Source organism: Comamonas sp. C11, assembly GCF_024496285.1.
Taxonomy (GTDB): Bacteria; Pseudomonadota; Gammaproteobacteria; order Burkholderiales; family Burkholderiaceae_C; genus Comamonas; species Comamonas testosteroni_F.
The window spans coordinates 4,396,949-4,512,291 of sequence record NZ_CP101743.1; the positions used below are offsets into that span (position 1 = coordinate 4,396,949).

Here is a 115,343-nt window from a genome sequence, read left to right on the forward strand (position 1 = left end):
TCATCGAGCACCGCGGCTCGATCAAGGGCAAGGTGGTGGCCTGGGTGGGCGACGGCAACAACATGGCCAACACCTGGCTGCAGGCCGCCGATCTGCTGGGCTTCACGGTCCATGTCAGCACGCCCGGCGGCTACGAGGTGGACGAACAGCTGGCCTTCAACGGCAAGCCCGTCAACCCCGGCTGCTACAAGGTGTTCAAGGACCCTCTCGAAGCCTGCAAGGGTGCCGACCTGGTCACCACCGATGTGTGGACCAGCATGGGCTACGAGGCCGAGAACGAAGCGCGCAAAAAGGCTTTTGCCGACTGGTGCGTGGATGCCGAGATGATGGCCTCTGCCAAGGCCGACGCCCTGTTCATGCACTGCCTGCCTGCCCACCGCGGCGAGGAAGTGGAGGCCGAAGTCATCGACGGCCCCCAATCCGTGGTCTGGGACGAGGCCGAGAATCGCATGCATGTGCAAAAGGCTCTCATGGAGTACCTTTTGCTGGGCCGCGTGGACTGATGGCGCAGACATCGGTCCACGCGGCGGCTCGCCAGAGCCCGCATGCGATTCAGGCGCAGGCTCATACCCGCTTCGCGGGTGTGAAGCGGCAGCATGCCGCGTGCCATAGCCAAAATCGCATGCATGTGCAAAAGGCTCTCATGGAGTACCTGCTGCTGGGCCGCCAGCCAGGCTGATTCGCCGCGTCCGGGCTCATCTGCATACCACCACACCCATGCACCTGAGCCACATCACATCCCCACACCGCCAGCGGGCCCTGCGCCAGCTGGCGGTGTTTCTGTTTCCGCTGCGCCCCGCCCAGGGCGATGCCCGCTACGGCCAGCGCGGCGGCCTGCTGGCACTGCGCCAGCCGCATATGGCACGCCACACGCGCGTGCCATCCGTCTTCGGCCCGCGCAAATCCTTTGCTGCGCGCGTGCGTGCGCTTTATGTACGCATCCACACCTTCTATCTGAAGTTTCTTCAAGGCCACACCTAGTGACCCAGGCACCGGAAGCCGCAGGCAAGCCTGCGCACCGGTCTCCCTCGCTCCCTCACAAGCCGTCCTCGCCCGAGGAGGACGGCGCGACCCCGATGCCTGAACCCTTGAAGAAACACCATGTCCGAATCCGTCCACCCCTGCCTGCGCTGCGGCGTCTGCTGCCAGAACTACCGCGTGGAGTTTTCCATCTACGAGCTGCAATCCATGGGCGGCACCGTCCCCGATGAGCTGGCCCATGAGGTGCCCGGCAAGGGCAACCGCGCGCGCATGAACGGCACGGAGCGCCACCCGGTGCGCTGCGTGGCGCTGCGCGAGCTGCCCGAGGTCGGCGCGGGCTGCATAGGCTGCGGCATCTACGAACAGCGCTCGCGCCCCTGCCGCGACTTCCCGTTTGCCTCCTACGGCTGCCACGACACGCGCCAGAAGTTCGGCCTGTCGGCACTCAGCGTCGAGGAAGTTCAGCCCTGGCTGGAAGCCGCCTGAGCGGCATCGACGCCATCGCTATCAAATAAAAAGCTGCCTGCGCTTACCAATCAAGCACCTCAGATACGAAAGTATCTGAAATGCAGAGATGGAAAGCGCAGGCAGCTATATTTTTAGCTGATGCAGTCAGACCTCGCCTGTGTTTCAGGCCTCGCCTGTGTTTCAGGCCTCGCCTGCGCTTCAGGCCTTTCGGGTGTCCGAGCAGCTGTCGCCGCCACAGGCGCTGCAACCGCCGCAGCTGCCGCTCTTGGCCGCCGGCGCCAGCGAAGGATGAACCCGCGTCAGCCTGCGGCGCAGACCGGCGGGCATGAAACGCCAGGCCAGCGACACGGCGGCCACCAGCACGATGGCGCCCACTATCAGTTCCTGCCACATAGACAATCCTTTCTCAGCCCCAGCCCAGGGCCACGGCGACGCGATAGGTCACGAAGCTGGCCAGATAGGCCAGACCAAACAGATAGCCGGCCATCAGCAGGGGATAACGCCAGCCATTGGTTTCGCGCTTGACCATGGCCAGCGTGGAGATGCACTGGGGCGCAAACACAAACCAGACCAGCAGCGACAGCGCGGTCGCCATCGACCAGCTGCTGGCGATCAGCGGGCTCAGTTGCTGGGCCATGGCATCGTCGCCCACAGCCGACAGCGCATACACCGTACCGAGCGCCCCCACGGCCACCTCGCGCGCGGCCATGCCGGGCACCAGCGCAATCGCGATCTGCCAGTTGAAGCCGATGGGCGCCAGCACCACTTCCAGCGCACGGCCGATCTGGCCCGCGAAGCTGTAGCGAATCGCACCTTCGGTCACGCCCTCGGGAGCGCCGGGGTAGCTGGAGAGGAACCACAGCACGATGCTGACGGTCAGGATGATGCCGCCGACGCGGCGCAGGAAGATCATGGCCCGCTCGTACAGGCCCAGCACCAGGCTGCGCAGGCTGGGGATGCGGTAGGAAGGCAGCTCCATCAGCAGCGGCGTGCGGGTCTTGACCTTGGTGGCCAGCTTGCCCACCCAGGCCACGGCCATGGCGCTGGCAATGCCGCCCACATAGAGGGCAAACAGCACCAGACCCTGCAGATTGAAGAAGCCGGCCACGGTCTGCTCGGGGATGAAGGCACCGATCAACAGCGTGTACACGGGCAGGCGTGCCGAGCAGGTCATCAGCGGCGCGATCATGATGGTCAGCAGACGGTCGCGCCAGCTGGAGATCGAACGCGTGGCCATGATGCCGGGCACGGCGCAGGCAAAGCTGGACAGCAGCGGAATGAAGGAGCGTCCGGACAGGCCCACGCTGCCCATGATGCGGTCCAGCAAAAACGCGGCGCGCGGCAGATAACCCGAGTCTTCCAGCACCAGGATGAAGAAGAACAGAATCAGGATCTGCGGCAGAAAGACCACCACCGAGCCGGTGCCGGCGATCACGCCGTCGACCAGCAGGCTGCGCAGCACGCCATCGGGCATCACGCCATGCACCCACTGGCCGAAGTCGCTGACCAGGCCTTCGATGCCGTCCATCAGGGGCTCGGCCCAGCTGAACACGGCCTGGAACATCAGGAACAGCGTCACCACCAACAGCAGAGTACCCCACAGCGGGTGCAGCACCACGGAATCGATGCGATCGTCACGCTGCGTGGGAGCTGCGGGCTCCTGCACGGTCAGGCGCATGATCTCGGCCACCTGCTGATGCAGGGCCAGCAGCTGGGCGCGCGAGTTGCTGCCCGTCACGGGCTTGAACTGGCCTTCGAGCGTCGGAGCCTTGAGCTGCCTGGCCTGCTCGCTGTCCAGCCAGGCCAGCAGATCCCTGGCACCGGACAGATGCACGCCCACGCTCTCCACCACGGGCACGCCCAGCAGCTCGCTGAGCCGGGCCTTGTCGATGACCAATCCCTGGCGACGCGCCATATCGCTCATATTGAGCACCACCACCATGGGCAGACCCAGGGCGCGTGCCTCCAGCACCAGGCGCAGGTTCAGGCGCAGATGGGTGGCATCGGTCACGCAGACCAGCAGCTCGGGCGGAGCTTCGCGCGGATGCTGGCCCTTGACGATGTCGCGCGTGATGCGCTCGTCCTCGCTGTGCGCATCCAGGCTGTAGGTGCCAGGCAGGTCCAGCACGCGCACGCGGCGCTTGCCGGGCGTGCTCAGCCAGCCTTCCTTGCGCTCCACGGTCACGCCCGCGTAGTTGGCCACCTTCTGGCGGGCGCCGGTCAGCAGATTGAACAGCGCCGTCTTGCCGCAGTTCGGGTTGCCCAGCAACGCGGCGCGCAAGGGCGCCTGCTCCGCGGCCTGAGGGCTCATCATGGTGATCTGGGATTCGCGCGCGTTCATGCTGCGGCCTCCAGTTGCACCAGCACCTGGGCCGCCTCATGGCGACGCAGCGCAAATGTCGCCTGACCTATGCGCACGGCCAGCGGATCGGGGCCGGGAAAGCCGGTGGCCACGATGCGCACGGACTCACCGGGCAGAAAGCCGATTTCCATGAGTCTGAGCAGCAGGCTTTCATCCTCGCCTTCGCAGGAAGCCAGATCCACCACCCGGGCCGGCTGATTCACCACCAGCTGATCCAGGCCCATCACCGGTGCGCTGGCTGCGGCCGTGGCCGCTGCGCCGCAAGATTGCACGCCGGATTCAGACGCTTGAACAGAAAGAGCATTCATGGACGAAGTAACTGACACTGCCTCAGACCTCGCCGAGGGGGACTGCAAAGAACTCATAGCGCATTATTAATTGATTTTGATTCTCATTTTCCATTTACTGTAGGCGATTGGGGGACAGCGGTGGCGAATTGACACCAGCAGCATGGATTTTTGGGCGGGTATTGCGCAAAGCGGTTGACAAATCTGCAGCCCAGCGCGCGCAAAGGGCTTGCACAGCTGCGAAAATCTCACCCCTCACCGGAAGTATTGCGCCCCCTGCCATGACCCATCCCTGCCTCAGCTGCGGCGCCTGCTGCGCGTCCTTTCGTGTCGATTTTTCCGTACACGAGTCCCAGGAGCATGGGGGCAGCGTCCCTGCAGGACTGGTTGAGGAAGTCACCGACTACACCTGTCGCATGCGCGGCACGGACTGGGCCAGGCCGCGTTGCGCCGCCCTGGTGGGCAAGGTCGGAGAGAAGGCATACTGCGGCATCTATGAATGGCGCCCTTCCCCTTGCCGGGAATTTGCTGCGGGTTCGGACGCCTGCAACCGCGTGCGCCAGCGCCACAATCTGCCTCAGCTGGAAAGCGGTCTGATCTAAGAGTTCCCGCCAGATCCGGGGATCAGGCGTCCTGCTCGATCAGCACCACACCGATATTGTCCTTGCCGCCCGCGGCGTTGGCCGCTTCGATCAAGGCCTCCTTCAATCGCGCCAGCGGCAGGTTTTCCTCGAACAGGGATTCAAGACTGGCGTCGCTCAGCATATCGGTCAGGCCGTCCGAACACAGCAAAATGCGATCTCCCTGCTGCAGCAGCCAGTGACTGAGCTCGGGCTCCACCTGGGGCATCACACCCAGCGCTCTTGTCACCAGATGACCGTAGCGAGAGGTCTTGGCATCTGCCTCGGTGATCAGGCCTGCATCGATATCCTGCTGTACCAGGGAGTGATCCCGCGTCAGGCGCTGCAGCCGACCGGCACGCCAGGCGTAGGCCCTGGAGTCGCCCAGATGCGCGATCAGCACCTCACGTGCCAGCACGAGGGCGACCACCACCGTGGTGCCCATGCCACTGTAGCCGGGCGTGGATTGCGCGGCAGCATAGATGGCCGTATTGGCCATGTGCAGGGCGTCGGCCAACTCCTTGGCAACCAGATCCGGCGAATCCTCACTATCGGAGCAGTGCTGTACTGCCGCCGCAATCAGGTCCACCGCCATGGTACTAGCCACCTCGCCCGCGTTATAGCCGCCCATGCCATCGGCCAACACGGCAGCAGGCCATGGCTGAAGCTGGGGGTGGATGCCAACGGCGTCCTCGTTATTGAGGCGCTGCTGGCCAATATCGGCACGGGCCACCATGCGCACGGCGGGCCACACGCTGGAAGAACCGGGGGGGGCAGCTAGGGACATCTGAGAATCAGGGGACGACGAAAAATGGTGTCAGCCCTCAAGCGTAGCGCAGCCAATGGCAGACCAGACATCAGAATATTCCCATATTTTAGGCTGCGCGAAGCCTTACGTGCTCCTAGGCCCGAAACGTCTCTCAAAGCGGCACCGGCAGGCCTCCTATGCGCCCCTTGAACTCCTGCAGCGAGAAATGCGTGTGCACCTGGCGCACGCCCGGCAGGCGGTGCAGCTTGCGTTGCAGCAGGTCCGAATAAGCATCGAGATCGCGGGCCACGATGACCAGCAAAAAGTCCTCGGGACCCGAGATGCCGTGGAACATCACCACCTCGGGAATAGCGCACACGGCCTTCTCGAAGTTCAGCGACGACTCTTCGTTCTGGTGATCGATCGCCACCATCACAAAGGCCAGCACGCCAAAGCCCACGGCCCGCCGGTCCAGCGCAGCGTGATAGCCGGTGATCACGCCCTCGTCCTCGAGATGCTTGATGCGCCGCCATGAAGGCGACTGCGACAGATTGACTCGCTGCGCCAGCTCGCCGGAAGTCAGCCGTGCGTTGTCCTGCAGCGCGTGGACCAGCAAACGGTCGGTCTTGTCAAGTTCACCCTGCATAAAAACGCTCATTCATCTTTAACAATTAAATTAATTATCCAATTTAATAGAAGTTTATGGATAACCATTAAATCATCCCACAAGCCGGCAAATAGCATGGCTCTCCAAAGCCAAAACCACCACGGAGACACCCATGCCGGCCTTTGAGGAAATCGTCCAGCGAGAGTCTGGACTCAAGCAACAACTGTCCGCAGGACAGATGACCATGATCGCCATCGGCGGTGCCGTCGGCACCGGCCTGTTCCTGGGCAGCGGCTTCGCCATAGGCTTTGCCGGGCCTAGCGTGCTCATCAGCTATGCCGTCGGTGCCGTGATCTCGCTGTTGCTCATGGGCTGCCTGGCCGAGATGACCGTGGCCCACCCGACCTCTGGCTCGTTCGGCGCCTATGCAGAGCACTACATCGCGCCCATCGCCGGCTTTCTCGTGCGCTATGCCTACTGGGCAGCCGTGGTGCTGGCCGTGGGCACCGAGGTGACGGCCATAGGCCTGTACATGGGCTACTGGTTCCCCGAAGTGCCGCGCTGGACCTGGGTGGTACTGTTCTCGGCCCTGCTGATAGGCGTGAACATGATGAGTGTCAAGGCCTTCGGTGCCGTGGAGTACAGTTTCTCCCTGGTAAAGATCGTGGCCATCGTGGCCTTCATACTGATCGGCGCCTGGGTCGTCTTCGGCACTCGGCCCGCCGGCGTGGGTTTTGGCAACTACGTCAACAACGGTGGCTTCTTCCCCAACGGTGCCTGGGGAACCTGGGTGGGCGTGATCATCGCCATCTTTAGCTACCTGAGCATCGAAATGATCGCCGTCGCTGCAGGCGAAGCCAAGGACCCGCAGCGCGCCGTCACCAGTGCCTTTCGCTCCACCATGGTGCGCCTGGTGGTTTTCTACCTGACCACCATCGCGCTGATGCTGGCCATCGTGCCCTGGGCCACGGCTGGCAAGGAAGGCAGCCCCTTTGTAAAGGTGATGGAGATCATCGGTATCCCGGGCGCGGCCAGCGTGATCAACTTCGTGGTGCTCGTCGCCGCACTGTCGGCCATGAACAGCCAGCTCTACATCACCACACGCATGATGTTCAGCCTCGCGCGCGCCGGCCATGCGCCCGCCGTGCTGGGACGCGTCAACTCGCGCGGCGTGCCCCTGCCAGCGCTGCTGCTGTCCTGCCTGGGAATTGCCGTGGCCACGCTGTTCAATATCGTGAACCCCGAGCAGTCCTTCATGCTGATGATGGCCGTGTCCATGTTCGGAGCCATGTTCACCTGGTTCATGATCTTCGTGACCCATCTGTTCTTCCGCACCCGCCGCGCACGCCAAGGCGCTGCGCCGCTGGCCTTCCGCATGTGGGGCTTCCCGGCGCTGACACTGCTCGGTGCCGCACTCATGCTGGCCGCGCTGGTGTCCACACTGTTCACAGACATATTCCGCCTCACGCTGCTGACCGGCGTGCCTTTCTTGCTGCTGCTGGCTGCCGTCTATGGACTGTGGTATCGCAAGCCCACCGCAGCGGCCACTGCGGCCCAGACCATTGTCTAAGCCGCAGCCGCCCGTTCTATCCGATTTCATCTGCAAGCAAACAACACCATGACGACTGCCTCAGCCTCCGTTTTCGCCCATGTCCCCTCCTACCCCGGCGACCCCATACTCTCGCTGATGGAAGCCTTCCAGCAGGATGCACGCGCCGACAAGGTCAGCCTGAGCATCGGCCTGTACTTCGACGAGCAGGGCCGCCTGCCCGTGCTCAACTGCGTGCGCCAGGCCGCCCAGTCCCTGGCAGGGCACATCCTCCCCTGCGGCTATCTGCCCATCGAAGGCATTTGCGAGTATCGCCAACTGGTGCAGAACCTGGTGTTCGGTGCCGACCACGAGGCCGTGCACGCAAAGCGCATCGCCACACTGCAGACCTTGGGTGGCTCTGGCGCGCTCAAGGTCGGCGCCGATTTCATCAAGCACTATTTCCCCGATGCCGAGATCTGGATCAGCGACCCGACCTGGGAGAACCACCTGGCCATCTTCGAAGGTGCAGGTCTGCACACGCACAGCTACCCCTACTACGACCCGGCCACGGGCGGCCTGCGTTTCGATGCCATGCTGGATACGCTGCGCGGCATCCCCTCGGGCAGCGTGGTGCTGCTGCATGCGAGCTGTCACAACCCCACGGGCGTGGACCTGTCACGCGAGCAGTGGCAGCAGCTGATTCCCGTGATCGTCGGGCGCGGCCTGATCCCCTTTGTCGACATGGCCTACCAGGGCTTCGGCGACGGCATCGATGACGACGCCTGGTCCGTGCGCGCTCTGGCTGCTGCCGGTGCCCAGGCCTTTGTGGCCAATTCGTTCTCAAAGAACTTCTCGTTGTACGGCGAACGCGTGGGCGGCCTGAGCGTGGTCTGCAACGACGCGGCCACGGCCTCCAATGTGTTGGGCCAGCTCAAGGCCACGGTACGCCGCAACTATTCCTCGCCGCCCACCCAGGGCGCGCGCCTGGTGCAGCAGGTGTTGCAGTCTGCCGAGCTCAGCCAGTTGTGGGTCGAGGAGCTGGCAGAGATGCGCGGCCGCATCAAGGACATGCGCGCCCAGCTGCAGCAAGCGCTGCACGAGCGCTTCGGCGAGCGCCGTGACTTCGGCTTTCTACTGAGCCAGCGCGGCATGTTCAGCTACACCGGCATCCCCGAACCCCAGGTCAACCGCCTGCGTGAGGAGCACGGCGTCTACCTGATCCGCTCGGGCCGGATGTGCATGTCGGGCCTGTCTCGGGCCAATGTGCAGCATGTGGCCGACTCCATCGCACACGTGCTGGCCTGAGGTCCGCCATGAAGCAAGTGATTGATATAGGCCTGCCGCCACTCAAGCAGCCCTTCTCCTGGGCCGTCAAGGCCAGCGGCAGCATGCTGTTCACGGCCCATGGTCCCGTGCGCGAGGACGGAAGCATAGACACCGGCACCATAGCGGAGCAGGCGCGCCTGACATTTGCCAACCTGCGCCGAGCCGTGCACGCGGCCAATGGCACGCTTGCCGACGTGACACAGGTGCTCATCTACATGACCGAGGTAGGCGACATGCCTGTGATCGACGCCGTGTATCGCGAGTTCTTCGATGCCCCCTACCCCAACCGCTCCAGCATGGGCGTGGCCGCGCTCGTCGTGCCGGGCATGAAGATCGAAATCGTGGCCTACGCCATGCTACCCTGACGAGCACTGGCATGCCAGCCCGCCTAGCGCAATTGCGTTCAATACAGGGCTGGTGCGCCGCGCGACACTGCAGCCCTTGTGCAGTTCCGCGTCCGCGCGCATCCTCATGTCCTCCTCACTGCTCGCCATGGGCATCTTCACCCTCGTCGGAGCCATCACCCCCGGCCCGGTCAACGTGCTGGCCCTTCGCCACGGCGCAGCAAGGTCCCGCCTGGCCTGTGCCTGCTATGTGCTGGGCGCCAGCGGAAGCTATGCCGCTGTGGTCTGGGCCATGGGCCAGGGTGCCCATTGGCTGATGCAAGCCCTGCCGCACCTGTCCACTGCGGCCGAGTGGCTGTGCGCCGCCTATCTGCTATGGCTGGCCTGGCGGCTGGCCAATGCGCCCGTGGAGACTCCTGTCACTGAAGCGCAGAGGCACAACGATTCGGCCCGCATGCTCCAGCTTCTGCTGCAGGGGGTGGCCGTCCAGGCCCTCAACCCCAAGGCCTGGCTGGTGGCGCTGGCCGGTATCGGCCTGTTCGTGCTGCCTCAGGCCAATAGGGCCATGGCGCAGTGGCAGTTCTGTACCATGTCACTGCTGGCCTGCCTGATCGGTGTGGGCTGCTGGGCGCTGCTGGGCCAGTGGCTGTCGGGCTGGCTGCAGACACCGCTCCGCCAGCGGCGGTTTTACCGGCTGCTGGCCCTGCTGCTGGTGGCCAGCGTGGCGGCCATGCTGGCATGATGGCCGACAGCGCTCACCGACACAGCCATGACTACCTCGCCACACCGCTTTCACCGCCACCCAGCCGCCCCCTGGGCCGAGCTGCGAGAGAGCACACCTTCGCCGCATTGTTTCCGGCTGCACATGCATGCCGAGTATTCGATAGGCATCGTCGATGCGGGCTGCACCGTCTTCCACCATGCGCATGGACCGCAGCCCATCGAAGCCGGAGGCGTAGTACTGCTAGAGCCCGGTGCCTGGCATGCCTGCAATCCCGAGCCCGGCGCCCCCTGGGCCTACCGCATGCTGTTCGTCGATGCTGACTGGCTGCACGCGCGGCTGGGCGTCACCGCGATGCGCTTTGCGCAGCGGGCGCTTGCCGACGCGAACATTGCCTGCCTGGTGGACAGCCTGTGCCGTCCCATCAACGGACCGACCGCGGCGCGGCGACTGGCCCTGGGATTGGAGCGGTTGATGACCCGCTGTGCTGAACCTGCTGCAGCGCCTTTGCACGCCAATAGTGCCGAACTCCAGGCCGCTTTGAGGCGCCTGCATGCAGAGCCCGATGCCGGGATCACCGTGCAGTCCCTGGCCCAGGAATGCGGCATGAGCGCCACGCGCTTCATCCGCCGCTTCAAGGCCGCCACGGGCATGACTCCCGGCAGCTACCGGCTCAATCTGCGCCTCAACGGAGCTCGCCGCCTGCTGGCCCAGGGCGAGCCCCTGGCCTCGGTCGCGCAACAGATGGGCTTTGCCGACCAGGCCCATATGCAGCGCGCCTTCAAGGCCCACCATGCACTGACCCCCGGCAACTACGCCGCGATGCCGCGCTGAGCCGGCAGCTCCTTCGCCAGGGACATTCGCCGCCACGCCGCTTTGGCCGACCATTCGCGGGATACTTGCCGCTTCGATTTTTTCGCACGCCCAAGTCAGCAATGGCCAACTTTGACAGTATTCAGCAACGCGAGACAGGCTTGCAGCAGCACCTGAACTCCGCCCAGATGACCATGATCGCCATCGGCGGCGCCATCGGCACAGGCCTCTTCATGGGCAGCGCCTTTGCCATCGGCTTTGCCGGCCCCAGCGTGCTCATCAGCTACGCCATCGGCGCCTTCATCGGCCTGCTGCTCATGGGATGCCTGGCCGAGATGACCGTGGCCCACCCCACCTCGGGCTCCTTCGGTGCCTACGCCGAGCACTACATCAGTCCGCTGGCCGGCTTTGTGGTGCGCTATGCCTACTGGGGTGCCGTGGTGCTGGCCGTGGGCATGGAGGTCACGGCCGTGGGCAAGTACATGGCTTACTGGTTCCCGGCCGTGGACCCCTGGATCTGGGTGACGCTGTTCTCGGTCCTGCTGGCCGCCGTCAATGCCACCAGCGTCAAGGCTTTCGGCCAGGTCGAGTACTGGTTTTCCATGGTCAAGGTGATTGCCATCGTGGCTTTTATCCTGGTTGCGGCCTATGTGGTCTTCGGCACGCGCCCCGAGGGCGTGGGCTTCGACAACTACTTTGTCGACGGCGGCTTCTTCCCCAACGGCTGGTGGGGCACCTGGGTGGGCGTGATCGTGGCCATCTTCAGCTATCTGAGCCTGGAATCCATTGCCATTGCTGCCGGCGAGGCCCAGAACCCCAAGCAGGCCGTGACCCGCGCCTTCCGCACCACGGTACTGCGCCTGGTGCTGTTCTATCTGCTGTCGCTGGCCCTGATGCTGGCCGTCGTGCCCTGGAGCCATGCAGGCACCGACAAGAGCCCCTTCGTCAAGGTGATGGAGATTTTGCAGATCCCCGGCGCGGCTGCGGCGCTCAACTTCGTGGTGCTGCTGGCCTCGCTGTCGGCCATGAACAGCCAGCTCTACGTCACCTCGCGCATGATGTTCAGCCTCTCGCGCGGCGGCTATGCCCCCAAGGGTCTGAGCAAGCTCAGCAAAAGCGGCGTGCCGCTGGGCGCGATTGCCGTCTCCTGCCTGGGCATGGCCGTGGCCATGGTGCTCAATGTGCTCAAGCCCGAGCAGTCGCTGGAGCTGATGATGTCTATCGCCATGTTTGGCGCCATGTTTGCCTGGTTCATGGTGTTCGTGACCCATCTGTTCTTCCGCCCGCGCTGGCAGCGCGAGCATCCGGGCCAGAAGCTGGAGTTCCGCATGTGGGGCTTTCCCGTGCTGACCCTGGTCGGGGCGCTGCTGATGGCGGGCGTGATCATCACCACGCTGTTTACCAAGGAGTTCCACACCACCGTGCTGGTGGGCGTGCCGTTTCTGATCGTGCTGGTACTGGTCTATGCTCTTTGGTATAGGAAGAAGAAGGTGGCCCCCTGAGCCGCTTCGCGGCCTCCCCCTCTCTAACTTGCCTCGCAAGGGAGGGGGACGACACCATCGCTGCGGGGCGGCCCTTGCTCGGTGTCTCTGACATAGGCTGCGCTACTTGTCGCGCTCCCGCTGAAATACACATATTGCTAGTTGCACCATGACACGCCAGATCTGGGATATTTCTCCTGCCATCCATCCTGCCGCACCGGTGTTTCCGGGCGACACGCCCTATAGCCAGGAATGGGTGGCCAGCATTGGCCCGGGCTGCCCGGTCAATGTCAGCGCCATTCATCTCTCGCCCCATGTGGGCGCGCATGCCGATGCGCCCCTGCACTACGATGCGCAGGGCGCGGCCATTGGCGCCGTCGATCTGGATGCCTTTCTTGGCCCCTCCCGCGTGATCCACGCCATAGGCTGCGGGCCGTTGATCGAATGGCGTCACATAGCGCATGCCATCGATGCCGGCCTGCCCGGGCGTGTGCTAGTGCGCACCTACGAGAAAGCGCCCACCGGCTGGGATGCCGACCTCGCCGCCTATGCCCCCGAGACCGTGCAAAAGCTGGCCGACCTGGGCGTCAGGCTGATCGGCATAGACACAGCCAGCATCGACCCCGCCACCAGCAAGAGCCTGGACAGCCATATGGTGATCCGCCAGCGCGGCCTGCGCGTGCTCGAGAACCTGGTGCTCGACGAGGTCGGCGAAGGCGACTATGAGCTGATCGCTCTGCCGCTCAAGCTCACCGAAGCCGATGCCTCGCCGGTGCGTGCCGTGTTGCGCAGCCTGCTCTGAGGCGCTTGGCGCAAAGAAACCGATGTCCTCGCTGCGAGGCGGCTGCACCGCCCCGGTCTCGGACACAATGGGCGAATCCGAGTCCAGCCATATTTGAATCAGAACCGGCTCTGACGTAGACACAATCATCGTCAGTAGCTATCAAAATGAGAGAAGGAAGACAATGACCACTTTGCAAGACTGCCAGGCTCTGGACACCCAGGACCCGCTGCGCGCGCTGCGCGAGCGCTTTGCCCTGCCCCAGGGCGTGATCTACCTGGACGGCAACTCCCTGGGCGCCCAGCCCAAGGCCGCCGCCGCGCGTGTGGCCGAAGTGGTGACGCAGGAATGGGGCCAGGACCTCATCACCTCCTGGAACAAGGCCGGCTGGATCACGCTGCCCGAGCGCCTGGGCAACCAGTTCGCGCCCTGGCTGGGCGTGGGCCAGGGCGAGCTGGTGTTCACCGACACCACCTCCATCAATCTCTACAAGGTGCTGAGCGCTGCCGCACGCATCGCCCGCGAAGATGCGCCCGGCCGCAAGAAGCTGATCAGCGAGCGCAGCAACTTCCCCACCGATCTCTATATCGCCCAGTCCGTCTGCCAGGAATACGGCCTGGAGCTGGTGCTGCTCGAGCCCGAGGAAATCGCTGGCGCGCTGCAGACCGATGTGGCGATCTCCATGCTCACGCATGTCAACTACCGCACAGGGGCCATGCACGATATGGCAGCCGTCACGGCCGCCGCCCATGCCAAAGGCATTCTCTGCGTCTGGGATCTGTGCCACAGCGCAGGTGCCGTGCCCGTGGACCTCAAGGGCGCCGATGCCGACTTCGCCGTGGGCTGCAGCTACAAATACCTCAACGGCGGCCCCGGCGCGCCGGCCTTTGTCTGGGCGCATCCGCGCCTGATCAACCGTTTCTGGCAGCCGCTGTCGGGCTGGTTCGGCCACGCCGAGCCTTTCAAGTTCGTGCCCGACTACCACCCCGCCCAGGGTATCCAGCGCTATCTCTGCGGCACCCAGCCCATGATCAGCATGAGCGTGCTGCAGTGCGGTGTCGACATCTATACCGAGGCCGAGGCTTTCGGCGGCATGACCGCGCTGCGCAAGAAATCGCTGGCGCTGACCGATCTGTTCATCCAGCTCGTGCAAGAGCGCTGCCAGGGCCATGGCCTGGGTCTGGCGACACCGCGCGAGCATGCGGCACGCGGCTCCCAGGTCTGCCTGACCCGGGAGGAAGGCCTGGGCCTGGACGGCCAGGGCAGCGGCGCCTACGCGATTGTCCAGGCGCTGATTGCACGCGGCGTGATCGGCGACTTCCGCAAGGGCGACGGCGGCACGGGCAGGCACAAGGACATTCTGCGCTTCGGCTTCACGCCGCTGTATGTGGGCTTTGCCGATGTCTGGAATGCCGTCGAGCATCTGCGCCAGGTACTGGAATCGGGCGAATGGCAACGGCCCGAGTTCAATACCGCGCACGCCGTGACCTGAGGGCTTAGGCCCGGGCACAGGCCGGCCGGCATCCGCTCAGGCCCGCGCCCAGCTCCAATTGAGTACGCCCATCAGCGCCACGGCGGCCAGGTCCAGCATCAGCACGCTTTGCTGCACCCAGCGCCGCTGGGCAGCGCCCTGCGCCAGCAGTTGCACCGCCATCTCCACCTTGCCGGGCGAAGCCATGAGCAGCAGCGAGGCACTGACGTTGTGCACCGCCATGAATGGCAGCAGCGGCGCGCCCAGTGCAAGGGCGATCTCGGCCTGCGTGGCCGCAAACATGGCATTGGCCCCGGTATTGGAGCCGGTCACAAAGCCGCCCAGCGCTCCCACAAACGGTGCAGCCAGCAGATACAGCGGCCCGCTGCCGGCCAGCGCCTGCGCCAGCTGCGCGGCCATGCCCGAAACCGCCATCAGCACGCCCAGCACAATGAACAGCGCCGTGACCGGTGCCACCTGCAGCCAGGAGCGCCAGACCTTTGCCAGCGATGGGGGCGCCGGCCGACATCGCGTGAAAAAAGCTGCCGCCACCAACAGCCACAGTCCCGGCGAAGCCAGCCCATGCCAGGCAGCAGGCAGATCCAGGACGCGCAGCAGCGCTGCGGCCGCCAGCACGCCGCCCAGCAGCAGCGCATAGGCGGCCAGCGCACGCCGCCCCGGTGCGCTCAGGGGCGGCTTGCCCGCGTCCGCCTGCGACACGCGCAGGCGCAGCAGATGCCAGCCCACAACCAGCAAAGCGCCGAGCGCCCCCGCGGGCGCCGTGCCGGCCAGGGTATTCATCAAGGCCACGGCCGCCGTCAGAGACAGACCCGACAGCAGGCCCTGCAGCAGAGCCGGCCAGCGACGCCCCGGCGCACTCGCCAGAGCCGCCGCCGCCATGCCGGTGATGACAAACGGAATCACGCTGACCAGGGCCGAAGCCTGACCCAGTTCCTTGAACGGCAGACCTGCCATGGTGGCCGCCACCAGAGTCCCCGGCCCCATGGAGCCCCAGGGAACGGCGCAAAGGCCCAGCAGGCCGATCAGCACCACCTTGCGCGGCGACAGCCCGAAGTGGGCGAGCAGCGGTATGCCTATGGTCACGCCAACGCCGAAGCCGGTGACCGACTCGGCAAACGGCGTGATGCCATGCACCACCAGCAGTACGGCGCCCGTGCCGCTGCCGGCCCTGGCCAGCAGCCAGTCGGCCAGGGCCTTCTGCGCTCCCGACGCGCGCAGCACCTCGGACAGCAGCAGCCCGCCTGCCACGATCAGCAGCACTTCCAGCAACACAGGCGCCCAGTGCATGCCGGCGGCCAGCCATGTTGAAGCGGGCTGCGCAAACGCCAGGGCAATCACCGACAGTGCCACCGCCACACCCAGCGCTGCGGCATGCAGCGAGCGCCAGCCCGCCAGCAGGACGGCGATGACGGTGGCCACGGGCAAGGCACTGATAAACATGTACATTGCATTCATCCTCGAAAAATAATTTCCTATACGCAAAATTATTTTCTCATAGGAAAATTTTCAACACAAGAACAGACGCCATGACAAGGAGCCAGACTTGAACTCCACCACCGCATCGCAGGCATCGGAGCAGGATGCGCTTTTCGGCGCCGCCGTCCGCGCGCGCCGCGCCCAGTTGGGCATCACACTGGATCAGCTGGCCCAGGCCAGCGGTGTTTCGCCGGGCGCGCTATCGCGCGTGGAGCGCGGTCTGCTGGCCACCAGCCTGCGCAATGCCATGGCGATTGCACAAGGTCTGGGCTGCGAGCTGGGCGAGCTGGTGCAAAGCGCGCCCAGTGCGCAGATCACGCGAGCCGGCGAGAATCTGCGCTTTGTCGACGAGACCAGCGGCGTGGAGCGCCTGGCCCTGGCCAGCCCCAGCGCGGGTGTGAACCTCGTGCATTACCGCTTTCCACCGCATGCCGTCTCCAGCCATTTCGCGGCCCATCGCGCAGGCACACGCGAGGTCTTTCACGTTCTCGAAGGCAGCATCGAAGTCTTCACCGCCCAGGAGCAGGTACTGCTGCATGCGGGCGACACGGCCACGCTGGTGGTGGACAGCGAGCACCAGCTGGCCAACGCCTCGGGCCAGCCCGCACGCCTGCTGCTGCTGGTGCTGTCGCCAACGCTCTGAAGCGCTGCCGCCTGTCGCCTCTCAATAGGCGCTGTCGGCCAGCGAGGCCCAGAGGTGCGCGGCCACCAGCGCGCGCCAGGGCCTGAACTGCTCCAGCCAGTCGCTGGCGGCGCGCGCATCGGGTTTGGCGCCACCCGTGAGCAGGCCTATGGCCCGGCGTACCGCCACATCGCCGTGCAAGCTGCCGTCAGGCCAGCCATAGCCGCGCAGCAAGGTGTAATTCACCGTCCACGGCCCTATGCCCTTGACCGCCAGCAATTGCGCCGAGGCAGCGGCCACATCCTCCTCGCTCCAGCGCCCGGCGGCGCTGCGGGCGGCCCAGTCGTCCAGCGGCAGGCTATCGTCGGCGACGGCCTGGGCCACGGCCAGCAGGGTCTGGGCCTTGGCCTGGGAAAAGCCCGTACCGCGCAGCGCGTCCAGCCCCAAGGCCGCCACGCGCTGTGCATCGGGATAAGCGTGCAGGGCCGGCATGCCCCCGCATTGCGCCAGCGGCTCGCCCGCCAGCGCTATCAGCTTGCGCCGCAGCGAAACGGCCACGGCCACCGTGATCTGCTGGCCGGTGATGGCCCAGGTCAGCGCCTCGAAGGGCGTGGGCGAGCCGGGCACATGCAGGCCGGCCTGGCGCGACAGCAGCACTCCCAGCTCGCGGTGATCGCCATGCGCCTGCTCCAGCTGGTCGGGCGCGTAGATCAGCCCCAGCATGCGTTTCACCATGGCTTGCAGCACAGCCCGGTCTGCCTCGGCCGGCTCTGCCTGCGCTGCATGCAAGCTGGCCTGCACCTGTCCGGTCTGCCATTGCAGCTGCAGCAGGGCGGGGCTGCGTTTCCACATGATGGCCTTGTGCAGGCTGTGCGCACCGGCATCGACCCGTTCGGCCAGTTGCAGCTCGTCGCGATCATGGAAATGCACGAATTCGTCAAAGCGGTAACGCGCGGGCAGGGCAATGGAGACTTCAAGCAGCATGCGGTTTTCTATCACACGGGCAGCGCCGTAGCGCGCCTGTGCCTCATTCGTGAACTTAATAGCTGCTGTCGCTCATCAATCAATGGTTTCAGATAGATATCCATTCAGAAACATTGAAGAGCATGCGATAGCAGCTCTCTTTAAGAGAGCTTGATTTGGGCCTGCTGGGCCTCGCGCAGCAGCAGCGCACGCTTGCGCTCCACACCCCAGCGATAGCCCGAGATGCTGCCGTCGTTGCGCAGCACGCGATGGCAGGGTACGGCCACGGCAATCGGGTTGGCAGCCACCGCGCTGGCGACGGCCCGCGTGGCGCTCGGCTGCCCCAGCTGCCGGGCCAGTTCGCTGTAGCTGACGGTCTGGCCGGCCGGAATGCTCTGCAGCGCCTGCCACACGCGCTGCTGAAACGCCGTGCCCTGAATATCCAGCGGCAGGGCCAGCCCCAGCCTGGGCTGCTCCATCAGCGCCACCACCTGGGCCACGGTCTGCTCATACTGGGCATCGGCTCCGATCAGTTGCGCCGCCGCAAAACGCTGCTGCAGATCGTCCACCAGCGCATGCGGGTCATCGCCAAGCAGCACGCAGCACACGCCCTTGTCGGTGCTGGCCACCAGCAGGCTGCCCAGCGAGCATTCGGCAAGCGCAAAGCGGATACGCTGGTTCTGCCCGCGCTTGCGATAGGACTGCGGCGCCATGCCCAGCATGGCCGGTGCGTCCTTGTAGAAGCTGCTGCTGGCTTCATAACCGCTCAGATAGGCCGCATCGGTGACCGACTCGCTGGCCTCCTGCGCCAGCGCGGCACGCACATGCCTGCCGCGATAGGCCTTGGCATAGGCCTTGGGCGTAAGCCCCGTGGCGCGCTTGAAGTTGCGGTGCAACTGCCAGGGACTGAGCCCCAGGCGCTGCGCCAGCGCCTCCAGAGCGGGCATGGGCTCCTCGCTCTCCAGCCAGCGGCAGCACTGGATCATGCGCTCATCGGTTTGCGACATTGCAGCGGCGGTGGAAGGCAGAGGACTGGGCATGGCGTGAATCTCGGCGGAGTGCGTTTTCTGTGATCGGTCTGTGTCTGGCCTGACTTTACGCAAAGCTATGGCAGCTTGCATCCACGTTCTTGCAGGCTTTGTGTGCCCGGATTCGGTTACGCTGCGCGCACCTGTCCATCAACAATGACTTCACCATGACGAATGAATCCTCCGGCTGCCCTATGCATGGCGGCGCCGCCATCGTCCACGACGAGAAAGCCCAGCTCGACTTCAGCCGTGACATGAGCTATGGCGACTATCTGCATCTGGACCAGATTCTCACGGCCCAGCACCCGCTGTCGCCTGCCCATGACGAGATGCTGTTCATCGTGCAGCACCAGACCAGCGAGCTGTGGATGAAGCTGATGCTGCACGAGGTGCGCGCGGCTACGGCAGCCATTGCCAATGCCTCGGGCGAGACCAAGCCCGATGCCTTCAAGATGCTGGCTCGCGTCTCGCGCATCATGGAGCAGCTGGTCAGCGCCTGGACCGTGCTGTCCACCATGACGCCGCCCGAGTACTCGGCCATGCGTCCCTATCTGGCCAACTCCAGCGGCTTTCAGAGCTACCAGTACCGCTGCATCGAGTTTGCCCTGGGCAACAAGAATGCGGCCATGCTCCAGCCCCACGCACATCGCTCGGACCTGCTGGCCCAGGTACAGGCTGCCTACGAATCGCCGTCGCTGTACGACGTGGCCCTGCAGTTGCTGGCGCGCGAAGGCATAGCGGTTCCTGCCGACCGCCTGCAGCGCGACTGGACCCAGCCCTATGAAGCCAGCGAGGGCGTGAAACAGGCCTGGATCACCGTCTACCGCGACCCGCACAAGTATTGGGATCTGTACCAGCTGGGCGAAAAGCTGGCCGATATCGAAGATGCCTTCCGTCTCTGGCGCTTCCGCCACCTGACCACGGTGGAGCGCGTCATCGGCTTCAAGCGCGGCACGGGCGGCACCGGTGGAGTGAGCTACCTCAAAAAGATGCTGGACGTGGTGCTGTTCCCCGAGATCTGGAGCCTGCGCACCGAGCTGTAAGCCGCTTTGGCCATCGCCACTCAGGCTGCCCCTGCTGCTCTTTCGTGACAGCGCGGGCAGCCTGAATTATTTAGGCTCCGTGCAAAACCTAACATCGCAACCAACCGCCCATGCCCTCCGATCACAGCGCCGCCCCGCCAGCGCCGAACACCAGTCCAAAACCCGACTCTTGCGCCTGGGCCATGCTGGTCTGCCTGCTCACGGGCTTTGCACTGAGCCAGGCCTTCAGAACGGTCACCTCCATCATCGCCGATGGTCTGCGCACGGACTTTGGCCTCTCCGCGCAGTCGCTGGGCTCGTTTGCCGGGCTGTTTGCGCTGTCCTTCGGCGTGGCCCAGCTGCTCATGGGCATAGGCATGGATATCTACGGCTTGCGCCGTACCGTGCTGCTGGCCTTTCCGCTGTCGATTGCGGGCGCCGCACTGTCCGCACTCGCTCCCAGCTACTCCTGGCTGATGCTGGGCCAGCTGCTGATCGGCGTGGGCTGCTCGCCAGCCTTTCTGGCCAGCACCATGTTTATCGCACGCCACTTTCCGGCCGACAAATTTGCCTACCTCTCGGGCATAGGCCTTGGCCTGGGTGGGCTGGGCCTGCTGTTTACCGGCACGCCCATGGCCTGGCTGGTTCAGCATATGGGCTGGCGCGCCGGCTTTGCGCTGCTGGCGGTGCTGAGTGCGCTGTCCTGGCTGCTGATTTTCTTCAAGGTGCACGAGCCCGCGCTTCCCGGGGACTCCCAGCCCAAGCCCGGCTTCATGCAGGCACTGCAAGGTTTTGGCAGCCTGCTGCTGCTGCCCCATACCTGGGGCATTGTGCTGCTGGGCATGGTCAGCTATGCCTCGTTTCTCACCGTACGCGGCCTCTGGCTCAGTCCCATGCTGATGGACCGCTACCAGTTTTCATTGGTCACGACCGGCAATGTGGCACTGGCCTGCTCCGTCATTTCGCTGTTCGTGCCTTCCATGTTCGGCCGGCTGGACCCCGGTCCGGCCAGGCGCCGCCAGCGCATCGCACGCTTTGCGCTGCTCATGGCCGCCGTTTTTGTAGCACTGGCCCTGGTCCACCAATCCGTAGGCAGCGTGCTGCTGCTGCTGGCCATGAGTGTGCTTTCTGGCTACGGCACGCTGATCTATGCCGATGTGCGCTCCTCCTACCCGCCGGCCACGACGGGACGCGCACTGTCCATCTTCACCATGGCCATGTTTCTCGGAGCCGCGCTCATGCAGTGGCTGTCCGGCCTGGTGGCAGGCGTTGCGGAACGCCAGAATGCCGACATCTATCAGGCCGTGATGCTGATGATTGCCGCCATGCTGGGCAGCGGTGTGCTGGCTTATCAGCTCATCAAGCCTTCGCCGCTGCTGCTCAAGGCCAGCCACTGAAGCAATCTATCTGACAGGCAGGCACCGGCGCGAAGACCATCCCGGTTATGGTGACCTGTCGCTAGAGCGCGCCCTCATAGAGCCAGGGCACATCCATGATGCGCCCGCCCAGGGCGCGCAGCGACAGATCGCGACCCCAGCGAATAGGCCCTGTCGCATGGAAGATCCGGCCATTGCGCAGCGAGCGTTCCTGCACCCTGGCATTGCGCTGCCAGCGATTCAGCGCATAGCGGCGCAGCCGCAGACTGACATCCAGATCATGCATGGACAGAGCGCCCTGCAACTCGGCTGCATCCTCGATGGCCATGCCCGCACCCTGCGCCAGATAGGGACGCATGGGATGGGCCGCATCGCCCAGCAGGGCTACAAGGCCCTGCGCCATCTGGGTCTCTGACGACACCGGCTGCCGGTCGGCCACCGGCCACAAACGCCATTCACCACCCACATCGGGAACATGTTGAACCAGATCCTGCAGGTAACCACATGCGCCCTGAAGATGCTGCAGCAGATCGGGCAGATTGGCCGAGTGATCCCAGTTGTCCAGATCCTCGGGGGCCGGCCCCTGCACAATGACCACCAGATTCTGCAGCTCGCCGCGGCGCACGGGGTACTGAATGGCGTGCAGCTGCGGACCCAGCCATGCCGTGACCTCGCTGGTGCGCAGGCGCTTGGGCAGGTTGGCCTGATGCACCAGGGCACGGTAGGCCAGATGTCCGGTCACACGCGGCGGGCCATCGCCCAGCATCTGTGCACGCACGGCGCTGCGCACGCCATCGGCGCCGATCAGGGCATCGCCCTCGATGAGCTTGCCGGCACTGGTACGAATGGTGACCACACCGTCCTGCTGGCTATAGCTGCTGACGCACTGGTCGAGGTTGAGGTGAGCCTCTGGCAGAGCCTGCAAGGCCTCCAGCAGAATCTGGTGCAGGTCGGCGCGATGAATGGTGAGGTAGCTGGCTCCATAGCGCTGCACCATGTCTGCGCCCAAGGGCAATCGCCCCAGCTCTTGCCCCGTCACGGCATTGCAGGCTCGCAAGGACAAAGGGCAGGCCACGACCTGCTGCAACGATCGCTGCAGCCCCCATGCCTGAAGACAGCGCACCACATTGGGTCCCAGCTGAATACCGGCTCCAACTTCGGAAAACTGCGCCGCACGCTCGAACAGGCGCACATCCCAGTCAGCCCGCACCGCCGCAATGGCTGCTGCCAGACCGCCAATACCGCCACCCGCAATCAACACCTGCTTGTTCATGGACTCTTATTGTGCCGCTTAGTCGCCAGCATCGAGGAGAACTTTGGTTTGCGCTGCCGCAAACCTTGCAGCCATGAAAAAAGCCCGCCAAGGCGGGCTCTTTCAACGTGCGCAAACAGCAGATCAAATAGCGAACTTTTCGCGATCCTGGTCTGCAATCCACTTTGGCGGCTTGCCACGACCGGTCCAAGTCTGACCCGTTGCAGGATCACGATACTTGGGGGCCACCTTGGCGCCCGCATTGGCGGAAGAGCGCGCACGAGCAGGAGGAAAGACATCTTCAGCAGTCAAGCCGTACTCGGCAATCAGGCTGCGAACCTTGCTCACAGCTTCAGCCAGTTCACGCGAACGAGCTTCGTTGATTTGCTGTTCCAGCTCTTCTCTCTGCTTCAGGAGTTCCTTGTAAGTGCTCATGATTTGCGCTTCTTGGTTGATTAAAGTGACTTCATTATAAATGCCGGAATTTCAAATTCATGATTTTCCGAGTAAGCAAAAACCACAATTCAGAATATTTATAAAATGCAACTACGTGTTAATAAATAGCTATACCGCCTCCGGAACCGCCAATATCTTGGCGATCCGCTTTCATCCAGATCAACCGCCTCGAATATCCAGCCGCCACACAAGACCTTCTCGCCCAGAACGGACCAATGACTGCCTGGGCGGAGAATAAACCGGCCAACGTGTTATGGATCTCCCCAGCCTTCGTCTCGCAATACTCCAATAGTCAGCCTGGCCTTCAATTCAGGAATAGCCAGCAGACCCTCAAGCAGCCAGAATCCGTCTTCTGTGCGAGTTGCACAGGCCTCAGCCTCCTCCAAGGAGCAAAGCTCTCCGGCACCGATTTAGAGCCAGTCACGCGGTGTGGTGATGCTCTGCAGCACCTCATATTTCTCGATGACAAACACCACGCCCAACTTTGGCGCTCAGCTGATCAAGCCATGCCATCCCGCACAGAGTTTCAGGCAAAAATTTCGAAGCCAGCACCTGCTACCACTGCAGGTCCTGCAATTTCTTACCGGCTACCTGCTTCCTGGGCAAGCCGATGATGCCTGTATCTCGTCCGGCGAGCCGCGGGTTACATGAACCAGGAAGGTCTTCTCATCTCTCCATCCGGGCACCGTCAGGCATGGGCCTGCAGAACCCGAAATATCGCCATTTCGCCACCAATGCCATACATATCGACAAAACAGACATCAAATATGCCATATAAATAACGTCCAAATGAAATATGCTTGCGCTGCCTGATGTCCATGCGCTTCCTTCAAACCCACTTCCCCCTTGCTCCAAACCAGCTGCGATTTCTTGCTCGGTCATTGCTGGGCAGGCGAACTCATTAATCCGTAGAAAAGTCAATATGACATGCGTTGAAAATGACAACAAACGCACAAAGGGCTTTGCGATAGATGCAACCCAGACCACGGAGCGTCTTGCTATGCCGAAACCAGCTCCCGACAGGGCAGCCCGAAACGCTTTTGAGCCCGTACCCGGAAGATAATCGTTATAAATGTAATAGCATTTACGACGACAGTCGTTGCCGAAATGTCTGCTGTCTTTTCCTATATTCCCGGAGATATCAGCCAAACGGCCAATCCATCGCTGATCGCAACACCACCCAAATACCGTTGGGCTCCCGATGGAGGTAATTCCCAGCTGTACGAAAGACAGAAACTGTGTGGACTCTCAAGCAACTCCGCCACAGCTTGGGCCCCCTTGCTCACGAGCTTTGCCAAAGCCGGCAATCTTGCCCTGCAACCGCAAGGCCAGTGCCAATTTCGACGCCACATACACCCCGCTTAGCAGTGTCAGCAATGCAAACAGCAGAAAATCCCTGACTCGTCCACCAGAAAGAAGACCATGGCACTTTACTGTATCGGAGACATCCAGGGCTGCGATGACGCCTTCGAGCGCTTATTGCAAACCGTGGATTTTTCCGCAAGTCGGGACACACTTTACGTGCTCGGCGACCTTGTCAATCGCGGCCCCAAATCCGCCGAAGTATTGCGCCGCTGCATGCAGGCCGGCGATGCCATTCGCCCTCTGCTCGGCAATCACGACCTGCACCTGCTGGCTGCAGCCCGAGGCCTTCGCCGTCAAAGCAAGCGCGACACTCTGGCCCAGGTTCTGAGCGCACCCGATTGCGATACCCTGCTGCACTGGCTGCGCCTGCAGCCTCTGGCCCGCTTGCACACCAATGCGCTGGGTGAGAACCTTCTCATGGTGCATGCCGGCGTACTTCCTCAATGGGGTGTGCAGGATGCAATGGCCTTGAGCACCGAAGTTCAGACCGTGCTCCAGCATGCCGACCATGTGCACTTTTTGCAGAATATGTATGGCAACCAGCCCGATCGCTGGTCCGCCGACCTGCAAGGCGATGACAGACTGCGATGCATCGTCAACGCCTTCACCCGTCTGCGTTTTTGCAGTGCTGACGGCGTCATGGACTTCGAGAGCGCTGAATCCGCCGATCACGCGCCCGAAGGACTGATGCCCTGGTTCGATGCGCCGGGCCGGCTCACTGCCGATACGCCCATGGCTTTTGGCCACTGGTCCACGCTGGGCCATATCAACCGGCCCGATCTGATGGCCATGGACACCGGTTGCGTCTGGGGCGGCTGCCTCAGCATGATGAGAATCGGCGAGCGCATGGACGAACGAGAACTGATACAGCTGCAGTGCCCGCAGGCTCAGGTACCTGGCGCCAAAGGCTGAAGCTTCAAAAAAGAAACGCCTGCATCCGCAGGCGTTTTCTGTGGCGCGACGACCCGGTGCTCAGGAAGCCACTACAGGTGCTCTGAACAAGGCAGCGACCTTGCGCTTGGGCTTGATGCTCGCGCTCTTGACCGGGGCGGCATGCTTGCTGTCCCAGGATGCGGTCTCGGCCACGCTGCTGGCCTCGTAGGGCTTGTCAAAGAAGGGATCCACGTTGCCAGGACGCTGAGCCATGCGCGAAGGACGATGCGCATAGCCGCCACGGGGCGCTGCATCGAACTCGCGTTCGCGACGAGGACGATATTCCTCATCGCTGCGGCTGCGGCGTGCCGGACGGAAGTCCTGCATGGGCGCGGGTTCGACTTCAATCTTCTTCTTGATGAGCTTTTCGATGTCGGCCACATTGCGGCTGTCATGGTCGGTCACCAGAGTCACGGCCAGACCCGATGCACCGGCGCGACCGGTACGGCCGATGCGGTGCACATAGTCTTCGGCGTTGAAAGGCACGTCGTAGTTGAACACGGCGGGCACGTCCTTGATGTCCAGTCCGCGCGCGGCCACATCGGTACAGACCAGCAGATCCACCTCACCGGCCTTGAAGGCCTCCAGTGCCTTCAGACGCTCGTCCTGGCTCTTGTCTCCATGCAGTGCGGCGGCACGCAGTCCGTCACGCTCCAGGGCACGCGTCAGACGCGCACAACCCAGCTTGCTGTTGGAGAAGATGAAGGCCTGGCGAATGTCGCGCTCCTTGAGCACGGAGCGAATCGCGTACCGCTTGTCGTCATCCGTGACCTTGTAGAAGCGCTGCTCCACCGTGGACGCCGTCTCGTTGGGACGAGCCACCTCGATGGTCACGGGGTCCTGCAGATAGCTGCCGGCCAGACGCTTGATCTCGGGCGAGAACGTGGCCGAGAACAGCAGCGTGGTGCGGCTCTTGGGCAGATAGGAGAGGATACGCTGCAGATCGGGCAGAAAGCCGATATCCAGCATGCGGTCGGCCTCGTCCAGCACCACATATTCCACCTGATTGAGCACCACATTCTTGGCCTCGATGTGGTCCAGCAGACGACCGGGCGTGGCCACCAGCACCTCGACGCCTTTTTTCAGCTCGATGGTCTGAGGCTTCATATCCATGCCGCCAAACACCACGGTGCTGCGCAGCTTGGTGTGCTTGGCATACAAGGCAATCTGTTGCGCCACCTGGTCGGCCAGCTCACGCGTGGGCAGCAGCACCAGGGCACGCACCGGATGGCGGGCAGGCGATGCCGAGGCGTTTTCATGGCGCATCAGGCGCTGCAGCAGGGGCAGGGAGAACGCCGCCGTCTTGCCTGTGCCGGTCTGGGCTGCGCCCATGACGTCCTTGCCGGTCAATACCACCGGAATGGCCTGCGCCTGAATCGGAGTCATGGACTCATAGCCCATGTCGGCCACTGCGCGTGCCAGGGGCTCAGCCAAGTGAAGATTGGAGAAAGAGCTTGTCATTGAGGGCGTTATTGTCGCACCGAGTGGGTTTTTCGCGTTGGCTTTGTGATTTTCTGCAGACGAAAAGCCTTCGTCCCCTCTGTTTTCGCGCGTAAGAAGCCTTGCCAATATCCCGTGCAATCTATCGGGATAACCCGGATTTCCACATTCTGCAGCCCCAAAAACAAAGGCGTGTGACAGTGCACACGCCTGACTCAAACCCGCTTGTGGCTCAAAGCGACTGAGCTGCGAAGGTGTCGCAGGCCTTGACGCTGCCGGTCTTGTAGCCCTGGGTGAACCAGCGCACACGCTGGGCGCTGGAGCCGTGGGTAAAGCTGTCGGGGCGCACCGTACCCGTGGCTTCACGCTGCAGCTTGTCGTCGCCGATCTGCTGTGCGGCATTCATCGCCGACTCGATATCGCCCTGCTCCAGCCAGCTCTTGGCCTGCTGCGACTTGTTGGCCCAGATGCCGGCCAGACAGTCGGCCTGCAGCTCCAGGCGCACGGACATGGCATTTTGCTCGCGCTCGCTGACACGGCCCCGCATGCTGTCCACCTTGCCCGAGATGCCGAGCAGGTTCTGCACATGGTGGCCGACCTCGTGGGCCACCACATAGGCGCGCGCGAACTCACCGGGAGCGCCAAGCTGGCGGCTCATGGTGTTGAAGAAGTCCATGTCCAGATAGACCTTGTAGTCACCCGGGCAGTAAAACGGCCCCATGGCCGACTGCCCCGTGCCGCAGGCCGTGCGCGTCACGCCGGTGAACAGCACCAGCTTGGGGTTCTGATAATGAGCACCGCCTTCACGGAAGATCTGAGTCCAGACATCCTCGGTTGAAGCCAGCACCGTGGAGACAAACCTGGCCCCCTGGTCATCGCCAGCCGGGCGATGCGCCGGAGCCTGCTGCACCTGGGGCGAGCCACCACCGGAGAGAACGCCAATCGTGGTCAGCGGGTTGATGCCGAACACGCCCCAACCAATCAGCGCCAGCACCACGGTGCCGATGCCGATGCTGCGACCACCAATGGGGAAACCACCGCCGCCACCACCCTCTCCACGGCGATCCTCGACGTTGTCCGACTCGCGGTTACCTTCCCATCTCATGGTGCTTACTCCTTTGCTGTGTTGCACACGGCCTGCGCCGGGTGGCGATATTAAGGGTTGCGGCCTCGACTGGAGGTATCAAGCTGTGCTTTTGCCGCCCCAGTCAAGCTGCAGCGCAGCATTGTTGACGTTTGGACTGGTGTTCAGCGGCCGGCAGGCGTGGACTGAGGCTGGTTGCGGGCCACCTGCTCCTCCACCACATCGACCATGCTCAGAAACAGAAAGGCCACGGCCAGCAGACCCACCACCGCCAGGACGGCCGATGCCCAGAATTTGACCGAAGAGGATTTGCGCGGTGCAGCTGCCTGCTGCTGGCTGGGCTCATAGCTCGCAGCCGAGCCGCCATCCCGCCAGACAGGCTCGACATGACCACGGCTGGAAGGCGCTTGTGTCCAGGTAGGGTCCTTACGTTGCCCGGAGCGGGGAAAAAAGCCAAACATGTGTACGACAGAATCGATGGATAAGACAGTGGCTATTGTGCGCGCAGGCAGCCTTCGCCAGAAGCGTTCGTGCAGCGACATTCTGTCGGTCAACATCGGACCGGGCTTGCAATTCTGTAAGCTCAGAGGCTTGTCCACTGCCTCTATACGACTGCCCATGAATGCCCAGACCCAGCCCTCGACAGCGTCTCTGGACGCCCGCGCCACTGCCGCACTGCTGCCATGGTCCGCCCTGGCCGATGAGATCGAAGCACTTTTGCGCCAGCTGCAAAACAGTTGCAATGTCTCGGTCCCACCACGCATCGTCATGCCGACAGCTGCGGGCAATTGCCTGTTCTGCATGCCGGCCACCGATGGCCAGGTAGTCATGACCAAGCTCATCAGTTTCACGCCAGGCAATGCCCAGGCGGGCAGACCTACCATTCAGGGCGACATCGTGGTTTTTGATGCATCAACAGGAGTGCGTCAGCTGATTCTGGACGGCCCCACCGTCACGGCCAGACGCACTGCAGCCGTATCGCTGCTGGCAGCGCGCCGCCTGGCCCCCAGGCCTCAAGGCGCGCTGCTCATCGTCGGCGCCGGCGTGCAGGGAAGCGCCCATATGCAGGCTTTTGCCCAGGGCCTCGGCACGCAGGAGGTCTGGATTCACTCGCGCAGTGCCAGCAGCGCGCAGCGGCTTGCAGACGAGGCCCGCGACCTGGGTCTGCATGCGCGCATCACCGACGACCTGGAGGAGGCCGCCCGGCACTGCCCGCTGATTGTGACCTGCACGCCCGCGCAGGCCGTGGTGCTGCATGAGGCGGCAAGACCCGATGCCTTTGTCTGCGCCGTCGGAGCCTTCACGCCGCAAATGGCGGAGCTGGATCCCGAGTTGTGCCGGCGCTTTCTGCACCAGGGCCAGATCGTCGTCGACACCGTCGATGCCGCGCACGAGGCCGGCGACCTGCTGCAGGCCGGCATTGACGTGAGCACCCTGCCCACGCTGGCCACCGTGGTGCATCAGGACTGGTCGCGCTCCACGAAGCCTGTGCTCTTCAAATCCTGTGGCTGGGGCGGCTGGGATCTGGCCGCTACCCGCCTGGCCCTGCGCCAACACCTGCTCAGGCAGCCCACCTGAACATCCTCCATTTGCTCATTTTTCAGAAGCATCAAGCCATTGATGAATAAGCAATCCATCCATTCCCAGGATTGCTTTCCCGAGCACTGACTGCGCTGAAAGCGACACCTTCCTGCCGAATTTGTCTCCCTGGTGACAAATCCCAAAAAAGCGGTTTTAATAATACTCATATTGAGTATAAATATTTAACAGCACAACTCAGGATGGAGACGATGACGATCAAAACCGTGGAATTCGACCAGCCCGCCCCAGGCAGCAGCGCCCAGTGCAGCCCAGGCCAGGCCTGGGCCAGGGTGCTGCCGCAGCAGGACAGACAGCAGCAGCGCGAGACGGCGCAGCGCATCAAGGCTCTTCTCAAGGAACGCAATGCCGTCATGGTTGCCCACTACTATGTGGACGGTGCGCTGCAGGATCTGGCACGCGATACCGGCGGCTGCGTGGGCGACTCGCTGGAGATGGCGCGCTTTGGTGCCAACCATCCCGCCAAGACCTTGATCGTGGCCGGCGTGCGCTTCATGGGCGAGACTGCAAAAATCCTCAGCCCCGAAAAGACCGTGCTCATGCCCGACGGCGATGCCACCTGCTCGCTGGACCTGGGCTGCCCGGTCGACGAGTTCAGCCGCTTCTGCGACGCTCATCCGGACCGCACCGTGGTCGTCTATGCCAACACCAGCGCTGCCGTGAAAGCCCGGGCCGACTGGGTGGTCACCTCGTCGGTAGGGCAGGACATCGTGGCCGCCCTGCACGCACGCGGCGAAAAAATCCTCTGGGCACCCGACCGCCACCTGGGCAGCCACATCCAGCAGCAGACCGGCGCCGACATGCTGCTGTGGCAGGGCAGCTGCGTGGTCCATGACGAATTCAAGGCAGACGAGCTGCAAGCCCTGGCCAACGCCCACCCCGAGGCCGCAATTCTGGTTCACCCAGAATCGCCGGCGGCCGTCACTGCGCTGGCCGATGTGGTGGGCTCCACCACCCAGCTGATTGCCGCCGTGGGCAAGCTGCCCACCGACACCTTCATCGTGGCCACCGATCAAGGCATTCTTCACGACATGCGCCAGCGCTATCCGGGCAAGCGCTTTCTGGCTGCCCCGACAGCGGGCACGGGCGGCAGCTGCAAAAGTTGTGCCTTCTGCCCCTGGATGGCCATGAACAGCCTGCCGGGCGTGGAGCGGACCCTGCTGCAAGGCAGCGGTGCCATCGAGCTTGATGCGATGCTGGGCCTGGCCGCCCGCAGGCCCATACAGCGCATGCTGGATTTTGCCGCTGCCCAGCGCCAGCCGATACGCGCCAGCGGCGAGCTGGAACGCGACGCGGCCCTGTTCCAGAACTTCGGTCCAGCCTGAGAAAGGACAAGCACCATGCCTCAATCTCAGACTTGCAGCGATGTTCTCATCATCGGCTCTGGACTGGCCGGCCTGACGCTGGCGCTCAGCCTGCCCAGCAAACTGCGCATCACCGTGCTCAGCAAAAGCAGCGCCGACGAATGCGCCAGCGCCTGGGCCCAAGGCGGCGTTGCTGCCGTGCTGGATCCCGCCGACAGCCTGGAAGCCCATGTTCAGGACACGCTGATCGCCGGCGCCGGCCTCTGCGACGAAGGCGCCGTGCGCCGCATTCTGGAGCAAGGCCCTCAGGCGATCGCCTGGCTGCAGGCCCTGGATGTGCCCTTCAGCACCGATGCAGACGGCCGCCTGCACCTGACCCTGACGCGCGAAGGCGGCCACAGCGCTCGGCGCATTGTGCATGCGACCGACCGCACCGGGCAGGCCGTACACCAGACCTTGCTGCAGGCCTGCCGAGGTCTGAAGCACATCACCTTGCTGCAGCATTGCACTGCCATGGAACTGCTGCAGGACGTGCAGCAGCGCTGCGTGGGTGCCAGCGTGCGCAATGCCGATGGCCAGCTGCAGCCTATGCTGGCCAGCCATACCGTGCTGGCCACGGGCGGCATGGGCCAGATCTACCCCAGCACTACCAATCCGGCCACGGCGACCGGCGACGGCATTGCCATGGCCTGGCATGCGGGCTGTGTCGTGCGCGACCTGGAGTTCATGCAGTTCCACCCCACGGCCTTGCAGGTGGGCGGCCGGTCCGTGGGCCTGGTCTCGGAAGCGCTGCGCGGTGAAGGAGCCCTGCTGTGCCTGCCAGACCGGCAAGGCGGGCCCGGCGAGCGCTTCATGCTGCGCCACGACTCGCGTGCCGAATTGGCGCCGCGCGACATCGTGGCCCGCGCCATCGATGGCGAGATGCGGGCACACCAGTTGCCCCATGTGCTGCTGGACATCACACACCGCAGCCGCGACTGGCTGGCCCGGCATTTCCCCGGCGTCATGGCACTGTGCGCGGCGCACGGCATAGACATTGCCACCCAGCCCATCCCCGTAGCTCCCTGTGCCCACTATGCCTGCGGCGGCGTGCAGGCTCACGTGGACGGTCGCACCGCCGTGGCCGGGCTATGGGCAATTGGCGAGGTGGCCCGCACCGGCCTGCATGGCGCCAACCGTCTGGCCAGCAACTCGTTGCTGGAGTGCGTGGTCATGGGCAGGTCTGCCGCGCTGCGCATGGCCGAACAGCCCCTGCACAAACCTGCTGCCATTCATGGCAGGCCGCACAAGCCCGGCAAGAACCTGAGCGCTGAAAGCCAGCAGGAGATGCGGCAGTCGCTGCAGCAGCTGATGCTGCACAACGTGGGCATTGTGCGCAGCAACCACAGCCTGATTGCGGCGGCCAAGCAACTGGTGCTGTGGCGTTCCCAGTGGCGCGGCGCCGACCCAGCACTGCGCAACCAGCTGGCCCTGTGCAGCCTGATGGTGGACGCTGCGCTGCAGCGCCATGCCAGCGTGGGCGCGCACTGCAATCTGGACTGGCCGGCGCTCGAAGCGGCAGCCGCCTGATCTCGCCCAGCCGCCTCCCGGGAAAGCAAAAAGCCCGCTGTATCCGCAGCGGGCTTTCTGGCGCAGCAGCAGGCTTCAGGCCTTGGGCAGGGTCACGCCATGCTGGCCCTGGTACTTGCCGTTGCGGTCCTTGTAGCTGACTTCGCATTGCTCGTCGCCCTGGAAGAACAGCACCTGGGCACAGCCTTCACCCGCATAGATCTTGGCCGGCAGCGGCGTGGTGTTGGAGAACTCCAGCGTCACATAGCCCTCCCACTCGGGCTCGAAGGGCGTCACGTTGACGATGATGCCGCAGCGCGCATAAGTGCTCTTGCCCAGGCAGACGGTCAGCACGTCGCGGGGAATGCGGAAGTACTCCACCGTGCGGGCCAGTGCAAAGCTGTTGGGCGGGATGATGCAATAGTCACCCTCGAAGTCGACAAAGCTCTTCTCGTCAAAATTCTTGGGGTCCACCACCGTGCTGTGGATATTCGTGAAGACCTTGAATTCGCGGGCGCAGCGGATGTCGTAGCCATAGCTCGAGGTGCCGTAGCTGATGATCTTCTTGCCGTCGACCTGGCGCACCTGGCCAGGCTCGAAAGGCTCGATCATGCCGTGCTGCTCCGCCATCTGACGGATCCATTTGTCGCTCTTGATGCTCATTAGAAGTCCTGTATCGCTTGATTTTTCATAGCGTTGTGCGCTCACAAATCAAGCGCAAGGCCGCTATTTTGCTTGAGAAACAATGGTTTGCTCAATCAGGCGGTCATCTCCGAGGATGATCATGGCAAACAGCAGCTCCTCCAGATTGCGCGCCTGGGCCGTCTTGCGCGCCAGCAGCGGCGTGCAGCCGGGGTTGATGACGACCAGGTCGGCCTCGCAGCCGGGTTGCAGATTGCCGATGACGCCCTGCAGGCCCAGTGCACGCGCAGCGCCTGCCGTGTGCTGCCACCACAGGTGTTGCGGCGACAGGCTCTGGCCCTGCTTGGCATGGCCCTCGCGCCCCACCACATAGGCGGCCTGCATGGTGCGAAACGGCGAGAAGCTCATGCCGCCGCCCACATCGCTGGCCAGGCCATAGAGCATGCCGGCCTGGTCGGCCTTGAGGTAGTCGAAATAGCCGCTGGCCAGAAACTGGTTGCTGGTCGGGCTGATGGCCGCCGCAGAGCGTGTGTCATGCATGAGCTGGCGGTCGGTTTCATCGAGCCAGATGCTGTGCGCATAGACGGCGCGCTCGCGCATCAGGCCGAAGTCGTCGTAGACCGCCAGATAGCTGCGCGCGGCGGGGAACAGCTCCTTGACCCAGGCAATCTCGTCGAGGTTCTCGGCCACATGGGACTGGATCCAGACATCGCCATACCTGGCTGCCAGTTCGCCCGCACCGCGCAGCTGCTCGGGCGTGCTGGTGGGCGCGAAGCGCGGCGTGATCGCATAACCCAGGCGGTCCACGCCATGCCAGCGCTGGATCAGGGTTTCGGTGTCGATCAGGCCTTGCTCGGTGTCGTCACGCACGCCTTCGGGGCTGTTGCGGTCCTGCAGCACCTTGCCGGCAATCATGCGCATGCTGCGCTTTTGCGCTGCCGTCATGATGGCATCCACCGATGCCGGATGCGAGGTTGCAAACGCCAGCGCCGTGGTCACACCGTTGCGCAGCAACTCGTTGATGAAGAAATCGGCCACGCCATCGGCATATTCGCGATCGTGGAAGCGCGACTCGTGCGGGAAGGTGTAGTTCTCCAGCCAGGGCAGCAGACCCGGGGCCGGTGCGCCGATCACATCGGTCTGCGGGTAGTGGATATGCAGGTCGACAAAGCCCGGTGCCAGCAGCTTGCCGGGCAGGTGAATGACTTGCACGCCTTCGCGCTCAAGATACTGGTCGGCCAGCGCCTGCCAGTTGCCCGCAGCCACCACACGCTGCACGCCCGCGGCATCGGGAGCAATCGCCAGCAAGGCGTCGGAGTCATAAACCGCTTGGCCGTCATCGGCGAAGCGCAGCAGGGCACTACGATAGATTTTCATGGACCAGAGCTTACGCGCCCAATCTCGCCTGCGGAACACGGCAGCGCTTATAGAGGCTATACGGCTGCGCACAGGCCAGGGCTAGCGCTATCAATAACAAAGCTGGTTTCGCCTGCAATGCATTGAATTCCTTGCAATTCATATCCAAAAACCAATATCAGTAATCGATAGCAGCTATTGTTTTAGGCAGTTCAACATCCTGAACCCTGCGCTGCAACACCGCCCTGCCCGCAGCCGTATAACTAGGCGGCGCAGCTTCTGGCCACGGCCAGAAAGGCGCGCACCGCAGGCGAGTTCTCGCGCTCGCGGTAGGCCAGCGCCATGTGCACGTTTTCCTTGAAGTCGCGCAGCGCCCTGAAGGCCACGCCCGGCTGATTGAGCAGGCGGTTCGACTCGGGCAGCACCACAATGCCGTAGCCAGCAGCAGCCAGGCTGGTCGCCGTGACGAAGTCGTTGACGCGATAGGCCTCGCGTGCCGAAAACCCGGCCGTCTCGGCCAGCCGCGCCAGCACCTCGGCAAAGCCTTCGCTTTCGTTGATGAACTGCGGCGCAATAAAGGTCTGGCCGCGCAGATCGGCCACGCTGATGGATTCATGGCGTGCCAGCGGGTGGTTCTCGGCCAGCGCCACCATGAAGGGCTCGCTGTGCACGATGACCGCCTTGACCCCCTCGGGGTAGCGACGGCGTGGCCGCAGCAGACCGGCATCGATCTCGCCCTGCTGCAGCGCCTGCAGCTGGCGCGGCGTCTCCATGGCCAACACCTGCATATGCACCTGCTCATGGCCGGGGCGGAACTGCGTGAGCATGCGCGCCAGCACCCCCGAGGTCACGGACGAGGAGATATAGCCCAGCTTGACATGGCCGCTCATGCCCTGGGCCGCCAGTTGCCCGATCTGCTGGGCCCGCTCCATATGGCGCAGCACGGCCACGGCCTCTTCGTAGAGCAGCTCGCCCGCATCGGTCAGCGTGATGGGTTTGCGCTTGTTGCGCTGCAGCAGGCGCACGCCCAGTTGCTGTTCCAGCTGCTGCACCTGCACGCTGACGGCGGACTGGGCCACGCCCAGCTTGTCGGCGGCACGTGAGAAATGCAGCTCCTGGGCCACGGTGACGAAGTGCTCGAGTTGGCGGTAGCTGAGCATGGATTTAATCTGAAATTCTTATTAAAAAATGCATTTAACCCTGTAGATCGTATCAAACAAGAAGTGTTCAATCACACCATTCCTGATTGAAGTACCCACCCACCATGAACGCTACGACCCCCCAGCAACTGATCCAGCCTGCCGCCTACGAGATCAGCACTCATCCCGAGCATCCTCGTTTGCTGAAACTGACGCTGAACGCTGAAGCCCTGAACGCCTTCCTGGCCGATGTGCGCGATATCGACGTGCAGAACCTCGAATACGTGCCCTTCATGCGCTTTCACCTGGCGCGCCGCCTGAAGGCCCACATGGGCGCCGACTTTGGCAAGACGCTGGTGAACATCATCAAGGACCGCAGGCATGGCGGCTTTGTGCTGGGTCTGGAAGGCGTGAGCCAGGATAGCGACGACTACGTGAAGTTCGGCACCGCCATCGGCCATATCCTGGGCCCGGCCAACCACGACTCCATGTCCAACAAGTACTACGCGCGCTTTCTGGTCAAGCACACCGACGCCAGCGACTCCTATCTGCGCCAGGCCTATCGATTGTTCACCATGCACACCGACGGCACCTTCGTGACCGAGGCCACCGACTGGCTGCTGATGATGAAATTCGACGAGCAGAACGCCGTGGGCGGTGAGTCGCGCTTTCTGCACCTGGACGACTGGAGCGAGCTGGACCGCTTCGTGCAAGACCCGCTGGGCGCCAGGCCCCTGCTGTACAAGGCTCCGGGCTCCAAGAACGTGAACGAACGCGTGGAACGCCCCGTGTTCTTCCACGGCGAGTTCGGCCTGTCGATCTCCTTCATCGACCAGTTCGTGCAGCCCGCCAACGACGCCGAAGCCGAATACCTACAGAATCTGTCGGAATCGATGGAAAATTCGCCCGGCACCCGCACCGTCAGCCTGCCCGCTGGCGACCTGGTGGTTCTGAACAACTACTTCTATGTGCACGGCCGCGCACCGTTCGAGCGCAACGAGCAACTGCACCGCGAGCTGATGCGTCAGCGCGGTACATTCGCTCAGTAAACCTTGAACACCTGATGTTTCTGTCACGCCCCCGTGCACCGCAAGTGTGCGGGGGCGTAGCCAGTCAAACCCCTGAATTTCGCTCCCGAGGCGCCCTACCATGGCATCGTCACAAGCCCCTGCTGCAAACGCAGCCTCCGCCCCCAAGGCGCAAGCCGCCTACGGCCAACGCGCGGGGCTTCCCCGTCATCTGCAGAACATCTTGTCGCTGCATGACTTCGAGGCCGCCGCACGCAGGCACCTGCCCCGCCCTCTGTTTGGCTATGTCTGCGGCGCGGCCGAAGACTGCGTCTCGCTGCAGGCCAACCGTGACAGCTTCCAGCAATACGGCTTCAGCTCCAAGGTCATGGTGGACGTGTCCAAGCGCAACCAGAAGGTCGAGCTGTTCGGCCAGACCTGGGACTCGCCGTTTGGCGTGGCCCCGGTGGGCATCAGCGCCATCTCGGCCTACCGTGGCGATCTGGTGCTGGCTCAGACTGCTGCAGCGAATCGCATTCCGGCCATCATGAGCGGCACCTCGCTGATCCCCATGGAAGATGTAGCCAAGGCTGCACCGTCGACCTGGTTCCAGGCCTATCTGCCCGGCGACACCACGCGCATCGACGGCCTGATCGAGCGCATCGAAGCCGCAGGCTTCGGCACCCTGGTCATCACCGTGGACATTCCCGTCTGGGCCAACCGCGAAAACAATGTGCGCACCGGTTTCTCGATGCCGCTGCGCCCCTCGCTGCGCCTGGCCTATGACGGCATCACCCGCCCGCGCTGGATGGTGGGCACCATGCTGCGCACGCTGATCAACCACGGCATGCCGCACTTCGAGAACTCGTTTGCCACGCGCGGCGCGCCTTTGCTGTCGGGCACCGCCATCCGCGACACCTCGGGCCGCGACCACCTGAACTGGAAGAACATCGAACGCATTCGCCAGCGCTGGAAGGGCAACCTCATCATCAAGGGCATCCTCAACGAAGACGATGCCGTGATGGCCACCGATATCGGCGCGCAAGGCATCGTGGTCTCCAACCACGGCGGCCGTCAGCTCGATGGCGTGGTCGCTCCGCTGCAGATGCTTCCCTATGTGGTGGACCGCGTGGGCCACCGCACGGCCGTGATGATGGACAGCGGCATACGCCGCGGCAGCGATGTGCTCAAGGCCGTGGCCCTGGGCGCGCGCATGGTGTTTCTGGGCCGCCCCTTCATGTACGCCGCCGCAGTTGGCGGTGCACAGGGCGTTCATCACGCCATCACCTTGCTGCGTGACGAAGTGGACCGCAATATGGCCATGCTGGGCGCGACATCCATGGCAGAAATCACCAAGGACTGCCTGCGCGCGACGCCGCGCTGATTTGCGGCTGGGCCTAAGATAGAACGCTTGAACCATAAAAAAGGAGAGCGTCATGCCCATGTTTGTAGACCACTCGCCCCCTGGCGAGTGCATTTTCTGCAAGCTCGTCAAAGGGGAGATTCCATCGGCCAAGGTCTATGAGGACGATTTGACCATTGCCTTCATGGACATCGGCCAGGCCACGCGAGGCCATGTGCTGGTTGCCAGCAAGCGCCATGCCGTCAATCTGCTGGAGCTGACGCCCGAGGAAGCCGGCGCCGTGATGCAGACGGCCCAGCGCGTGGCGGCCGCGGTGAACAAGGCTTTCGATCCCGACGGAATCAACATCTTCCAGGCCAATGGCGCGCCAGCGGGGCAGACGGTGTTTCACTTTCACCTGCATGTGCTGCCGCGCTTCGAGGGCGATGGCCTGTCCGTGGTCTGGCAGCGCGAGGAACCGGGCTTTGCCGTGCTGGGCGAGCTGGCCGAGAAAATCAAAGCCGAATTCGCCTGAATCGAATCACTATTAAAAAAAGAGCTTCCAGCGCTTGATGGATAAGCGCTGACAGCTCTTTTGACTTGAAACCGCTATCAATGTGATTCGGCGGTCCTGATGACATCGGCTACTTGCGCCGGCGTCACATCGCCCTTCTGACGACCCCAGCGCAGGCGCATGTAGTTCACCAGATCGGCCATGTCTTCGTGGCTGAGCTGATCGGCAAAGCCGGGCATGGCCTGCATGCGCTCGCCATGGGCCAGATCGCGCTCGGGCAGGCCTTCGCGGATCACGCGCACCAGATTCAGCGGCGTGGGGAACATGGCCGTGGTGTTGGTGTCGAGGCGCAGCGAGGAATGCGGCTGACCCTGACCATCGACGCCGTGGCAGCCTGCGCACAGACCGACGTAGATGCGTTCGCCATTGGCCGAGGTCGGGGTCTGAGGCGCTCCGGCCGCTAGCTTTACTGCGGGCTTCTCCCCCTGCATCAGATAGGCGGCCATGGCCTTGAGGTCGGCTTCCTCCATATGCGCACCCGAATGCTGGAGCACGGGGAACATGCCCATGGTCATCACACCCTGGGGCGAGAGACCGGTGCACAGAAACTGCAGCAGATCCTGCTCGCTCCAGCCGCGCTCGGCCATGGCCTTGGGGCGCAGGTCGGGGGCGTAGGCGCCTTCGATCACATTGCCGGCGAGCGACTGCCTGAGGTCCATGGCAAAGCTGCTGGTGCGCGGTGTATGGCATTCGCCGCAGTGGCCCAGGGTGTTGACCAGATAGGCGCCACGTTCCAGGGAGTTGCTGGCCTCGGGGGCCGGCGCACCCGCAGGACGCTCCAGCGCATTCCACAGTGCGAGGCCGGGGCGGATGCTGAACGGGAAGTGCATCTCCGGCTGGCGGTTGGCCACTTCCACCGCAGGTTGGGCCTGCAGCCAGACCCAGAGCGCATCGACATCGGCGCGCGTGATGTCGTGGTAGCTGGCATAAGGCATGGCGGGGTACAGGTTCTTGCGCCCCGGTGCCATGCCGCGCGCCACGGCGCGGTACAGGTCGTCGGCCGACCACTGGCCTATGCCATGCTCCTTGGAAGGCGAAATATTCGTGCCGTACAGCGTGCCCATGGGCGTGACCATGGCCATGCCTCCGGCCAGCTCGGCGCCCGTGGTGGGCGAGCTGTGGCAGGCCGCGCAGTCGGCAGCGCGAAACACCTGCAGGCCGCGGTCGAACAGCTTCTGCTTTTGCTCGGCACTGATGTTGGCAAAGTCCACCGTGGCAGGCGGCACGCTGCCGCTTGCACTGCCCGCGATATACATGCCGCCCAGCACCACCACGGCTGCGGCGGCAAGGCCTGCGGCGATCTTGGTGAACTTGCTGCGTTGAGCTTTATCCATGACGGCTGACCTCCCGCGTGCGCTGGCCCGTGGTCAGGCCTGGCGTGACCAGAATCAGGTCGCGCACGGCGTGGTAGTAGCGCACATAGCCGGTACAGCGACAGATATGCTTGTCCAGCGCGGCTTCCACGGCTTCTTCCACGGCGTTGGCATCCACGGGCCTGGCCTGCAGCTGCTCCATCAGCACGGTGGCCGAGTTCACAAAACCCGGTGTGCAGTAGCCGCACTGGAACGAGAAATGCTCCAGAAACGCTTTTTGCACGGCAGAGGCCGTGATCTGGCCCTGCTCATCGCTGCGGGCCGCGCCTTCGATGGTGCGCAGGCTTTTGCCATTGAGCCAGGCCACGCCGGTCACGCAGGCGGGCACGGTGTGCGGGCCCTTGCCGGGCTCGTCCACGATGATGGTGCAGGCGCGGCACACACCCTGGCCGCAGCCAAGGCGCGTACCGTTCATGCCCGCATATTCCTGCAGGAACTCGATCATCATCAGGTCCTTGGGCAGCTCATGCGGGCCGGTCTTTTGACCGTTGATGGTGGCGGAAAACTGGATACGTTGCTGCATCACAATGCCTTCTTGATTCGCTCCGCGCTCAGCGGCAGTTGATAGAAGCGCTTGCCGGTGGCGTGGGCCACGGCGTTGGCGCAGGCAGCGACGACGGGGATCATCACCACCTCGGCCATGCCCTTGGGCGGGTCGGTGCGCGAGACCGGAGGCAGCACATGGCCCTCGGCCGTCCACACGGCCAGCTCGCTGGCGCGCGGCAGGTGGTAGCGGTTGAAGTTCCAGCTGCCGTTGCCGGGGCCGCTCGGCCCCAGGGGCAGCTCTTCGTACAGAGCGTGGCCGATACCCATGGCCACGCCGCCCTGCAACTGGCCCGAGACCAGCTCGGGTACGATCTGCGAGCCGCATTCCAGCCAGGTCTTGTGCCCCAACAGCGTGACCTTGCCGGTGCCCGTGGATACGGCCAGTTCCACCAGCGTGGCGCAAGGCGCGTAGTACACCGCGCCCGCCGCCAGACGGTGCACCGGCGGATAGCTGATCTTGACGCGAGGCTGGAAGGCGTAGCCGGCACTGTCCATCGCGGCCTTTTTGGCGGCATCGGCACCATTGCCAAAGCGCAGGGACAGGGCATCGATCTCGGCAGCAAAGCGCTTGCCGCCCAGCTCGAACTCGGCACTGGCCCAGGAGCGGCGATTGAAGGTGTGGACGCAGACACCGGTGACCAGACCCAGCTCATGGGCGCGTGCGGCCAGACGCTCCAGCGTCAAGGGCTCCATGGCGCCGGCCACCAGCTTGCCGTCCTTCCACTCGGCCTCGTCGAGCGAGACCGGCATGCCTTGCAATGGACCGCCAAACGGATTGCCCCAGATGGACAGGGCTGCCGGCCACAGACCATGGGCCAGCAGCAGCTTGGCGGCCTGGCGCGTGGTGTGGGTGAAGTAGTAGGCAGAATTGGAGGCCGATTGCGGCGAAGTGAAGCTGGGCACCCAGTACGGGTCCTGGGACAGGCGATCCTCTTCGGCCTGGGGCGTGGAGTTGGGCTGCTCCTGCGTGTGCAAGGGCATCTCGGGCCATTTCTGGGCCGAAAACTCCACCTCGTCCACAGGGCGACCGAGAAAAGGCTCTGCCGCCAGCATCTGGGCCGTGGTGGTGCCGGTGCCGATTTCCGCCGTGATGTGCTTCATCTTGAGCTTGCCCTCGGGCGATAGCTCGATCAATGCCAGCGCGGCTTCGCCGGCGGTACCAAAGCTTTTTTGCACCGAGGCAAAACCCACGCCGTAGCGCATGCCGGGATTGGCGGCTTCGTACTCGGCCTTGCGTTGGACACGGTTCACCCACACCGGGTCCTTGGCGGCCAGGGCCAGAATCTCGCCGATGCGCAACTGGCCCGCAGGCACGGCGCCCTGGGTGTTGCGCAAGCCTGTGCGCAGCATATTCTTCTGGCGCAGGGCGATGGCGTCCATGCCGATCTGCTCGGCAATCTCATCGACCAGCATCTCGGTGGGGGCCATGGACTGCAGCGTGCCGTAGCCGCGCACCGATCCCGCCGTGACTTCGCTGCTGGGGAAGACGGCCACCGACAGATCGCTCTTGGGAAAGTAGTACACCGACTGCGAGGAAGCGACACCGAGCGTGCCCACCGAAGGGCTGAAGTTCATGGTGCCGCCGCCGTCGCCGCGCATGTCCACCGAGAAGGCCTGGAACTGTCCTTCGGCATCCACGGCAATCGTGGTCTTGAGGTCAAAGGGATGGCGCTTGAGCGCGAACTGGAAATGCTGCCAGCGGTCCAGCGCCAGCCGCACCGGGCGACCTTGCGCATACAGCGCCGCCAGACCCACGTAGAACGGGAAGGAGTGGTGCTCCTTCTGCCCGTAGCCCACCGTGTAGGCGCTCAGATAATCCATTTCCTTGAGCGCAAAGCGGCTGGCCTTGACCATGCCGACCACATGGCCCGCCGTGGCGTAGGGCGCCTGGGTGGCGCCCACCATATGCATCACGCCCCTGCTCTCTTCATACCAGGCCAGGCCGTTTTCAGGCTCCAGCGCGGCAGGCTCCATGGACTGGCTGTGGTAGTCGCGCGAGAAGACCTGGATGCCCTCGGGCGGCTGCTTGAGCAGTTGCTGGATCTGGGCCGAGTACTGCATGGCCTTGCCATGCTTGGCATCGTCCACGCCGGGCCATTGCAGCTCGGGGCCGGTCAGCTGCGGGCGCACGATGCCGTGGTACAGCGGCGCATGCAGATCGGGCTCGTCATGCCTGTCGGCTCCCATGCGCACATAGCGCGCGGCCACATAGGGCTTGCGTTTGGGCGGCGTGGCGGCTGCGCCCCACCGGAAGATGCCCTCGTTGAAGCGCAGCAGGCGCACGGCTTCGCGGTAGCGCTCGTAGTCGTGCCAGATGCCCAAGGCCACGGGCTGTCCCAGCATGGGCGAGACCTGGCCCTTGGGCAAGAAGTAGCTGCCGTAAAAACCGGGCTCGGGCATGTGCACGCCGTCGGCAGCGGCACGCTCGGCGTCCACCAGCACGTCAGGGGCAAAGTCCTTGCCCAGCACGGACAGGTCCAGACCTTCGTAGATACGGTCGGCACGCGGAACCATGATCAAAAGCGCATGGGACTGCTTGTCGGGCCAGCCCGCCATGTCGCGCGCGCGCAGATCGATGGCAAACAGCTTCTGGCCCGTGACCTTGGCCATGCCGTCGCGGCGGTAGCGCAGCCGGCCGCCGTCCATCCAGCCAGCGTCCTGACCGTTTGCCGGCTCGACCATCTGCGCCAGCGCCTGCTCCAGCGGGCGCACTCCGGCAACCACCCCCAGGGCGGCCGCAGCCTTCAAAAAGCTGCGCCGGCTCAAATCCGATTTGGGCACATTCATTCTCCAGTGAGCAAACCGAAGCGGCGGCAGGCCAGCACTCCGGTCGCAATTGACTCGCAGCGCTACCCCGCAACCGGGGCAGCGCTCGGATATCTGCACGTCGGCCGGCACTGCGACCGGCCGTCAAGGCGATATCGTTTCCAAAAAGAAAATCGATTTGGCACTTGAATTTCATCAATCTCATTTATGAATAATTGATGCAATTCCAAATTAACCAAATCGATTTGGGCAAAGTAAAGTATACAAAAACTTCTGCAATGCCTGCCGTGCGTTTCGCAATGACCGCCCGCACTCTTGAGGAATTCCATGGCCGACACGCCCAGCCAACGCATCACCATCTCCGACGTGGCCCGCGAGGCCGGTGTTTCACGCACCACGGTCTCCCACGCGCTCAATGGCCGCGGTCAGGTCGACCCGGCCACACGCCTGAAGGTGGAGGAAGCTGCTCGCAGCCTTGGCTACCGGCCCAATCGCCATGCGCAGCGCCTGCGCACAGGCGGCGCCAGCATGATTGCGCTGATGTCGTCCATGCCGTTCACGGTCTCGGGCGGGCCGTCGCGTTTGGGGTTCTTCATGGAAGTGGCTGCTGTCGCTGCCTCGTCGGCGCTTGAGCGCGGCCTGGTCATGGCGCTGGTTCCGCCCCACAAGCCCGGCCAGACCTCGCTGAACCTGCTCGATATCGACGGCGCCCTGGTCATAGAGCCGCAGGCCCGCGACCCCCAGCTGGCAGAGCTGCTGCAGCAGGGCCTGCCCGTGGTATCCATCGGCCGCCCGGGCGGCGACCATGTCAACGTGCCCTATGTCGATCTGCTGTCGGGTCCGGCTACGCAGATGCTGCTCACGCATATGCTGGCGGCCGGAGCCAGGCAGATAGGGCTGGTGGTCGGCGCCTCGGAGCGCACCTCCTACAGCCAGGCCGAGCAGGCCTATGCAGCCATGGCAGCCGGTCATGGCATGCAGCCTGTGGTGTTGCGCATGGACGAGGCCGAGGGCGAGGACGGCGGCCATGCCGCAGCCCAGCAACTGCTGGGCGAACACCCAGAGCTCGATGCCCTGCTGGTCATGGTCGATGCCTTTGCCGTGGGCGCGGCCCGCTACGCCCAGCAGGCAGGCCTGCGCATTCCCGAAGATCTGATGCTGGCCACGCGCTACGATGGTCTGCGTGCGCGCAGCTGCGAGCCGCCGCTGACGGCACTGGACCTGCATCTGGAAGACATCGCCCAGCAGGCGGTCGATCTGCTGTTCGAGCATCTGCGCGGCGACACCACGAGACGCATGGCCACCGGACCTTTGCCGACCCTGGCACTGCGCCGCTCCACGCAAAGAAAGCCCGGCTGAACCGCTTCAACCGGGCTTTCAATCACCGGACCCCAGGCTATCGGCGCTTGTGAAGACGGCCGCTGCGCCGCTCAGCAGTCACTTCGTCAAGCCGCGGCATATTCCTGAAACACTTCGTCCAGGCGCGCAATCCAGTCCTGCTTCTGCGCCTGGCTGGCAAAGCTCGCTTCCAGGCTGTTGCGCGCCAGCTGATAGGCCTCGGGCGCGCCCATGCCCGTGGCGGCAAAGAGCTGGGTGTAGTTCTCGTTGACATAGCCGCCGAAATAGGCAGGGTCGTCCGAGTTGATCATGACCTTGAGCCCAGCCGCCAGAAGGCGCGGCAGATTGTGATCGGCCAGGTCCTTGATCACGCAGAGCTTGAGATTCGATAACGGGCAGACCGTCAGCGGTATCTGCTCCTTGACCAGCCTCTGCATCAGCAGCGCATCCTGCTCGGACTGCACGCCATGGTCGATGCGCTCCACGTTCAGCACATCCAGTGCCCCCCAGATATAGGCGGGCGGCCCCTCCTCCCCGGCATGGGCCACCAGGCGCAGGCCCAGCTGCTTGCAACGTGCAAACACGCGGGCGAACTTCTCGGGCGGATTGCCCAGCTCGCTGCTGTCCAGCCCCACGCCGATAAAGCGATCACGCAGCGGCAGCGCGGCCTCCAGCGTCTGCAGGGCGCTTTCCTCGCTCAGGTGGCGCAGAAAGCTCAGGATCAGCGAAGAGGAAATGCCCTGCTCGATCTGCGCGTCGCGGCAGGCGCGATACAGACCGTTGATGACGGTCTCCATGGCCACTCCGCGTTCAGTGTGGGTCTGCGGATCGAAGAAGATTTCCGTGTGCACCACATTGTCGGCCACGGCGCGGTCCAGATAGGCGCGCGCCATGTCGTAGAAGTCCTGCTCGTGCAGCAGCACGCTGGCACCCGCGTAATAGATGTCCAGAAAGCTCTGCAGATCCGTAAAGGCATAGGCCGCGCGCAGTGCCTCCACACTGTCATAGGCCAGAGGTATCTGGTTGCGCTGCGCCAGCGCAAAAATCAGTTCGGGCTCCAGCGACCCCTCGATATGCATATGCAGCTCGGCCTTGGGCATGGCTCGCAGCAGCTGTGGCAGACGGGAAGCATCTACGGCAGGCACGGTGTTCATCTTTATTCTCCTTGGCGCTACGCGCCGTTCAATCTCTAGCCTATCAAACCGGCACAGCTCCAGCCATATGGCCAGCCCCGACAGGTCTGCGACTTCGGGCTTGCGACCGCAAGCCCGTGGCGCAGCCTCCCGGCGAGCCGCATGGACGCCCGTCTGGGGAAGGCGGCAAAGCCTCTCAGGCCTGTCTCAGCAGGTTCCGAAGGCGATCTCCTGAGCCTTCAGGAAACGGCGATAGGCCGACGACATGCGGTCGGCCGCCGAGTGCATTTCTGCGCGCGGATCCAGCGGCAGGGCCTTGGGCAGCTGCGACTCCAGCACCGGCTGGTCCTGCACAAAGATGGTGTGCTGGAAGGTCTGCAACTGCTCATCGGTCGATTCGAAGTCCGCGACCGCCAGACGGAACCAAACGCGACTGGTTTCGGGCGTGACAGGGCAGATGAACAGGCCGATCTGCTCGCGCCAGCCCTGTTTGGAAGTGCCCTCTTCGGGAATCTTGGTCAGCACGGCGGTGTAGGCAGCAGTCACCTCGTAGGTGTATTCCACCTCGGCCGCCTGGGTGGAGTGCAGATTGGACTGGGGCTGCACAGCCTTGCAGCCTGTCGCCAGCACGCCGGTGGAGGTGCTCTCCACCTTGTAGGCGGCAATGGCCGTGGCTTCACGGCTGCCCAGCCAGCCTTCGTGCACAAAGCCGAAGTGGGACATGTCGAGGAAGTTCTCGATGATGCGCGGTGCACTGGCCGCCACATCGTAAGGCCCGCAGTTCACCTTGCGCAGATGCTCGTCCGTCTCTGCCGCGAACACCGGCAGCTGGCTGTCGGAAGACTCCAGGCGCACCCAGATCAGTCCGTAGGCTTCCTGCACCTCGAAAGCCTGCACGCGCTGCGATGCAGGGGGTGTGAAATCTGGCACGGCGGGCACCTTCACGCACTGGCCCCCGGAAGAGAATTGCCAGCCGTGATAGGGGCATTCCAGATGCCCGTTCTCCACCCGCCCCATGGACAGGCGTGCACCGCGATGCGGGCAGCGGTCCACAAAGGACTGCACCAGCCCCTCGGCATTGCGCCACAGCACCAGCGGCTGTTCCAGCAGCCGCACGGAAAACGGCGCGCTCACCACATCGGAGGATTGGGCAACAGGATGCCAGAGGGTACGTTCAGTCATGGGGATACTCGTCATTATCGAAATACAAAGGGCCGCTCTGCGGCGGCCCTGTCGCTGCAAGTCGTGTCTGCACAACTGCTAACAGCCAACACTACCCGGCAAACCCCGGGGTCTGCCTGAAGACATGCGCCACAGGCCGCAATCGGTGCGACGAGGCGGCGCCATGCCTGACCAGCAGTGCTTACTTGGCGTCGCCACCTGGCACTTTGCCTTCAACGCCCTTGACGTAGAAATTGATGCCTTTGAGGAAGCCGTCATCGGCAACCTTGTCGGCAGCGATCAGTTCCTTGCCGTCCTGGCCGGTGATAGGGCCCTTCCAGATGGTGAATGTACCTTCCTTCAATCCCTTTTTCACATCCTCAACCTTTGCCTTGAGTTCGGCAGGAATGTCGTCAGCCAGTGAAACGATGTCGATCACGCCCTCCTTGACGCCCCACCAGGTCTGACGGCTGGTCCACTTTCCTTCCAGCGCGTTGCGGGTGGAATCGATGTAGTAAGGCGCCCAGTTGATGATGGACGAGCCCAGGTGAGCCTTGGGACCGTAGGCTGTCATGTCCGAATCCCAGCCGAAGGCACGCTTGCCCTTTTCCTCGGCAGTCTTCAGCACTGCAGGCGAATCGGTGTTCTGGAACAGGATGTCGGCGCCGCCGTTGATCAGGCTGGTCGCAGCTTCGGTCTCCTTGGGAGGGCTGAACCATTCGTTGACCCAGACCACCTTGGTCTTGATCTTGGGATTCACGGACTGGGCGCCCAGGGTGAAGCTGTTGATATTGCGGATCACTTCGGGAATAGGCACAGAGCCCACCACGCCCAGGGTGTTGGACTTGGTCATGCCACCGGCAATGATGCCGGCCAGATAGGCACCTTCGTAAGTGCGGCTGTCATAGGTGCTGACATTGGCGGCGGTCTTGTAGCCGGTGGCGTGTTCCCACTTCACATCGGCGAACTCGGGGGCCAGCTTCTGGATCACGTCCATATAGCCGAAGGTGGTACCGAACACCAGCTTGTTGCCCTGCGAAGCCATGTCGCGCAGCACGCGCTCGGCATCGGCACCTTCGGGCACGCTCTCCACATAGCTGGTCTTGATCTTGTCACCGAACTCTTTTTCCAGGGCTTTGCGGGCCTGGTCATGGGCAAAGGACCAACCACCGTCGCCCACCGGGCCGACATACGCAAAAGCAATCTTCAGAGGCTCCGGAGCAGCGGCCGCAGGAGCGGCAGCGGGGGCTGCTGCCGGCGCAGGTGCTTCTTCCTTCTTGCCGCAGCCCACGAGAGCGGCCGAGGCCACAGCCGTCAGTGCGGCGACCTTGATCAATGAACGCTTGTGCAAATCAGTCATTAAAGTTTCCTTGGAACAAAGAGTGAGGTTTGAAACCGATAGGAGCGCAAGCCCATGGATACCGGTTACACCTTGGGCAATATATGCATAAACTGCGCCAAATTGCAGATAGGTATCCTGAAAACGACAGCGCAAAAAGAAAGGCCCCTCGGGGCCTTTGATCGGACGCTGGTCAGACGTCCCGCAAACAGTGCTTATTTGGCACCAGGCACCTTGCCTTCGATGCCGTTCACATAGAAGTTGATGCTGCGCAGCCAGGCATCATCGGCAACCTTGCCAGCTTCCAGCAGTTCCTTGCCGGTATTGTCCTTGATGGGACCTGTCCAGACGGCGAAGGAGCCGTCCTTCAGGCCGGCGCGGGCCTTATCCACCTTGTCCTTGATTTCCTGGGGCACGTCGTCAGCGATCTTCTTCAGGTCGATGGCGCCTTCCTTCACACCCCACCAGAAGTTGCCGGTCTGCCACTTGCCTGCCAGCGTGTCTTCCACCACCTTGCTGTAGTAGGGAGTCCAGTCGATCACGGCAGAGCCCAGATGAGCCTTGGGCGCGAAGCCGCTCATGTCGCCGTCCTTGCCGAAGGCACGGGCACCGCGCTCCTCGGCCGTCTTCAGCACGGCGGGAGAATTGGTGTTCTGGTACATCACGTCCACGCCGCCGTTGATCAGGCTGTTGGCGGCTTCGGATTCCTTGGGAGGAGCAAACCACTCGTTCACCCAGACCACCTTGGCCTTGATCGATGGGTCTATGCTCTGAGCGCCCAGCACAAAGCTGTTGATGTTGCGCACCACTTCGGGGATTGGCACCGAAGCCACCACGCCCACGGTCTTGGTCTTGGTCATGGCACCCGCCACGATGCCGGCCAGATAAGCGCCTTCAAAGGTCTTGGTGTCGTACACGGCTGCGTTGTCGGCCGTCTTGTAGCCGGTGGCGTGCTCGAACTTCACATCCTTGGCATCGGCGGCGACCTTTTGCACAAAGTCCTGATAGCCGAAGCTGGTGGCAAAGACCAGCTTGTTGCCCTGGCCGATCATGTCGCGCATCACGCGCTCGGCGTCGGCAGACTCGGGCACGCTCTCGACCATGGAAGTCTCGATCTTGTCGCCGAACTTCTCCTGGATGGCCTTGCGGCCCAGCTCGTGCTGGTAGGTCCAGCCGCCGTCGCCGATGGGGCTCACATACATGAAGCCGATCTTGAGCTTGTCGGCAGCAGGAGCAGCCGCAGGTGCGACGGCAGGAGCCGCTGGTGCCTCCTCCTTCTTGCCGCAAGCGGTCAGCACAGCCATGGAAACAGCCGACAGGCCGATCATCTTGATCAGAGCGCGTTTGCCCAGAGTTGTCATTGGAGTTGTCCTCTCGTTATTTTTGAAAAGCGGATTGCACCACATTTGGGCATCACGCTCCAGGGTAGAAGGGTTTTCCCAGGGAGGCCGGCATATTGGCCCGAATCCAGGTCGGATTGCGCGAGATCAGCACCAGCACCACGATGGTGGCCAGATACGGCAGCATGGACAGAATCTGGCTGGGCACCTGAACTCCGGTGGCCTGCAGATGGAACTGCAACATGGTCACGCCGCCAAACAGATAGGCGCCCAGCAGGACGCGGGCTGGTCGCCAGGTCGCAAAAGTCGTCAGCGCCAACGCGATCCAGCCTCGACCCGACACCATGTTCTCCACCCACAGCGGCGTGTAGACCACCGAGATGAAGGCACCCGCCAGACCGCACATGGCACCGCCAAACATCACGGCCATCAGACGGATGCGGCGCACAGGATAGCCCAGGGCATGGGCTGACGAGGGCGACTCGCCGACCGAACGCAACACCAGGCCCGCACGCGTGCGGTAGAGAAACCAGACCATCAAGGCGGCCAGCACGATGGCGCCATATACCAGCGGGTGCAGCGTGAACAAGGCCGGGCCCACGAGCGGCAGATCTGCCAGGCCCGGGATGGAGTACTTGGGTAGCTCAGGCAGCTTGGCCTGTACATAGCCCAGGCCCACGAAAGCCGAGAAGCCCGCGCCGAACAGCGAAAGCGCAAGACCGGTTGCATACTGATTGGTGTTGAACCAGATCACCAGTCCCCCGAAGATGGCGGCCAGCAAGGCCCCTGCCAGCATGCCCGCACCAAAGCCCATCCAGGTGTTGCCGGTGTGTACGGTAGCGGCAAAACCCGCAATGGCAGCGCAGAGCATCATGCCCTCGGCACCGAGATTGACGATGCCCGATTTTTCATTGATCAACAGGCCCAGGGCCGCCAGCGCCAGAACAGTGCCGGCGCTGAGGGTGGAGCCCAGCAGCAGTGCATAGGATTCCATGGATCAGGCTCCCTTCACTGCAGAAATGACGCTACTGGCTTTTTTCGCCGCCCAGCGGATGCGGTAGGCCACCAGCGTGTCGCAGGCCAGCAGCGCGAACAGCAGCAGACCCTGGAAGACGCCTGTCAGCGCCTTGGGCAGGCCCAGGCGCGACTGCGCCAGCTCGCCACCGATATAAAACATGCTCATGAGAATGGCCGAGAAAATCATGCCCACAGGATGCAGGCGCCCCACAAAGGCCACGATGATGGCCGCAAAGCCGTAGCCGGCGGGCACATAGGGCGTGAGCTGACCCAGAGGGCCAGCGACTTCCAGCGCTCCCGCCAGACCGGCTGTGGCGCCGGAAATCAGCAGCGCCGTCCACAGTGCCTTGCGCGAGGAAAAACCGGCATAGCGTGCCGCCGATGGCGCCAGGCCGCCGACTTGCAAGGCGAAACCCGCACGCGTGCGAAACAGGAACGCCCACAGCAGACCAGCTCCCACCAACGAGATGATGACGCCGATATTCATGCGCATGCCCTGCACCAGCCGAGGAATCTGGGTAACACGCTCAAAGCTCTTGGTCTGCGGAAAGTTGTATCCCATGGGGTCCTTCCAGGGACCATAGACCAGATAGCCCAGCACCAGCGTGCCCACATAGACCAGCATCAGGCTGACCAGAATTTCGTTGGCGTTGAAGCGGTCGCGCAGCAAGGCCACGATGCCCGCCCAGAGCATGCCGCCCAGCATGCCGGCGATCAGGATGGCTGGCACGATCCAGGGACCTGTGGTCTTGTCGGCCAGCAAGGCAATGCCGCCTGCAGCCACCGCCCCGATGACGAACTGACCTTCGGCACCAATATTCCAGACATTGGAGCGAAAGCATACGGCCAGCCCCAGTGCAATCAGCAACAAGGGCGTGGCCTTGACAGCCAACTCGCCCAAGGCATAGCCCGATTTGATGGGTTCCCAGAAAAAGGCCTGCAAGCCCTTGACCGGATCCTTGCCCAGCAGGGCGAACAGGCAGACCCCGACCAGCACGGTGATCAGCAACGCCAGAATCGGCGAGCCATAGGTCCAGAACTTGGACGCCTGGGGACGTGGTTCCAGCTTAAGCATGGGCACCTCCCTGCACGACCGCCGCATCCCACAGGCCGCTCATCCATTCACCTATCTGCTGCACCGTGGCAGCCGCTCTATCCACCGATGGACTCAGGCGGCCCTTGGCCACCACATGCAGGCGGTCACAAATCTCAAACAACTCGTCCAACTCCTCACTGACCACCAGCACGGCGCAACCCTGGTCGCGCAGCTTGAGAATCTCGCCCCGAATCTGCGCAGCAGCTCCCACATCCACCCCCCAGGTGGGCTGAGAGATGATGAGCAGACGTGGTTTGGCATCAATTTCACGGCCCACGATGAACTTCTGCAGATTGCCTCCCGACAGCGACTGCGCGGCCGAATTCGGGCCGCCGGCCTTGACGTTGAAGCGACCGATGATGTCCCGCGCCTGCGCCTGCAGAGCCGCCATGCGAATCCAGCCGCCCTTGCCAACTGCGGTCTTGCGCGTCAGCAACAGGTTGTGGGCCAGACCCATGCTGGGCACGGCTCCACGCCCCAGGCGCTCCTCTGGCACAAAGTGCAGACCCATGCCACGGCGCCTGCCCGGGCCCATACGCCCCACGCCTTTGCCCAGCAACTGCACGGCCTCTGCCTCGGAACGCGTGTCCTCGCCGGACAGCGCATACATCAGCTCTTTCTGGCCGTTGCCGGAGACGCCCGCAATACCGACGACTTCGCCCGCACGCACCTGCAGCGCAATGCTCTGCAGATCGACACCGAAAGGGTCCTGGCTTTTGAGCGACAGGCCCTGCACACGCAGCACGGTATCGCCGGTATTTGCACTGCGGTGCTCCAGCTCCGGCGGCTCCGAGCCGATCATCATGCGCGACAGAGAAGCATTGGTCTCGTTGGCCGGGTTGCACTCCCCCGTCACCACACCACCTCGCAACACCGTACAGGCCGTGCACAGCGAGCGGATTTCATGCAGCTTGTGGCTGATGTAGAGGATGGAGCAGCCTTCCGCGGCCAGGCGGCGCAACACCACAAACAGCATTTCCACGGCCTGGGGCGTGAGCACCGAGGTGGGCTCGTCCAGAATCAGCACGCGGGGATTGGTCAGCAGGGCACGGATGATTTCCACGCGCTGCATTTCGCCGACGGAAAGCGTGTGTACAGGACGATGCGGGTCCACCTCCAGCCCGTAATCACGGGCCGTGGCCTGAATGTTCTCGATCACCCTGGCCAGTGCAATGCTCTTGTCCAGGCCCAGCCAGACGTTCTCGGCCACGGTCAGCGTGTCGAACAGGCTGAAATGCTGGAACACCATGGCAATGCCCAGTGCCCGGGCTTCCTGCGGATTGCGGATCTGCACCGGCTTGCCGTCGACCAGGATGGCTCCCTCGTCAGGCTTGACCGCACCATAGATGATCTTCATCAGCGTGGACTTGCCAGCGCCGTTTTCGCCCAGAATGGCGTGGATCTCGCCGGGCTTAACTTTCAGCGATACCTTGCTGTTTGCAACCACAGCCGGGTACCGCTTGGTAATACCCTCCAGCTGCAAACGCGCAGGCGCACTCGCAGATGGGGAATGTGTCGGGGGGGGATTCATCGCTGGATTGTCTCTCAATTCAAATAACAAATTGACTCAAACAGGCTCTACGCGCTGAACAGGAATACGATACAAGCTATTGATTTCGCAGCGTTAGTGCAACGTTGCGAACCACCTCTCGCAGCCAGCGTGTGGCGGCTCCGGCATGCGAACGCGCATGCCAGAGCTGGTAATAGACCAGCGGAGGGAATTCCACAGGGCAAGGCAGTATGGCCAGGGACAGACGTTCGCTGAAACGCTCACAGAACAATCTGCCCGAGGTCATGACAAGCAAGCTTGATGCCACCATGTCGGGAATCAGACTGAAATGCGCGCAGCGTGCCACCACCTGGCGGCTCAAACCCATGCCTGCCAACTGTTCGTCTATCACGCCCAGGGCACCGGGATAGGCCGGGGTCGGCGCAATATGCTCGGCCTGCAGCCATTGCTGTACATCCCAGCCCCTGCGCACTGCCGGATGCTTGGGACTGACCAGACAGACCACCTCGTCCTCGAACAGCTTGGCCATGTGCAGGCCTTCCGGTGGCTGCGGCCAGTTTCCGATGACGACGTCGATCTCGCCATCGGCCAGTTGTCCCTCGTAATGCGCCTCGGCGCTCAGCGGCAGAAAGTCCACCGGGCAATGCGGGGCCTGCGCCTTCATGGCCGACATCAGCCGCGGCAGGAACTGGGGATCCAGATAGTCGCTGGCCGCAATGCGGAAGGTACGAGTCGAGGTGCGCGGATCAAACTGCCGTGCATCGCTGAACAGCCCTTCGGCTGCACGCAGAATGTCTGCCGAGGGTTGCACCATGCGCAGCCCCACATCGGTAGGCTGCATCTGTGCCCCGGAACGCACCAGCAAAGGGTCGCCAGCGAGCTCGCGCAGACGCCGCAGTGCGGCAGACACCGCCGGCTGGTGCATGCCCAGTCGCAGCGCTGCTCTGGAGACGCTGCGCTCCGTCAGCACCGTGTGCAGCACCCTGATCAGGTGCAAATCTATCTTGTCGAACAAGGTCTGGTCACGCATAGGTCACGGCCATCCGGGCGCTTTGGCACGGCCAGCCTCATCCATTTTGTATACAAAGCAGCCGCAGAGCGTAACTCAGTCAGCCCCTTTGAGCAGCCAAGGGATTGCCCTCTAGGCTGTCATATCTGCCCTGAATTCAGCATGCGCAATCCGGCTCAGACCGCCGCAGTCATCACTTCCACGCGGTTGCGCCCTTTGCGCTTGGCTGCGTAGCAGGCCATATCGGCCCCCTTGAAGGCGCTGGCCGCCGTGTGGTAGCTGGCGTCCAGCAACAGCATGCCGATGCTGGCACTCAACATATAGCGCTGCCCCTGATAGGAGCCCTCCCAGTCCTGTATGGCCATGCACAGCAGTTGCGCATGGCGCATTCCCTCCTCACGGCTGATTCCGGCCATGAGAATCGCAAACTCATCGCCCCCAACCCTGGCCACCCAGCCATGAGGGCGTACTGTTGATTCGATCAACCGGGCGATATGGCCGAGCACCTCGTCACCCACTTCACGCCCGCCCTGGCGATTGACCTGAGAGAAGTGGTCCAGATCCACATACAGCACGATGCCATGCGCCTTGGGCTCGCTCTGCGATCGGGCGATGACATTCGCGCCTCCCAGGTTCTCCAGATAGTCGGGAGTCGTATATTCGCGCAGCCATTCCTTGAGCCGCAGAGCAAACGCCGTTCGGTTGGGCAGGCGGGTCAAGGGATCGTGCATGGCTTTCCAGCTCGATTGCTCGCGCAACTGCCGCTGCGTGGTCACATCCTCCAGCTCCCAGACCAGGTATTGACCATCCAGCGCCTTGCCCGACTGCTCCCAGGCCCTGTGCATGCGCTGCATGCTCTGACCATGAATTCGCACCCATATCGGCCTTGCATCCTTGCGTACCAGGCAGACTTCGCTATCAAACTGTCCATAAGTATCCAGAGCCCGCCGAATCCGCCCCATCAGATCCTCGTAGTCGGCATCGCTGGCACACAGATCACGCACAGCCAGGCCCTGCATTTCCTGAGGCTGATAGCCAAGTACTCTGGCTGCCTGCATGCCCACACGCTGCACCTTCGAGCCATGCGTCACGATCAAACCTACGGGGGCATAGTCCATCAAGGTCTGCAACTGCATCTGCAAATCACGCTCCAGCTCGCCATGCGCCTCATATCCACCACCCAGGGCCTGCAAGGCAGTGCGCAGGGTCTGAGCCTCTCCCCAGTCGTGATCGGACAGGCCATGCCACCAGTTGCCCCCCCGGCTGCCCAAGTCCACTTCCAGCATCAGCCCGTGTCGAGAAGCCTGCTCTGCAGAGCGGAACAAGGCCGTCAGCGGATAGGCGATCAGGCAAAGCACCGCTCCAAGCAGTCCAGCCAGTACCAGCAGGGCCGTGGCCAGCCAGCCCATCATCTTGGCCGAGACTCCCGGCACCCATTCCTGAACGTTGCTGACCTTCAGCAGAGTCCATTGCGCCCAAGGCAGCGGCATGGCGCTCCAGAGCTGGCTATTTCTCTGCTCACTGACCGCACCGGTCTGGGCCGTCTTGAGCCAAGCTTGATCCAGCCCTCGAGGTAGCGCAGCATCGCCCAAGGCTGGGGGCAATTGCCACTGCCCTTTGCTGCTGAGGGCCAGCGGACGCAGGTCACGGTCGATCAGCAGCAGCTGGCTACCCGCTTCGGCAGAGGCGACTTCCAGCGAAAACAACACCGACAAAGGCGTCCGGTAGCTGCCACCAAGAACGCCCTGCAACTTGCCTTGCAGATCACGCACCGGCACGACATTCTGAAACTCCAGCTGCAGGCCCGCTTCACCGGGACGCACCCAGGCTTGGGTGATAGGCTTGCCCTCTGCCAACGAACGCTTGAGCACTTCGCGCAGCGGCTCTTCAAGCTGTTCTGCGGCCAGCGCCTGCTCCTGATGCAGATTGACCAGCAACTGCCCTTTTCCATCAGCCAGTTGAAGTTGCTCATACTGCTGTGCCATGGATGTGGGCTGCTTGAGCATGGCCTCCAGTGACTCCTGAGAGTCATGCATATGGCCCGCCAGCACAGAGGACAGACTATGCAGGGGCTTTTGCTGCTGCTCGACTCTGAAGGCCAGCGAACGAGCCGCGTATTCCAACGCCTTGGTCTGCGCCGGCAGCGCTCCGTCCATGACCGCCCGACGCAGGGAATAAGCCACCCAGCCCGCAGCGCCAGCTCCTGCCAGCAGCACTGCAATCATGGCAACAAGCACCATGCTGCGCAGCATGGGGCCTGGGCCTCTGCGTATCCGCCCAGACTGTGGCGCGGCAGCTACCTCCTCTGGCTGCGACGGCGCAACCCATGGCGGCTCTGCTTGCAGGGAGAAGACAGCATCTGACATGGGCCTCAATATAGAGAGCCGATGTCTGCAACCCAACGAGAGGAAACCCCGGAGATTGTCGACAAATGCTACGCCGCAAGCTCCTTCTCAGAGCAGAAGCCAAGCGCTGCATGGCCTGCAACCCGGCCCGGTATTTACCCGAGCGCCAGCACCTCCAGTGCGCCAGGCTTGGGTAATTCAATCACATTGCCTCGCCCGGCAATCAGCCCATGCTCTCGCAACTGCCTGAGCACGCGCGAGAATGTCTCCGGCGCAATACCCAGTTGCGCTGCAATCAGACGTTTGCGTGCCTTGAGGGTGACATGCAGGGCATTGCCATTTCCTCCCGGGCTCGCATGGTTCAGCAGCCACTGGGCGCAGCGAGCTTCGGCGTCCTGAGCCAGGCGACTGACCGCCAGCTCGGTCTGCGAGCAATAGGCCCTGGCCAGATCTTTGAGCAAGTGCTGCACGGCGGGTGCAAGCTCCGCCACAGAGCCTAGAAAGCGCGCCAGAGGAATGATGTAGATGCGCCCAGCCGTCTGCGCCTGCATATCGAGGCAGGAAGGACGCTCCTGCAGCGCAAAAGCGGCATCCAGCCAGGTCGACCCTTCCACCTGCCCCAGTTGATGGCGCATGGCCGAATCCTGCCCGACCCCGAGCATCACGCTGCCGCTTTCCAGATACAGCACCGAATCGAGGGGTTGGCGACGTTGCCTGAGCCAAGAGCCTGGAGCAAAGCTCTCAGGCTGCCCAAACGTGGAAGCGATTTGCGACATGGAGGGCATGGTAAACATGCACCACACTGTGCCGGGCTTTGCCCCGGATCATATTGAGCCAAGTCAACAAGCCAGACCGACCAGCAAAAAGGGCCGCAGTCGAAACTGCGGCCCTTTGGAGCTGACAAGTCGATATTCCAGATCGACAAGGTCGTAAACACAACCCAGCCCCCGGAAACAGACTCGTCCAGGCGCCTCCTATCGCAGCATCTTTTTGCCCCTCGACCATGGATTGCCGATAGCTGTCATTCCTTACCGGACGCAGGAAGCCAGCTAAAGGCAGCAGCCCCTCAGGGAGCGCTGATCGAAATATGGCAGCAGTAGCCGCAGTACCCCTACGTCAAGACAGCCCAATCAGATCAGGCGCTACTGTCGCAAATCATCGCCATTCTTCGATCGGCTGGTATGACGCGCATCTACCAAGTGTGTGCATAGCTGACTCGCAATACCGCGCCCGCTGCAGGCAGGCGGCTGGTGTTGTTGCTATTGCGAAGCAGCTGGCTGTATAGCTGGAAGTAGCTGCGGTTGAGCAGGTTTTCCACACCGAGCGATACGCGGTTCTTGGAATCGATTTTCCATTGGCTGATCAAGTCCACCGTGGTGTAGCCCCTGGTGTCATGGCGCCCAAAGCTGGTCTTGCCATCCAGGCGGTAATCCTTGGAGGCATATGTGCTTGCCTGGATGCGGTGGCTCCAGCTGGCATCGGGACGGTATTCCACATAGGCAGTCAGTTTGAGGGGCGGAATACGATAGCCCGTCATGTCCTGATAAAGGCTTGAGCCCTGCGGGAGTTCACGACCCTTCATCCAGGTAATGCTGCCACCGCTGCTCCAGCGGTCATCGTCGCTGAAGTAGTCGAGGCCACCTTCGATACCCCGGATTTTTTCTTTGGTTCGCAGCAGCGTGAGTCCGTTGTTGAAGCTCTGCACAGCGCCGAGGTCGGAGCTCGATTGAAAGGCTCCCAGGTTGGCAATGACGTTGGAAAACTTCCCGCGCCAACCGACTTCTACGGTATCTGTTTTGACTGCATGCAGGTTGGAGTTGCCGATGTTGAAGCCCGCTGTGGCATTGCGTACCACGACCCCGATATCCGGCAGCTCAAAGCCCTGGCTGAAGGACGCATAGAACTCGTGTCCCTTGACAGGTGCAAAAACCGTGCCCAGGTTGTAAGACCATGAGCCATATTTAACGGTACCGCCAGAGACGGACTGGGGACTGGGCAATTTCGATTGCGACAAAGGGGTGAAGTCGTTGAAGCTGGCCTGAGCCCGGTCGTAGCGCGCCCCGCCCTCCACAGACCACTGATCGCTGAATTTGTGTTGCAACTGGGCAAAGGCGCCAATGCTCCTGGTCGTGACCTGAGGCATATAGATCAAGCGGCCAATCTTGTTGAACACCAGACCTCCACTGGCGTCATAGGCCTTGGGATCAAAGATATCGATCGGCATGTCGGTGCGCTCGTGATTGAAGTCCGCTCCCCAGATCAGCAAGGTGTTCTTCTCTTGTCCTAGAGGTGTTTTGATGGTCAGGCGACCACCAGACACATCGGAGTTCTGCATGGACTGATCGACGTTGGCGCCTCGCACGGGAACGGCGCGTGCGTCGAAGGGCGCAAAGCGCGTATAGAAATCCCGGTAATAGAGTTGAGCTGCCACGGCGCTGCCTGCGAGATCGCGGTTCTCATAGTCAAGACCCAGCATGGTGTTCTTGATCTGGTTTTGATCTGCAAGTACCAAGCCCTTGATAGGCCTGGCTGCAGCCGTACCTGCGGGCAAGCGGGCCACCGAGGGATCGGATGCATAGTCGGTGTCCTGGCTGGCGTTGTAGTGGCTCGCGGAGAATTGAAGCCGTTGATTTTCGTCCAGCTTGAAGCCGATCTTGGCGGACGCGTTGTAAATATCGGAGTCGAACAAGTCTCCCTGGCTGGGCTCGGGTGCAATGCGGCGCCCCTTGGCATCGAATGAGCCTCCGACATGCTTGGCGCCCAGGCTGACGGAATAGTCGACCACATCGCCGCCGCCAGAAAGATAGTGCTGGACTTCGGCTCCAAGTCCGGCGCCTCTGAGTCTGGACAGCGGTGCAGATCCCGTCACTATGGTCTCTGCTTTGGTCTCGCCCGAGGGACGTTTGGTACGCACAGAGATGATGCCGCCTGCTGCGCCGCTGCCGTAGATGGCACTGCTGCCGCGAAGCACCTCGATCTGCTCGATGTCCGCAGGATTGATGTTGGCAAGGTTTCTGGATGAGTCGCGATTGGTGTTCAGTGGAACCCCGTCCACAAGGATAAGCATGTTCCGGCCGCGCAGAGTCTGCCCATAGTCGGTGATTGTGTGGCTGGAATCTGCCATCCCTGGGACGACTTTGCTGAGCATGGTTGCCAGACTGTCGGAGCCTTGCCGAAGTTGCTGAACTTCTTCGGCTTCGAGAATACTGACCTGCCGGGACGGTGCAACGAGATTATTCTGGGTACGTGCCGTCACCGTAACGGCGGCCAGCTCCGGAGAGCCTTGGCCACGGGCGGGCACGGAAGCACTGCTCTTTTGTTCGATGGATGCCTTGGTGGTCCCCGGGACTTCCAGTGCATAGTTGCCTTCACCTAGACGACGCGCACTCAGTCCCGAGCTTTCCAGCAAATGTGCAAAACCGCCATCGACGGTGTGGAAACCAGACAGGCCGGGGGTACGCTTGTCCTTGAGCTTGCTCAGATCCATGCCCAGATTGATGCCCGCCTGAGCTGCAAAGTCCATCAGCGCGGGACCGAGTGGGCCAGCGGCCACCTGATAGGACTTCTGCGCGGGACTGGTAACCGTATCTGCAGCAAAAGCCGCTGGCATGTGTAAACCGATAGCGGCTGTGCCGACGATGGCAACAAGAATTCCTCCGACTGCCGTTGCGACCGGGCGCACTCGCGTCGCTTTGTCGTTCCTGTTGAGTTTCCGGACGTACTTTTCGGGCATTTGCTCAATCCTCTTGGCTGTCAATAAACGGGTCTTGATGCACTTGACAGGCGAGATTGAAAAACAGGACAGCAATTTAAAAGAGTCATCGCTCCGGCCTGAATTTCGGAGGACGGCATGCGAGAACCTGACACTGAAAAACTTCAGGAACGCGTGACGGTTATCCAGTAACGGGTGCGCTGCTGCCTATGGATTGGCAGGGTCCGAGCCAGCAACTCGAGAATGCGATCTGTATCGCGCAAATGGAATGTGCCGGACACGAGCAGCTCAGCAGCACTGGGATCGCAGCGCAGGATTCCTTCGCGATAGCGCTGCAACTCCTCCAGGAAATCAGCCAAACGCATGTTCTCGGCATACAGCACCCCCTGAGTCCAGGCATCGGCGTGGGATGGCAGCGCGGTGAGAGCCCCCACCTTGTGAGCATCGAAGCTCACTTGCTCGCCAGCCTGCACGACAAGGGATTGCCTGGAATCCGCAGGCATTACCTGCACCGCTCCTTGCAGCACTGACAGCGTCGTGCTCCGTGCATGCTTTCGAACGATGAATTTGGTGCCCAGTGCCTGCAGCCGCCCATCGGCAGTCTGGACGACAAAGGGCAAAGTCCTGTATTCGCTCAGGTGTGCGGTTTCCACCAGAATCTCACCTGCAAGATGCTGGATCAGACGTTCTATGCCATCGAACTGAACGCTTATTGCGGAAGCTGTATTCAGCAGCACCTGACTGTTGTCAGCCAATGTCAGTTCGCGTCTTTCGCCTGTTGCTGTTCTGAAGTCCGCATTCCAGGTGCGCCATGGCAGATAGCGGTAGGAGAACCAGCCAAGCATTGGAGTTGCCAGAGCGAGTGCCGATGCACGCAGAATCTGCCGGCGATTTCCTGCAGCACGTGGACGATCCAGAACAGCCATGCCAACTGCCGAGGGAACACTATCCATTCGGAATTTCAGTTGCTCTATGCGTTGCCAGATTTCCTCGTGAGTTGCACTGAGGCTGCGCCATCGGGCAAGCTCCGCCTGCTCTGCTTCGCTGAAGTCCGATGCATGCCGGCGAGCCAGCCATTGAGCGGCCTCATCGAGAATGCTTGCATCGATTGCACTCATTTCAGGCACCCAGCATCACGCGCAGACATTGCCGAAAGCCCTGTGCCATATAGCGGGTGACCGTACGCACGCTTACCTGCATCTGCGTGGCGATCTCCTCATAAGCAAGCCCTTCGAGCTGTGAAAGTAGGAATGCAGTGCGAACTTTCGCTGGAAGCGCTCCCAGCAATGCATCCAGCTCCTCCAGGGTCTCCCGCAAGATGGCTCGAGCCTCTGCGGAGAGCGCGGTGGCTTCAGGCAATAGCTGCAAGGAGGCAAGATATGCCTGTTCGAGCGAGCGGCGTTCCAGGTGATTGATCATCAATCGCCTGGCAACGGTTGTCAGATAAGCCCTGGGTTCTCTGATGTCTTCGATTGCTTGCGTTCTGGCAGTTGTCCAAATGCGCGTGAATGTGTCCTGCGCGATGTCTGCCGCATCATAGCGGTTACCAAGCTTGCGCTGCAGCCAGGAGATCAGCCAGCGGTTGTGCAGTGTGTACATGCTGTCAAGTGCTTCACTGGCGATGCTGTTGGCGTGAGTAGGCACCGAAGTCTCTCGTGCATTGGAAATGCAACGATTCTACATAAATGATACCCATTCTCACTTATTGAAAACCCCGCTGCCCTCCGCCCGGCCCGGCCAAGCGTCATTGCAGCCATGAAAAGCGGTCGCGCAGATGCATCAACTGCGCAGCCGCCGTCAAAGGATCTCGGATCCATCTCTGCTCGGAATTAGCTGGAGCGTCGTCGACCTGGAGGCCAGAGACCTGCCTGCGAACTCCAGCACACCCGCGTCAGAAGTCAATCGTTGCCGACAGCGCAAGCGTGCGTGGCGCCCCCAGTGCCAAGCTGGACAGCAGTGGCATGCCCCAATAGGCCTTGTTGGAAACGTTCAGCAGCGTCGCGCGAAACGTGACAGGGTTGCCGGCAACCTTGGCTGCATAGCGTGCACCGAGGTCGTAGGTCACACGACCTGCCGCCCAAAGGCTGTTGTCCGCACTGATATATTGCTTGGACACCGCCGTTGCATTACCCGTCACAGTCAGCCCCGGAATGGCAGGAACATCCCATTCAGCACCCAATTTTCCCTGCAGCTTGGGGACACCCGTGGCGACTTTGCCCTGATTGACGCCGCCTGCGGTCTGCGTCAGCTTGGGGGCGGTATAGGCAATCCCGCCCATCATGCGTACGCCACGCAGCGGTGATCCCCAGAAACCCCATTCGATGCCTCGATTGCGCTGCTCTCCGCCGAACGAGAAGATATTGGTGACCGGGTCCGTATAGCTGCTGGGACGTGTGATCTCGAACAGACTGAGCGTGTGCGCGAATTCCCCAAGATCAAGTTTGACACCCACTTCTTTCTGCTTGGTCTTGTAAGGCGCAAATACTTCGCCCGCATTCGCCGCAGTCATTGGCGCGGTTGCGCCCTGACTCAGGCCTTCGATGTAATTGGCATAGGCCGAAACATGTTCTGTCGCCCTGAACAGCAATGCAGCAGCAGGCGATGTCGCGCTCTGGTCATAACGCGAGGTGCGCGCCCCCGTGCCGATGTTGAAGGCGTCGCTGACCACTTGCTGGCGGCGCATACCCAGGGTGAGTTGCACGCGATCTTCGGCAAATGACATGGTGTCCGCCAGACCGTAGCTGGCCAGGCGCACCTCGGTGTGCGAGATATGCGGTGCAACAAAGGGCGCTTCCGGCCCCCAGATCGGGTTGTAGAGGTTTGTGGTCCAGTCTGCACCCGGCACGCTGCGGCGACCATAGTCGTCCTGCTTGTGAGCATAGTGCGTTGCATTGAGCGCCCATTCATGCTTGATGGCTCCGGTTTGGAGCCTTCCCTTGAGACCAATTTCGGCCGAACGCTTTTTCTGCTCAAAGGCCAGTTGTCCCATGGCTGTCTTGAAATCGCCCGCCGCGTTGAACACCCGAGCCGACGTCGCCCCGTTGTATTCATAGTCGGTTTTGCTGACGCCGAAGGCCACATAGGCCATTACCTGATCGCTCACATCGAATTCACCGCGCACCATCGCAGCCTTGTCCTGGTTGTGCACATGCGACCAGTTGGGGTTCAGCAAGGTCTCAGGCTTGGGTGGCCTTGGAACGGCCACATCCGGAGCCAGATTGATGCCGCGTATCACGCCGTTCACGCGGTCATCGCTGGAGTAGAAGTCGGCGGAAATCCGGGCTCGGTCGCCGCGCCAGTCAAGGCCCAGCGATGCCAGCCTGGATTTCTTGTCCTGCTGGTTTACCGCCCCTTCACCTCCACGGTAAACACCATTGAAGCGGATGCCGAACTGCTTGTCTGCGCCAAACCTGCGTCCCAGATCAATATGGCCGCCAAACTGCGAATCCGACATATAGGTAGTGGTCAGCCGCGTGATGGGGTCGCTGGCAGCGCGTTTGGGAACCAGGTTGACGGAGCCCCCTACCGATCCTCCAGGGGGCATGCCATTGAGCAATGCGGACGGTCCTTTGAGCACTTCGATGCGCTCGAACATCTCTGGCGTGGTGCGGTAGTAGGGAGCCATGCCATAGAGACCGCCCAGCGTCATGTCGGAGCTGCCGGAAGAGAAGCCGCGAATCGAGTAATTCTCGCTCCATGACGCTGCAACCCCATTGCTGAACACCGTGGGATCGGTGGCAGAGATCACATCGGTAATGGTCTGCGCCTGACGATCCTGCGTGAACTTATCGGTATAGCTGATCGTGTTGAAGGGCGTCTCCATGAAGTCCTTGTCCCCCAACAGGCCGACACGACCGCCGGAATTGACCTGGCCTCCCGCATAGGGAGCAGTGACGGGAGCAATTTTTTCTTGCACGATGACCTGTGGCAGCGTGGCCTCGGCCTCGCTGGTCTGCACTTGGGCATGCGCCGCTCCCGCCAGCTGACTGCCCATGGCCAGTCCCAGCAGCACATAGGGGCACATCACGCTGCGTCGGCACGCAAATGGAGGAGTCGTCAGAGAGTTGAGTGAAAGTAGACCTGGGTTCTTGGGCATACCCGATTCCTGTCGATATATGCATGGCGTTTGTGCGCCGCATGCTGAATAGAACTGCTGGCTGGGTATGAACCTGGCTACGACAAAGAGAGAAGCAATCAGCGCGAATAGCCCTTGAGCACATCGCTAAACAACAGCTTCAGTGAGCTTGGGCTGGCGCCCGTGGTGTACCAGGCATCTGCATCGACAAACACCACGCGCCCGTTCTTCCAGGCCTTGGTCTGGCGCAGCAAGGGATTGGCAATGCCATCGGCATTGATGACGGGGCGGCGCTCCATCACCGCGGTGCGATCCACCACATACAGGATCTCCGGATCCGCCTGCTGGATGAATTCGCTGGAGATGGGTTGCCCATGCAGACTGGTTTCCAGCGCAGAGCTTGCGGGCTTCACACCCAGCGCGCTGAACACAAAGCCGTAACGCGATTGCAGACCGAAGGAGCTGAACGCTCCGTTGTTGTGCAACACGATCATGGCCCGCTCTGGTCGACCTTGCGTGATGCGCCGCACCTGCTGAACCTGTGCATCCAGCTCGGCAGCCTTGGCGCTGGCAAGCCCTTCCCTTTTGAATATTCGGCCCAGGGTCAGCAGATGATTCTTGACGACTTCGATATGTCCCTTCTCGCTGTTCTTGAAGTCCACCTCGTAGTACAAGGCAGGAGCAATTTCAGCCAGTTCCTCGTATTTGCCGGCCTGCAGCGATGTCATCAGGATGAGATCCGGCCGCAGCGCGTGCACACGCTCCAGATTGGGCTGTACGATGGCGCCGAGATCCTGCACCTTGGCGTCGCCCTTGTATTTGGCAAGGAAATGGGGAACGTAGTCCTTCACCATTCCCGCAACGGGCACGCCAAGCTGATCGAGGAAGTCCACCTCGTTCATCTCCAGTGCCGCCACACGCTGCGGCAGACGCTTGATAAGCGTGGTACCCAGCTTGTGGTGGATGGAAATAGGTTCATAGGCGTGAGCCATGCGGGGCGCGGAGGACAAAGCCGCCATGCCGCAAGCAGAGAGCAGGAGTTGCCTGCGCAACGAATTCATGGGTGATCCTCCCTGGATGTGAAGTAATTGCAGAAACAGCCACGCTGATTGCGCGTGATCTCGAAATCCAGCTCGTACAGATCGGCCATGCGGGTCTCGGTCACCACGTCCCGAGCGGGGCCGCAAAAGCGCAGTGCTCCGTTCTTGAGCGCGACTATGTGGTCCGAGTAATTGACCGCAAAGTTGATGTCGTGAATCACCAGAATCACGGTGCGGCCCTGTTCGTCGCAGAGACGACGCAGCGCGCGCATGATCTGTACGGCATGCCTCATGTCGAGGTTGTTGAGTGGCTCGTCAAGCAGCAGCACATCTGTCTGCTGCGCAATCGTCATTGCGAGAAATGCCATCTGCCGCTGGCCGCCACTGATCTCATCGATGAAAGCGTGACGCAGCGGCTCCAAAGACAGAAAGGCGATTGCCTCATCCATGGCTCGGCGATCCTGAACAGTCAGCGCGCCACGGCTATGCGGGAAACGCCCAAAAGCGACCAGCTCTTCCACAGTCAGGCGCATATTGAAGCCGGGGGCCTGACGCAGCGTGGCAACATGCCGTGCGTATTCGGCAACGGGAATTCGGCTGACCTCACGGGCCTGCCACTGAATCTCACCGCTGCTGGGCTCCAGCAAGCGCGCCATCAGCATGAGCAGCGTGGACTTCCCCGCACCATTGGGTCCGATCAGCGATGTGACGCGCTGAGCAGGAAACTCCACGCTCACGTCTGACAACACCGCCCTGCCGCCATATTGTTTGCAAAGATGGTTGACACCTATCATGCTGCACCCCGCTTGCGCACAATCAGTGCCAGGAAATACACACCGCACACCAGATTCACCAGAATGCTGACGGTGGTCTTGTAGTTGAAAACATGCTCCACCAGCAGTTGAGCGACAAGAAAAATGGCAATGGCAACCGCACACCCCAGCGGCAGCGTGACGCGGTGGCGTGCATGCGGCACCAGGGCATAGACGATGTTGGCCACAAAGATGCCCATGAAGGCCGTGGGCCCAACAAGGCTGGTGGACAGCGCCACCAAAATGGCGATCAACGCCAGGTAGAGCTGCAAATACCTGCCATGCGGCACGCCCAGAGAAATGGCCTGCTCACGCCCCAGGGCCAGCACATCCAGCACCGGCAACGTCTTGCGGACCACGACGCAGGCGACCGCCACTGCAATGGCGGCATAGAGCAAAGTCTCTGGCTTGGCACGATTGAAGGATGTGTAGCTCACGCCCTGAAACACTGCAAACTCACCGGGGCTGATGCGCAACTGCACAAACTGGGTGAACGTACCGATCACCATGGTCAGCACCAGACCGAGCAGCAGCAGCACATAGACATCATTGCGTCCGCGGCGCAACAGCCACCATTGAAGTGCCCAGGAGTAGGTCAGCATCAACAGCACGGAGACGAGGAAATTCCCGTGTACGCCAGGCATGCTCAAGCCATGTGTACCCAGCAGCAACAGCAGCATGGCTTGCCACAGCAGATACACGGCCTCGTAACCCATGATGGAGGGCGTCAGAATGCGGTTGTTCACCAGCGCCTGAAACACTATGGCCGACACAGCCACGCAGATGCCGCCAATGACAATCGACGCAAGGCGTACAAGGCGCTTGGGGATCACATAATCCATATCCAGTCCGGAGCCCAGCAGCACAAAAGCAAGCGCCAGGAGCGCAATCGACAGCGCTGCGAGCCAGCAGGTCTTGGTCGACGATATGCGCATCAGCGAAGACCCCGCACAATCAGCGCCAGGAACATCACACCGCCCACTGCACCGGCAGTAAGGCCGATGGGCACCTCGAACGGGTACATCACCAAGCGGCCCGCGATGTCGCAGGCCAGCAGCAGGGATGCACCTCCCAAAGCCACCAGTGGCAATGTGCGTCGCAAGTTCTCACCACAGCGCATGGCAACCAGCTGGGGCACAACAAGGCCCACAAAAGGAATCGCCCCCACGGCAATCACCGTGGCAGAAACCGTCAAGGCCACCAGCACCAAACCGACGATGGCCGTGGCTGCATAACCCAGGCCCAGACTCGTGGCCATGTCTTCACCCATGCCCAGCACAGTGAAGCGGTGCGCATATAGATAGGCCAGCATCACCACCGGCAAAATGATGTAGAGGATCTCGTAATGGCCTTGCACCACGCGGGAAAAGTCGCCCAGCAACCAGCCCTGCATGCTTTGCAGGATGTTGTGGCTGTATGCATAGAACTCGGCAATGGAGGTGAGCACGCTGCCGTACATCAGACCGACCACGGGCACCAGCACCAGATTGCGAAACTGGATGCGCCGGATCACGGCGATGAACAGCAGGCTTGCCATCAGGCAGAACACCAGCGCAAACAGCATCCGGCTCATGGTGCCCGCAGCAGGCATCACGGTCAGCGCCACCAAGATACCGAGCTTGGCCGCATCCAGCCCCCCTGTGGTGCCCGGCTCCACAAACTTGTTGCGCACGATGTGCTGCAGGATCACGCCGCACACCGACAGACCCGTCCCCGTAAGCACCAGCGCCGCCAAACGCGGCAAGCGGCTTGCAGTCAGGGTGAGCCAGGCATCACCGGAGAATGAAAGCAGATCCGACCACACCATCTGCCGCGCGCCCAGCAGAACGGACAGCACGCACAGCACAGCGAACACCAGCAACCAACGCTTGCGCATCACACGGCATCCCCGGACATCTGCACTGCGTCCATGCGCCAGCCTTTGGCAGCGCGGCTTCGTGCAAGAAACTGGGCATAGCGCCCCTGCCTTTCCTTTAGCTGCGCAGGTGCTCCGCTCTCTACAACGCCGCCACCTTCCAGCACCACAATCTGATCGGCCATGGCAATGGTGGAGAGCTGGTGTGCGATCACGATGAGCGTGCGCTGCCCCTTCAGCCGTGCAAGTGTTTGAGCGATGATGGACTGGTTTTCTGCGTCCAGCGCAGCAGTGGCTTCGTCCACCAGCAGGATGGGGGACTCCTTGATCAAGGCCCGGGCAATCGCTATGCGCTGGCGTTCGCCTCCGGAAAGACGTGCTCCGTTTTCGCCCACCATCGTCAGCACCCCGTCCGGCAATCGCGCAATGACTTCATCAAGTCCGGCCTGCTGCGCAGCTTGCAGAACTTGCGTATCGCTGGCGTCCGATTTGCCAATGCGGATGTTGTCGGCAATGCTGCCGCAAAGCAGATAGCTTTCCTGAAAGATCTGACTGATTTGCCCGGCCAGTTGCGCATCACCAATGTCACGGACATCCACGCCTGCGATCAAGACCTCGCCCTGCGTGGTATCGAAGAAGCGGGCAATCAACCGCATCACCGTGGACTTGCCGGAACCAGATGCTCCTATCAGCGCCGTCATGCTGCGCGGCGGCACATGCAAGCTCACACCGTGCAGCACTTCATCTGCAGACCCGGGATATCGAAACCGCACATCACGCAACTCCACGGAAGAATCGCCGACAAGAGCTGCCTGCTTCGCTTGCGGCAACGGCTGCACGGCAAATAGCTCCTGCACTGCTTGCAGCTGCGAACCTGCACTCCTAAGCACTTCTGCATAGCCGGCAATTTCCTGCAAGGGCTCGATAAAACGCACCACAAGCAATAACGCAACCGTCAAGGCAATGATTCCCGCTGTGGACAAGGAGCCACCGGATGCTGCGTTCAAACCGGATATCGCGACCACCAGCAGCACGGCAAAGATCAGCTGCACGGTCCATACACAGAATACGGAGGACAGCGATGACAACACCACCAGCCGCAGTCCGGATTGACGTTGCTCGGTGATGGCCTGCTCCAGAAAGCGCGCGCTGCGGCCATCGCCGCTGAACGCGCGCAGCACGGATTGGGCCTGTGCGAACTCCACCACACGCTGACTGGCTTGGGCAAAGTCACGCTGGAAAGCTGTATTGGCGCGTGCCGACATGGACGATGTCAATGCGAACGATCCTGCAAGCAATGGCAGCGCAAACAGCGCGGTCAGCCCCAGGACCGGACTCACAACCAGAAGTGCAATCAACACGATCAAAGCCGTGGCCGCACCACTGATGAGTGGAGTGAAAACATGCGCTGGCAATTGCGCAATGCCCATCATCCCCTGCGTCACCACATGGCCAATGCGCGCGGTATTTTTCGGCGTATACCAGCCTATGGGCAGGCTCGCCATATGGAGGCCCAGGCGATGGCGTCCGCTTTGCAGAACCGCCACGCCGACACGGATGCCCGCCTGCTCCACTACGCGTCTGGCAATCCATGACAGCAGCACACCCACCAGCAGCGCGCATAGCCAGCCCATGGCTGCACGCCAGTCACCTTGCAACCAATGCGTCAGCAACGGCTGCAGCGCCGCCATCGTCAGACCGCACAGCACACCGTAGGCAACAGCCATCCATGCGTAGCGGCGCAGCAGGCGTGCATCATCACCCAGCAACTTCAAAAAGGTCTTCAGCATGGCAGCTCACCCTTTGGCATCGGGCCGGCATAAGCACCAAGCTGCCACAGCCGCGCATAGAGGCCGTCCTCAGCCAGCAGTTGCGCATGTCTGCCCTGCTCCACGATCTCTCCATCGCGCAGCACCAGAATGCGATCCGCATGCACGATGGTGTCGAGCCTGTGTGCAATCACCAGCAAGGTGCGCCCGCGTGCAAAGCGAGAAAGTGCGTCCTGAATGAAGGCTTCGCTTTCCACGTCTGCAGATGCGGTAGCTTCATCCAGCACGAGAATGGGCGGATTCAGCAGCACTGCCCGGGCAATGCTCAGGCGCTGGCGTTCCCCACCGGAGAGCTGCGCATCCTCGCCCACCACGGAGTCGTAGCCACGCGGCAGCGCCAGAATGCGATCGTGGATGTGGGCTGCGCGGGCTGCGGCCTCGATTTCCTCAATAGTGGCCGATGGACGGGCCAGCGCAATGTTCTCGCGCACACTGGCGTGAATCAGCTGCACTTCCTGCAGCACAAAGCCAATGCGTTGATACAGGGCGGTGCTGGTGATCTGCCGCAAATCGACTCCACCCAGAGTGATGCGCCCTTGTGCGGGATCGAAAAACCGCAGCAGCAAACGTGCCAGCGTGGATTTTCCGGAACCCGAAGGGCCGACCACGGCCGTGACGGTGCCGGGCTGCATGTCGAAGCTGATCCCGGACAGCACCCGATGCTCTGCCGCATACGCATAACCCACTTGCTCGAAACGCACGGCATTGCCTTCAGGATGCGATGGCTGCCCCGGCGCCGGTTGCGGCAGCACCGGAGTGTCCAGCAATGCCAGCACGCGCTGGGCCGCACCGGTTGCACCCTGCAGGTCATGCAGCAAGGTATGCAACAGCAAAAGCGGCGCACAAATACCGGGCGCGACAAGTGCGAACGGCAATACATCAAGAGGCTGCATCCAGCCCATGGCGACAAACGCAGCGCCAGAAGCCAGCACCACACCGAGAACGGTCACAGGCGCAATCAATGCATGCGCACGGGCCATGGAGATCACCAGTGGGCGAGTGAAATCCGTAAATGCACTGGCAAATCCATCCACGGCATCTCTGTAACCGGCGTGGACCGGACTCGCACCACCAAAAGCCTTGATGACCGGAATCCCGCCCGCGAACTCCACCGTAGCGCTGTTGATCCGCCCAAGCCGTGCAACGAACTCCTGCATGTGAGCATTGCTGGCTTTCATTGCGCGCTGGAGAAAAACGAAGAATCCGGGAAATGGCAGCAGCGCAAAGATCGCCATGCGCCAATCCAGCACAAACAGATAAATCACTGCAATCACAATCGCCCCGGCCGCACGCCCCACGGCGGTATAGAAATGCGCGGTCAGGCTGTGCAGCGTCGCGATATCGTCCTGCAGTGCCTGCTTGACCTCCCCCGAGGCGCGGGCTGTGAACCAGCCCAGAGGCACTTGCGATAGCCGCTTGATTACAGCAATGCGCAGATCGTAAGTGAGACGGTTGTCTGCCAGATGCGCGATCAGCTCGGCGACGATCACCAAACCCATGCCCACGAACATGCACAGCACTCCGACAGCGATGCTGACCCATATGCCACCCAAGTCATCAAGCAAGGCTTGCTTGACGATATGCGCGATGACCGCCAGTGGCACCAGCGTGAACATGGTGCCAACCGCAGCGCTCAGACCAGCGAGCATCAAGCGCCCGCGAACAGGCGCGAATATCCGAGCGATCGGCTGCGCGGGTCTGGCAGCAACTGCAAGCGATTCAGAGGTAGACATTCGATATGGAAGAAAGCTATCTCTCACAAAAATGCGAATGAGAAGCCAGATGCGAATTAGTTGCATGATGATAAACTAATTCAAAACGATTCAAGCAATAGGTCTACGGCAAGTGATGTGAATCACCGACAATCTCGCCCAGAGACTGAGAACAAGCGTATGCCCCACACATCCAAGCCCTCGACTCGTGGGAGACCACGCTCCATCACCAGAGAGAAGATTGCAGACGCCGGAATTTCCATCGGCCTTCCTGGCATTACGTTTGTCGGCGTTGCCGCTGCACTGGGCGTCAGCCACATGGCGCTCTACAAGCATGTGCCAAGCCTGGAAGCACTCAAGCACCTGATTGCAGAAGAAATCTTCAAGCGCTGGGAGTTGCCGCAGGCAACAAGCCCTCAGCAGATCGGGCTGGAGGAATACCTCATGGGGTTCACTGCGTCCACACGACAGTTCGTAAAAGCGCACCCCGGCGTCACTCCCTTCGTGATTCGCCGCCTGGCGGCCACACCGGCCATGCTGGAGAAGATCAGCGCCCATCAGGCCCATATTGCACAGGCCTACGGCATCACCAAGGAACAATCACGCTGGCTGCTCTCCACCGTGACCTTCTTTTGCATCTCTGCCGCCGACACGGTGTATTCCGCAGCCCGTCTGGAGCCGCTTGACGAAGCGGACTGGCAACTGCAAGAGGCAGAAATGGAGGCAGAATTGCTGGAGGGAACCCATGCCTTGATAGCAGGGGCTCTGGGGTTACTCGAAAACAGGCCAGACCCCAAGATCGGCGCCCGCATAAACAAGAAATTCGAGTCCTGCGAGACCGGAGGGCAAGCGGCAGAGACGGACAGAGATAGAGCGAAGCTGTGACCGCTCAATAAAGCTCAGTTCTTACGGCTCTTGAGTAGCGCTCATTTGCGTGAACGATCTGTTCTGATGTGAGCTGAGCGTCACCCTGCAATTGGGCCAAGCCAGCCATCACCTCTCCGACCGTAGGTAGATGATTTGGGTCCAGATGACTTTCGCCACACCACAACCGGGCGCGATTGATGGCTCGTCCACAGTGGAACAACACTTCATCGATCCGAATCACTATTGCAGTTTTTGGCAGCTTGATCCCTTCTCGCAACTCTTGCATCAAGTCACCGTCTGATGAAACTCGACCACGTCCATTGATTCGCAAAAAGGTTTCCAGACCTGGGAAGAGAAACAGCATCGCCAACCGGTCGTCATTCTGAAGATTGCGCAAGGAGGCAATGCGATTGTTGCCGGGCCAGTCCGCAAAAGCCAAGGTACGTGCATCCAGTACCCGCACGAAACCGGGAGGACCTCCGCGTGGCGATGCATCCAAGCCATTCCCATCTCCCGTGGCAAGACAGAAAAACGTAGCTTTTGCCAAATATTCCTTGTGGAAATCCATCAAATGATCGAGAACCGCGTTTTGAATTCGCTCCGTTGGGCGCGCGTATAGCCGATTCAGATCAACCATATCTGACTGACTGCTCTTCTGCAATCCTTGATCCGCCGAGTCTTTTGATGAAGGCACGTGAAACTCCTGTGTTTGAGGAAAGTTGCAAGCGTAGGCCTGGGTGATATGGCGGCTGTAGAATTTATCGGCCATTAGATAACTCAAATCCGCCATGTCCGATCTCATGCATCTGTTGGGCTCCTATATGGACTCCCCTGATGGGCCCAGTGTTGTAGCAGCCACTCGGATGCTGGAAAGCGAACTGTCTTCCGAGATGCATCAGCATGCACGCGGTCAATTGTTTGGCTCAATCAAAGGCTTGATCTCCGTGCAGGTCGATGGCGGTTTCTGGGTGGTGCCGGCCATACATGCCGTCTGGCTTCCTCCCCATCATGCTCACGCGGGGCGCTCTTTCGGCCCCTACCATGGCTGGAGTGCCTATGTGACAGAAGCCGCATGCGCCAACCTGCCGGCACAACCCTGCATCATCAGGGTATCGGGCCTGCTGCGCGAAGCGGTGCTGCGTATTGCCAGCTCCATGCCGCAAGCCTCCGATCTATCGAGTCAAGCACAAGCACATATATGCGCTGTGGTTCTGGACGAGATCAGAAGCCTGCCGATTGAGGAGTTTGGCCTGCCTATACCAGCAGATGCGCGTCTGCAGCGTATCGCCAGAGCGTTGATAGCCAATCCGGCCGACGAGCGCAATATCGATGACTGGGCAAGTTTCGGGGCCATCAGCTCGCGCACTCTCAGTCGCAGGTTTGTCAGCGAGACAGGCTTTAATTTCACGGCTTGGCGCCAGCGTGCACGCCTATTGCGATCACTTGAAATGCTGGCCGAAGGCATAAGCATTACAGCCATTGCACTCGATCTCGGCTATGCGAGTATCAGTGCTTACATCAGCCTGTTTCGCCGGACCTTCGGTGAAACGCCGGCATGTTATCGATCACGCTTGAAAGCCGCTTAGCAGGGATAGATTGAGTCCTCAGCCCGAGGCTGACTTCGCACTTTCATTTGCTGCAGTTGTCTCGCTCGACACTGCGTCACCGAGACTTGAGTGTTGAATTTCAATAAAAAAGCGCTCGCAAGGAGCGCTTTTTACGAGGAGAAGGAGCCTAGTCTTTGCCGACGCAACCTGGCTCCACAAAAAGCCGCATGGATACCAGATCGCTGCCTACGACTTCAATTACCCCGAACAGCTGATGATCAGTTCACGGCAGCGCCGGACTCATACCAGGTCTTGATCAGGTTGCGCTCGTCCTCGGACAGTGCGCCAGGATTGCCAAAAGGCATCTTCTTCAGCTGCACCACCTGCTGGTAGATCTGCTGGGCGTGCGACTTCACCGCTTCGGGGGAGTCCAGACGAACCGCCTTTTGCTGGATGGCCGTGCCGTGACACACCACGCAGTGCTGCTGGAAAACGGCATTGACCTTGGCAAAGCCTTCTCCGCCAGCGGCTGCGGGTGCAGCAGCAGGTGATGCGGCTTCGGCTGCAGGAGTTGCAACTTCAGCTGCAGGGGCTGCGGGTGCCGCAGGAGCAGCCGCCACTGGAGCAGTTGCAGCCACAGGAGCGGGCTTGAGCCAGACAAACACAGCCAGCAGAGCAGCTACGCCGACAGCAGCGTAAGGCCAGGGGTGGCTGTTGCGACCCAGCTTGTAGCCGTGGCGCATCACGAAGAACTGGCGAATGGCAGCACCGGCAAACATCATGCCGATCAGCACCAGCCAGTTCAGCTTGTGGCTGTACAACCAGCCATAGTGATTGGACAGCATGGCGAACAGCACGGGCAGCGTGAAATAGGTGTTGTGCACGCTGCGCTGCTTGGCACGTTGACCGTGACGTGGGTCCACAGGCTCACCAGCCTTGAGCGAAGCCACCACCTTGCGCTGGCCAGGAATGATCCAGAAGAACACGTTGGCGCTCATGGATGTCGCGATCATCGCGCCCATCAGCAGGAAGGCTGCCTGGCCGGGAAAAATGTGGCAAGCCAGGTAGGCTGCGATACACACCAGAACCAGAACCATGGCACCGACGGTGGCGTCGCCATTCTTCTTCTGGCCGAAGGTGCGGCAGATGAAGTCATACAGCAGCCAGAAAACCACCAGGAAGCCCAGAGCCGAAGCCACAGCGGCGCCGGTGCTCATGGCATTGGGGTCGCCGGGAGTGACCAGATAGATATTGGCGTTCCAGAGATAGGAGACCGTCAGCAGGGCAAAACCGGACAGCCACGTGGTGTAGCTTTCCCAGTAGAACCAGTGCAGGTGATCCGGCATCTTGGGAGGAGACACATTGAACTTGACGGGGTGATAGAAACCGCCACCGTGCACAGCCCAGAGTTCGCCGTTAACGCCCTGTTTCTTCAGGTCGTCATCCACGGGCGGCGTCAAGCTGCTGTCCAGGAACACAAAGTAGAAGGAGGAACCGACCCAGGCGATCGCGGTAATGACGTGGAGCCACCGCAACAGCAGGCCGGCCCAGTCGAGAATGTAGCTTTCCATAGCTCTCAACCTTGGCAGCGTGGGGCTGCCGAACAACCTGCTCACCACTGCGGGCGCTCTGAGCAGAAGAAAAGGCCGCGCTCCCGGACGTTACACACGGGGCACCGCTGCGACCATTCTGTCGACCGAAAGTGTATGCAATTTTTGCTGCCACAACTCTCGAATCAGGGATAAACCATCCTAGAGATTTCCCTAATACAAGAGCGATATGCAAGGATCGGGCCTGATTTTTAGGGCAGGTAACAGCATGTTTGCGGCAACATGCACCAGATCAGGACATTCCTTGCACCATCAGCTCGCAGGCAAGCGCTGCAGAAGCTGTGCAGCCACCGCCACAGCGATCACCTCGGGCTCCTTGCCGGTAATGCCCGGCACGCCGATCGGGCAGGTGATGTGAGCCAGCTCTGCATCGCTGAACCCTCGACTGCGCAGGCGGCTGCTGAAACTGGCCCATTTGGTCTTGCTGCCAATCAGCCCCACAAAAGGCAGATCTCCTCGCTCGCGCTGGCGCAGCAGGCATTGCGCCACCACCTCCAGGTCTTCGGCATGGCTGAAGCTCATGATGAGCACCTGCGACTGCGGCGGCAGCTGTGCCACCGCAGCCTGCACCGGATCGGAATGCTCGCACTGCACCCCTATCTGATCTTCCACGGGAAAGACTGCATCACGGCTGTCCACCCAGATCACGCGGTACGGCAAGCTGTGCAAGATGCGCACCAGCGCATGCCCCACATGGCCCGCGCCGAACAAGGCCACATATTGCGACGGCTCGGGCATCAGGGCCCGCAGACGTTGGGCATCACGGGCATCAAACCATGCAAAGTGCAGCTCCAGCGCACCGCCGCAGCATTGACCCAGACTGGGGCCAAGCGCATACCGCTGGACATGCTCGCGCAGCGCTGCAGGGTCTGCGTCCCACTGCGCCAGCAACTGGCGCGCCTGGGCAATGGCCTGCCACTCCAGATGACCACCGCCGATCGTCCCCATCACATCGTCGGCGAACACTGCCATCCAGGCCCCCTCCTCACGGGGCACGGAGCCACGAGTGGCCTGTACCTGCACCAAGCACAGCGGCTGCTGCACCAGGCGGTTCAAGATTCCTTGCTGTGTTTCACTCCACATGACCGAACGCCGATTGCTTTGATGACCGATGTTCATGCATTTTGCGAGTCGCAATAGACAGACAAGCGTATGAGCACATTAATCGGATGCATATCCGGACCGGATTTGACGAGTCGTTGCAGATTTTTCACGAGGAGGCGTCAGAATTGCGCCCCCAGGCAGCTGCCTTCGTCCATTTGCGGCTACGCTTGGCGGCATGTCTGAAACCCACGACCCCACCCGCGCCACACCAGCCCGCAGCCCCCTGAACTGGCTGCGGACCGGGATGATGGCTGCCGTTGCAGCGGTGCTGACCGCCTGTCAGATCGCACCTCAAAGCCCATCCATCGGCACGACGCCTGCCGACAAGGCCAGCCCCGGCTATCGCAAGCAGGCCGCCCAGCATCTGTATGAACGCAACTCCGGCCGCATCTACCAAGGCATGCTGCCGCCCATGCTGTATGCGATCGGCGTGCTCCAAGTTCAGCTTGACGGCCAGGGCCGCGTGAAAAACCTGCACTGGATGCGCAAGCCAAGCCATGCCCCCGAAGTGGTGGCCGAGATCGAGCGAGCCGTGCGCTCCGCTGCCCCCTTCCCTGCTGCGGGCCGCAGCGTGACCTATACCGACACCTGGCTGTGGGACAAGTCGGGACGCTTCCAGCTCGACACCCTGACCGAAGGTCAGTTGGGCCAGTAAACGCATCACAGCGATGCAGCGAGCTGCATCGGACAACAAAAAAACCGGCCAAGGCCGGTTTTTTTGTTGCGAAAAGACAGGCGAGGCTTATTCGACCACTTTGGTGATCTTGGTGCCCTGCAGCGATACGCCCGCTTCCAGACCCGCGTTGGTCAGCACATAGCTGGTGACCGGAGCCTGGGCGGTCGTGGTGTCCACGCTGCCGTTGGCACCGATCTTGCCTGCGGCAACGGTGGCATCAGCCCCCACGGACCAGCCGTCGCTCTTGAGGAACTTGTCCAGTGCTTCCTGTGTGTTGAACACATAGATCACAGCCTTGGACTGACCACCGGCTTGCCATCCGATAGAGGCCGCTGTCGTGCTGTAGAAACCACGGTTGTGACCGCCCACGCGCAGCACGCCGCGACCATGCTCCACCCCGACCACAAAGCTGCCGCCAATCACCGACGGGAAGATCAGCACCCCCTTGGCGCGTTGCACCATCTCCTTGGATCCTGGTGCGGTCTGGTACAGGCGCTCCAGAGCTGCATTGGCACGGGTATTGACCGTTGTGGAATCGGCACGGGGAGCCGATGCCGTATCAGGCTTGGTCGTGGTGCAGGCCGTCATGGCCATGGCACCGGCAGCCAGTGCTGCAGCCATCGCAACAGAACGCAGAGAAATTTGACGCATACCTATATCCTTTCATGGGATGAATGTGTAGACACATTTCAGAGGTAGAAGGTCCTGCAGTCCGACATTGAGTCGCTTTTGCACATCCCCCCGATGCAAAGCTGTCAGAAACAGGGTTGGCACGATGCTAGTGCGCAGCGTTGCCGATAAAACTCAGCGGTTACAGCTTGCGCCATTGGCCTACAGAAGGCAAGCGCAGTTGTCGAAAAATACCTACAACATGAACACAAGACAACACTTGGCCTCATCCATAGGCAATCAGACGAATTGTCTGAAACAGGCGCTAGCATTGTTGATATAAGCATCGCGCGGACGACTGGAAATTCATGAAGTTCTGGAATTACTTTCACCACCCCAAGGCAGCTCTGGTTGTGCTGCGTGTCACCCTGGCCCTGCTCATGCTGCTGCACGGCTGGGCCAAGATTCGTTATGGCATAGGCAGCATCGAGGCGAAGATCGAGAGTCTGGGTGCACCGGGGTTTCTCGCCTATGCGGTCTATCTGGGCGAAGTGATCGCGCCCTTGCTGTTGCTGGTGGGCCTGTGGGTGGTACCGGCCGCACTGGTGATTGCCATCAATATGGTGGTGGCATTTGCGCTGATGCACACCCGGCAGATTCTGATGCTCAACAACACCGGCGGCTGGGCGCTGGAGCTGCAGGCCTTTTATTTCGTGAGCGCCCTGGTCGTGGCCATGGCCTATTCCAAGGGCAAATAAGTCCACAAAAAACAGGAGCGGCTTGCGCCTGTCATATCTTGGTTTCAATGCCTTTTCATGCTGAAACCTCGAAATAAAGTACGCAATCCGCTCTTGTTTTTGCCATGTCTCCCTGGTCGAGAGACCTGCGACCCGGTCAGGAGCCGCGATAGGTGGAGTAGCTCCAGGGGCTGACCAGCAGAGGCACATGATAGTGCTGCTCCACATTGGCCACGCCGAAGTCCAGGCTCACCTTGTTCAGAAAGCTGGGCTCGGGCAGTTGCACGCCACGGGCCTTGAAGTAGGCCGCAACATCAAAGGTAAGGCGGTAAGTGCCGACCTTGAGCGTGTTGTTGTCGAATAGTGGCGCATCGGTACGGCCGTCGTGATTGAGCACCAGGCTCTTGATCAGCGTGGCCTTGTCGCCTTCGGTGGAAAACAGCTCGACGGCCATGCCTGCGGCGGGGCAGCCATTCATGGTGTCGAGAACGTGGGTGCTCAGGCCCATGGAAATCTCCTCACAGGCAGTTTGCCACTGCCCTTGGTTGTATCAAACACACGACTTACGCAAAACGGGTTCAGGCAGGACGACTGCCTCAGAAGGCAGGCCGTTGTTGCATTCCTGTTTGCGCAAGCCCTGAAACATCTATGCCATCACAAAGCCTTCCCGCGCGTGAGCGCAGCGCTTTGATCGCTAAAGTGTATACAGTTCTTGTACTCCATCAAAGGCTTTTCTGCCTTGACTTTCAGGCACATAGCCAGCTCTGCCCGGTTGGCTTCTTTATCAGCCTCTATACACTGGCCCGATTCATCAAGCGAACAGGAGACAACGCATGCAATTGCGCAACACCGCCCTGGCAGCCAGCCTGCTCATCGCTCTGGCCGGCCTGAGCGCCTGCAGCAGCACGGCCACGCTAGAGCCCGCCAGCAACGAACGCGCGGCCATCCCTAACGATGCCGCTACCCAGGCTGCAGCACCGGCCGTCACCCAGACCGCCGCCGCCCAGGCAGCCGCTGCCGCATATGACTTCGAGCTGGATGTCTTTCACCCCGTCATCGCCAAGAACGGCATGGTGGCCTCGGAGCAGGAGCTGGCCACACAGATCGGCGTGGACATTCTCAAGGCCGGCGGCAATGCCGTCGATGCCGCCGTGGCCGTAGGCTTTGCGCTGGCCGTGGCCCTGCCCAATGCCGGCAATATCGGCGGCGGCGGCTTCATGATGGTGCACGACGCCAAGAGCGGCAAGGACATTGCACTGGACTTCCGCGAAGTGGCCCCCAGGGGAGCGTCACGCAATATGTATCTGGATGCAGGCGGCAAGGTCATCGACGGCAAATCGCTCTACACCCACTACGCCGTGGGCGTGCCCGGCACCGTGGCAGGCATGACGCACGCGCTGTCGCGCTGGGGCAGCATGCCTCTGGCCAGGGTCATGGCTCCGGCGATTGCGCTGGCGGACAAGGGCTATCCTGTCAGCGTCACCCTGGCCAAGACTCTGGATCAGGAAAAAAAGAACATGGGCCGCTGGCCCGCCACCCAGGCCGTTTTCTGGAGGAACGGCGCGCCGCTGCAAACCGGCCAGAGGCTGGTGCAAAAGGATCTGGCGCAGTCCCTGCGCCTGATCAGCCAGCAGGGTGCCAAAGCCTTCTATCAGGGCGCGATCGCGCAGAAGATCGTCGCGGAGATGGCGCCGCATGCCAATGCCCTCAGCCTGCAGGACCTGCGCGACTACAAGGTGGCCGAGCGCGAACCCGTGCGCGGCAGCTATCGCGGCTACCAGATCGTGACCATGCCCCCGCCCTCTTCGGGCGGCGCGCACCTGATTCAGATCCTGAACATGATGGAGCGCTGGCCCATGAATCAATGGGGTGCCGACAGTGCGCAAAGCGTGCACTACATGACCGAGGCCATGAAGCTCGCCTATGCCGATCGCTCGGAGTATCTGGGCGACCCGGACTTCGTGAAGATTCCGCTCAAGGGACTGATCTCCAAGAGCTATGCGAGCGAGCTGGCTGCAAGCATCAGGCCCCAGCAGGCCAGGCCCGGCAAGGACATCCGGCCCGGCAGGCCCCAACCTTATGAAAGCGACCAGACCACCCATTACTCCGTGGTGGACAAAGCCGGCAATGCGGTGGCAGTGACCTACACGCTGAACACCAATTTCGGCAGCGGCATCGTCGCCAAGGGCACGGGGATCTTGCTCAACAACGAGATGGACGATTTCTCGGCCAAGCCCGGTGTGGCCAATGCCTATGGCCTGGTGGGCGGCGATGCGAATGCCGTGCAGGCTGGCAAGCGGCCGCTGTCATCGATGACACCGACCCTGGTGCTCAAGGACGGCAAGCCGGTTCTGGTCACCGGCAGCCCGGGCGGAGCGCGCATCATCACCACGGTGCTGCAGCAAGTCGTCAATCACATCGACTTCGGCATGAACCCGGCCGAGGCGGCGTCCACGCCGCGCTTTCATCACCAGTGGACGCCTGACGAGCTGCGCGTCGAAAAGGGCTTCAGCCCCGATACGCTGGCCCTGCTCAGGCAATGGGGCCACAAGGTGGCACTGAAGGCATCCATGGGCCGCACGCAGACCATCGAGATCCGTGACGGCCTGCTGCGCGGTGCCTCGGACCCGCGCAACCCTGACGGAAAGACCATGGGGTACTGACGCTGAACAAAAAAAGCCGCGCTCCCCCGAGCGCGGCTTTCACTTGAGGCGGCTGCTGGCCGTACGCTTGGCCAGTGGCCGCCCTCCCCACCTCTCTTTATTCAGCCTTCTGACCGATTTCGAAGTTGGCCTGGATTTCCAGGGCACGCACCATGCCCGAATGATCCCAGGCTGCGCCTCCGTGGGCCACGCAGCTGTTGAACAGTTCCTGTGCCTGAGCCGTGTTGGGCAGGGACACGCCCAACTGACGTGCGCTGGACAGTGCCAGGTTCAGGTCCTTCTGGTGCAGGGCAATGCGGAAGCCGGGATCGAAGGTACGCTTGATCATGCGTTCGGCATGCACTTCCAGGATCTTGGAAGAGGCAAAGCCGCCCAGCAGGGCTTCACGCACGCGGGCAGGATCTGCACCGGCGCGCGATGCGAACAGCAGGGCTTCGGCCACGGCTTCGATATTCAGCGCCACGATGATCTGGTTGGCCACCTTGGCTGTCTGGCCGTCGCCGTTACCGCCCACCAGGGTGATGTTCTTGCCCATCTTGTCGAACAGGGGCTTGACGCGCTCGAAAGCGGCATCGGGGCCGCCGACCATGATGGACAGGGTACCGTTCTTGGCACCGACTTCACCGCCGGAGACGGGAGCGTCCAGGTACTGGGCGCCAGCGGCTTCGATGCGCTTGGCAAAGTCCTTGGTGGCCACGGGCGAGATCGAGGACATGTCGACCACGATCTTGCCGGAGCTGCCCTTCAGGCCGGCTGCCACGCCGTCTTCACCGAACAGCACCTTCTCCACGTCGGGAGTGTCGGGCACCATGATGAAGATGATGTCGGCACGCTCGGCCACACCGCGAGCGGTGGTGCACTGGGTGGCGCTGGTTTCGGCGATGTTGGCAGGCACCTTGCCCACGGTGTTGACGAACAGCTGGTGGCCGGCCGCAATCAGGTGGCCGCACATGGGCGCGCCCATGATGCCCAGACCGATAAAGCCCAGCTTGAGAGACGATGCGTTCATGGTTGTACTCCTCAGTTTTCTTGATACTCAACACGACTTACGCAAAGCGGGTTCAGGCAAGACGACTGTCTCAGGAGACAGGCCGTTGTTGCATTCTTGTTTGCGTAAGTCCTACTCAAATTCGATGGCCGATGGCGCTTTGCGAGCGGGCGCCACAGGCCATTTCATCCGTTCAGGCAGCCACGGCGACCTTGCTCCAGCCGCCGATCTTCTGCAGCCAGCCCAGGCCGGACTCGGTGCCGTTGGCGGGCTTGTATTCGCAGCCGATCCAGCCGTCGTAGCCGATGCGATCCAGGTGTGCGAACAGGAAGGGGTAGTTGATCTCGCCGGTGCCGGGTTCGTTGCGACCGGGGTTGTCAGCCAGCTGGATGTGACCGATGCGGCCCAGCTGCTTTTGCATGGTGGCAGCCAGTTCGCCCTCCACGCGCTGGGCGTGGTAGATGTCGTACTGCACAAAGGCGTTGGACGCACCCACTTCGTCCAGGATGGACAGCGCTTCATCCGTGCGGTTCAGGTAGAAGCCGGGGATGTCGAAGGGGTTGATGGGCTCGATGAGCAGGCGGATGTTGGCGGCGCTCAGGGCGGCGGCAGCAAAACGCAGGTTTTCCACGAAGGTGCGGCGCACCACGGCAGCGTCAACACCGGCAGGAACCTTGCCGGCCAGGCAGTTGAGCTGGGGCACACCCAGGGCGTGGGCATAGGTCACGGCCTTGGCCACGCCGGCGCGGAACTCGTCCACGCGCTTGGGGTCGCAGGCAATGCCGCGCTCGCCCGCGTCCCAGTCGCCGGCAGGCAGGTTGTGCAGAACAATCTTCAGGCCGGTGGCGTCCAGGCGCTCCTTGATCTCTTCCACGGTATGAGCGTAGGGGAAGAGAAACTCCACGGCTTCAAAGCCTGCGTTTGCGGCACGCTCAAAACGCTCGAGGAAAGGTACCTCGGTGAACAACATGCTCAGGTTGGCTGCAAAACGGGGCATGATAAAAGTCTCCGGTAATCGTTAATAGTGGGGCTGGCGGACGCCCAGCAAGGGCCTGAGCCGGCCGCGCCGCCCCGCAGCGAAGGCGTCATCCCCCTCCCGCCAAGAGAGGGGGAAGCGGCGGGGCCGCCTAGGCACAGCCGCTCAGGGGGAGTTTTCCTATCAGTCCAGCAGGGCCAGTGCGCTGGGCGCGTCGGCCTTTTCGGTCGCCAGGTCTTCGAACTCGACCACGTTGTCGATTTCGGCGCCCATGGAGATGTTGGTCACACGCTCCAGGATGCACTCGATCACCACAGGGGTCTTGTGCTCGGCCATCCAGGCTTCGGCCTGCTGCATGGCGGGGGCAAAGTCTTCGGCGCGATGAACGCGAATTGCCTTGCAACCCAGACCTTCAACGACCTTAACATGGTCAACGCCGTAGCCGCGGGTCGCATCACCCTCATCCATGTTGATATTGTCGAACGCCAATTGCACGCAATAGTCGATCGAGAAAGCTCGCTGTGCCTGACGGATCAGACCCAGATAGCTGTTGTTCACCAGCACGTGAACATAGGGCAGCTTGAACTGCGCGCCCACGGCCAGCTCTTCGATCATGAACTGGAAGTCGTAGTCGCCGGACAGTGCCACGATCTTGCGCTGGGGATCTGCCACGCGCACGCCCAGGGCGGCGGGAGTGGTCCAGCCCAGAGGACCGGCCTGGCCGCAGTTGATCCAGTTGCGAGGCTTGTACACGTGCAGGAACTGGGCACCGGCGATCTGCGACAGACCGATGGTGGACACATAGGTGGTGTCGCGGTCCAGGGTGCGGTTCATGCACTGGTAGACGCGCTGGGGCTTCATCGGCACGTTGTCGAAGTTCGTCTTGCGCAGGTACTCGACGCTGTTCTTGCGACCCTGGCACTCTGCCACCCAGGCCTTGCGGCACTTGAGCTTGCCGGCAGCCTTCCACTCCTTGGCGACGGCAACGAATTGCTCCAGAGCCGCCTTGGCGTCGGAGACGATGCCGTAGTCGGGCGCGAACACGCGGCCGATCTGGGTGGGCTCGATGTCCACGTGGATGAACTTGCGGCCCTTGGTGTAGACCTCGACCGAGCCGGTGTGGCGGTTGGCCCAGCGGTTGCCGATACCGAACACGAAGTCCGAAGCCAGCATGTTGGCGTTGCCGTAACGGTGGCTGGTCTGCAGACCGCACATGCCGACCATCAGGGGGTGATCGTCGGGGATGGTGCCCCAGCCCATCAGGGTGGGGATCACGGGCACGTTCAGGATCTCGGCCAGCTCGACCATCAGCTCGGAAGCATCGGCGTTGATCACGCCGCCACCGGAGACCAGCAGAGGACGCTCGGATTCGTTGAGCATCTCTATGGCCTTCTCGGCCTGCTTGCGCGAAGCAGCTGGCTTGTAGGCAGGCAGGGGCTCGTAGGTGTCGATGTCGAATTCGATCTCGGCCAGCTGCACGTCGATGGGCAGATCGATCAGCACGGGGCCGGGACGGCCGGAGCGCATCAGGTGGAATGCCTGCTGGAAGGCACGTGGCACCTGGGCTGGTTCCAGAACGGTGGTGGCCCACTTGGTCACGGGCTTGGCGATGGAGGCGATGTCCACGGCCTGGAAGTCTTCCTTGTGCAGACGCGAGCGAGGTGCCTGACCGGTAATGCACAGGATTGGAATGGAGTCGGCGCTGGCCGAGTACAGACCGGTGATCATGTCGGTGCCGGCGGGGCCACTGGTGCCGATGCACACGCCGATATTGCCGGCCACCGCACGGGTGTAGCCTTCGGCCATGTGGCTGGCGCCTTCGACGTGACGGGCCAGAATGTGGCCGATGCCACCATGGTCCTTCAGCGCTGCGTACAGCGGATTGATGGCAGCACCGGGAACGCCGAATGCAACGCTAACACCTTCTTTTTCGAGCACGCGGACTGCGGCTTCGATTGCTTTCATTTTGGCCATGAGGTCTCCTTCAAACTGAAATGAACTTTAGTCAAGACCCTTGCTTGCCGGAAGCTGCTTGCAGACCATAAAATTTATTCCATCCAAGAATAAATAGGAGATGAGCCCATGGACAGACTCGACGCGATGCACATGTTTGTGCGCGTGGTGGAGACCGGAAGTTTCACCAAGGTCGCACAGGAATTCGCCACCACCCAACCCACCGTCACCAAGCAGGTCGCTGCCATGGAGGCCCGCCTCAAGGTGCGCCTGCTCAACCGCAACACGCGCGGCGTGAGCCTGACCGAAGCCGGCGCGCTGTACTACGAAAAGTGCAAGATCATCGTCAGCGACGTGGCCGAGGCGGAGAACGTGGTCAAGGTGCGCCAGACCCAGGTTCAGGGTCAGCTGCGCATCGGCAGCTCGGTGGCCTTCGGGCGCCGTGTACTCATTCCGCTGGCCATGGACTTCATGAAGCACAACCCGCAGGTGCAGGTCGATCTGAGCTTCGAGGACCGCTACACCGATCTGGTGGCCAACGGCATCGACGTGGCGCTGCGCCTGGGCAAGCTGGCCGACTCCTCGCTGGGCGCGCGCATGCTGGGCGTCAATCCGTGGGTGCTGGTGGCGTCCAACACCTATCTGCGCAAGCACGGCACGCCGCGCCGCCCCTCGGACCTCAAGGAGCATTCCACGCTGATCTACAGCAGCGTGCAGGGCAACGACATCTGGCGCCTGCGCAATGCCAGCGGCGAGCCGGTGTCGATTCCCGTCACCGGGCGACTGCGCTCCAACAACCTCTCCGCCCTGCTGGCCGCGGCCCGCTCGCACATGGGCATTGCGGCCCTGCCGCGCTACGTGGCCCAGGACTCGCTCAAGGACGGACGTGTGGTGGAAGTGCTCAAGACCTGCCGCCTGCCCGAGCAGGAAATCCACGCTGTCTATCCCTCGCCGCGCCTGGTGCCGCAGAAGGTGCAGTCCTTCATCGCCTTCCTTCAGGGTAAATTCGACGATACCTGGTGGGAAGATCTGCCACGAGGGGGCTAGCCCCCCTGAGGCGCTTCGCGCCTTCCCCCTCTCTGTACGCGCTGTGCGCTAACGGAGGGGGACTGCTCCTTCGCCCGAGGCGGCTCTTGCTCGGAGCACTGGGATGGGTAGCGCCAGTTCTACACTGCAGCTATATAAAAAATAGCAGCTACCGCTTGATGAGCAGCAGCTACAGATATTTTTCTATTTGAAACCGTTGAATAGCCTGCGCAAGCAGCTATTCAATTTGATGGTTTCAAAGAATCAGAATTGCGCGGAAGTCGTTGACATTGGTGTGGGTGGGGCCGGTGATCACCAGATCGCCCAGGGCCGAGAAATAGCCATAGGCATCGTTGCGATCCAGGTGATCGCTGATGCGCAGATTCAGCTCTGCCGCGCGCCTGAGCGTGCAGGGCGAGACACGGGCTCCCGCGTTGTCCTCGACACCGTCGATGCCGTCGGTGTCCGCGGCCAGCGCCCAGACCTTTTCCTGACCCTGCAGGGCCTGGGCCAGACCCAGGCAGAACTCGCCGGCACGCCCGCCGCGCCCCTTGGCGGCACCGGGTTGACGCGGACGAATAGTCACCGTGGTTTCGCCACCCGAGAGAATCAAGCAGGGTTTGGCAAAAGGCTGGTCATGCCTGGCCACGGCACGCGCCAGCGCTGCATGGACCTTGCCCACCTCGCGCGATTCGCCCTCCATCTCGTCGGACAGCACGTGCACGGCAATGCCGGCCGCGCGGGCGGCGGCGGCCGCCGCTTCCAGCGACTGCTGAGGCGTGGCGATCAGATGTACCTCATGGCCTTCAAAGCGGGCATCGCCGGGCTTGGGCGTCTCCAGCTCGCCGGCTTGCAGCGCAGCACGCACGGAATCGGGAATGCCGATCTGGTAGCGGTCCAGGATGGCCAGTGCGTCGGCACAGGTCGAAGCATCCGGCACCGTGGGTCCGCTGGCGATCACCGAAGGATCGTCGCCGGGCACATCGCTGATAGTCAGCGTCACCACCTTGGCGGGATGGCAGGCGGCAGCCAGACGACCGCCCTTGATGCGCGAGAGATGCTTGCGCACGCAGTTCATCTCGCCAATCGCCGCGCCGCTCTCCAGCAGCGCCTTGTTGATGCGCTGCTTCTCGGCCAGGTCAATGCCTTCGGCGGGCAGCGTCAGCAGGGAGGAGCCGCCGCCGGAGATCAGGCAGATCACCAGATCGTCGGCCGTCAGCCCCTCGGTCAGCGCCAGGATGCGCTCGGCTGCAGCCAGACCGGCCGCGTCCGGCACGGGGTGGGCGGCTTCCACCACCTCCAGGCGCTGGGCCAGCCCTTCGGGGCGTGGGGGAATATGCGCATAGCGGGTCACGACCAGGCCCGACAGCGGGGCATCCTGGGGCCACAGAGCCTCCAGCGCCTGCGCCATGGAGCCGCCGGCCTTGCCGGCGCCCAGCACCAGCGTGCGGCCCTTGGGCGGCTTGGGCAGATGACGCGCCAGCCCCTCGATGGGCAAGGCATTGCGCACCGCCACGTCATACAGATGACGCAGAAAGCCAGCCGGGTCTTGCTGTGGAACAGGCGTTGCCGCGGCCTGCGCGCGCGAGGATGTATTCTGTGCTTGCATAGCTGCGCATTGTGCATTCGGGCTTTTTTGCCTTACAGAGGGCCCCAAGTCACAACACTGCTGATCTTTGCAGCACCAATGATGCAAGCCCTTGCGCCCATTGGGTTTGCGCGCTTGCGCACAGCTTTCTGCGCCTGAACATCGATACAAACACCATGTTTGGTGAACAGAAACTGTATACAAAACTTGTCTTCAACCGCTATGATGGATTTATGGAAACTTCCACCACCAGTTTCATTGTCGAAAGCCTGACCAAGGCCATCGTCGAGCATCGCCTGATGCCCGGCACCAAGCTGGCCGAGCAAAAGCTGGCCGACCACTTTGGAGTTTCCCGCACCCTGGTGCGCCAGGCCCTGTTTCAGCTTTCGCAAAACCGTCTCATCCGGCTCGAGCCCGCCCGCGGCGCCTTTGTGGCAACGCCTTCGGTGGACGAGGCACGCCAGGTGTTTGCCGTGCGCCGCATGCTTGAGGCCGAAATGGTGCGCAGCTTTGTCAAGCAAAGCAGCGCCGCCAAGATTCGCGCCCTCAAGCAGCATGTGGCTGCCGAGAAAAAGGCCATGGAAGCCAATGACGTGGGCCAGCGCACCGAGCTGCTGGGCGACTTCCACGTGCGCATGGCCGAACTCATGGGCAACGAAGTGCTGGCACAGCTGCTGGGCGAGCTGATTTCCCGCTGCGCATTGATCACCCTGATGTACCAGTCTGCATCGGCGGCCGAGCATTCGCACGAAGAACATGCCGACATCGTGACCGCCCTGGCTGCGGGCGATGCCGAACATGCGGTGCAGCTGATGCAGCTGCACCTGGACCACGTGGAAGCAGGCCTGACCTTCGACCGCGATTTGCCAACGAACGATTTGTCGATGGCACTTTCATCCGTATCCCTATGACTTACGATTCCACCGCCTCCTATCCACGCGACCTGATTGGCTACGGCCGCAACACGCCCCATCCCGAATGGCCCGGCAAAGCCCGCGTGGCCGTTCAGTTCGTGCTGAACTACGAAGAAGGCGGTGAGAACCATATCCTGCATGGCGACCCCGGCAGCGAGCAGTTTCTGTCGGAGATGTTCAATCCCGCCAGCTACCCGGCCCGTCACATGAGCATGGACGGCATCTATGAATACGGCTCGCGCGCCGGCGTCTGGCGCATTCTCAAGGAGTTCGAGAAGCGCAGTCTGCCGCTGACCGTGTTCGGCGTGGCCACGGCGCTGCAAAAGCATCGCGAGCTGGCCCAGGCCTTTGACGAGCTCGGTCACGAAGTGGCCTGCCACGGCCTGAAGTGGATTCACTACCAGAACGTGCCCGAGGAGATCGAGCGCGCCCACATGCAGCAATGCGTGGACATCTTTGAAGAGCTGTACGGCACGGGCGGCGACCACGGCCTGGGCTGGTACACCGGCCGCGACAGCCCCAACAGCCACCGCCTGGTGGCCGATGCCGGCCGCTTCAGCTACGACAGCGATTACTACGGCGACGACCTGCCCTTCTGGATGAAGGTCGCCAAGAGCGACGGCACGACGCACAAGCAGCTCATCGTGCCCTACACGCTGGACGTCAACGATATGCGCTTTGCCCTGCCCCAGGGCTACTCGCATGCCGATCCGTTCTTCCAGTACATGAAGGACACATTCGATGTCCTGTACGCCGAGGGCAATGCCAGCGGCGACAACGCCCCCAAGATGATGAGCATCGGCATGCACTGCCGACTGCTGGGCCGTCCCGGCCGAATTACAGCGCTGCAGCGCTTCCTCGACCACATCCAGAAGCACGACAACGTGTGGGTGTGCCGCCGTATTGATTTGGCTCGTCACTGGGCCGAGCGTTTCCCTTGCAAGGATTGATTGCGACATGGCTTTGACCCTGGAACAACTGAATGCCGCCGATGCGGCAACCGCCACCGACCTGCTCGATGGCCTGTACGAGCACTCGCCCTGGATTGCCGCCAAGGCACTGGAGCAGCGTCCCTTCAAGTCCATGGCGCATATCAAGCACGCCATGGCCAAGGTGCTGGCCGAGTCCAGCGAGCAGGCCCAGCTCGATCTGATCCGCGCTCACCCGGAGCTGGCCGGCAAGCAGATGGAGACCAACACGCTCACCGCCGAATCGACGAATGAGCAGAAGAAGGCTGGCCTGACCAACTGCACGCCCGAAGAGCTGGAGCACATCCGCAAGCTCAACGCCGAATACGGCAAGCGCTTCGGCTTCCCCTTCATCCTGGCCGTACGCGGCGCGCGCGGTCTGGGTCTGAGCAAGGCCGAGATCATTGCGACCTTCGAGCGTCGCATGTTCAACCATCCGGCATACGAACAGGCCGAGGCACTGCGCAACATCCACCGCATCGCCGAGATCCGCCTGAACGACAAGTTCGGCTACGAACCCGTCGAAGGCAACGAAGTCTGGGACTGGCAGGAACGCCTGTCCACCAACAGCGACCCCGGCTACGCCGAAAAAGGCCAGCTGACGGTGACTTACCTGACCGACGCCCACCGCGCCTGCGCCCAGCGCATCAGCCACTGGATGCGTGAAATCGGCTTCGACGAAGTCGAGATCGACGCCGTGGGCAATGTGGTGGGTCGCTACAAGGCCGCCCCAGAATTTGCGGACAAGGGCGCCAAGACCCTGCTGACCGGCAGCCACTACGACACCGTGCGCAACGGCGGCAAGTACGACGGCCGCCTGGGCATCTTCGTGCCCATGGCCTGCGTCAAGCAACTGGCCCAGCAAGGCAAGCGTCTGCCCTTCAACATCGAAGTGGTGGGTTTCTCGGAAGAGGAAGGCCAGCGCTACAAGGCCACCTTCCTGGGTTCGGGCGCCCTGGTGGGCGACTTCAAGCAGGAATGGCTGGAGCAAAAGGACGCCGACGGCATCACGCTGCGCGAAGCCATGCTGCATGCCGGCCTGTGCATCGACGACATCCCCAAGCTGGAGCGTGATCCCGCCAAGTATCTGGGCTTTGTGGAAGTGCACATCGAGCAGGGCCCCGTGCTCAACGAGCTGGACATTCCCCTGGGCATCGTCACCTCCATCAACGGCAGTGCCCGTTACACGTGCGAATTCATCGGCATGGCCAGCCACGCCGGCACCACGCCCATGAACCGCCGCCGCGATGCCGCAGCCGGCGTGGCCGAGCTGTCGCTGTACATCGAAAAGCGCGCCGGCCAGGACGGCGACAGCGTGGCCACCATCGGCCAGCTGAACGTGCCCTCGGGCTCGGTCAACGTGGTGCCCGGCCGCTGCCAGTTCTCGCTGGACCTGCGCGCCCCCACCAACGAGCAGCGCGACGCCATGATCAACGACATCATGGCCGAGATGGCTGCGATCGCCGAACGCCGCGGCCTGCGCTACACCACCGATCTGTCCATGAAGGCAGCGGCTGCACCCAGCGCTCCCGAATGGCAGAAACGCTGGGAAAACGCTGTCGACGCACTGGGCGTGCCCCTGTTCCGCATGCCCAGCGGTGCCGGTCACGACGCCATGAAGCTGCACGAAATCATGCCCCAGGCCATGTTGTTCGTGCGCGGCATGAACGCCGGCATCAGCCACAACCCGCTGGAAGCCTCCACCTCCGACGACATGCAACTGTCCGTGGATGCCTTCACCCACCTCCTCCACCAACTGGCTCAAGAACAGCAATGACCAATATGAATCAAGACAAGCAAGCCACCTACGCCGCCATCGATGCATGGATTGACGAGCACTTCGACGAAGAAGTGAAGTTTCTGCAGGCCATGGTGCAAGTGCCCACGGACACGCCTCCCGGCAACAATGCCCCCCACGCCGAACGCACTGCCGAGCTGATCAAGGGCTTTGGCTTCGACGCCGAAAAGCACGTCGTGCCCGAAGCCGACGTCAAGGCCTACGGCATGGAATCCATCACCAACCTGATCGTGCGCCGCCAGTACGGTGCGCAGGGTGACGGTGGCCGCACCATCGCCCTGAACGCCCACGGCGACGTGGTGCCTCCGGGCGAAGGCTGGACCAAGGACCCCTACGGCGCCGAGATCGAAGACGGCAAGCTCTATGGCCGCGCCGCTGCCGTGAGCAAGAGCGACTTCGCCTCCTTCACCTTTGCCGTGCGTGCCCTGGAAGCCGTGGCCAAGCCCAGCAAGGGCGCCGTGGAACTGCACTACACCTACGACGAAGAGTTCGGCGGCATCATGGGCCCCGGCTGGCTGCTGGAAAAGGGCCTGACCAAGCCCGACCTGATGATCGCAGCGGGCTTCAGCTACGAAGTAGTTACCGCTCACAACGGCTGCCTGCAGATGGAAATCACCGTGCAGGGCAAGATGGCTCACGCCGCCGTGCCCCACACCGGCGTGGACGCGCTGCAAGCCACTGCGGTGCTGCTCACGGCGCTGTACGCCGAGAACGTGAAATACAAGCAAGTCACGTCCAAGGTGCCCGGCATCAAGCACCCCTACCTGAACATCGGCCGCATCGATGGCGGCACCAACACCAATGTGGTGCCCGGCAAGGTCATGCTCAAGATCGACCGCCGCATGATTCCTGAAGAGAATCCCGTGGAAGTCGAAGCCAGCATCCGTGCCGTGATCGCCAAGGCCATCGCCGACTTCAACACCCAGGGCGGCTACACCGGTGAAGATGCCGTGCGCGTGGACATCAAGCGCCTGCTGCTGGCCAACGCCATGACTCCCCTGGACGGCAACAAGCCCCTGGTGGACGCCATCCAGAAGCACGGCGAAGCCATCTTTGGCGAAGTACCTCCTGCAGTGGGAACGCCTCTGTACACCGACGTGCGCCTGTACGTCGAGCGCGGCATCCCCGGCGTGATCTACGGCGCAGGCCCCCGCACCGTGCTGGAATCGCACGCCAAGCGCTCCGACGAGCGCCTGGTGCTGGAAGATCTGCGCCGCGCCACCAAGGTGGTGGCCCGCTCGCTGGTGGACCTGACTGCATAAGCGCTGCCCGCCTTTTGAACGCCTAGCCTTCTCCAGCCTGGATGGAGGTTTTTCAAGGAGCCTGGATTCGTCCAGGCTCTTTTTTTATGCGCGCCCAGGCAGCAGGCCGGCGGGCATTTGCTCGGCATGGCTCAGGTCCACATGGCTGGCCAGAAAATCCAGCACTGCCCGCGTCCTCACCGGCAGCTGGCCGGGCTTGCCCACATACACGGCATGGATGGGCTGCAGATCTCCGGGATTGAAGTCTTCGAGCAGCGCCTGCAACCTGCCCGCGTGCAGATCCTCCCAGGCGTGATAGAGCGACAGCCGCGCCAGGCCCGCCCCGGCCTTGGCCAGATTGGCCATGGCTTCGCCATCGTTGACGCGCAGCACCTCGCCCATGCTCACCGTCACCGCCTTGCCCGCCACCACAAACGGCCAGTGCGGTATGGCCCGCGGATAGTTCCAGCCGATGCGCACATGGCCTGCCAGCTCGTCGGGATGCTGCGGCCTGCCAAAGCGCTGCAGATAGTCGGGCGAGGCCACGATCACCTGGCGCGTGTGACCCAGCTTGCGCGCCACCATGTCCGAAGACGGCAGCTCTCCCCAGCGCAAGGCGATATCGGCACGGGCCGCTATCAGGTCCACGACATGATCGGTAAAGCTGAGGTCCAGCTGCAGTCCCGGCCAGGTACGCATCAGCGGGCCGATCAGTGGCACCAGCAGGCGATTGCCCGTGGACGAGCTGGCATTGATGCGCACCACACCGGTGGGCTGGCCCTGCCGGGTGACCGAGGACTCCAGCGCCAGCCAGTCCGCCAGCAGCTGCCGCCCCTGCTCCAGCAACTGCTCTCCCTCGGCCGTCAGCTCCAGCCGCCGGGTGCTGCGGCGCAGCAGCTGCACGCCCAGCCGGGTCTCGAGCCGGGCCACGATCTTGCTGACGGCCGAGGGCGAGACCTCGCGCAGACGCGCCGCTGCCGAGAAGCTGCCCTGCTGGGCCACCTGTACAAAGGTCTGCAGCTCCACAAAGCGGTCCGCGCTGTGCTCCTGCAGCAAAGGCATAGCCATGGATTTCTTCATGAATCACATCATAAAGATGCGATTTATTCCCCACAGGAACAAATGCATGTCCGCATCAAGGGCTAGCGCGCCTTCTGCCGCAGGTTCACAGTTCAGCCCTTCGCGGAATTTTCACAAGGACGTTTTCATGCCTGCAGCATTGCTTGCGCTGGCCGCCGGTGCCTTCGGCATCGGCACCACGGAATTCATCATCATGGGCCTGCTGACCCAGGTCAGCCAGGATCTTCATATCTCCATCCCCACGGCGGGCACGCTGATCTCGGGCTATGCCGTAGGCGTCGCCGTGGGCGCTCCCGTTCTCACGCTGGCCTCGCGCCGCTGGCCGCGCAAGCTGCTGCTGCTGAGCCTGGTGCTGCTGTTCATCGCCGGCAATGCCGCCGCCGCTCTGGCACCCAGCTATGGCTGGCTGATGGCGGCACGCGTGCTGACCTCGCTGACCCACGGCACCTTCTTCGGCGTCGGTGCGGTCGTCGCCACGCAACTGGTGGCCCCCGAGAAGAAGGCCTCGGCCATTGCGCTGATGTTTTCCGGCCTGACCCTGGCCACGCTGCTGGGCGTTCCCTTCGGCACCTGGATCGGCCAGCACTGGGGCTGGCGCATGGCATTTGCCAGCGTCAGCGGCATCGGCGTGATCGCACTGCTGATCCTGCTGCGCCATGTGCCACGCGCACTCAGCATGCCCAGCCCTCAGGGTCTGACGCAGGAGCTGGCCGTGCTGCGCAATGGCGCCATGTGGCGCGGCCTGCTGTTGACCGTGATCGGCTTTGCCGGCGTCTTCACCCTCTATACCTATATAGAGCCTCTGCTGACCCAGATCACGGGAATGGACAACCGCATGATCGCCTTCACCCTGCTGCTGTTCGGGGCGGGGCTGGCCTTGGGCAACCATGCGGGCGGCAAGCTGGCCGACCGCTTTGGCGTGCAGCGCGCACTGTGGGTGTCGCTGGCCGCCTTGATGCTGGTGCTGCTCGCGGGCCGCTGGATGTTTGCAAGCACGCCCCTGGCGATTGCCTTTGTGCTGCTGCTGGGCATTGCCGCCTTTGCCACTGTCGCGCCGCTGCAGATGGGTGTGCTGCAATCGGCTGGCGAAGCGGGCATGAATCTGGCGTCCAGCCTCAATATCGCGGCCTTCAATCTGGGCAATGCCCTGGGCGCCTGGCTGGGCGGAGCGGTGATTGCACAGGGCCTGGGCCTGACTTGGCTGGCCTGGGCTGCCGCCATGCCTGCTGCAGCGGCGCTGCTCATGGCCAGCCTGGCACCACACCGGGCCAGCTCCGGCCAGTCACCTGCCATGGCGGCAGGCATGCATTAATGGAAGCGCGGCAAGACTGAAGCAAGCGGTGGCTGCCCCGGCGGCCGCTACAACGCATTCCCGCAGCGCATTCCACACCCAAGGCGACCTCGAGGTCGCCTTTTTTGCGTGCGCACCACTTCGGCATGGTTCTTGCACCGCTTTGGCTCCTGTTGCAGCGCAACGCCTCTTGTCGGGTCTCCATGCACGCTTTTGCACGAAGGTGCACCAATTCCGGGCTTGATGCCTTTTTTTGCACCTTCCTCAACGCTAATGCATGCGAGTGATCGTCGCCTGGCAGCCCGCTTTCTTTCACTAGATGTTTCAAGACCCGAAACCTGCGCGCGCATAACCGCAGTCAGATCCCTTGCGATTGCATATCGCACAAGATTTGCTATGAAAAACAAAGCATCTACCGCTTGATATCAAAAGGTTTCAATATGTTTTATTCTGAAAATTAGAAAAACAAAGCGCCAAAAGCTACATATTTGATAGCAATCGGTAATTACCTTAGATGGTTATGCGCGAAAAACATAACTATTGAACTCCTATCCAGAAACTGAATTTTGAGCAGGGTTTACCGCTAGATGCTGTGCGTTATGAGCTGTATACACTTTTTGTATGGATTGCATGCCATTCGCGAATCGCATGCCAACCTGAAGCCAATATAGAGTGAGGAGACATGTTTTTATGACATCCCAAGTGCATCCCGTGGATGAGGTTCTGCCATTTGGCAAGCTCACCGCCTTAGGTCTGCAGCACGTTCTGGTCATGTATGCCGGCGCCGTCGCCGTGCCACTGATCGTGGGCCGTGCCCTGAACCTCCCCCCTGAGCAGGTCGCGCACCTGATCTCCGCCGACCTGTTCGTCTGCGGCCTGGTCACCCTGATCCAGGCCATGGGCGCAACCCAGTGGTTCGGCATCAAGCTGCCCGTGATGATGGGTGTGACCTTTGCCAGCGTGGCCCCCATGGTGTCCATGGCACAGAGTACCGGCGGCAATGCCGGCGCAGGCCTGATCTTTGGCTCGGTGATAGGCGCGGGGGTGATCTCCATCCTCATTGCGCCGCTCATCAGCCGCATGCTGCGCTTCTTCCCGCCGGTCGTGACCGGCACCATCATCGCCGTCATCGGCATCAGCCTGATGCGTGTGGGCATCAACTGGATCTTCGGCAACCCCGTGGGCCCCACTGCCCCTTCCGTGCCCAACCCCGAGCACCTGAAGTGGCTGGCCGAGGCCCAGGCCATGGCCGGCGCCCCCGGCTCCTCGCTGCCCGCCATCCCCAAGGGCTTCTCGGTGCTGCCCACCATGCCCAACCCCAAGTACGCCGATCTGCAAGGCGCTGCGGTCTCGGGCATCGTGCTGCTGTCCATCTTGCTGATCGCTCGCTTTGCCAAGGGCTTCCTGGCCAATATCTCGGTGCTGATGGGCATCTTGATCGGCGGCGTGATCTCCGTGGCCATGGGTCTGATGAACTTCGAGAAGGTCGCCAAGGCCGAGTGGTTCACCCTGGTACTGCCCTTCCAGATCGCCATGCCCGTGTTCGACCCCATCCTGATCCTGACCATGAGCCTGGTGATGGTGGTGGTGATGATCGAGTCCACCGGCATGTTCCTGGCCCTGGGCGACATGACCAAGCGCGACATCACGCAGGACGAGCTGACCCGCGGTCTGCGCACCGACGGTCTGGGTACCCTGATCGGCGGCATCTTCAACACCTTCCCCTACACCAGCTTCTCCCAGAACGTGGGTCTGGTGGCCGTGACCGGCGTGCTCAGCCGCTGGGTCTGCGTGGCCGGTGGCGTGATCCTCATCGTTCTGGGCGTGCTGCCCAAGATGGGGGCTCTGATCGAATCCCTGCCCACCGTGGTGCTGGGCGGCGCCGGCCTGGTGATGTTCGGCATGGTGGCTTCCACCGGCATCCGCATCCTGGCCAACGTGGATTTCCGCAACAACAAGAACAACGCCATGATCGTGGCAGTGTCCATCGGCGTGGGAATGATTCCTCTGGTTGCCCCTAATTTCCGTCAGTGGATGCCCCATTCCATCCATCCACTGATTGAATCCGGTATCCTGCTGTCCTCGATTACCGCCGTGGCATTGAATCTTTTCTTTAACGGAGCCGCCAAAGACAACAGCGCTGCCATCAACGCAGCACGTGAGGCTGACGCTCACTAAACGCCAGCCCAAAGCGAACGCTGACTTACCCGCCAGCCCAAGCCCCCTGCCGCCCCACAGTGCGCCAGGGGGTTTGTTGTCGATACAGTTGAAGCAAAACAGACCTGACTCAAAATGCTTCTTGCCATCCGGTAAGCTCCGAGAAGCAACTTGCTGATAAATATTTCGTATGACACAAAACCTGTCCTCCGCCGAACAAGCCCTGCGCGATGCGGCCCGCGAATACCACCGCAGCCCCGTCAAAGGCAAGATTTCCGTCACTCCTACCAAGCCCCTGTCCAACCAGCGTGACCTGTCCCTGGCCTACTCGCCGGGCGTGGCCTACCCCTGCCTGGACATCGAGGCGGACCCCTCCACTGCAGCCGAATACACCTCGCGCGGCAACCTGGTCGGCGTGATCACCAACGGCACTGCGGTGCTGGGCCTGGGCGATATCGGCCCACTGGCTTCCAAGCCAGTGATGGAAGGCAAGGGTTGCCTGTTCAAGAAGTTTGCCGGCGTGGACGTGTTCGACATCGAACTGGCCGAGCGCGATCCCGACAAGCTCATCGACATCATTGCCTCGATGGAACCCACCCTGGGCGGCATCAACCTGGAAGACATCAAGGCTCCCGAGTGCTTCTACATCGAGCAGGAGCTGTCCAAGCGCATGAACATTCCGGTGTTCCATGACGACCAGCACGGCACGGCCATCATCTCCAGCGCCGCCTTGCTCAATGGCCTGGAACTGGTGGGCAAGGACATCGGTGCCGTCAAGGTGGCAGTCTCTGGCGCCGGCGCGGCAGCCATTGCCTGCGTCGACGTGATGGTGGGCCTGGGCATCAAGCGCTCAAACGTCTACATGGTGGACTCCAAGGGCGTGATCTATGAAGGCCGCCCCGGTGGTCTGGACGCTTCCAAGCAGCGCTACGCTCAGAACACCGAAGCCCGCACCCTGGCCGACGTGGTCGACGGCGCCGACGTGTTCCTGGGCTGCTCCGCTCCCGGCGTGCTGACGGCCGACATGGTCAAGACCATGGCCGACAAGCCCATCATCCTGGCCCTGGCCAACCCCGAGCCCGAAATCCGCCCCGAACTGGCCAAGGCCATCCGCCCGGATTGCATCGTGGCTACCGGCCGCTCCGACTATCCCAACCAGGTCAACAACGTCCTGTGCTTCCCCTACATCTTCCGTGGCGCGCTGGACTGCGGCGCCACCAAGATCACCGAAGCCATGAAGCTGGCCTGCGTGCGTGAAATCGCCGCCCTGGCCAAGCAGGACGTCAGCGACGAAGTCGCCGCCGCCTACCAGGGCAAGGAGCTGACCTTCGGCCCCGACTACCTGATCCCCACGCCCTTCGATACGCGCCTGATCCTGCGCATCGCTCCCGCCGTGGCACAGGCTGCCGCCGAATCCGGTGTCGCCACCCGCCCCATCGAGGACATCGCCGCCTACCGCGAAAGCCTGACGCGCTTCGTCTACCAGACCAGCATGTTCATGCGCCCCGTGTTTGCAGCCGCCAAGGCCAATCTGCAACGCGTGGCCTATGCCGAAGGTGAAGACGAGCGCGTGCTGCGCGCCGTGCAGGTTGCCGTGGACGACGGCCTGGCCAAGCCCATCCTGATCGGTCGCCCCGCCGTCATCGAAGCCCGCATCGCCAAGGCCGGCCTGCGCATGCAGCTGGGCAAGGATGTGGAAATCTGCAATCCCGAAGACGACCCCCGCTTCCGCCAGTACTGGGAGACCTATCACAAGCTGATGGGCCGCAACGGCGTCACCCCCGAAGCCGCCAAGGCCGCAGTGCGCCGCTCCAACACCCTGATCGCCGCCCTGATGGTGCACCTGGGTGATGCCGACGCCATGCTGTGCGGCCTGGTGGGTCGCTTCGACAGCCACTTGGCCCATCTGGAAGACGTGCTGGGCCTGAAGAAGGGTGCCAACGAGTTCGCAACCGTGAACGCCGTCATGCTGGAATCGGGAACGCTGTTCGTGGCCGATACCTACATCAACGACGCCCCCAGCGCCGAAGAGCTGGCCGAGATCGCCAAGATGGCTGCCGACGAAGTGGCGCGCTTCGGCCTGCCCCCCAAGGTGGCCTTCCTCTCGCACAGCAACTACGGTTCGTCCACACGCGGCTCGGCCCGCAAGATGCGCGCTGCACGCGACCTGTTCGCCGCCGCCAACCCCGGCATCGAATGCGATGGCGAAATGCACGGCGACGCTGCTCTGGACGCCAACGTGCGCAGCCACTCCCTGCTGGAGTCCTCGCTGACCGGCGCAGCCAACGTGCTGATCTGCCCCAACCTCGACGCCGCGAACATCCTGTTCAACGTGCTCAAGACCACAGGCGGCCATGGCACCACCATCGGCCCCATCCTGATGGGCTGCTCGGCTTCCGCCCACGTCCTGACCCCCTCCTCCACCGTGCGCCGCGTGGTCAACATGACCGCTCTGGCAGCCGCTCAGGCCATCGCACTGCGCAGCTGATCAAACGGCACCTCTCGGGCATCCCGCCCGAGGCAGCAACAAAACGTCCTCAGGGGCGTTTTGTTTTGTGCCATGCCTTGTCTGGAACTTTGAACCCTTGGTTCATTCACAACTGCCTGTAACGCGTGCAGCAAACGGTCATGGCAGACGCCATGATGAAAAGTGAGTGCCAGTCGAGATACAGCAAGCGCCATACGCTATGGTTTTCATAGATAAGGCAAAGATGCGCACAATGCCGAACGGCGCACAATCCTTGTGTAGAATCCTGCCATCCGGAGGTTTGGGTGAGTGGTTTAAACCAGCAGTCTTGAAAACTGCCGAAGGAGTGATCCTTCCGTGAGTTCGAATCTCACAGCCTCCGCCAGATACGAAAGCCAAGTGATTGATTTCACTTGGCTTTTTTATTTTCTGCATCCATCGGTATGCCATTTGGTATGCCATACTGCATTGGCTTTTGTTGAGTCTCTTTAAACCTGCTTGTATGTTTACATTTATCCGGGTGAGGGCGGGGGATTCTCTGCACGAATCCCTGTGAGATGTTGTTGGACATGCCTGAAGCCCAGACAATAAGCGCATGAAGCAAAGCTGCCTGGGCCTGAGCAATGCCACCAAACGCACCGGCAAGCTCGAATTCCTTGACACCATGGAACTGGTGGTTCCGTGGACTGAACTGGTTTCGCTGATAGAGCCCTACGCACCCGATAGCGAACGACGAGGCCAACAGCCCTTTGCAGTGCAAGCCCTGCTGCGTATCCACTTCATCCAGCAGTGGTTCAAGCTCAGCGATCCAGCCATGGAAGAAGCACTGCACGAGGTGCCCGCATTTCGTGATTTTGCAGACCTGTCTCACTGGGACGAACACATTCCCAGTGAATCGAGCATCCTGCGGTTTCGGCAACTGCTGGAGTGCCACAAGCTAGCCGATCAGATCCTAGCCGCCATCAATGCCCTGCTGCAGGCCAAAGGACTGCAACTCAAAGCAGGCACTGTGGTAGATGCCACGCTCATTGCGGCACCGACGTCCACCAAGAACGAAGGCATTGCTCAGGCCCCCGAGATGCATCAAAGCAAGAAAGGCAACGAGTGGTACTTTGGTATAAATAAAAGCCCACATCGGGGTAGATGCCGACTCTGGGTTGGTACACCGCGTGCGAGGCACCAGTGGCAATGTGAACGACGTGATGAAAGCCAACGGCATGCTGCATGGGCAAGAAACGGATGCCTTTGGGAACGCGGGCTACAAGGAGTGAACATCTAAGCAGCGGCGATCGCTGCACAGCTACACACTGATGTTTTCGAGTGCTTCGTTCGGTGCAGAGCGCTAAGGCGGGCAGACTCGCCATATCTCTACTGTTCCTTGCACTTCGTTTATGACGCCGGCGAGCTAGGGTAAATCTTAGCTCTACCTCATTTCTTGCTATGAAAAATCACGGTAGATTTGAATGTTTTCTATCAAATTGACTAGTAAATTAAAAGGAGACATAAATGAAAAAAGTCCGTCATAGCGCACTTGCCGCTTCACTTGTCACTTCCTTTTTAATGGGTGCCGCAATGGCCAAAGAACTACCTACCGTACAGTTCATTGCCACAGGTGGGACGATTGCTATGAAGATCGACCCAGTAAAGAACGCGCCAGTGCCAGCCATCTCTGGCGATGATCTCTTGGCTACGGTGCCTGATGTAGGCAAGTACGCCAAGATCCAGGTAAACAACTTATCCAACGTTCCATCGGACTACATGGGGCCTGAGCGCTGGGTCCAGCTCACTGCTGCTGTGCAAGACGCTATCAACAAGTCAGACGTTGCTGGCGTGATCGTTTCTCATGGCACAGATACGCTGGAGGAAACAGCTTTTTGGCTTGATCTGACAGTGAAGTCCAATAAACCAATCGTCCTGATTGGCGCACAGCGCAACGCCTCGGTTTCAGACTTTGACGGTCCGCGCAACTTGCTTAACGCTGTGCGCATCGCTGTTGATCCCCAATCCAAGGATCGTGGCGCCATGCTGGCGATGAACAACCAGATCAACGCTACCAAGTATGTCACCAAGACACACACTGCCAACGTTGAAACTTTTAAGTCTGGTGAGTTCGGCTTTATTGGTGAGGTCTACCCAGACAAGGTCGTTTACCGCACTAGCGCGATCCGCAATTTAAACTTTCCTATCAAGGCAGATGCAGTGATGCCAGCAGTGGAAATTTTTCCTATGTACGGCGGTGCTGATGGCGTAGCGATCAAGCAGGCGGTGGATCGCGGTGTTAAGGGAATTGTGATTGAAGCTTTGGGTATGGGCAATATGAATGTGCCCATGCTCGATGCAGCCAAATATGCCATCGGCAAAGGTGTGCCAGTCGTAATCACAACCCGTGTGAATAGCGGCCGTGTGATGCCAAGCTACGGTTTTGAAGGCGGTGGCAAAACTTCGTATGAAGCTGGCGCCGTGATGGGAGGTGACTACCGTGCACCCAAGGCGCGTATTTTGCTGACGCTTGCGCTGAATGCTGGCATCAAAGATCGCGAAGCACTGCAAAAATTGTTCGATTAAGAAAAAGACATAGGCCACAACAAAGTGGCCTTTTTTGATTCGGCGAAGACGTTTTGCACGTGTCTCTTTTAGGCTGAATGCTGTCGGCCAACTCAGCATGGTCACCCAAAGCTGTCATTGAATGGAGTCTTCCTTGCAGGTCCGCTCTACACCTCAAAGCTGTCACTGCAGGCTTACTCAAGCCGAGTGACTGCTTTTGCACGTGTTGAGGTGGCGCTGTCGACCCATTGCGGTCGCTAGCAAGATCACTAGCCAGCGTCTGCTCTCGGCGGGAGCGGTCGCTCGACACTGGGCGATCTGGACAAGGTTTGGCCGCGAGTTTGCACGCCGGTTAGCGGTCGTTGGCGAGGGCCTGCGATCGACCCAGAGGAGGCAGTGAACATCGCAGCCCAAAGCGGTCGTTGATTCGCAACCAGGCTGCTCGCGGCTCAAAACGTGGCTGCTGAGAGCCCAGATGCCATACGTTCGCAAGCTATAGTTTGCCAAGCTGAAGTTGGCGATATTTCGCGGGATCTTTATACTTTGACGTTTGAACAAATCTACACCTGCAAGCCGCTTCTAGGAGAAATCAGTGTCAAGAATTTCCCCCAAGGTCCGGTTTATCTCGCAGGTTTTTCGGTCTAAATTGCGTTAGGCGAAGGGGGCCACAGTGCCGAGCAGCATATTCACAGCTCTTCTGGACGAGAAAATTCGAACGTTCGTCGCGGCATATCAGCAGACGGCCCATCAAGTGTTCTTTGACGAACAGAGCAAAAAATTACGACACGCCGGAGAGTATGGTGCATTTCGCGAGTTAGTAGTGCGTGAATTCCTTCGGTTTTTTACTCCAGGTCGGCTTGATATTCACAACGGTTTCATCATCACAGCTACTGACAAAGTTAGCACCCAGTGCGACGTAGTCGTGTACGACGCAAAGAATACCCCGCTGATCGAAAGTGGCGAGCGACAACGCTTCTTTCCAGTTGAGAGTGCGTGTATCGTTGGCGAGATCAAGTCAAGATTGTCAAAGGTGCAGCTGAAAGATGCTCTTAACAAACTAGCCCGCATCAAGGCACTTCGCGAGGAAGTTCCTGCACCGACTGTGTTAAAACGGGATAGAGAAGGGCCGTTTGACCCCGTGAACTATGCATATGATCAACTGCCAACATTTTTGATATGTGAGCGTTTGGATTTCGATCTTGGCCAGTTGCCAAATCAAATTGACTCCCTGTATGACAGCAGTGTTGAAAGAAGGCACCGACATAATTTAATCCTCAGCCTGCAAGATGGACTGATTGCGTATGCTGACAAGGCTAACAAAACTTTGATGTTCCCGGAAGTCTCAGGCCGAATTACGCCAAACGGCTTGAGCCCGCATGAAATGTTCCGGAACCGATTCGTGATTCCTAAACAGGGCGATCTATCGCACATTCGAACCTTCTGCTCATATATGTTTTTGTTGAGCTCGAGTACGACTATTCTTTATCCAGACATTACGTCTTACATGCATTCTGGCAATTGCAGCCTGCATGATCAAGACGGCGCTTAACAAGTGATTCAGCTCAGACACGCAGCGTCATTACGCCGCAGGGCGTACTGGTCAACTCTGACGTTGAGCGTCCGCTTTCATTAGCAGCCACAGGCTTCTTCTGGCCGAGTCGAGGCCACCAGCTTTAGAAACTACTCGCCCTAAACCAGTCAGCAAGGATGTGAACCTTGAGCGACCGCTACCGGGCAATTTAGTTGGTCAAGGGAGCGCATGCACCCGGCCATGAGCAGTCGTTCCATCATTGGTCTTTGGCTACTCATAACAAGCTCCAATCTCGAAATTTTTAAGTCTGCCTAAATATTTTGATTGTGATTGCTTACTCTCAAAATTTCAGATAGATTCGTTTTTATAAGAATGACGAGAATTTTTTGTTTCGTCTAAATCTAGTTAGCACTCTCAAATTATTGTATAAGACTGACATGATATATCAAGATTGGTTGAATGAAGCAAATAGCAAAACAAATGAAGCATTAGTTAGTTGCTTCAATAGCCAACACCTCGACGGATGGAGTGAAAACCATATAACGACTAAAGTCATGGAGTCCATTGAAAGTCTAGGCCTAGAAATAGATTGGACTGACAAGGCTCAAAAAGTACAGTGGGAAGGCTTTAAATTAAAAGGCACGTTGGAAACAAATTTTGGCGATATAGCAGTAATAGTAAAAGTTTGGGTTACAAGTGACCGATTTGTTGAGGGGGTTGCATTTTACGAAGCTAAAAGACAGTTTTTTGATGACCAATGGAGACCGAAAGGTTTTTCATCAATCAAACAAGAACAACTTGCCAACATAATCTCAAAAACACACGCCAGCAATGTATTGCTTTATGATGTGGATCTTGAAAAAAAAACAGCGCGTGCCTCTGCAGTCCCAACTGCACTAGTCGATGAATTGGCAAGAGCCAAATTAGCAGCAAATTCTGGGCGAATACTGCACCAATATGGTGATCTTTGGGTGAAATTTTTAGGCAATAACTTGCTCGGCATGCATTTGGATTTTAGAAAAGAATCAGTCGATGAAATAAAAAAAATGTCACGCGGCGTAGATGGGCCATTAATTGTTATTAATGCCGCGGTTGCCAAAATGAAAATTTTAGAGCCAAAGATCGATAACTCTTTTATAAATAAAAATCTTTATGAAAGATTGACAACACCTAATGAGCCTGAGCCTGCTGTTAAGACGGAACCGCGTAATGATGGCCCAGATGGACCTCGTATGTAGCGATAACAAGGTATAAAGTTTCTCGTTTCACTCACAGGGACAGGCTAAAACCTACCCATCAGCTTAATCGTTATCCTGCCTTTTATTCCCACCCATTTCAGCACATGAATATGCAAATGCCATTTACCTTCTCAAGCGATTATTCGCCGGGTGTTTGGCGTTCGCTCGGGCTTCGCCTGTTGGTGGTTGCGATTGCGCTAGGTAAGTTATTGGTGTTTCTGGACTCTAGCCCTTGTTTCACTAGGGAAGGTAGCTCTAGTTTTCGCAGTTCGTGGCCTTTGCTGTCACATTTGTTTTGATGCGTTGGCTCTAACCCGGCGCTCAAGCAGACCCGCCTTCGGAGGTCGGCTTAGCTTTTCCGTTAGTGATTTGACCGTCCGCTGAGGGTCGATTGCTGGCCGACACGAAGGACCGCTGATGGATGCCTTTGGTTTGTAGCGCTACCCCATCATGTCTGCCATCTGGCGGCAGACCGCTAATACAGCCCAAAGCAGTCGTTCGGAGGCGTACAGCAACTGTCCGCTACTGGCCGAGATGTTGAGTTCATAGCTATGCCAGGAAGCTGACAGTCATAGGGCGGTGGCAGCCGAGCATCACTAGTCGCTCTGGCGAGTCGAAGCCAGCGCATCCTGTGTGCCCCTCAACTCGATGGGAGACCATCATGGGATACACAGGTAATACCGCTCATCGCGAGCCGTGGAACAAGGGCAAGATCGTCGGGCAGAAGGCTCCGTTCAAGCTCAAGGACATCTGGGCGCTGCGCGTAAGGCTTCAGATGGAAGGCCGGGTACGCGAGCTTGCTCTCTTCAACTTAGGCATCGATAGCAAGCTGCGAGGATGCGACCTCGTCGCCCTCAAGGTTCGGGATGTATGCCACGGCGACCAGGTGGCATCGCGCGCGGTTGTCATGCAGCACAAGACTCAGCGTCCAGTGCAGTTCGAGATCACGCAGGCTGCCCGTGACGCCTTGCAAGCCTGGATCAAGCTGGCTGGGCTGAAATCAGAGGACTTCCTGTTTCCAAGCAGGCTGCACGAATCGCCACATCTGGGAACACGGCAGTACGCCCGAATCCTCGGTCACTGGGTTGACGAGCTAGGCCTGGACCGCATGGAGTACGGGACGCACTCGATGCGGAGGACAAAGGCGACACTGATCTACCGCCGCACAAAGAACCTGCGCGCTGTCCAGTTGTTGCTCGGCCACTCGAAGTTGGAGTCAACAGTGAGGTACCTGGGTATCGAAGTAGACGATGCCCTTGAGATCTCAGAACAGACGGAGATTTGAAGTTGTCGCTGGCGGCCACCCTGGAAGCTGCGGCAGGGTGGCCGTCCTCAACGGCCGCAATGTGGCGCTGGGCCAAACTGATACTTTCGGCCAGAACCAGCCGTTGGAGAAATTCCCACAGGCAGCCGCTTCAGGCTGTCTGCAGTCGCCCAATTCAAAGATGCCGATGACTGCTAGTGTCCACAGCAGTCATTGAAGCGCGACCTCTACAAATGTCCGCTGCAAACCTCGAAGCAGTCATTGGACTATCGCTAGTTTCGAGTGACCGCTCTTACCTGGGTCGAATTGGTGCCATTGACCCTAAGCAGAGTTTCGAATGCACGTTAACAACGACTGAAATGCAGCGATTGCAGCTGTCCGTAGCCGCTCGCGACCTGTTGGACACCGCTCCATAACGATCATCCGAGCATTGACGCCGGCAACTGCCCTGCCGTCCGGCTGCTACTCACCCCAGCGCAAACGTCACGGTGTCGTTGCTCTGCCCTGCACTTCATTGCTCGCGCTGACCAGGGCTTTGAGGAACTCTTCGACCAACCTGTACCGCTGTGTCGGCTGTTCGTCACATGTTATCGACATAGGGTGGCTGTAGTTCCTTTAGCTCCTTACGCGCAACCATTTGACGCTAGGCAGGTAGGTGTATGTCGCGTCTCACAATCACTTCTCCCCACTCGTGAAGTCTCATCGGTAGAGCTTCGTTGTCTTCTTGGGTGTCCATAGAGCGGACAGGATTGATAAATTTGACACAGATCAGATAGTCCATAAAATGGACATAAGTCTCATCTTACGAACATGATCGAGATCAAACCACCTCACGGAGACAAGGCATGAACAAGGAAATGTCCGAGACGCTCACCCGCGTCGGCCCCAATACACGGATGGGAAATCTGCTGCGCCGCTACTGGGTGCCAGCATTGATGTCCAGCGAGATCGCCGAAGCGGACGGGCCGCAGGTGCGGGTTCAATTGCTGGGCGAGAAGCTGCTGGCCTTTCGCAATACGGATGGCAAAGCTTGCCTGATCAGCGAGTTCTGCTCTCATCGCGGCGTCTCGCTGTACTTTGGTCGTAACGAGGAGAACGGCATTCGCTGCGCCTACCATGGCGTCAAGTTCGATGGCAACGGCCAATGCGTGGATGTACCCTCTTCGCCGCAATCCTGCGCCCGCATGCACATCAAAGGCTATCCCTGCGTGGAGCGCGGCGGTATTGTCTGGGCCTACATGGGACCCGAGGAACACAGACCCGCTCCTCCGGAGCTGGAGTGGTGCACGCTCCCACCCGAGCACGTGTTCGTCTCCAAGCGCCTGCAGTACAGCAACTGGCTGCAGGCCATGGAAGGCGGCATCGACACGGCCCATGTGTCCTATGTGCACCGCTTCGAGGTGGATACGGATCCTATGCACCAGGGTGTCAAGGCGCTGGATTACATCAAGGCCGATGGCAACGTGAAGTTCGAGATCGAGCAGACGCCCTTCGGTCTGAGCCTGTTCGGGCGCCGCAATGGCGAGCCCGATTCCTATTACTGGCGCATCACGCAGTGGTTGTTCCCCTGGTTCACGCTGATCGCTCCTTTCGGTAAGCATGCGCTGGGTGGCCACGTGTGGGTACCCATCGACGACCACAACTGCTGGGCCTGGAGCATTAACTGGCAGCCGGACCAGCCGCTCACTGAGGAAGAGCGCACCTCCATGGAGGAAGGCAAAGGCATACATGTGGAGTACGAAGCACCCGGCAGCTTCATCCCCAAGGCGAATCGCAACAACGACTACGGCATGGATCGGGTGGCGCAGCGCGAAGAGCGCTCCTATAGCGGCATCTTTGGCTTCTCCGCACAGGACTATTCGCTGCAGGAAAGCATGGGTCCCATCCAGGACCATGCCGCGGAGAGGCTGCTGCCCACGGACAAGGCAATCGTTATGGCACGTCGCATGCTCAATGAAGCGGCCTTGGGCCTCGAGCAGGGCGAAACCCCTCCCGCCCTTGACGCAAGCGAGCAGCACGTGCGGCCCGCGGGCGTGCTACTGCCCCGCGATCAGGACCCGGTGGCCTGGGCTCGCGAGGAGCTGGCAGACGCGACGAAGAAGCCGGTCTTCAGCCTTTGAACAAGAAACGCCACGACAAGAAATGACGGAGACAAAATCAAATGAAGTTCCCCACGACACTCAAGGCCGTCCTGGTCGCCGGCGCCTACATGGCGACTGCGGCCTGGGGCCAGGCAACAGCGCCCTCCGAATGGCGCCCCACCAAGCCCGTACGCATCGTCGTGCCCATTACGGGCAGTACGAATGATGTACTGGCGCGCCTGATTGCGCCCAAGCTTCAGGATGCGTTGGGGCAACCCTTCGTGGTAGAGAACAAGCCTGGAGCTGGCGGGAACATCGGGGCCTACGAAGTCAGCCGCTCGGTGCCGGACGGCCATACCTTGCTGATCGGCTACAACGGGCCTTTGGCCATCAATGTCACCCTGTTTGACAAGATGCCCTATGACCCGCTCAAGGATTTGGCGCCCATCACGCTGGCGGTGAAATCGCCGCAGTACCTGGTGGTCAATCCCGATGCTGGTTTCAAGGATGTGAAGGACTTCATTGCCAAGGCGAAGGCGAATCCCAGCAAGTACTCTTATGGCTCCGTGGCCATGGGCAGCGCCTCGCACCTCACCATGGAGATGATGAAATCGGCGGCGGGCTTCCAGATGACCCATGTGCCTTACCGTGGCGCAGGGCCTGCCGTGACGGACCTGATTGCCGGCAATATCCAGGGCGGCTTCTTTGTTCCGGGCAATGTTCAGGGCTTCGTCAAGGAAGGGCGCCTGAAGCTGCTGGCCTCGACGGGAACAAAGCGCTTTCCCAGCACACCCACGATTCCTACGCTGGCTGAATCCGGCCTCAAGGACTTCGAGGCCACGTCCTGGATCGGACTGCTAGCGCCTGCCGGAACGCCGCCCGTGGTCATCAATACCTACCACCAGGCCATGGTTCGCATCCTCAACTCGCCGGATATACGCAAGCATCTGGACGAGATGGAGTTCGAGACCATTGCCAGCACCCCCAAGCAGTTCAGCGACTGGATAGCCACTGAAATCGTGCGCTGGGGCAAGGTCATCAAGGCAACGAATGCAAAGGCGGATTGAACAATGAGTGAATCCAGAATGGCGGGACGCACCGCCTTGATTACCGGCGCCGGTGCGGGCATAGGCGCCGCCGCCTCCCATCTCTTCTGCCAGGAAGGGGCTGCGGTGCTGATGGTGGACGCGAACGCCGAGGCCCTGGAGCGCACGCGCGAAGCCATTTTGCAGGCCCTGCCTGGAGCCCGGCTGGCATGTGCGACTGCCGATGTGTCAGATGAGGCCGCGGCCGCGGCAGCCGTAGGACAGTGCGTGCAGCAGTGGGGCGGTCTCGATACCCTGGTGAACAACGCCGCCATGCGCAACTACAGTGCCGCAGCCGATGCCACTGCAGCCGAATGGCAGGCCATGGTCGGCGTCAATCTGGTGGGCATGTCCAACTACTGCAGGGCTGCGCTTCCTGCGCTGAGGCAGTCGGGAACAGGCAGCATCGTCAACGTGTCCTCCTGCTATGCGGTCACGGGTCGCAAGGGCATGGCCCTGTATGACGCGACCAAGGCGGCGCAACTGGCCTATACCCGTAGCCTGGCATTCGAGGAGGCCGCTCACGGCGTGCGCGCCAATGCGGTGTGCCCGGGCTCCACGTTGACCGACTTCCACGTCGGCAGGGCACGCAACGCGGGCAAGAGCGTGGAGCAGCTCAGGACGGAGCGCAAGGATACATCGCTCATAGGTCGCTGGGCGTCGCCCGAGGAAATCGCCTGGCCCATTCTCTGGCTGGCTTCCCGCGAGGCGTCTTTCATCACCGGGACCACTCTGATGGTCGATGGTGGCCTGCACATCATGTAACGCCATGGCCTCTACATATCTTCAGGCGCGCGTTCACCAGATGCGCTACGAAGCGGCCGGCACCCTCAGCGTGGAGCTGCGGCCGCTTGCTGCGGCGCAGGAGTTTTCCCAGCCTGTGCAGGCGGGTGCCCATATCGATCTGCACCTAGCCGATGGGTTGATCCGAAGCTATTCGCTGATCAATCCGGGGGAACGCCATCGCTATGTGGTGGCGGTGTCCCTGGACCCGGCCAGCCGTGGCGGTTCACGCTTTGTGCATGAAAAATTGCGGGTCGGGCAAGTGATTCAGATTGGCGGGCCGCGCAATCATTTCCCTCTGGTCGAGACTGCCCCCCATAGCGTGCTGGTAGCCGGAGGGATCGGCATCACGCCTGTTCTGGCCATGCTCCAGAGGCTGGATGTCCTGGGCAGGACGGCGCACCTTATCTATTGCGCATCCAGCCGCGCGAGCGCCGCCTTTGTGCCGGAGATCGAGGCCATCGCTGCCCGGGCCGGCGGCAGGGTGAAGGTCGACTGGCACTTCAAGGATGAAAAGGGTGTGCGTGCCGATCTGTACAGCCTTCTCCAAGGACATGCCGAAGGCGCACACTTCTATGCTTGCGGACCTCTGGCTTTTCTGGCGTCTTATGAAGACAGTTGTCAGAAGCTCGGGCTGGCGCACGTGCACTTGGAGCGTTTTGCTGCCGCACCGCTGGCAGCGCCCCGGACACCGGAAGTCGGCTATGCCGTCGAGTTGCGCAGGACCGGCAAGACCGTGCAGGTGGCTGCGGGGACTTCCTTGCTGGATACCTTGATCAACGCGGGCATGAACCCCGAGTACAGCTGCCGTGAAGGTGTGTGCGGGGCCTGCGAGGTCCGGGTCATCTCCGGCGATGTGGATCACCGCGACCAGATACTGAGCGAGCAGGAGCGGGCGGCGAACAAAAGCATGATGATCTGCGTCTCTGGTTGCCGTTCAGGCAACCTGGTCCTGGATTGCTGAGCGGCATCGGAACAGTGTACGGATGGCAGGTAAGGGCGGTAGCGCCTAGGGAATGCCGCCAGCCGCATGCTCTTCCCATGTGGCGAGCGCTTGTGCGCAGCGCAACCGCCCATGTTCGCTGTCCATCAGATGGACAATTGCAGGTAGAGTATCGGCATGAATCAGAAAACCGTTGACATGTCCGAATCCGATAAATCCGAAGGCGGGGTGCGCGCAGTCCAGCGGGCTCTTGACGTGCTTCTCGCTTTCAGGCCCGGAGATGATGGGTTGCTGGTGGCCGAACTGCTCAAGCGGGTCGACCTGAGCCGGCCGACCCTCTACCGCTTGCTCGATACGCTCAATACCAAGGGGTTTCTCGTTTCCGAGGGCGAACCCCAGCGTTTCCGGCTCGGCCCGGCAGTCGCCCAGATGGCTCATGCCTGGTCCGCAGGCATGAGCTACGAAACCGTTGCCCAACCCATGATGCGCCGCCTGTGGGAGAAAACCCGCGAGACCATTTCCCTGCACGTACATGAGGGTGCTTTCAGGATATGTGTTGCAGAACTTCCCAGCACGCAGCCTCTGAGCTTCAAGCGGGGCGTGGGTTATCGCGAGAAGCTCGTGCGGGGTGCCAGCGGCCGCTCCATCCTGGCGTGGCTGAACGTGGAAAAGCAGGATCTTGGCGCCTATGGTGCGGAAAGCCCCGCCGAAGCCAGGCGGTGTACCGAACAGCTCAAGCAGATCCTCCTCGAAGGCTACGCCACCAGCCGCGATGAGCTCATCCAGGGCGCTGTCGCTATTGCTGCGCCGTTCTTCGACAGCAGCGGCCGCGTGGTGGGATCACTGGGGCTATTCGGTCCCAGCGCAAGACTCGACGAAGAGGTCGTGCAGGGCTATGCCGCGCTGTTAAGGAAAGAGGCTGCACAGCTTTCAGCGGCATTGGGATTCAAGAATCCGACACCATGACCTTCTGCAGTAGTGCTTAGGATTGATCAGAAAACGTCTGTTCATGGTGTTGATTTCCACGCAAACCATGCCCCGCATGGGATGCGGATGAAATCTTGGACTACTGAGAGGTAATTCATGTATTCATACGAAGCTCGAATCCGAGCGGTGACGCTGTACATCAAGCTTGGCAAACGAATCGTAGCAGCCATGCAGCAGGTGGGATGTGCTTCAGTGACGGTAGTCCACCCGCCATCGATCAGCAGTGCGGAGCCGGTCACCATCGCGGCGGCATCGCTGGCCAGGTAGATGAGCCCGCCCAGCACGTCGTCCAACTGCGCATCGGTTGCACTGACGAGCTGTCTGTCGGTAATGTGTTGCAACAGGCTGCTAAAAAAAGACCTCCATTTGGTTGGATGATTCGACTGGGCATAGGGCGGCCTTGATTGTCATATTTCAGGTTCAGCAGATGGCGGTTGTGCTGCTACCTAAATACTCCTCAAAACAAAAAAGAAGCGATTTGCGTGCTCTTGGACTGCATCGCTTCTTTGAGATCGGACCGCCTCAGATGGGGCCTGCATCCACGCACTTAGGGCGTTGAATGGGCTGCTGCCTGCACTTGATGGTCGTTGTCCGCTGCACACCTGAAACCCGTCATGGGCTGCCCCCCGCGTCGATGCTCGCATGGCCGGTATGGGACGGTGACCGTTAGAAAGCGTTGCGACTACGAGCAGTGGCAATCGCTGCAAAGCGGAAGAAGCCTGCGGCAGACAGCTTTCCGGACGTTAGTGCTACCAAAGACATGTTGTAGCTAGGCGGCTAGAAGCAAAATACAAGCGATGATTACCCATCCACGAAGCGGATGCTGAAACTGGCGGCAGCAATCATCTGTACACACCTCATGGAAAGGTGATGGTAACGGCCACTTTAGCCTGCTTCTCGGGCTAGCTCAGAAGCGGTGTACCAGACCCACCTGAACGCCCTTGATCGTGCGCCCGTTCACGTCATCTCCAGTGAGGTTGGATTTCAGCCCTCCCGAGCCCGCCAGTCGGAAGCCAGCGTTGCGTTCGTTCGCCATCCGCTCGGCCAGCGCGAACAGCGTCGTGCGTCTAGACAGGTCGTAGTACATAGCGATCGTACCGCCCTTTGCTCCATACCCCTCAGGGCCGTTGATCCGCCCCCACAACGCGCCTACACGCAACTGCGACATCACCCGATAGTCCGCCGCAATCTGCCAAATCCGGTAGTACCGGCCCACGTCAGCATTCGTCCCTGCTACCACCCCACCTATATTGCTAAGGATAGAGCCAGCATTGTTGCCAGCTACGCTAGCGGTACTGTTGTTGCTGCGCGCAAGGGCCAGGTAGATCTTGCCCTTGCCGTGATCGTAGTTGGCATAGACGCTGTCGTAGCGCACAGGCGCCTTGTATGCTGCGTCATGTGGCGCACGTGCGTACAAGCCCGTGTAGCCTACTTGATACGGGCCATTCATATAGTCGACACCCGCCTGGTAGAGGGCTTGCCGAGATGGAGCCCCGGTTTCCGCCATGGCGTAGTGCAACTCTGCCTGGAGGCCGCCCACGCGAGGCGAGATGTAGGCAATATCGTTGTCGAAACGCGCAGGTACGCCGAAGTTGTTCACCATCGAGCCTAGAGTGCGCCCCGTGAAGTCGATAGCACCGCCGTTATTCAGCAACGCTGTGTTCTGCCGGCCTAGTCGCACCTCACCCCAACCACCACCCAACCCCACCCAGCTCTGGCGGTCGAAGCCGCGCGTGGTTTCGGCCTGTGTCCCGTTGTCGGCGTTGATACCCATCTCCAGCTGAAACTTGGCATGGAGACCGCCGCCCAGCTCTTCCTTGCCACGAAAGCCGAGCCGACTGCGCAGTACGGCACCATCCTCCAACGCGGTGATATTTTTACCGGAGCTGCTACGCAAGTGACTGACATATTGGTCCACTGAACCATAGATAGTGACGGACGACTGCGCCCAGGCAGTTGCTCCGGTGGCTAAGAGAAGTGAGAAGGCAGCGAACTGTCTGCCGCAGCGCGGTTTTAAAGACGAGACACGGTGCATGGATGGATTCCCCTGTGGTTGTATTGCGGGCGGAAAGAAAAAAGGCTCATGTCAATCGACTACGAGATTGCGCTCTCGGATCAATGCAGAAAGCACCTTTGTCTCTGCTGCAATCGTCTTGCGGAAGGCAACCGCGTCTTGCACGACAGGTTCAGTGCCGAGGTCGGCAAAACGCTGCTTGACTTCGGGCTGAGCGATGGCCTTGGCGATTTCCCGCTCCAAACGAACGGTGATTTCGGTTGGTGTACTAGCTGGTGCGAAGACACCGAACCAGTTGCCGAGCTCAACACCCTTAATACCCAGTTCGGCCAACGTAGGTGCGTCGGGAAAGAAGGGCGATCGCTTGGAGCCAGTGACAGCGAGCAGACGCGCACGCCCTTCGCGGATGTGGGAAATGCCGCTTGCAGGATCAAAGTAATAGTCAATTTGGCCAGCCAGCACGTCCTGCAACGCAGGCGCAGCACCTTTGTAGGGTACGTGCACCACATCAACATTGGCCTGTTGCTTGAACAACTCACCAACTAGGTGCATCTGCGTTCCCGCACCACCAGACCCGTAACTCAGCTTGCCAGGAGCTGCCTTGGCCATCGCTACAAGCTCAGTGGCCGACTTGGCGCGCAAATCCTTTTTGGCCACCAGGTAGAGCTGTGCATAGCCTAGGCTGGCCACAGGGCGTAGGTCACGCTCAGGATTCAGCGCAGGCTTGAACAGAAAGGGGTTCGCCGTCTGCACCGAAATAGGTGCCACCATGAAGGTATAGCCATCGGGTGCTGATTTGATGGTCTCGCTAGCTGCAATGTTGCCACTGGCGCCTGGCCGGTTATCTACAACAACAGGCTGGCCCAGCGACTTGGCCATGGCAGCACCCACTACGCGGGCCATGACATCGGTAGAACCGCCGGCAGGAAAGCCCACGACGAAGCGTATAGGCTTGGCTGGCCACATTGCTTGGGCATGGGCTCCAACGCCTGCCTGTAGGCACAGTGTGGCCACCGTAGCGCTCAGCAAGTTGCGGCGCGACAGAAAGCGGGAAAGAGAATTCGTCATAGTTTGTCTCCGTCTTGTAGATAGTTAGGAGTAGGACTTACGCAACTACGCATGCACCAAGGACGTTGCCTGCGGGTAACGTCTTGTTTGAATCGGATTTGCGTAAGTCGAACGGGAGAAGGTGGAAGATCTAGCGCTTCCAACCCGGCATTTCGACTGCGTGGATCAATCGAGTCTCCTGCGCAGTGATCAAATGGCCCGAGGCCTTCAAATAGGCAGGAAAATCCGGGTGCAGATCGCGCGCGCGGCTGCGAAGTTCGTAGTCAGCAAGGCTGTCGTAACCCCACAGATGCACAAACTGGTTCTGTGGCCCCACGAGGCTGGTGTAAAAACCCAGCGGATGCCCCAGGGTCTGTATCAACACTGGCATGGCCAGGGAGTTGAACACCTCCAGGAATTCGGGCATTTTGCGCAGTGCGATGGTATAGACGCGGTGGTCGATCAAGG

99 protein-coding genes, 1 tRNA gene and 2 pseudogenes (2 of these 102 running past the window's edge) are annotated in these 115,343 nt (G+C 61.3%); 47 read left to right on the plus strand and 55 right to left on the minus strand.

The annotated features are described in order from the left end of the window. The 3 genes from argF to NOX35_RS20280 form a co-directional block, all read left to right on the plus strand. Positions 1-503 carry the 3' portion of an ornithine carbamoyltransferase gene (gene argF / locus NOX35_RS20270; protein ID WP_182283926.1) on the plus strand. It extends 418 nt beyond the left edge of the window, so only the last 503 of its 921 coding nucleotides appear in the window; its start codon lies off the left edge, out of view; its stop codon occupies positions 501-503. Positions 504-717: 214 nt separating this feature from the next. Next, positions 718-981 (plus strand): hypothetical protein, encoded by a 264-nt coding sequence (locus tag NOX35_RS20275; RefSeq protein ID WP_182283928.1) that lies wholly within the window; start codon positions 718-720, stop codon positions 979-981. Between the two features lie 120 nt (positions 982-1,101). After that, positions 1,102-1,467 (plus strand): YkgJ family cysteine cluster protein, encoded by a 366-nt coding sequence (locus tag NOX35_RS20280; RefSeq protein ID WP_256494514.1) that lies wholly within the window; start codon positions 1,102-1,104, stop codon positions 1,465-1,467. Between the two features lie 180 nt (positions 1,468-1,647). On the opposite strand, the gene NOX35_RS20285 is transcribed toward NOX35_RS20280, so the two are convergent. Genes NOX35_RS20285 through NOX35_RS20295 form a run of 3 tightly spaced genes read right to left on the minus strand, consistent with a single transcriptional unit; the run spans position 1,648 to position 4,119 of the window. Then, the gene (locus tag NOX35_RS20285) at positions 1,648-1,842 is read right to left on the minus strand and encodes a hypothetical protein (protein WP_256494515.1); all 195 of its coding nucleotides are present in this window, start codon (positions 1,840-1,842) and stop codon (positions 1,648-1,650) included. A gap of 13 nt (positions 1,843-1,855) precedes the next feature. Next, positions 1,856-3,790, minus strand: a complete 1,935-nt coding sequence (locus NOX35_RS20290) for a ferrous iron transporter B (RefSeq protein ID WP_182283931.1) — start codon at positions 3,788-3,790, stop codon at positions 1,856-1,858. Then, positions 3,787-4,119, minus strand: a complete 333-nt coding sequence (locus NOX35_RS20295) for a FeoA domain-containing protein (RefSeq protein ID WP_182283933.1) — start codon at positions 4,117-4,119, stop codon at positions 3,787-3,789. The genes NOX35_RS20290 and NOX35_RS20295 overlap by 4 nt, the downstream gene beginning before the upstream one ends. Before the next feature lie 260 nt (positions 4,120-4,379). Here NOX35_RS20295 and NOX35_RS20300 point away from each other — a divergent pair, with 260 nt between their 5' ends. After that, the gene (locus tag NOX35_RS20300) at positions 4,380-4,700 is read left to right on the plus strand and encodes a YkgJ family cysteine cluster protein (RefSeq protein ID WP_045839946.1); all 321 of its coding nucleotides are present in this window, start codon (positions 4,380-4,382) and stop codon (positions 4,698-4,700) included. Between the two features lie 22 nt (positions 4,701-4,722). Here the strand turns inward: NOX35_RS20300 and NOX35_RS20305 are convergent, their stop codons facing one another. Both NOX35_RS20305 and NOX35_RS20310 read right to left on the minus strand, forming a co-directional pair. Further along, on the minus strand, positions 4,723-5,454 hold the full coding sequence (locus tag NOX35_RS20305) for a Stp1/IreP family PP2C-type Ser/Thr phosphatase (RefSeq protein ID WP_182287276.1): 732 nt from the start codon (positions 5,452-5,454) through the stop codon (positions 4,723-4,725). A 184-nt stretch (positions 5,455-5,638) separates the two neighbouring features. Then, complete coding sequence (locus NOX35_RS20310; RefSeq protein WP_182283938.1) at positions 5,639-6,112, minus strand: Lrp/AsnC family transcriptional regulator; 474 nt, start codon at positions 6,110-6,112, stop codon at positions 5,639-5,641. Positions 6,113-6,245: 133 nt separating this feature from the next. On the opposite strand from NOX35_RS20310, the gene NOX35_RS20315 reads away from it, so the two are divergent. The 8 genes from NOX35_RS20315 to kynU all read left to right on the plus strand — a co-directional run bounded on the left by NOX35_RS20315 (position 6,246) and on the right by kynU (position 14,562). Further along, the gene (locus NOX35_RS20315) at positions 6,246-7,643 is read left to right on the plus strand and encodes an amino acid permease (RefSeq protein WP_182283941.1); all 1,398 of its coding nucleotides are present in this window, start codon (positions 6,246-6,248) and stop codon (positions 7,641-7,643) included. Between the two features lie 48 nt (positions 7,644-7,691). Continuing rightward, complete coding sequence (locus NOX35_RS20320) at positions 7,692-8,909, plus strand: amino acid aminotransferase (RefSeq protein WP_256494516.1); 1,218 nt, start codon at positions 7,692-7,694, stop codon at positions 8,907-8,909. A gap of 8 nt (positions 8,910-8,917) precedes the next feature. Next, positions 8,918-9,295 (plus strand): RidA family protein, encoded by a 378-nt coding sequence (locus NOX35_RS20325; RefSeq protein WP_003052555.1) that lies wholly within the window; start codon positions 8,918-8,920, stop codon positions 9,293-9,295. 106 nt (positions 9,296-9,401) lie between these two features. Next, positions 9,402-10,016 (plus strand): LysE family translocator, encoded by a 615-nt coding sequence (locus tag NOX35_RS20330; RefSeq protein ID WP_182283950.1) that lies wholly within the window; start codon positions 9,402-9,404, stop codon positions 10,014-10,016. 27 nt (positions 10,017-10,043) lie between these two features. Beyond that, positions 10,044-10,829, plus strand: a complete 786-nt coding sequence (locus NOX35_RS20335) for an AraC family transcriptional regulator (RefSeq protein ID WP_256494517.1) — start codon at positions 10,044-10,046, stop codon at positions 10,827-10,829. Positions 10,830-10,930: 101 nt separating this feature from the next. Next, on the plus strand, positions 10,931-12,310 hold the full coding sequence (locus NOX35_RS20340) for an amino acid permease (RefSeq protein ID WP_256494518.1): 1,380 nt from the start codon (positions 10,931-10,933) through the stop codon (positions 12,308-12,310). 148 nt (positions 12,311-12,458) lie between these two features. Next, on the plus strand, positions 12,459-13,091 hold the full coding sequence (gene kynB, locus NOX35_RS20345; protein ID WP_256494519.1) for an arylformamidase: 633 nt from the start codon (positions 12,459-12,461) through the stop codon (positions 13,089-13,091). Positions 13,092-13,254: 163 nt separating this feature from the next. Further along, positions 13,255-14,562, plus strand: coding sequence for a kynureninase (kynU, locus tag NOX35_RS20350; protein ID WP_256494521.1), 1,308 nt, complete (start codon positions 13,255-13,257; stop codon positions 14,560-14,562). 36 nt (positions 14,563-14,598) lie between these two features. Here kynU and NOX35_RS20355 read toward each other — a convergent pair whose 3' ends face one another. Beyond that, a complete protein-coding gene (locus NOX35_RS20355; RefSeq protein WP_256494522.1) occupies positions 14,599-16,008 on the minus strand; it encodes an SLC13 family permease in 1,410 nt (469 codons plus the stop codon). A 97-nt stretch (positions 16,009-16,105) separates the two neighbouring features. On the opposite strand from NOX35_RS20355, the gene NOX35_RS20360 reads away from it, so the two are divergent. After that, entirely contained in the window at positions 16,106-16,681 is a 576-nt protein-coding gene (locus NOX35_RS20360; protein ID WP_182283967.1) for a helix-turn-helix domain-containing protein, read from the plus strand. Between the two features lie 21 nt (positions 16,682-16,702). Here NOX35_RS20360 and NOX35_RS20365 read toward each other — a convergent pair whose 3' ends face one another. Then, positions 16,703-17,644, minus strand: coding sequence for a DNA-3-methyladenine glycosylase (locus tag NOX35_RS20365; RefSeq protein WP_256494523.1), 942 nt, complete (start codon positions 17,642-17,644; stop codon positions 16,703-16,705). 140 nt (positions 17,645-17,784) lie between these two features. Continuing rightward, positions 17,785-18,744: a bifunctional DNA-binding transcriptional regulator/O6-methylguanine-DNA methyltransferase Ada gene (gene ada / locus NOX35_RS20370; protein WP_256494524.1), complete on the minus strand. Its 960-nt coding sequence runs from the start codon at positions 18,742-18,744 to the stop codon at positions 17,785-17,787. Positions 18,745-18,818: 74 nt separating this feature from the next. Here ada and kynA point away from each other — a divergent pair, with 74 nt between their 5' ends. Together kynA and NOX35_RS20380 are read left to right on the plus strand one after the other, a co-directional pair. Further along, positions 18,819-19,694 (plus strand): tryptophan 2,3-dioxygenase, encoded by an 876-nt coding sequence (gene kynA, locus NOX35_RS20375; protein WP_256494525.1) that lies wholly within the window; start codon positions 18,819-18,821, stop codon positions 19,692-19,694. 110 nt (positions 19,695-19,804) lie between these two features. Beyond that, positions 19,805-21,070 (plus strand): nitrate/nitrite transporter, encoded by a 1,266-nt coding sequence (locus NOX35_RS20380; protein WP_256494526.1) that lies wholly within the window; start codon positions 19,805-19,807, stop codon positions 21,068-21,070. A 61-nt stretch (positions 21,071-21,131) separates the two neighbouring features. Here the strand turns inward: NOX35_RS20380 and NOX35_RS20385 are convergent, their stop codons facing one another. The 3 genes from NOX35_RS20385 to NOX35_RS20395 all read right to left on the minus strand — a co-directional run bounded on the left by NOX35_RS20385 (position 21,132) and on the right by NOX35_RS20395 (position 23,906). Further along, positions 21,132-22,322: an FAD-dependent monooxygenase gene (locus NOX35_RS20385; protein ID WP_256494527.1), complete on the minus strand. Its 1,191-nt coding sequence runs from the start codon at positions 22,320-22,322 to the stop codon at positions 21,132-21,134. Between the two features lie 123 nt (positions 22,323-22,445). After that, complete coding sequence (locus tag NOX35_RS20390) at positions 22,446-22,736, minus strand: H-NS family nucleoid-associated regulatory protein (RefSeq protein ID WP_046461545.1); 291 nt, start codon at positions 22,734-22,736, stop codon at positions 22,446-22,448. Between the two features lie 687 nt (positions 22,737-23,423). Further along, positions 23,424-23,906 carry a hypothetical protein gene (locus tag NOX35_RS20395; RefSeq protein ID WP_256494529.1) on the minus strand — a complete coding sequence of 161 codons (483 nt, stop codon included), beginning with the start codon at positions 23,904-23,906 and terminating at the stop codon, positions 23,424-23,426. Between the two features lie 273 nt (positions 23,907-24,179). Between NOX35_RS20395 and NOX35_RS20400 the strand changes: the two genes are divergently transcribed. After that, positions 24,180-25,034, plus strand: coding sequence for a symmetrical bis(5'-nucleosyl)-tetraphosphatase (locus NOX35_RS20400; RefSeq protein ID WP_182283981.1), 855 nt, complete (start codon positions 24,180-24,182; stop codon positions 25,032-25,034). A 60-nt stretch (positions 25,035-25,094) separates the two neighbouring features. Here NOX35_RS20400 and NOX35_RS20405 read toward each other — a convergent pair whose 3' ends face one another. The 3 genes from NOX35_RS20405 to NOX35_RS20415 form a co-directional block, all read right to left on the minus strand. Beyond that, a complete protein-coding gene (locus NOX35_RS20405; protein ID WP_182283983.1) occupies positions 25,095-26,516 on the minus strand; it encodes a DEAD/DEAH box helicase in 1,422 nt (473 codons plus the stop codon). A 211-nt stretch (positions 26,517-26,727) separates the two neighbouring features. Further along, positions 26,728-27,600: a neutral zinc metallopeptidase gene (locus NOX35_RS20410; protein ID WP_256494530.1), complete on the minus strand. Its 873-nt coding sequence runs from the start codon at positions 27,598-27,600 to the stop codon at positions 26,728-26,730. A gap of 143 nt (positions 27,601-27,743) precedes the next feature. Beyond that, a complete protein-coding gene (locus NOX35_RS20415; RefSeq protein ID WP_182283986.1) occupies positions 27,744-28,040 on the minus strand; it encodes a hypothetical protein in 297 nt (98 codons plus the stop codon). Positions 28,041-28,197: 157 nt separating this feature from the next. Between NOX35_RS20415 and NOX35_RS20420 the strand changes: the two genes are divergently transcribed. The 3 genes from NOX35_RS20420 to nadB all read left to right on the plus strand — a co-directional run bounded on the left by NOX35_RS20420 (position 28,198) and on the right by nadB (position 32,051). Then, on the plus strand, positions 28,198-29,157 hold the full coding sequence (locus tag NOX35_RS20420) for a delta(1)-pyrroline-2-carboxylate reductase family protein (RefSeq protein ID WP_256494531.1): 960 nt from the start codon (positions 28,198-28,200) through the stop codon (positions 29,155-29,157). A gap of 203 nt (positions 29,158-29,360) precedes the next feature. Beyond that, entirely contained in the window at positions 29,361-30,503 is a 1,143-nt protein-coding gene (nadA, locus tag NOX35_RS20425) for a quinolinate synthase NadA (protein WP_371878498.1), read from the plus strand. Between the two features lie 15 nt (positions 30,504-30,518). Then, positions 30,519-32,051, plus strand: a complete 1,533-nt coding sequence (nadB, locus tag NOX35_RS20430; RefSeq protein WP_256494533.1) for an L-aspartate oxidase — start codon at positions 30,519-30,521, stop codon at positions 32,049-32,051. A 75-nt stretch (positions 32,052-32,126) separates the two neighbouring features. On the opposite strand, the gene dcd is transcribed toward nadB, so the two are convergent. The 3 genes from dcd to NOX35_RS20445 all read right to left on the minus strand — a co-directional run bounded on the left by dcd (position 32,127) and on the right by NOX35_RS20445 (position 35,188). Continuing rightward, a complete protein-coding gene (gene dcd / locus NOX35_RS20435; protein ID WP_003052512.1) occupies positions 32,127-32,693 on the minus strand; it encodes a dCTP deaminase in 567 nt (188 codons plus the stop codon). A 63-nt stretch (positions 32,694-32,756) separates the two neighbouring features. After that, positions 32,757-34,049 carry a guanine deaminase gene (guaD, locus tag NOX35_RS20440; protein WP_256494536.1) on the minus strand — a complete coding sequence of 431 codons (1,293 nt, stop codon included), beginning with the start codon at positions 34,047-34,049 and terminating at the stop codon, positions 32,757-32,759. 242 nt (positions 34,050-34,291) lie between these two features. Continuing rightward, positions 34,292-35,188 carry a LysR family transcriptional regulator gene (locus tag NOX35_RS20445; protein ID WP_182283997.1) on the minus strand — a complete coding sequence of 299 codons (897 nt, stop codon included), beginning with the start codon at positions 35,186-35,188 and terminating at the stop codon, positions 34,292-34,294. 104 nt (positions 35,189-35,292) lie between these two features. Here NOX35_RS20445 and glaH point away from each other — a divergent pair, with 104 nt between their 5' ends. The 3 genes from glaH to NOX35_RS20460 all read left to right on the plus strand — a co-directional run bounded on the left by glaH (position 35,293) and on the right by NOX35_RS20460 (position 38,051). Further along, positions 35,293-36,216, plus strand: coding sequence for a glutarate dioxygenase GlaH (gene glaH / locus NOX35_RS20450; protein ID WP_182283999.1), 924 nt, complete (start codon positions 35,293-35,295; stop codon positions 36,214-36,216). Positions 36,217-36,316: 100 nt separating this feature from the next. Next, complete coding sequence (locus NOX35_RS20455) at positions 36,317-37,558, plus strand: alpha-hydroxy acid oxidase (protein ID WP_256494538.1); 1,242 nt, start codon at positions 36,317-36,319, stop codon at positions 37,556-37,558. Positions 37,559-37,610: 52 nt separating this feature from the next. Then, entirely contained in the window at positions 37,611-38,051 is a 441-nt protein-coding gene (locus tag NOX35_RS20460) for an HIT family protein (protein ID WP_182284003.1), read from the plus strand. Positions 38,052-38,128: 77 nt separating this feature from the next. On the opposite strand, the gene NOX35_RS20465 is transcribed toward NOX35_RS20460, so the two are convergent. Genes NOX35_RS20465 through NOX35_RS20475 form a run of 3 tightly spaced genes read right to left on the minus strand, consistent with a single transcriptional unit; the run spans position 38,129 to position 42,796 of the window. Further along, a complete protein-coding gene (locus NOX35_RS20465; protein ID WP_256494539.1) occupies positions 38,129-39,424 on the minus strand; it encodes a cytochrome c in 1,296 nt (431 codons plus the stop codon). Then, positions 39,417-39,986 carry a (2Fe-2S)-binding protein gene (locus tag NOX35_RS20470; protein WP_182284007.1) on the minus strand — a complete coding sequence of 190 codons (570 nt, stop codon included), beginning with the start codon at positions 39,984-39,986 and terminating at the stop codon, positions 39,417-39,419. The genes NOX35_RS20465 and NOX35_RS20470 overlap by 8 nt, the downstream gene beginning before the upstream one ends. After that, entirely contained in the window at positions 39,986-42,796 is a 2,811-nt protein-coding gene (locus tag NOX35_RS20475) for a xanthine dehydrogenase family protein molybdopterin-binding subunit (RefSeq protein WP_256494540.1), read from the minus strand. Before NOX35_RS20475 ends, NOX35_RS20470 begins: the two co-directional genes overlap by 1 nt. 306 nt (positions 42,797-43,102) lie before the next feature. On the opposite strand from NOX35_RS20475, the gene NOX35_RS20480 reads away from it, so the two are divergent. Next, positions 43,103-44,134 carry a LacI family DNA-binding transcriptional regulator gene (locus tag NOX35_RS20480; protein WP_256494542.1) on the plus strand — a complete coding sequence of 344 codons (1,032 nt, stop codon included), beginning with the start codon at positions 43,103-43,105 and terminating at the stop codon, positions 44,132-44,134. Positions 44,135-44,220: 86 nt separating this feature from the next. Here the strand turns inward: NOX35_RS20480 and NOX35_RS20485 are convergent, their stop codons facing one another. From NOX35_RS20485 to NOX35_RS20585, 21 genes and pseudogenes are all read right to left on the minus strand, one after another. Beyond that, entirely contained in the window at positions 44,221-45,267 is a 1,047-nt protein-coding gene (locus tag NOX35_RS20485; RefSeq protein WP_256494544.1) for an adenosine deaminase, read from the minus strand. A 186-nt stretch (positions 45,268-45,453) separates the two neighbouring features. Then, the gene (locus tag NOX35_RS20490; RefSeq protein ID WP_182284015.1) at positions 45,454-46,428 is read right to left on the minus strand and encodes an aromatic ring-hydroxylating dioxygenase subunit alpha; all 975 of its coding nucleotides are present in this window, start codon (positions 46,426-46,428) and stop codon (positions 45,454-45,456) included. Positions 46,429-46,609: 181 nt separating this feature from the next. After that, entirely contained in the window at positions 46,610-47,767 is a 1,158-nt protein-coding gene (locus tag NOX35_RS20495; RefSeq protein ID WP_182284017.1) for a BMP family ABC transporter substrate-binding protein, read from the minus strand. A gap of 194 nt (positions 47,768-47,961) precedes the next feature. After that, positions 47,962-49,107 (minus strand): BMP family ABC transporter substrate-binding protein, encoded by a 1,146-nt coding sequence (locus NOX35_RS20500; RefSeq protein WP_256494545.1) that lies wholly within the window; start codon positions 49,105-49,107, stop codon positions 47,962-47,964. A gap of 52 nt (positions 49,108-49,159) precedes the next feature. Beyond that, positions 49,160-50,080: an ABC transporter permease gene (locus tag NOX35_RS20505; protein ID WP_003073332.1), complete on the minus strand. Its 921-nt coding sequence runs from the start codon at positions 50,078-50,080 to the stop codon at positions 49,160-49,162. A gap of 3 nt (positions 50,081-50,083) precedes the next feature. Beyond that, complete coding sequence (locus NOX35_RS20510) at positions 50,084-51,178, minus strand: ABC transporter permease (protein ID WP_182284021.1); 1,095 nt, start codon at positions 51,176-51,178, stop codon at positions 50,084-50,086. Continuing rightward, positions 51,171-52,730, minus strand: a complete 1,560-nt coding sequence (locus NOX35_RS20515; protein WP_182284023.1) for an ABC transporter ATP-binding protein — start codon at positions 52,728-52,730, stop codon at positions 51,171-51,173. Before NOX35_RS20515 ends, NOX35_RS20510 begins: the two co-directional genes overlap by 8 nt. Before the next feature lie 76 nt (positions 52,731-52,806). Next, positions 52,807-53,739 carry a LysR family transcriptional regulator gene (locus NOX35_RS20520; RefSeq protein ID WP_003067150.1) on the minus strand — a complete coding sequence of 311 codons (933 nt, stop codon included), beginning with the start codon at positions 53,737-53,739 and terminating at the stop codon, positions 52,807-52,809. A gap of 155 nt (positions 53,740-53,894) precedes the next feature. Further along, entirely contained in the window at positions 53,895-55,970 is a 2,076-nt protein-coding gene (locus NOX35_RS20525) for a diguanylate cyclase domain-containing protein (protein ID WP_182284025.1), read from the minus strand. A 248-nt stretch (positions 55,971-56,218) separates the two neighbouring features. Further along, the gene (locus tag NOX35_RS20530; protein WP_256494547.1) at positions 56,219-56,857 is read right to left on the minus strand and encodes a Crp/Fnr family transcriptional regulator; all 639 of its coding nucleotides are present in this window, start codon (positions 56,855-56,857) and stop codon (positions 56,219-56,221) included. 398 nt (positions 56,858-57,255) lie between these two features. Next, positions 57,256-59,673 (minus strand): TonB-dependent receptor, encoded by a 2,418-nt coding sequence (locus NOX35_RS20535; RefSeq protein ID WP_256494548.1) that lies wholly within the window; start codon positions 59,671-59,673, stop codon positions 57,256-57,258. A 266-nt stretch (positions 59,674-59,939) separates the two neighbouring features. Continuing rightward, on the minus strand, positions 59,940-60,620 hold the full coding sequence (locus NOX35_RS20540; RefSeq protein ID WP_232538273.1) for a FecR domain-containing protein: 681 nt from the start codon (positions 60,618-60,620) through the stop codon (positions 59,940-59,942). A 177-nt stretch (positions 60,621-60,797) separates the two neighbouring features. Further along, a pseudogene (locus NOX35_RS20545) lies at positions 60,798-60,893 on the minus strand (iron dicitrate transport regulator FecR); the annotation flags it as partial. 1 nt (position 60,894) lies between these two features. Beyond that, on the minus strand, positions 60,895-61,374 hold the full coding sequence (locus tag NOX35_RS20550) for a sigma-70 family RNA polymerase sigma factor (RefSeq protein WP_182284033.1): 480 nt from the start codon (positions 61,372-61,374) through the stop codon (positions 60,895-60,897). Positions 61,375-61,666: 292 nt separating this feature from the next. Then, the gene (locus NOX35_RS20555; protein WP_305881696.1) at positions 61,667-63,871 is read right to left on the minus strand and encodes a TonB-dependent siderophore receptor; all 2,205 of its coding nucleotides are present in this window, start codon (positions 63,869-63,871) and stop codon (positions 61,667-61,669) included. 98 nt (positions 63,872-63,969) lie between these two features. Continuing rightward, complete coding sequence (locus tag NOX35_RS20560) at positions 63,970-64,911, minus strand: siderophore ABC transporter substrate-binding protein (RefSeq protein ID WP_182284036.1); 942 nt, start codon at positions 64,909-64,911, stop codon at positions 63,970-63,972. Then, the gene (locus NOX35_RS20565; RefSeq protein WP_182284038.1) at positions 64,908-65,684 is read right to left on the minus strand and encodes an ABC transporter ATP-binding protein; all 777 of its coding nucleotides are present in this window, start codon (positions 65,682-65,684) and stop codon (positions 64,908-64,910) included. The genes NOX35_RS20560 and NOX35_RS20565 overlap by 4 nt, the downstream gene beginning before the upstream one ends. Then, complete coding sequence (locus NOX35_RS20570) at positions 65,681-66,637, minus strand: iron chelate uptake ABC transporter family permease subunit (protein WP_182284040.1); 957 nt, start codon at positions 66,635-66,637, stop codon at positions 65,681-65,683. The genes NOX35_RS20565 and NOX35_RS20570 overlap by 4 nt, the downstream gene beginning before the upstream one ends. After that, a complete protein-coding gene (locus NOX35_RS20575) occupies positions 66,637-67,578 on the minus strand; it encodes an ABC transporter permease (protein ID WP_182284042.1) in 942 nt (313 codons plus the stop codon). Before NOX35_RS20575 ends, NOX35_RS20570 begins: the two co-directional genes overlap by 1 nt. Continuing rightward, positions 67,578-69,347 (minus strand): ABC transporter ATP-binding protein, encoded by a 1,770-nt coding sequence (locus NOX35_RS20580; protein WP_182284044.1) that lies wholly within the window; start codon positions 69,345-69,347, stop codon positions 67,578-67,580. Before NOX35_RS20580 ends, NOX35_RS20575 begins: the two co-directional genes overlap by 1 nt. Then, positions 69,341-71,035, minus strand: a complete 1,695-nt coding sequence (locus tag NOX35_RS20585) for an ABC transporter ATP-binding protein (RefSeq protein ID WP_371878499.1) — start codon at positions 71,033-71,035, stop codon at positions 69,341-69,343. Before NOX35_RS20585 ends, NOX35_RS20580 begins: the two co-directional genes overlap by 7 nt. A gap of 243 nt (positions 71,036-71,278) precedes the next feature. On the opposite strand from NOX35_RS20585, the gene NOX35_RS20590 reads away from it, so the two are divergent. Beyond that, complete coding sequence (locus NOX35_RS20590; RefSeq protein WP_256494550.1) at positions 71,279-71,983, plus strand: TetR/AcrR family transcriptional regulator; 705 nt, start codon at positions 71,279-71,281, stop codon at positions 71,981-71,983. Positions 71,984-71,987: 4 nt separating this feature from the next. Here the strand turns inward: NOX35_RS20590 and NOX35_RS20595 are convergent, their stop codons facing one another. Then, on the minus strand, positions 71,988-72,755 hold the full coding sequence (locus NOX35_RS20595) for an MSMEG_1061 family FMN-dependent PPOX-type flavoprotein (protein ID WP_256494551.1): 768 nt from the start codon (positions 72,753-72,755) through the stop codon (positions 71,988-71,990). On the opposite strand from NOX35_RS20595, the gene NOX35_RS20600 reads away from it, so the two are divergent. After that, the gene (locus NOX35_RS20600) at positions 72,754-73,551 is read left to right on the plus strand and encodes a helix-turn-helix domain-containing protein (protein WP_256494552.1); all 798 of its coding nucleotides are present in this window, start codon (positions 72,754-72,756) and stop codon (positions 73,549-73,551) included. The two genes, NOX35_RS20595 and NOX35_RS20600, sit on opposite strands and share 2 nt — an antisense overlap. 239 nt (positions 73,552-73,790) lie before the next feature. Here the strand turns inward: NOX35_RS20600 and NOX35_RS20605 are convergent, their stop codons facing one another. Both NOX35_RS20605 and xdhC read right to left on the minus strand, forming a co-directional pair. Further along, positions 73,791-75,083: a urate hydroxylase PuuD gene (locus NOX35_RS20605; RefSeq protein WP_256494553.1), complete on the minus strand. Its 1,293-nt coding sequence runs from the start codon at positions 75,081-75,083 to the stop codon at positions 73,791-73,793. A 291-nt stretch (positions 75,084-75,374) separates the two neighbouring features. Further along, a complete protein-coding gene (gene xdhC / locus NOX35_RS20610) occupies positions 75,375-76,205 on the minus strand; it encodes a xanthine dehydrogenase accessory protein XdhC (protein ID WP_256494555.1) in 831 nt (276 codons plus the stop codon). Positions 76,206-76,470: 265 nt separating this feature from the next. Between xdhC and NOX35_RS20615 the strand changes: the two genes are divergently transcribed. Then, positions 76,471-76,881 (plus strand): hypothetical protein, encoded by a 411-nt coding sequence (locus tag NOX35_RS20615; RefSeq protein WP_003073284.1) that lies wholly within the window; start codon positions 76,471-76,473, stop codon positions 76,879-76,881. Between the two features lie 87 nt (positions 76,882-76,968). Here NOX35_RS20615 and NOX35_RS20620 read toward each other — a convergent pair whose 3' ends face one another. Next, entirely contained in the window at positions 76,969-77,553 is a 585-nt protein-coding gene (locus NOX35_RS20620) for a YSC84-related protein (RefSeq protein WP_182284053.1), read from the minus strand. A gap of 326 nt (positions 77,554-77,879) precedes the next feature. Between NOX35_RS20620 and NOX35_RS20625 the strand changes: the two genes are divergently transcribed. Beyond that, positions 77,880-78,269, plus strand: a complete 390-nt coding sequence (locus tag NOX35_RS20625; RefSeq protein WP_256494557.1) for a DoxX family protein — start codon at positions 77,880-77,882, stop codon at positions 78,267-78,269. 136 nt (positions 78,270-78,405) lie between these two features. Here NOX35_RS20625 and uraH read toward each other — a convergent pair whose 3' ends face one another. Further along, a complete protein-coding gene (gene uraH, locus NOX35_RS20630) occupies positions 78,406-78,756 on the minus strand; it encodes a hydroxyisourate hydrolase (RefSeq protein ID WP_003070903.1) in 351 nt (116 codons plus the stop codon). Between the two features lie 325 nt (positions 78,757-79,081). Here uraH and ggt point away from each other — a divergent pair, with 325 nt between their 5' ends. Further along, positions 79,082-80,911 (plus strand): gamma-glutamyltransferase, encoded by a 1,830-nt coding sequence (gene ggt / locus NOX35_RS20635; protein WP_256494559.1) that lies wholly within the window; start codon positions 79,082-79,084, stop codon positions 80,909-80,911. A gap of 97 nt (positions 80,912-81,008) precedes the next feature. On the opposite strand, the gene glxR is transcribed toward ggt, so the two are convergent. From glxR to gcl, 3 genes are all read right to left on the minus strand, one after another. Further along, on the minus strand, positions 81,009-81,920 hold the full coding sequence (gene glxR / locus NOX35_RS20640) for a 2-hydroxy-3-oxopropionate reductase (protein ID WP_003063991.1): 912 nt from the start codon (positions 81,918-81,920) through the stop codon (positions 81,009-81,011). Between the two features lie 172 nt (positions 81,921-82,092). After that, complete coding sequence (hyi, locus tag NOX35_RS20645; protein WP_182284057.1) at positions 82,093-82,896, minus strand: hydroxypyruvate isomerase; 804 nt, start codon at positions 82,894-82,896, stop codon at positions 82,093-82,095. Positions 82,897-83,058: 162 nt separating this feature from the next. Beyond that, a complete protein-coding gene (gcl, locus tag NOX35_RS20650) occupies positions 83,059-84,849 on the minus strand; it encodes a glyoxylate carboligase (protein WP_256494560.1) in 1,791 nt (596 codons plus the stop codon). A gap of 108 nt (positions 84,850-84,957) precedes the next feature. Between gcl and NOX35_RS20655 the strand changes: the two genes are divergently transcribed. Further along, complete coding sequence (locus tag NOX35_RS20655; RefSeq protein ID WP_034353716.1) at positions 84,958-85,875, plus strand: LysR family transcriptional regulator; 918 nt, start codon at positions 84,958-84,960, stop codon at positions 85,873-85,875. Between the two features lie 235 nt (positions 85,876-86,110). On the opposite strand, the gene NOX35_RS20660 is transcribed toward NOX35_RS20655, so the two are convergent. Beyond that, positions 86,111-87,463 (minus strand): glycerate kinase, encoded by a 1,353-nt coding sequence (locus tag NOX35_RS20660; protein ID WP_182284061.1) that lies wholly within the window; start codon positions 87,461-87,463, stop codon positions 86,111-86,113. A 212-nt stretch (positions 87,464-87,675) separates the two neighbouring features. Between NOX35_RS20660 and NOX35_RS20665 the strand changes: the two genes are divergently transcribed. From NOX35_RS20665 to NOX35_RS20680, 4 genes are read left to right on the plus strand one after another with little or no spacing between them, the layout of a single operon-like run. Next, on the plus strand, positions 87,676-88,353 hold the full coding sequence (locus NOX35_RS20665; RefSeq protein WP_019043607.1) for a GntR family transcriptional regulator: 678 nt from the start codon (positions 87,676-87,678) through the stop codon (positions 88,351-88,353). After that, the gene (puuE, locus tag NOX35_RS20670) at positions 88,350-89,306 is read left to right on the plus strand and encodes an allantoinase PuuE (RefSeq protein WP_256494561.1); all 957 of its coding nucleotides are present in this window, start codon (positions 88,350-88,352) and stop codon (positions 89,304-89,306) included. Before NOX35_RS20665 ends, puuE begins: the two co-directional genes overlap by 4 nt. 7 nt (positions 89,307-89,313) lie before the next feature. After that, positions 89,314-91,101 carry a 2-oxo-4-hydroxy-4-carboxy-5-ureidoimidazoline decarboxylase gene (gene uraD, locus NOX35_RS20675; protein ID WP_256494562.1) on the plus strand — a complete coding sequence of 596 codons (1,788 nt, stop codon included), beginning with the start codon at positions 89,314-89,316 and terminating at the stop codon, positions 91,099-91,101. Then, positions 91,098-92,384, plus strand: coding sequence for a M20/M25/M40 family metallo-hydrolase (locus NOX35_RS20680; protein ID WP_182284067.1), 1,287 nt, complete (start codon positions 91,098-91,100; stop codon positions 92,382-92,384). Before uraD ends, NOX35_RS20680 begins: the two co-directional genes overlap by 4 nt. Positions 92,385-92,468: 84 nt before the next feature. On the opposite strand, the gene NOX35_RS20685 is transcribed toward NOX35_RS20680, so the two are convergent. Further along, positions 92,469-93,425 carry a LysR family transcriptional regulator gene (locus NOX35_RS20685; protein ID WP_182287278.1) on the minus strand — a complete coding sequence of 319 codons (957 nt, stop codon included), beginning with the start codon at positions 93,423-93,425 and terminating at the stop codon, positions 92,469-92,471. 145 nt (positions 93,426-93,570) lie between these two features. Here NOX35_RS20685 and NOX35_RS20690 point away from each other — a divergent pair, with 145 nt between their 5' ends. The 14 genes and pseudogenes from NOX35_RS20690 (at position 93,571) to NOX35_RS20755 (ending at position 111,793) form a co-directional block, all read left to right on the plus strand. After that, positions 93,571-94,755: an MFS transporter gene (locus NOX35_RS20690; protein WP_256494563.1), complete on the plus strand. Its 1,185-nt coding sequence runs from the start codon at positions 93,571-93,573 to the stop codon at positions 94,753-94,755. Between the two features lie 669 nt (positions 94,756-95,424). Further along, a complete protein-coding gene (locus tag NOX35_RS20695) occupies positions 95,425-96,912 on the plus strand; it encodes a nucleobase:cation symporter-2 family protein (protein ID WP_256494564.1) in 1,488 nt (495 codons plus the stop codon). Positions 96,913-97,081: 169 nt separating this feature from the next. Beyond that, positions 97,082-99,379, plus strand: a complete 2,298-nt coding sequence (locus NOX35_RS20700) for an NADP-dependent malic enzyme (protein WP_003063708.1) — start codon at positions 97,082-97,084, stop codon at positions 99,377-99,379. A 274-nt stretch (positions 99,380-99,653) separates the two neighbouring features. Beyond that, positions 99,654-99,743, plus strand: a tRNA-Ser gene (locus NOX35_RS20705). A gap of 210 nt (positions 99,744-99,953) precedes the next feature. Next, positions 99,954-100,623 (plus strand): annotated as a pseudogene (locus NOX35_RS20710) (IS5 family transposase); the annotation flags it as partial. A 241-nt stretch (positions 100,624-100,864) separates the two neighbouring features. Further along, complete coding sequence (locus NOX35_RS20715; RefSeq protein ID WP_256494566.1) at positions 100,865-101,923, plus strand: asparaginase; 1,059 nt, start codon at positions 100,865-100,867, stop codon at positions 101,921-101,923. Positions 101,924-102,572: 649 nt separating this feature from the next. Further along, positions 102,573-103,451, plus strand: coding sequence for a DUF6602 domain-containing protein (locus NOX35_RS20720; RefSeq protein WP_256494567.1), 879 nt, complete (start codon positions 102,573-102,575; stop codon positions 103,449-103,451). A gap of 419 nt (positions 103,452-103,870) precedes the next feature. Further along, a complete protein-coding gene (locus NOX35_RS20725; protein ID WP_256494568.1) occupies positions 103,871-104,671 on the plus strand; it encodes a hypothetical protein in 801 nt (266 codons plus the stop codon). A 661-nt stretch (positions 104,672-105,332) separates the two neighbouring features. Continuing rightward, positions 105,333-105,956, plus strand: a complete 624-nt coding sequence (locus NOX35_RS20730; RefSeq protein WP_256494569.1) for a tyrosine-type recombinase/integrase — start codon at positions 105,333-105,335, stop codon at positions 105,954-105,956. Positions 105,957-106,780: 824 nt separating this feature from the next. After that, complete coding sequence (locus NOX35_RS20735; RefSeq protein ID WP_229228523.1) at positions 106,781-108,055, plus strand: aromatic ring-hydroxylating dioxygenase subunit alpha; 1,275 nt, start codon at positions 106,781-106,783, stop codon at positions 108,053-108,055. 41 nt (positions 108,056-108,096) lie between these two features. Next, a complete protein-coding gene (locus NOX35_RS20740) occupies positions 108,097-109,083 on the plus strand; it encodes a tripartite tricarboxylate transporter substrate binding protein (protein WP_229228521.1) in 987 nt (328 codons plus the stop codon). A gap of 3 nt (positions 109,084-109,086) precedes the next feature. After that, positions 109,087-109,866, plus strand: coding sequence for an SDR family NAD(P)-dependent oxidoreductase (locus NOX35_RS20745; protein ID WP_047219863.1), 780 nt, complete (start codon positions 109,087-109,089; stop codon positions 109,864-109,866). Positions 109,867-109,870: 4 nt separating this feature from the next. Continuing rightward, positions 109,871-110,848: a PDR/VanB family oxidoreductase gene (locus NOX35_RS20750; RefSeq protein ID WP_256494571.1), complete on the plus strand. Its 978-nt coding sequence runs from the start codon at positions 109,871-109,873 to the stop codon at positions 110,846-110,848. Between the two features lie 156 nt (positions 110,849-111,004). Next, complete coding sequence (locus NOX35_RS20755; protein ID WP_229228518.1) at positions 111,005-111,793, plus strand: IclR family transcriptional regulator; 789 nt, start codon at positions 111,005-111,007, stop codon at positions 111,791-111,793. 41 nt (positions 111,794-111,834) lie between these two features. Here the strand turns inward: NOX35_RS20755 and NOX35_RS20760 are convergent, their stop codons facing one another. The 4 genes from NOX35_RS20760 to NOX35_RS20775 form a co-directional block, all read right to left on the minus strand. Next, a complete protein-coding gene (locus NOX35_RS20760) occupies positions 111,835-112,155 on the minus strand; it encodes a hypothetical protein (protein WP_229228516.1) in 321 nt (106 codons plus the stop codon). Positions 112,156-112,721: 566 nt separating this feature from the next. Further along, positions 112,722-113,849 carry a porin gene (locus tag NOX35_RS20765; RefSeq protein ID WP_229228513.1) on the minus strand — a complete coding sequence of 376 codons (1,128 nt, stop codon included), beginning with the start codon at positions 113,847-113,849 and terminating at the stop codon, positions 112,722-112,724. Positions 113,850-113,900: 51 nt separating this feature from the next. Next, positions 113,901-114,896 carry a tripartite tricarboxylate transporter substrate binding protein gene (locus NOX35_RS20770; RefSeq protein WP_256494572.1) on the minus strand — a complete coding sequence of 332 codons (996 nt, stop codon included), beginning with the start codon at positions 114,894-114,896 and terminating at the stop codon, positions 113,901-113,903. Positions 114,897-115,026: 130 nt separating this feature from the next. Continuing rightward, positions 115,027-115,343, minus strand: the 3' portion of a protein-coding gene (locus NOX35_RS20775) for an NIPSNAP family protein (protein WP_256494573.1). It continues 13 nt past the right edge of the window; the window shows 317 of its 330 coding nt (coding positions 14-330); its start codon lies off the right edge, out of view — the gene reads right to left on this strand; the stop codon is at positions 115,027-115,029.

Excerpts from the sequence above, each read along its gene's own strand:
- nadB (WP_256494533.1), top strand. The coding sequence starts at position 30,519 with ATGCCTCAATCTCAGACTTGCAGCGATGTTCTCATCATCGGCTCTGGA.
- NOX35_RS20315 (WP_182283941.1), top strand. The coding sequence starts at position 6,246 with ATGCCGGCCTTTGAGGAAATCGTCCAGCGAGAGTCTGGACTCAAGCAA.
- NOX35_RS20415 (WP_182283986.1), bottom strand. The coding sequence starts at position 28,040 with ATGTTTGGCTTTTTTCCCCGCTCCGGGCAACGTAAGGACCCTACCTGG.
- NOX35_RS20390 (WP_046461545.1), bottom strand. The coding sequence starts at position 22,736 with ATGAGCACTTACAAGGAACTCCTGAAGCAGAGAGAAGAGCTGGAACAG.
- NOX35_RS20520 (WP_003067150.1), bottom strand. The coding sequence starts at position 53,739 with ATGCGTGACCAGACCTTGTTCGACAAGATAGATTTGCACCTGATCAGG.
- NOX35_RS20600 (WP_256494552.1), top strand. The coding sequence starts at position 72,754 with ATGTCCGATCTCATGCATCTGTTGGGCTCCTATATGGACTCCCCTGAT.
- NOX35_RS20320 (WP_256494516.1), top strand. The coding sequence starts at position 7,692 with ATGACGACTGCCTCAGCCTCCGTTTTCGCCCATGTCCCCTCCTACCCC.
- NOX35_RS20745 (WP_047219863.1), top strand. The coding sequence starts at position 109,087 with ATGAGTGAATCCAGAATGGCGGGACGCACCGCCTTGATTACCGGCGCC.
- NOX35_RS20665 (WP_019043607.1), top strand. The coding sequence starts at position 87,676 with ATGGAAACTTCCACCACCAGTTTCATTGTCGAAAGCCTGACCAAGGCC.
- NOX35_RS20305 (WP_182287276.1), bottom strand. The coding sequence starts at position 5,454 with ATGGTGGCCCGTGCCGATATTGGCCAGCAGCGCCTCAATAACGAGGAC.
- NOX35_RS20595 (WP_256494551.1), bottom strand. The coding sequence starts at position 72,755 with ATGGCGGATTTGAGTTATCTAATGGCCGATAAATTCTACAGCCGCCAT.
- NOX35_RS20500 (WP_256494545.1), bottom strand. The coding sequence starts at position 49,107 with ATGACAACTCTGGGCAAACGCGCTCTGATCAAGATGATCGGCCTGTCG.
- NOX35_RS20490 (WP_182284015.1), bottom strand. The coding sequence starts at position 46,428 with ATGACTGAACGTACCCTCTGGCATCCTGTTGCCCAATCCTCCGATGTG.
- NOX35_RS20495 (WP_182284017.1), bottom strand. The coding sequence starts at position 47,767 with ATGACTGATTTGCACAAGCGTTCATTGATCAAGGTCGCCGCACTGACG.
- NOX35_RS20300 (WP_045839946.1), top strand. The coding sequence starts at position 4,380 with ATGACCCATCCCTGCCTCAGCTGCGGCGCCTGCTGCGCGTCCTTTCGT.
- NOX35_RS20725 (WP_256494568.1), top strand. The coding sequence starts at position 103,871 with ATGATATATCAAGATTGGTTGAATGAAGCAAATAGCAAAACAAATGAA.
- glaH (WP_182283999.1), top strand. The coding sequence starts at position 35,293 with ATGAACGCTACGACCCCCCAGCAACTGATCCAGCCTGCCGCCTACGAG.
- NOX35_RS20555 (WP_305881696.1), bottom strand. The coding sequence starts at position 63,871 with ATGCCCAAGAACCCAGGTCTACTTTCACTCAACTCTCTGACGACTCCT.
- kynA (WP_256494525.1), top strand. The coding sequence starts at position 18,819 with ATGACGAATGAATCCTCCGGCTGCCCTATGCATGGCGGCGCCGCCATC.
- NOX35_RS20755 (WP_229228518.1), top strand. The coding sequence starts at position 111,005 with ATGAATCAGAAAACCGTTGACATGTCCGAATCCGATAAATCCGAAGGC.
- kynU (WP_256494521.1), top strand. The coding sequence starts at position 13,255 with ATGACCACTTTGCAAGACTGCCAGGCTCTGGACACCCAGGACCCGCTG.
- NOX35_RS20330 (WP_182283950.1), top strand. The coding sequence starts at position 9,402 with ATGTCCTCCTCACTGCTCGCCATGGGCATCTTCACCCTCGTCGGAGCC.
- NOX35_RS20290 (WP_182283931.1), bottom strand. The coding sequence starts at position 3,790 with ATGAACGCGCGCGAATCCCAGATCACCATGATGAGCCCTCAGGCCGCG.
- NOX35_RS20685 (WP_182287278.1), bottom strand. The coding sequence starts at position 93,425 with ATGCCTTTGCTGCAGGAGCACAGCGCGGACCGCTTTGTGGAGCTGCAG.
- NOX35_RS20400 (WP_182283981.1), top strand. The coding sequence starts at position 24,180 with ATGGCACTTTACTGTATCGGAGACATCCAGGGCTGCGATGACGCCTTC.
- NOX35_RS20405 (WP_182283983.1), bottom strand. The coding sequence starts at position 26,516 with ATGACAAGCTCTTTCTCCAATCTTCACTTGGCTGAGCCCCTGGCACGC.
- NOX35_RS20285 (WP_256494515.1), bottom strand. The coding sequence starts at position 1,842 with ATGTGGCAGGAACTGATAGTGGGCGCCATCGTGCTGGTGGCCGCCGTG.
- NOX35_RS20505 (WP_003073332.1), bottom strand. The coding sequence starts at position 50,080 with ATGGAATCCTATGCACTGCTGCTGGGCTCCACCCTCAGCGCCGGCACT.
- NOX35_RS20625 (WP_256494557.1), top strand. The coding sequence starts at position 77,880 with ATGAAGTTCTGGAATTACTTTCACCACCCCAAGGCAGCTCTGGTTGTG.
- NOX35_RS20530 (WP_256494547.1), bottom strand. The coding sequence starts at position 56,857 with ATGTTTACCATGCCCTCCATGTCGCAAATCGCTTCCACGTTTGGGCAG.
- NOX35_RS20410 (WP_256494530.1), bottom strand. The coding sequence starts at position 27,600 with ATGAGATGGGAAGGTAACCGCGAGTCGGACAACGTCGAGGATCGCCGT.
- NOX35_RS20280 (WP_256494514.1), top strand. The coding sequence starts at position 1,102 with ATGTCCGAATCCGTCCACCCCTGCCTGCGCTGCGGCGTCTGCTGCCAG.
- glxR (WP_003063991.1), bottom strand. The coding sequence starts at position 81,920 with ATGAACGCATCGTCTCTCAAGCTGGGCTTTATCGGTCTGGGCATCATG.
- NOX35_RS20310 (WP_182283938.1), bottom strand. The coding sequence starts at position 6,112 with ATGCAGGGTGAACTTGACAAGACCGACCGTTTGCTGGTCCACGCGCTG.
- NOX35_RS20695 (WP_256494564.1), top strand. The coding sequence starts at position 95,425 with ATGACATCCCAAGTGCATCCCGTGGATGAGGTTCTGCCATTTGGCAAG.
- NOX35_RS20365 (WP_256494523.1), bottom strand. The coding sequence starts at position 17,644 with ATGCTGCTTGAAGTCTCCATTGCCCTGCCCGCGCGTTACCGCTTTGAC.
- NOX35_RS20535 (WP_256494548.1), bottom strand. The coding sequence starts at position 59,673 with ATGCCAGCGGCTTTTGCTGCAGATACGGTTACCAGTCCCGCGCAGAAG.
- NOX35_RS20570 (WP_182284040.1), bottom strand. The coding sequence starts at position 66,637 with ATGCGCATATCGTCGACCAAGACCTGCTGGCTCGCAGCGCTGTCGATT.
- NOX35_RS20515 (WP_182284023.1), bottom strand. The coding sequence starts at position 52,730 with ATGAATCCCCCCCCGACACATTCCCCATCTGCGAGTGCGCCTGCGCGT.
- puuE (WP_256494561.1), top strand. The coding sequence starts at position 88,350 with ATGACTTACGATTCCACCGCCTCCTATCCACGCGACCTGATTGGCTAC.
- NOX35_RS20460 (WP_182284003.1), top strand. The coding sequence starts at position 37,611 with ATGCCCATGTTTGTAGACCACTCGCCCCCTGGCGAGTGCATTTTCTGC.
- NOX35_RS20335 (WP_256494517.1), top strand. The coding sequence starts at position 10,044 with ATGACTACCTCGCCACACCGCTTTCACCGCCACCCAGCCGCCCCCTGG.
- NOX35_RS20690 (WP_256494563.1), top strand. The coding sequence starts at position 93,571 with ATGCCTGCAGCATTGCTTGCGCTGGCCGCCGGTGCCTTCGGCATCGGC.
- NOX35_RS20485 (WP_256494544.1), bottom strand. The coding sequence starts at position 45,267 with ATGAACACCGTGCCTGCCGTAGATGCTTCCCGTCTGCCACAGCTGCTG.
- NOX35_RS20445 (WP_182283997.1), bottom strand. The coding sequence starts at position 35,188 with ATGCTCAGCTACCGCCAACTCGAGCACTTCGTCACCGTGGCCCAGGAG.
- NOX35_RS20470 (WP_182284007.1), bottom strand. The coding sequence starts at position 39,986 with ATGCAGCAACGTATCCAGTTTTCCGCCACCATCAACGGTCAAAAGACC.
- NOX35_RS20480 (WP_256494542.1), top strand. The coding sequence starts at position 43,103 with ATGGCCGACACGCCCAGCCAACGCATCACCATCTCCGACGTGGCCCGC.
- NOX35_RS20340 (WP_256494518.1), top strand. The coding sequence starts at position 10,931 with ATGGCCAACTTTGACAGTATTCAGCAACGCGAGACAGGCTTGCAGCAG.
- NOX35_RS20525 (WP_182284025.1), bottom strand. The coding sequence starts at position 55,970 with ATGCTGCGCAGCATGGTGCTTGTTGCCATGATTGCAGTGCTGCTGGCA.
- NOX35_RS20655 (WP_034353716.1), top strand. The coding sequence starts at position 84,958 with ATGGACAGACTCGACGCGATGCACATGTTTGTGCGCGTGGTGGAGACC.
- NOX35_RS20735 (WP_229228523.1), top strand. The coding sequence starts at position 106,781 with ATGAACAAGGAAATGTCCGAGACGCTCACCCGCGTCGGCCCCAATACA.
- NOX35_RS20605 (WP_256494553.1), bottom strand. The coding sequence starts at position 75,083 with ATGGAAAGCTACATTCTCGACTGGGCCGGCCTGCTGTTGCGGTGGCTC.
- NOX35_RS20730 (WP_256494569.1), top strand. The coding sequence starts at position 105,333 with ATGGGATACACAGGTAATACCGCTCATCGCGAGCCGTGGAACAAGGGC.
- NOX35_RS20355 (WP_256494522.1), bottom strand. The coding sequence starts at position 16,008 with ATGTACATGTTTATCAGTGCCTTGCCCGTGGCCACCGTCATCGCCGTC.
- nadA (WP_371878498.1), top strand. The coding sequence starts at position 29,361 with ATGGAGACGATGACGATCAAAACCGTGGAATTCGACCAGCCCGCCCCA.
- xdhC (WP_256494555.1), bottom strand. The coding sequence starts at position 76,205 with ATGTGGAGTGAAACACAGCAAGGAATCTTGAACCGCCTGGTGCAGCAG.
- NOX35_RS20475 (WP_256494540.1), bottom strand. The coding sequence starts at position 42,796 with ATGAATGTGCCCAAATCGGATTTGAGCCGGCGCAGCTTTTTGAAGGCT.
- NOX35_RS20765 (WP_229228513.1), bottom strand. The coding sequence starts at position 113,849 with ATGCACCGTGTCTCGTCTTTAAAACCGCGCTGCGGCAGACAGTTCGCT.
- NOX35_RS20420 (WP_256494531.1), top strand. The coding sequence starts at position 28,198 with ATGAATGCCCAGACCCAGCCCTCGACAGCGTCTCTGGACGCCCGCGCC.
- NOX35_RS20385 (WP_256494527.1), bottom strand. The coding sequence starts at position 22,322 with ATGAACAAGCAGGTGTTGATTGCGGGTGGCGGTATTGGCGGTCTGGCA.
- NOX35_RS20680 (WP_182284067.1), top strand. The coding sequence starts at position 91,098 with ATGACCAATATGAATCAAGACAAGCAAGCCACCTACGCCGCCATCGAT.
- NOX35_RS20750 (WP_256494571.1), top strand. The coding sequence starts at position 109,871 with ATGGCCTCTACATATCTTCAGGCGCGCGTTCACCAGATGCGCTACGAA.
- NOX35_RS20575 (WP_182284042.1), bottom strand. The coding sequence starts at position 67,578 with ATGCGCAAGCGTTGGTTGCTGGTGTTCGCTGTGCTGTGCGTGCTGTCC.
- uraH (WP_003070903.1), bottom strand. The coding sequence starts at position 78,756 with ATGGGCCTGAGCACCCACGTTCTCGACACCATGAATGGCTGCCCCGCC.
- kynB (WP_256494519.1), top strand. The coding sequence starts at position 12,459 with ATGACACGCCAGATCTGGGATATTTCTCCTGCCATCCATCCTGCCGCA.
- NOX35_RS20615 (WP_003073284.1), top strand. The coding sequence starts at position 76,471 with ATGATGGCTGCCGTTGCAGCGGTGCTGACCGCCTGTCAGATCGCACCT.
- NOX35_RS20620 (WP_182284053.1), bottom strand. The coding sequence starts at position 77,553 with ATGCGTCAAATTTCTCTGCGTTCTGTTGCGATGGCTGCAGCACTGGCT.
- NOX35_RS20565 (WP_182284038.1), bottom strand. The coding sequence starts at position 65,684 with ATGATAGGTGTCAACCATCTTTGCAAACAATATGGCGGCAGGGCGGTG.
- ggt (WP_256494559.1), top strand. The coding sequence starts at position 79,082 with ATGCAATTGCGCAACACCGCCCTGGCAGCCAGCCTGCTCATCGCTCTG.
- NOX35_RS20590 (WP_256494550.1), top strand. The coding sequence starts at position 71,279 with ATGCCCCACACATCCAAGCCCTCGACTCGTGGGAGACCACGCTCCATC.
- NOX35_RS20585 (WP_371878499.1), bottom strand. The coding sequence starts at position 71,035 with ATGCTCGCTGGTCTGAGCGCTGCGGTTGGCACCATGTTCACGCTGGTG.
- NOX35_RS20510 (WP_182284021.1), bottom strand. The coding sequence starts at position 51,178 with ATGCTTAAGCTGGAACCACGTCCCCAGGCGTCCAAGTTCTGGACCTAT.
- uraD (WP_256494562.1), top strand. The coding sequence starts at position 89,314 with ATGGCTTTGACCCTGGAACAACTGAATGCCGCCGATGCGGCAACCGCC.
- NOX35_RS20770 (WP_256494572.1), bottom strand. The coding sequence starts at position 114,896 with ATGACGAATTCTCTTTCCCGCTTTCTGTCGCGCCGCAACTTGCTGAGC.
- NOX35_RS20550 (WP_182284033.1), bottom strand. The coding sequence starts at position 61,374 with ATGTACACACTGCACAACCGCTGGCTGATCTCCTGGCTGCAGCGCAAG.
- NOX35_RS20275 (WP_182283928.1), top strand. The coding sequence starts at position 718 with ATGCACCTGAGCCACATCACATCCCCACACCGCCAGCGGGCCCTGCGC.
- gcl (WP_256494560.1), bottom strand. The coding sequence starts at position 84,849 with ATGGCCAAAATGAAAGCAATCGAAGCCGCAGTCCGCGTGCTCGAAAAA.
- NOX35_RS20700 (WP_003063708.1), top strand. The coding sequence starts at position 97,082 with ATGACACAAAACCTGTCCTCCGCCGAACAAGCCCTGCGCGATGCGGCC.
- NOX35_RS20740 (WP_229228521.1), top strand. The coding sequence starts at position 108,097 with ATGAAGTTCCCCACGACACTCAAGGCCGTCCTGGTCGCCGGCGCCTAC.
- ada (WP_256494524.1), bottom strand. The coding sequence starts at position 18,744 with ATGCAAGCTGCCATAGCTTTGCGTAAAGTCAGGCCAGACACAGACCGA.
- NOX35_RS20560 (WP_182284036.1), bottom strand. The coding sequence starts at position 64,911 with ATGAATTCGTTGCGCAGGCAACTCCTGCTCTCTGCTTGCGGCATGGCG.
- NOX35_RS20715 (WP_256494566.1), top strand. The coding sequence starts at position 100,865 with ATGAAAAAAGTCCGTCATAGCGCACTTGCCGCTTCACTTGTCACTTCC.
- hyi (WP_182284057.1), bottom strand. The coding sequence starts at position 82,896 with ATGCCCCGTTTTGCAGCCAACCTGAGCATGTTGTTCACCGAGGTACCT.
- NOX35_RS20380 (WP_256494526.1), top strand. The coding sequence starts at position 19,805 with ATGCCCTCCGATCACAGCGCCGCCCCGCCAGCGCCGAACACCAGTCCA.
- NOX35_RS20455 (WP_256494538.1), top strand. The coding sequence starts at position 36,317 with ATGGCATCGTCACAAGCCCCTGCTGCAAACGCAGCCTCCGCCCCCAAG.
- NOX35_RS20580 (WP_182284044.1), bottom strand. The coding sequence starts at position 69,347 with ATGCTGAAGACCTTTTTGAAGTTGCTGGGTGATGATGCACGCCTGCTG.
- NOX35_RS20465 (WP_256494539.1), bottom strand. The coding sequence starts at position 39,424 with ATGGATAAAGCTCAACGCAGCAAGTTCACCAAGATCGCCGCAGGCCTT.
- NOX35_RS20660 (WP_182284061.1), bottom strand. The coding sequence starts at position 87,463 with ATGCAAGCACAGAATACATCCTCGCGCGCGCAGGCCGCGGCAACGCCT.
- NOX35_RS20325 (WP_003052555.1), top strand. The coding sequence starts at position 8,918 with ATGAAGCAAGTGATTGATATAGGCCTGCCGCCACTCAAGCAGCCCTTC.
- NOX35_RS20540 (WP_232538273.1), bottom strand. The coding sequence starts at position 60,620 with ATGCTTGGCTGGTTCTCCTACCGCTATCTGCCATGGCGCACCTGGAAT.
- dcd (WP_003052512.1), bottom strand. The coding sequence starts at position 32,693 with ATGAGCATCAAGAGCGACAAATGGATCCGTCAGATGGCGGAGCAGCAC.
- guaD (WP_256494536.1), bottom strand. The coding sequence starts at position 34,049 with ATGAAAATCTATCGTAGTGCCCTGCTGCGCTTCGCCGATGACGGCCAA.
- NOX35_RS20295 (WP_182283933.1), bottom strand. The coding sequence starts at position 4,119 with ATGAATGCTCTTTCTGTTCAAGCGTCTGAATCCGGCGTGCAATCTTGC.